General features: G+C 72.5%; 98 protein-coding genes and 1 riboswitch (1 of these 99 running past the window's edge). Of the genes, 37 read left to right on the forward strand and 61 right to left on the reverse strand.

Annotation, left to right across the window (positions count from 1 at the left end; genetic code table 11):
* Nucleotides 1–87: 87 nt before the first annotated feature.
* Nucleotides 88–837, reverse strand: coding sequence for a mechanosensitive ion channel family protein (locus BS75_RS45240; RefSeq protein WP_052070199.1), 750 nt, complete (start codon nt 835–837; stop codon nt 88–90).
* Nucleotides 838–955: 118 nt separating this feature from the next.
* Here BS75_RS45240 and BS75_RS37780 point away from each other — a divergent pair, with 118 nt between their 5' ends.
* Nucleotides 956–2,584, forward strand: coding sequence for a phytoene desaturase family protein (locus BS75_RS37780; RefSeq protein WP_042440829.1), 1,629 nt, complete (start codon nt 956–958; stop codon nt 2,582–2,584).
* Between the two features lie 65 nt (nt 2,585–2,649).
* On the opposite strand, the gene BS75_RS37785 is transcribed toward BS75_RS37780, so the two are convergent.
* Together BS75_RS37785 and BS75_RS37790 are read right to left on the reverse strand one after the other, a co-directional pair.
* A complete protein-coding gene (locus BS75_RS37785; RefSeq protein WP_081983019.1) occupies nt 2,650–4,017 on the reverse strand; it encodes a CoA transferase in 1,368 nt (455 codons plus the stop codon).
* Between the two features lie 63 nt (nt 4,018–4,080).
* Complete coding sequence (locus BS75_RS37790) at nt 4,081–4,641, reverse strand: dihydrofolate reductase family protein (RefSeq protein ID WP_331281460.1); 561 nt, start codon at nt 4,639–4,641, stop codon at nt 4,081–4,083.
* A gap of 233 nt (nt 4,642–4,874) precedes the next feature.
* Between BS75_RS37790 and BS75_RS48810 the strand changes: the two genes are divergently transcribed.
* Complete coding sequence (locus tag BS75_RS48810) at nt 4,875–5,018, forward strand: hypothetical protein (protein ID WP_156164328.1); 144 nt, start codon at nt 4,875–4,877, stop codon at nt 5,016–5,018.
* Between the two features lie 38 nt (nt 5,019–5,056).
* On the opposite strand, the gene BS75_RS37795 is transcribed toward BS75_RS48810, so the two are convergent.
* The gene (locus BS75_RS37795; protein WP_034091451.1) at nt 5,057–5,545 is read right to left on the reverse strand and encodes a DUF1269 domain-containing protein; all 489 of its coding nucleotides are present in this window, start codon (nt 5,543–5,545) and stop codon (nt 5,057–5,059) included.
* A 224-nt stretch (nt 5,546–5,769) separates the two neighbouring features.
* Here BS75_RS37795 and BS75_RS37800 point away from each other — a divergent pair, with 224 nt between their 5' ends.
* Entirely contained in the window at nt 5,770–7,062 is a 1,293-nt protein-coding gene (locus BS75_RS37800) for a hypothetical protein (RefSeq protein WP_042440831.1), read from the forward strand.
* Between the two features lie 21 nt (nt 7,063–7,083).
* Here the strand turns inward: BS75_RS37800 and BS75_RS37805 are convergent, their stop codons facing one another.
* Complete coding sequence (locus BS75_RS37805; protein ID WP_063776589.1) at nt 7,084–8,037, reverse strand: YhjD/YihY/BrkB family envelope integrity protein; 954 nt, start codon at nt 8,035–8,037, stop codon at nt 7,084–7,086.
* A 189-nt stretch (nt 8,038–8,226) separates the two neighbouring features.
* Between BS75_RS37805 and fusA the strand changes: the two genes are divergently transcribed.
* Nucleotides 8,227–10,365: an elongation factor G gene (gene fusA / locus BS75_RS37810; RefSeq protein WP_034091452.1), complete on the forward strand. Its 2,139-nt coding sequence runs from the start codon at nt 8,227–8,229 to the stop codon at nt 10,363–10,365.
* A gap of 120 nt (nt 10,366–10,485) precedes the next feature.
* Here the strand turns inward: fusA and BS75_RS37815 are convergent, their stop codons facing one another.
* From BS75_RS37815 to BS75_RS37825, 3 genes are all read right to left on the reverse strand, one after another.
* Complete coding sequence (locus BS75_RS37815) at nt 10,486–11,052, reverse strand: isochorismatase family cysteine hydrolase (RefSeq protein ID WP_034091453.1); 567 nt, start codon at nt 11,050–11,052, stop codon at nt 10,486–10,488.
* Nucleotides 11,053–11,102: 50 nt separating this feature from the next.
* On the reverse strand, nt 11,103–11,549 hold the full coding sequence (locus BS75_RS37820) for a MarR family winged helix-turn-helix transcriptional regulator (protein ID WP_034091454.1): 447 nt from the start codon (nt 11,547–11,549) through the stop codon (nt 11,103–11,105).
* Nucleotides 11,550–11,621: 72 nt separating this feature from the next.
* On the reverse strand, nt 11,622–12,461 hold the full coding sequence (locus BS75_RS37825; RefSeq protein WP_034091455.1) for a helix-turn-helix transcriptional regulator: 840 nt from the start codon (nt 12,459–12,461) through the stop codon (nt 11,622–11,624).
* A 102-nt stretch (nt 12,462–12,563) separates the two neighbouring features.
* Between BS75_RS37825 and BS75_RS37830 the strand changes: the two genes are divergently transcribed.
* On the forward strand, nt 12,564–13,271 hold the full coding sequence (locus tag BS75_RS37830) for an SDR family NAD(P)-dependent oxidoreductase (RefSeq protein ID WP_034091456.1): 708 nt from the start codon (nt 12,564–12,566) through the stop codon (nt 13,269–13,271).
* Here BS75_RS37830 and BS75_RS37835 read toward each other — a convergent pair.
* Nucleotides 13,238–13,423: a hypothetical protein gene (locus tag BS75_RS37835; protein WP_034091457.1), complete on the reverse strand. Its 186-nt coding sequence runs from the start codon at nt 13,421–13,423 to the stop codon at nt 13,238–13,240. The two genes, BS75_RS37830 and BS75_RS37835, sit on opposite strands and share 34 nt — an antisense overlap.
* A 164-nt stretch (nt 13,424–13,587) precedes the next feature.
* On the opposite strand from BS75_RS37835, the gene BS75_RS45245 reads away from it, so the two are divergent.
* Nucleotides 13,588–14,280 carry a C40 family peptidase gene (locus BS75_RS45245; protein WP_052070200.1) on the forward strand — a complete coding sequence of 231 codons (693 nt, stop codon included), beginning with the start codon at nt 13,588–13,590 and terminating at the stop codon, nt 14,278–14,280.
* Nucleotides 14,281–14,309: 29 nt separating this feature from the next.
* Nucleotides 14,310–15,533: an epoxide hydrolase family protein gene (locus BS75_RS37845; protein WP_034091458.1), complete on the forward strand. Its 1,224-nt coding sequence runs from the start codon at nt 14,310–14,312 to the stop codon at nt 15,531–15,533.
* Here the strand turns inward: BS75_RS37845 and BS75_RS37850 are convergent.
* The 4 genes from BS75_RS37850 to BS75_RS37865 all read right to left on the reverse strand — a co-directional run bounded on the left by BS75_RS37850 (nt 15,511) and on the right by BS75_RS37865 (nt 21,332).
* Nucleotides 15,511–16,149, reverse strand: a complete 639-nt coding sequence (locus BS75_RS37850; protein ID WP_231608011.1) for a TetR/AcrR family transcriptional regulator — start codon at nt 16,147–16,149, stop codon at nt 15,511–15,513. The two genes, BS75_RS37845 and BS75_RS37850, sit on opposite strands and share 23 nt — an antisense overlap.
* Nucleotides 16,150–16,287: 138 nt before the next feature.
* Nucleotides 16,288–18,747 (reverse strand): glycoside hydrolase family 3 protein, encoded by a 2,460-nt coding sequence (locus BS75_RS37855; RefSeq protein ID WP_034091460.1) that lies wholly within the window; start codon nt 18,745–18,747, stop codon nt 16,288–16,290.
* Nucleotides 18,748–18,796: 49 nt separating this feature from the next.
* A complete protein-coding gene (locus BS75_RS37860) occupies nt 18,797–20,032 on the reverse strand; it encodes a glycoside hydrolase family 1 protein (RefSeq protein ID WP_034091461.1) in 1,236 nt (411 codons plus the stop codon).
* A 28-nt stretch (nt 20,033–20,060) separates the two neighbouring features.
* Entirely contained in the window at nt 20,061–21,332 is a 1,272-nt protein-coding gene (locus BS75_RS37865; protein ID WP_160312337.1) for an MFS transporter, read from the reverse strand.
* A gap of 88 nt (nt 21,333–21,420) precedes the next feature.
* On the opposite strand from BS75_RS37865, the gene BS75_RS37870 reads away from it, so the two are divergent.
* Nucleotides 21,421–22,098 carry a TetR/AcrR family transcriptional regulator gene (locus BS75_RS37870; RefSeq protein ID WP_052070202.1) on the forward strand — a complete coding sequence of 226 codons (678 nt, stop codon included), beginning with the start codon at nt 21,421–21,423 and terminating at the stop codon, nt 22,096–22,098.
* 19 nt (nt 22,099–22,117) lie between these two features.
* Here the strand turns inward: BS75_RS37870 and rox are convergent, their stop codons facing one another.
* Nucleotides 22,118–23,551 carry a rifampin monooxygenase gene (rox, locus tag BS75_RS37875; protein ID WP_034091463.1) on the reverse strand — a complete coding sequence of 478 codons (1,434 nt, stop codon included), beginning with the start codon at nt 23,549–23,551 and terminating at the stop codon, nt 22,118–22,120.
* Nucleotides 23,552–23,905: 354 nt separating this feature from the next.
* Between rox and BS75_RS37880 the strand changes: the two genes are divergently transcribed.
* Nucleotides 23,906–24,613 (forward strand): transposase family protein, encoded by a 708-nt coding sequence (locus BS75_RS37880; protein WP_197091913.1) that lies wholly within the window; start codon nt 23,906–23,908, stop codon nt 24,611–24,613.
* A 166-nt stretch (nt 24,614–24,779) separates the two neighbouring features.
* On the forward strand, nt 24,780–25,736 hold the full coding sequence (locus BS75_RS37885) for an NAD-dependent epimerase/dehydratase family protein (RefSeq protein WP_034091464.1): 957 nt from the start codon (nt 24,780–24,782) through the stop codon (nt 25,734–25,736).
* Between the two features lie 79 nt (nt 25,737–25,815).
* Here the strand turns inward: BS75_RS37885 and BS75_RS48815 are convergent, their stop codons facing one another.
* The 4 genes from BS75_RS48815 to BS75_RS37905 form a co-directional block, all read right to left on the reverse strand.
* Nucleotides 25,816–27,264 carry an alpha/beta hydrolase family protein gene (locus BS75_RS48815; protein WP_052070203.1) on the reverse strand — a complete coding sequence of 483 codons (1,449 nt, stop codon included), beginning with the start codon at nt 27,262–27,264 and terminating at the stop codon, nt 25,816–25,818.
* A 127-nt stretch (nt 27,265–27,391) separates the two neighbouring features.
* Nucleotides 27,392–29,218: an MFS transporter gene (locus tag BS75_RS37895; RefSeq protein ID WP_081983021.1), complete on the reverse strand. Its 1,827-nt coding sequence runs from the start codon at nt 29,216–29,218 to the stop codon at nt 27,392–27,394.
* Complete coding sequence (locus BS75_RS37900; RefSeq protein ID WP_052070205.1) at nt 29,215–29,904, reverse strand: MBL fold metallo-hydrolase; 690 nt, start codon at nt 29,902–29,904, stop codon at nt 29,215–29,217. The genes BS75_RS37895 and BS75_RS37900 overlap by 4 nt, the downstream gene beginning before the upstream one ends.
* A gap of 48 nt (nt 29,905–29,952) precedes the next feature.
* On the reverse strand, nt 29,953–30,402 hold the full coding sequence (locus tag BS75_RS37905) for a MarR family winged helix-turn-helix transcriptional regulator (protein WP_034091465.1): 450 nt from the start codon (nt 30,400–30,402) through the stop codon (nt 29,953–29,955).
* 161 nt (nt 30,403–30,563) lie between these two features.
* On the opposite strand from BS75_RS37905, the gene BS75_RS37910 reads away from it, so the two are divergent.
* Together BS75_RS37910 and BS75_RS37915 are read left to right on the forward strand one after the other, a co-directional pair.
* A complete protein-coding gene (locus BS75_RS37910; protein ID WP_034091466.1) occupies nt 30,564–31,250 on the forward strand; it encodes a TetR/AcrR family transcriptional regulator in 687 nt (228 codons plus the stop codon).
* A 203-nt stretch (nt 31,251–31,453) separates the two neighbouring features.
* Complete coding sequence (locus tag BS75_RS37915; protein ID WP_034091467.1) at nt 31,454–32,026, forward strand: methyltransferase family protein; 573 nt, start codon at nt 31,454–31,456, stop codon at nt 32,024–32,026.
* Nucleotides 32,027–32,105: 79 nt separating this feature from the next.
* Here the strand turns inward: BS75_RS37915 and BS75_RS37920 are convergent, their stop codons facing one another.
* Nucleotides 32,106–32,609 carry a hypothetical protein gene (locus BS75_RS37920; RefSeq protein WP_152646066.1) on the reverse strand — a complete coding sequence of 168 codons (504 nt, stop codon included), beginning with the start codon at nt 32,607–32,609 and terminating at the stop codon, nt 32,106–32,108.
* A 112-nt stretch (nt 32,610–32,721) separates the two neighbouring features.
* Here BS75_RS37920 and BS75_RS37925 point away from each other — a divergent pair, with 112 nt between their 5' ends.
* Both BS75_RS37925 and BS75_RS37930 read left to right on the forward strand, forming a co-directional pair.
* Complete coding sequence (locus BS75_RS37925) at nt 32,722–33,375, forward strand: TetR/AcrR family transcriptional regulator (RefSeq protein ID WP_034091468.1); 654 nt, start codon at nt 32,722–32,724, stop codon at nt 33,373–33,375.
* A 48-nt stretch (nt 33,376–33,423) separates the two neighbouring features.
* Nucleotides 33,424–34,968: a carboxylesterase/lipase family protein gene (locus tag BS75_RS37930; protein ID WP_034091469.1), complete on the forward strand. Its 1,545-nt coding sequence runs from the start codon at nt 33,424–33,426 to the stop codon at nt 34,966–34,968.
* Between the two features lie 37 nt (nt 34,969–35,005).
* On the opposite strand, the gene BS75_RS45250 is transcribed toward BS75_RS37930, so the two are convergent.
* Nucleotides 35,006–35,413, reverse strand: a complete 408-nt coding sequence (locus BS75_RS45250; RefSeq protein WP_052070209.1) for a hypothetical protein — start codon at nt 35,411–35,413, stop codon at nt 35,006–35,008.
* Nucleotides 35,414–35,640: 227 nt separating this feature from the next.
* On the opposite strand from BS75_RS45250, the gene BS75_RS37940 reads away from it, so the two are divergent.
* Entirely contained in the window at nt 35,641–36,645 is a 1,005-nt protein-coding gene (locus BS75_RS37940; RefSeq protein ID WP_081983022.1) for an ABC transporter ATP-binding protein, read from the forward strand.
* Nucleotides 36,645–37,529, forward strand: coding sequence for an ABC transporter permease (locus BS75_RS37945; protein ID WP_042439349.1), 885 nt, complete (start codon nt 36,645–36,647; stop codon nt 37,527–37,529). Before BS75_RS37940 ends, BS75_RS37945 begins: the two co-directional genes overlap by 1 nt.
* 45 nt (nt 37,530–37,574) lie before the next feature.
* Here the strand turns inward: BS75_RS37945 and paaN are convergent, their stop codons facing one another.
* Nucleotides 37,575–39,281 carry a phenylacetic acid degradation protein PaaN gene (paaN, locus tag BS75_RS37950; RefSeq protein WP_034091470.1) on the reverse strand — a complete coding sequence of 569 codons (1,707 nt, stop codon included), beginning with the start codon at nt 39,279–39,281 and terminating at the stop codon, nt 37,575–37,577.
* A 145-nt stretch (nt 39,282–39,426) separates the two neighbouring features.
* Here paaN and paaI point away from each other — a divergent pair, with 145 nt between their 5' ends.
* Nucleotides 39,427–39,828 (forward strand): hydroxyphenylacetyl-CoA thioesterase PaaI, encoded by a 402-nt coding sequence (paaI, locus tag BS75_RS37955; protein ID WP_231608228.1) that lies wholly within the window; start codon nt 39,427–39,429, stop codon nt 39,826–39,828.
* Nucleotides 39,825–41,207, forward strand: coding sequence for a phenylacetate--CoA ligase PaaK (gene paaK, locus BS75_RS37960; RefSeq protein WP_034091472.1), 1,383 nt, complete (start codon nt 39,825–39,827; stop codon nt 41,205–41,207). The genes paaI and paaK overlap by 4 nt, the downstream gene beginning before the upstream one ends.
* Before the next feature lie 7 nt (nt 41,208–41,214).
* Here the strand turns inward: paaK and BS75_RS37965 are convergent, their stop codons facing one another.
* From BS75_RS37965 to BS75_RS37975, 3 genes are all read right to left on the reverse strand, one after another.
* Nucleotides 41,215–42,891, reverse strand: coding sequence for an acyl-CoA dehydrogenase family protein (locus BS75_RS37965; RefSeq protein WP_034091473.1), 1,677 nt, complete (start codon nt 42,889–42,891; stop codon nt 41,215–41,217).
* A complete protein-coding gene (locus BS75_RS37970) occupies nt 42,875–43,549 on the reverse strand; it encodes a TetR/AcrR family transcriptional regulator (protein WP_042439345.1) in 675 nt (224 codons plus the stop codon). Before BS75_RS37970 ends, BS75_RS37965 begins: the two co-directional genes overlap by 17 nt.
* 110 nt (nt 43,550–43,659) lie before the next feature.
* On the reverse strand, nt 43,660–44,679 hold the full coding sequence (locus tag BS75_RS37975; RefSeq protein ID WP_034091474.1) for an aromatic ring-hydroxylating dioxygenase subunit alpha: 1,020 nt from the start codon (nt 44,677–44,679) through the stop codon (nt 43,660–43,662).
* Nucleotides 44,680–45,048: 369 nt separating this feature from the next.
* On the opposite strand from BS75_RS37975, the gene BS75_RS37980 reads away from it, so the two are divergent.
* Nucleotides 45,049–45,852, forward strand: coding sequence for a 2-amino-3,7-dideoxy-D-threo-hept-6-ulosonate synthase (locus tag BS75_RS37980; RefSeq protein ID WP_034091475.1), 804 nt, complete (start codon nt 45,049–45,051; stop codon nt 45,850–45,852).
* Between the two features lie 25 nt (nt 45,853–45,877).
* Here BS75_RS37980 and BS75_RS37985 read toward each other — a convergent pair whose 3' ends face one another.
* Nucleotides 45,878–46,726, reverse strand: coding sequence for a helix-turn-helix transcriptional regulator (locus BS75_RS37985; RefSeq protein WP_034091476.1), 849 nt, complete (start codon nt 46,724–46,726; stop codon nt 45,878–45,880).
* A gap of 102 nt (nt 46,727–46,828) precedes the next feature.
* Here BS75_RS37985 and BS75_RS37990 point away from each other — a divergent pair, with 102 nt between their 5' ends.
* On the forward strand, nt 46,829–48,034 hold the full coding sequence (locus BS75_RS37990) for an MFS transporter (protein ID WP_197091999.1): 1,206 nt from the start codon (nt 46,829–46,831) through the stop codon (nt 48,032–48,034).
* 164 nt (nt 48,035–48,198) lie between these two features.
* Entirely contained in the window at nt 48,199–48,969 is a 771-nt protein-coding gene (locus BS75_RS37995) for an LmbU family transcriptional regulator (protein ID WP_169790796.1), read from the forward strand.
* A 63-nt stretch (nt 48,970–49,032) separates the two neighbouring features.
* Here the strand turns inward: BS75_RS37995 and BS75_RS38000 are convergent, their stop codons facing one another.
* The 5 genes from BS75_RS38000 to BS75_RS38020 all read right to left on the reverse strand — a co-directional run bounded on the left by BS75_RS38000 (nt 49,033) and on the right by BS75_RS38020 (nt 57,757).
* A complete protein-coding gene (locus BS75_RS38000; protein WP_042439340.1) occupies nt 49,033–50,481 on the reverse strand; it encodes a purine-cytosine permease family protein in 1,449 nt (482 codons plus the stop codon).
* Between the two features lie 317 nt (nt 50,482–50,798).
* On the reverse strand, nt 50,799–52,313 hold the full coding sequence (locus BS75_RS38005) for an arabinofuranosidase catalytic domain-containing protein (RefSeq protein WP_052070211.1): 1,515 nt from the start codon (nt 52,311–52,313) through the stop codon (nt 50,799–50,801).
* A gap of 408 nt (nt 52,314–52,721) precedes the next feature.
* Nucleotides 52,722–55,289: an ABC transporter permease gene (locus tag BS75_RS38010; RefSeq protein WP_231608012.1), complete on the reverse strand. Its 2,568-nt coding sequence runs from the start codon at nt 55,287–55,289 to the stop codon at nt 52,722–52,724.
* A gap of 60 nt (nt 55,290–55,349) precedes the next feature.
* Nucleotides 55,350–56,135 carry an ABC transporter ATP-binding protein gene (locus BS75_RS38015; RefSeq protein ID WP_034091478.1) on the reverse strand — a complete coding sequence of 262 codons (786 nt, stop codon included), beginning with the start codon at nt 56,133–56,135 and terminating at the stop codon, nt 55,350–55,352.
* A gap of 368 nt (nt 56,136–56,503) precedes the next feature.
* Nucleotides 56,504–57,757, reverse strand: coding sequence for a carbohydrate-binding protein (locus BS75_RS38020; protein ID WP_034091479.1), 1,254 nt, complete (start codon nt 57,755–57,757; stop codon nt 56,504–56,506).
* A gap of 435 nt (nt 57,758–58,192) precedes the next feature.
* Here BS75_RS38020 and BS75_RS38025 point away from each other — a divergent pair, with 435 nt between their 5' ends.
* The 3 genes from BS75_RS38025 to BS75_RS38035 all read left to right on the forward strand — a co-directional run bounded on the left by BS75_RS38025 (nt 58,193) and on the right by BS75_RS38035 (nt 59,082).
* Nucleotides 58,193–58,372, forward strand: coding sequence for a hypothetical protein (locus BS75_RS38025; RefSeq protein WP_034091480.1), 180 nt, complete (start codon nt 58,193–58,195; stop codon nt 58,370–58,372).
* A gap of 89 nt (nt 58,373–58,461) precedes the next feature.
* The gene (locus BS75_RS38030) at nt 58,462–58,611 is read left to right on the forward strand and encodes a hypothetical protein (protein ID WP_156164329.1); all 150 of its coding nucleotides are present in this window, start codon (nt 58,462–58,464) and stop codon (nt 58,609–58,611) included.
* A 6-nt stretch (nt 58,612–58,617) separates the two neighbouring features.
* Nucleotides 58,618–59,082 carry a hypothetical protein gene (locus tag BS75_RS38035; protein WP_034091482.1) on the forward strand — a complete coding sequence of 155 codons (465 nt, stop codon included), beginning with the start codon at nt 58,618–58,620 and terminating at the stop codon, nt 59,080–59,082.
* 677 nt (nt 59,083–59,759) lie between these two features.
* Here BS75_RS38035 and BS75_RS38045 read toward each other — a convergent pair.
* Complete coding sequence (locus BS75_RS38045) at nt 59,760–60,365, reverse strand: hypothetical protein (protein ID WP_152646065.1); 606 nt, start codon at nt 60,363–60,365, stop codon at nt 59,760–59,762.
* A 325-nt stretch (nt 60,366–60,690) separates the two neighbouring features.
* On the reverse strand, nt 60,691–61,395 hold the full coding sequence (locus BS75_RS38050; protein WP_034091485.1) for a hypothetical protein: 705 nt from the start codon (nt 61,393–61,395) through the stop codon (nt 60,691–60,693).
* A 148-nt stretch (nt 61,396–61,543) separates the two neighbouring features.
* Between BS75_RS38050 and BS75_RS38055 the strand changes: the two genes are divergently transcribed.
* Entirely contained in the window at nt 61,544–62,710 is a 1,167-nt protein-coding gene (locus BS75_RS38055) for a hypothetical protein (protein ID WP_034091486.1), read from the forward strand.
* Between the two features lie 248 nt (nt 62,711–62,958).
* Nucleotides 62,959–63,630 (forward strand): phosphotransferase family protein, encoded by a 672-nt coding sequence (locus BS75_RS38060; protein WP_408022608.1) that lies wholly within the window; start codon nt 62,959–62,961, stop codon nt 63,628–63,630.
* A gap of 158 nt (nt 63,631–63,788) precedes the next feature.
* Here the strand turns inward: BS75_RS38060 and BS75_RS38065 are convergent, their stop codons facing one another.
* The 3 genes from BS75_RS38065 to BS75_RS38075 all read right to left on the reverse strand — a co-directional run bounded on the left by BS75_RS38065 (nt 63,789) and on the right by BS75_RS38075 (nt 65,974).
* Nucleotides 63,789–64,520, reverse strand: coding sequence for a class I SAM-dependent methyltransferase (locus BS75_RS38065; protein WP_034091488.1), 732 nt, complete (start codon nt 64,518–64,520; stop codon nt 63,789–63,791).
* Nucleotides 64,521–64,615: 95 nt separating this feature from the next.
* Entirely contained in the window at nt 64,616–65,296 is a 681-nt protein-coding gene (locus BS75_RS38070) for a ribonuclease H family protein (RefSeq protein WP_034091489.1), read from the reverse strand.
* Between the two features lie 45 nt (nt 65,297–65,341).
* A complete protein-coding gene (locus tag BS75_RS38075) occupies nt 65,342–65,974 on the reverse strand; it encodes a GNAT family N-acetyltransferase (RefSeq protein WP_034091490.1) in 633 nt (210 codons plus the stop codon).
* 250 nt (nt 65,975–66,224) lie between these two features.
* Between BS75_RS38075 and BS75_RS38080 the strand changes: the two genes are divergently transcribed.
* Both BS75_RS38080 and BS75_RS38085 read left to right on the forward strand, forming a co-directional pair.
* Nucleotides 66,225–66,665 (forward strand): universal stress protein, encoded by a 441-nt coding sequence (locus BS75_RS38080; RefSeq protein WP_034091491.1) that lies wholly within the window; start codon nt 66,225–66,227, stop codon nt 66,663–66,665.
* Nucleotides 66,666–66,788: 123 nt separating this feature from the next.
* Nucleotides 66,789–67,604 (forward strand): PIG-L family deacetylase, encoded by an 816-nt coding sequence (locus BS75_RS38085; protein ID WP_174515075.1) that lies wholly within the window; start codon nt 66,789–66,791, stop codon nt 67,602–67,604.
* A gap of 13 nt (nt 67,605–67,617) precedes the next feature.
* On the opposite strand, the gene BS75_RS38090 is transcribed toward BS75_RS38085, so the two are convergent.
* From BS75_RS38090 to BS75_RS38115, 6 genes are all read right to left on the reverse strand, one after another.
* Entirely contained in the window at nt 67,618–69,465 is a 1,848-nt protein-coding gene (locus BS75_RS38090; protein ID WP_081983025.1) for a glycoside hydrolase family 35 protein, read from the reverse strand.
* A 147-nt stretch (nt 69,466–69,612) separates the two neighbouring features.
* On the reverse strand, nt 69,613–70,668 hold the full coding sequence (locus BS75_RS38095; protein WP_081983026.1) for a hydroxyacid dehydrogenase: 1,056 nt from the start codon (nt 70,666–70,668) through the stop codon (nt 69,613–69,615).
* 34 nt (nt 70,669–70,702) lie between these two features.
* Nucleotides 70,703–71,638, reverse strand: a complete 936-nt coding sequence (locus BS75_RS38100) for a carbohydrate ABC transporter permease (protein ID WP_267970522.1) — start codon at nt 71,636–71,638, stop codon at nt 70,703–70,705.
* Complete coding sequence (locus BS75_RS43680; RefSeq protein WP_081983027.1) at nt 71,635–72,603, reverse strand: carbohydrate ABC transporter permease; 969 nt, start codon at nt 72,601–72,603, stop codon at nt 71,635–71,637. Before BS75_RS43680 ends, BS75_RS38100 begins: the two co-directional genes overlap by 4 nt.
* A gap of 19 nt (nt 72,604–72,622) precedes the next feature.
* Nucleotides 72,623–73,957 carry an ABC transporter substrate-binding protein gene (locus BS75_RS38110; RefSeq protein WP_034091493.1) on the reverse strand — a complete coding sequence of 445 codons (1,335 nt, stop codon included), beginning with the start codon at nt 73,955–73,957 and terminating at the stop codon, nt 72,623–72,625.
* Nucleotides 73,958–74,094: 137 nt separating this feature from the next.
* Nucleotides 74,095–75,219, reverse strand: coding sequence for a substrate-binding domain-containing protein (locus BS75_RS38115; protein WP_034091494.1), 1,125 nt, complete (start codon nt 75,217–75,219; stop codon nt 74,095–74,097).
* Nucleotides 75,220–75,617: 398 nt separating this feature from the next.
* Here BS75_RS38115 and BS75_RS38120 point away from each other — a divergent pair, with 398 nt between their 5' ends.
* Nucleotides 75,618–78,617: a polysaccharide lyase family 8 super-sandwich domain-containing protein gene (locus BS75_RS38120; RefSeq protein ID WP_052070215.1), complete on the forward strand. Its 3,000-nt coding sequence runs from the start codon at nt 75,618–75,620 to the stop codon at nt 78,615–78,617.
* 55 nt (nt 78,618–78,672) lie between these two features.
* On the opposite strand, the gene BS75_RS38125 is transcribed toward BS75_RS38120, so the two are convergent.
* The 3 genes from BS75_RS38125 to BS75_RS38135 form a co-directional block, all read right to left on the reverse strand.
* Nucleotides 78,673–79,797 (reverse strand): transglycosylase family protein, encoded by a 1,125-nt coding sequence (locus BS75_RS38125; RefSeq protein ID WP_052070217.1) that lies wholly within the window; start codon nt 79,795–79,797, stop codon nt 78,673–78,675.
* 196 nt (nt 79,798–79,993) lie between these two features.
* Complete coding sequence (locus BS75_RS38130) at nt 79,994–81,142, reverse strand: tetratricopeptide repeat protein (RefSeq protein WP_231608013.1); 1,149 nt, start codon at nt 81,140–81,142, stop codon at nt 79,994–79,996.
* A 280-nt stretch (nt 81,143–81,422) separates the two neighbouring features.
* Complete coding sequence (locus BS75_RS38135; RefSeq protein ID WP_034091496.1) at nt 81,423–82,373, reverse strand: hypothetical protein; 951 nt, start codon at nt 82,371–82,373, stop codon at nt 81,423–81,425.
* 189 nt (nt 82,374–82,562) lie between these two features.
* A riboswitch (cyclic di-AMP (ydaO/yuaA leader) is annotated at nt 82,563–82,751 on the forward strand.
* Nucleotides 82,752–82,756: 5 nt separating this feature from the next.
* Between BS75_RS38135 and BS75_RS45255 the strand changes: the two genes are divergently transcribed.
* The 3 genes from BS75_RS45255 to BS75_RS38150 all read left to right on the forward strand — a co-directional run bounded on the left by BS75_RS45255 (nt 82,757) and on the right by BS75_RS38150 (nt 85,395).
* Entirely contained in the window at nt 82,757–83,665 is a 909-nt protein-coding gene (locus tag BS75_RS45255) for a LysM peptidoglycan-binding domain-containing protein (RefSeq protein ID WP_052070221.1), read from the forward strand.
* A 229-nt stretch (nt 83,666–83,894) separates the two neighbouring features.
* Nucleotides 83,895–84,410 (forward strand): type II toxin-antitoxin system HicB family antitoxin, encoded by a 516-nt coding sequence (locus BS75_RS38145; protein WP_034091497.1) that lies wholly within the window; start codon nt 83,895–83,897, stop codon nt 84,408–84,410.
* Nucleotides 84,411–84,504: 94 nt separating this feature from the next.
* Nucleotides 84,505–85,395, forward strand: coding sequence for a DUF4097 family beta strand repeat-containing protein (locus BS75_RS38150; protein ID WP_034091498.1), 891 nt, complete (start codon nt 84,505–84,507; stop codon nt 85,393–85,395).
* 12 nt (nt 85,396–85,407) lie between these two features.
* On the opposite strand, the gene BS75_RS38155 is transcribed toward BS75_RS38150, so the two are convergent.
* Together BS75_RS38155 and BS75_RS38160 are read right to left on the reverse strand one after the other, a co-directional pair.
* A complete protein-coding gene (locus BS75_RS38155) occupies nt 85,408–85,761 on the reverse strand; it encodes a hypothetical protein (RefSeq protein ID WP_331281479.1) in 354 nt (117 codons plus the stop codon).
* An 89-nt stretch (nt 85,762–85,850) separates the two neighbouring features.
* Complete coding sequence (locus BS75_RS38160) at nt 85,851–86,882, reverse strand: Lrp/AsnC family transcriptional regulator (protein ID WP_174515074.1); 1,032 nt, start codon at nt 86,880–86,882, stop codon at nt 85,851–85,853.
* A gap of 122 nt (nt 86,883–87,004) precedes the next feature.
* Between BS75_RS38160 and BS75_RS38165 the strand changes: the two genes are divergently transcribed.
* Complete coding sequence (locus tag BS75_RS38165) at nt 87,005–88,411, forward strand: carboxylesterase family protein (protein ID WP_231608014.1); 1,407 nt, start codon at nt 87,005–87,007, stop codon at nt 88,409–88,411.
* Nucleotides 88,412–88,494: 83 nt separating this feature from the next.
* Nucleotides 88,495–89,877, forward strand: a complete 1,383-nt coding sequence (locus tag BS75_RS38170; RefSeq protein ID WP_034091501.1) for a serine hydrolase domain-containing protein — start codon at nt 88,495–88,497, stop codon at nt 89,875–89,877.
* Between the two features lie 27 nt (nt 89,878–89,904).
* On the opposite strand, the gene BS75_RS38175 is transcribed toward BS75_RS38170, so the two are convergent.
* The 7 genes from BS75_RS38175 to BS75_RS38210 form a co-directional block, all read right to left on the reverse strand.
* On the reverse strand, nt 89,905–90,762 hold the full coding sequence (locus tag BS75_RS38175; protein WP_034091502.1) for a class I SAM-dependent methyltransferase: 858 nt from the start codon (nt 90,760–90,762) through the stop codon (nt 89,905–89,907).
* A gap of 250 nt (nt 90,763–91,012) precedes the next feature.
* Nucleotides 91,013–91,681, reverse strand: coding sequence for a hypothetical protein (locus BS75_RS38180; protein WP_034091503.1), 669 nt, complete (start codon nt 91,679–91,681; stop codon nt 91,013–91,015).
* A 10-nt stretch (nt 91,682–91,691) separates the two neighbouring features.
* Nucleotides 91,692–92,162, reverse strand: a complete 471-nt coding sequence (locus BS75_RS38185) for an RNase A-like domain-containing protein (protein ID WP_034091504.1) — start codon at nt 92,160–92,162, stop codon at nt 91,692–91,694.
* Nucleotides 92,163–92,432: 270 nt separating this feature from the next.
* Nucleotides 92,433–93,728, reverse strand: coding sequence for a C40 family peptidase (locus tag BS75_RS45260; protein ID WP_052070225.1), 1,296 nt, complete (start codon nt 93,726–93,728; stop codon nt 92,433–92,435).
* 258 nt (nt 93,729–93,986) lie between these two features.
* The gene (locus tag BS75_RS38200) at nt 93,987–94,478 is read right to left on the reverse strand and encodes a peptidase inhibitor family I36 protein (protein WP_052440078.1); all 492 of its coding nucleotides are present in this window, start codon (nt 94,476–94,478) and stop codon (nt 93,987–93,989) included.
* A 68-nt stretch (nt 94,479–94,546) separates the two neighbouring features.
* Nucleotides 94,547–95,458, reverse strand: coding sequence for a hypothetical protein (locus BS75_RS38205; RefSeq protein WP_034091506.1), 912 nt, complete (start codon nt 95,456–95,458; stop codon nt 94,547–94,549).
* A gap of 93 nt (nt 95,459–95,551) precedes the next feature.
* The gene (locus BS75_RS38210; protein ID WP_034091507.1) at nt 95,552–96,055 is read right to left on the reverse strand and encodes a peptidase inhibitor family I36 protein; all 504 of its coding nucleotides are present in this window, start codon (nt 96,053–96,055) and stop codon (nt 95,552–95,554) included.
* A gap of 701 nt (nt 96,056–96,756) precedes the next feature.
* Between BS75_RS38210 and BS75_RS38215 the strand changes: the two genes are divergently transcribed.
* Together BS75_RS38215 and BS75_RS38220 are read left to right on the forward strand one after the other, a co-directional pair.
* Nucleotides 96,757–100,239 (forward strand): AfsR/SARP family transcriptional regulator, encoded by a 3,483-nt coding sequence (locus tag BS75_RS38215; protein ID WP_152646064.1) that lies wholly within the window; start codon nt 96,757–96,759, stop codon nt 100,237–100,239.
* Nucleotides 100,240–100,799: 560 nt separating this feature from the next.
* Nucleotides 100,800–101,216, forward strand: coding sequence for an anti-sigma factor antagonist (locus BS75_RS38220; protein WP_052440077.1), 417 nt, complete (start codon nt 100,800–100,802; stop codon nt 101,214–101,216).
* 185 nt (nt 101,217–101,401) lie between these two features.
* On the opposite strand, the gene BS75_RS38225 is transcribed toward BS75_RS38220, so the two are convergent.
* From BS75_RS38225 to BS75_RS48825, 5 genes are all read right to left on the reverse strand, one after another.
* The gene (locus BS75_RS38225; RefSeq protein WP_152646063.1) at nt 101,402–101,989 is read right to left on the reverse strand and encodes a hypothetical protein; all 588 of its coding nucleotides are present in this window, start codon (nt 101,987–101,989) and stop codon (nt 101,402–101,404) included.
* 141 nt (nt 101,990–102,130) lie between these two features.
* Nucleotides 102,131–104,497 (reverse strand): FtsX-like permease family protein, encoded by a 2,367-nt coding sequence (locus tag BS75_RS38230; protein WP_034091509.1) that lies wholly within the window; start codon nt 104,495–104,497, stop codon nt 102,131–102,133.
* 198 nt (nt 104,498–104,695) lie between these two features.
* A complete protein-coding gene (locus BS75_RS38235; protein WP_052070230.1) occupies nt 104,696–107,455 on the reverse strand; it encodes a tetratricopeptide repeat protein in 2,760 nt (919 codons plus the stop codon).
* Entirely contained in the window at nt 107,452–107,955 is a 504-nt protein-coding gene (locus BS75_RS38240; RefSeq protein WP_152646062.1) for a hypothetical protein, read from the reverse strand. Before BS75_RS38240 ends, BS75_RS38235 begins: the two co-directional genes overlap by 4 nt.
* A gap of 1,345 nt (nt 107,956–109,300) precedes the next feature.
* Entirely contained in the window at nt 109,301–109,753 is a 453-nt protein-coding gene (locus BS75_RS48825; RefSeq protein ID WP_152646061.1) for a hypothetical protein, read from the reverse strand.
* On the opposite strand from BS75_RS48825, the gene BS75_RS48830 reads away from it, so the two are divergent.
* On the forward strand, nt 109,752–109,919 hold the full coding sequence (locus tag BS75_RS48830; RefSeq protein ID WP_156164330.1) for a hypothetical protein: 168 nt from the start codon (nt 109,752–109,754) through the stop codon (nt 109,917–109,919). The genes BS75_RS48825 and BS75_RS48830 overlap by 2 nt on opposite strands.
* A 635-nt stretch (nt 109,920–110,554) precedes the next feature.
* On the opposite strand, the gene BS75_RS38255 is transcribed toward BS75_RS48830, so the two are convergent.
* The 3 genes from BS75_RS38255 to BS75_RS38265 all read right to left on the reverse strand — a co-directional run.
* Nucleotides 110,555–112,645 carry an NACHT domain-containing protein gene (locus BS75_RS38255; RefSeq protein ID WP_052070232.1) on the reverse strand — a complete coding sequence of 697 codons (2,091 nt, stop codon included), beginning with the start codon at nt 112,643–112,645 and terminating at the stop codon, nt 110,555–110,557.
* Between the two features lie 83 nt (nt 112,646–112,728).
* Entirely contained in the window at nt 112,729–113,151 is a 423-nt protein-coding gene (locus BS75_RS38260) for a hypothetical protein (RefSeq protein WP_034091513.1), read from the reverse strand.
* A gap of 207 nt (nt 113,152–113,358) precedes the next feature.
* A protein-coding gene (locus BS75_RS38265) for an MFS transporter (RefSeq protein ID WP_081983029.1) crosses the window boundary here: on the reverse strand, nt 113,359–113,667 show its 3' portion. The gene runs 1,008 nt beyond the window's last position; the window shows 309 of its 1,317 coding nt (coding positions 1,009–1,317); its start codon lies beyond the right edge, outside the window; it ends in the stop codon at nt 113,359–113,361.

Here is a 113,667-nt window from a genome sequence, read left to right on the forward strand (position 1 = left end):
CCGCCCGGCGAAATATCACTCCATTGAGTGACGAAACCTCCGGCGCGATCGTCATGTCCTATCGGCGGGTGATCGGACGGAATTGAGTCAGTGCTGCGGGGCGATCGGGCCGGCGGCCGGCGGCGCCCCGGGCGCGGGCGCCGCCGGCGGCTGCGGGGTCGGCGGCTGCGGGGCCGGCGCGGAGCCGGGGTCGGGGAGGATCGCCGCATTGAGCACGGCCGTGTTGGGCAGCAGGACCGTGCCCTCGGCGGTGCGGAGCTCGACGAAGAGCAGGGTCATGTCGACCACGTTGCCGGAGATCCGGCCGCCCAGGGCGCCGGCCTGGACGGCGACGTCCTGGCCGACGTGGAACGGTCGCGCGGTGAGCAGCACCAGCCCCGCGAAGATGTTGCCCAGCACGGGCTGGGCGGCGATCCCCACGATCACTCCGGTGAGCGCGCCGCCCAGGATCAGCCGGCTCCAGGGCACGTGCAGCAGGCTGAGCGCGCCCAGCACCACCATCGCGTAGCCGGTGAGCAGGCACAGGACCCGCAGCGTGGTGACCCGGGTGTCGCCGAAGCGGCTGGGGACCAGCGAGACCAGGTCGTCCGTCGCCCCGCGCACCGCGATCAGCGCGAAGACCAGGAAGACCAGCGCGCTGCCGGCCGCGATCGCCCGGTCCGCGACCCGGTGGTGGCTGGCGGAGCCGCCGAGCAGCCCGCCGTAGTAGGTCGACACGAACAGCCCGGCCAGCGCCAGCGTCGTGGTCACCACCGCCTTGCGGGTACGGATGCGGCGGCGTGCGCCGACCGGCGCGGGCGCGGGTCGGTCCGGGGCGTGCTCCTCATTGCTGTCCACGCCCGCATCCTTCCAGCCCCGGCTGTGCGGTGTCGGCACCGGCGGCCGGTTCCGGTGCGGCGGCGGATCCCTGCGGACCCTCTCGCGGTCCGGGGCCCGGGCTGGTAGGACGGGGGCCATGAGTGACCACCGCGCCGCCACCGCCCGCTCGACCGCCCGCGGCACCGCCACCGCCCGTACCCGCTACGACGCGGTGGTCGTCGGCGGCGGGCACAACGGACTCGTCGCCGCCGCCTACCTGGCCCGGGCCGGACGCAGCGTGCTGCTGCTGGAACGGCTCGGGCACACCGGCGGCGCGGCCGTCTCCACCCGGGCGTTCACCGGCGTGGACGCCCGGCTGTCGCGCTACTCCTACCTGGTCAGCCTGCTGCCCCGGAAGATCATGGCCGAGCTGGGGCTCGGGGTGGAGCTGCGCCGCCGCCGGATCTCCTCCTACACCCCCACCCAGCGTGACGGTCGGCCGACCGGACTGCTGGTCGACAACGGCGACGGGGCGGCCACCGCCGCCGCCTTCCGTCGGCTCACCGGCTCGGACCGCGAGTTCGACGCCTGGCGGGAGTTCTACGGGCGCACCGCCCGCGTGGCCGGGGCGGTCTTCCCGACCCTGACCGAGCCGCTGCCCACCCGGGCCGAGCTGCGTCGACGGGTCGCCGACGACGCGGCCTGGGAGGCCCTGTTCGAGCGTCCGCTCGGCGAGGCGGTCGAGGCGGCCTTCGCCGACGACCTGGTCCGGGGCGTGGTCCTCACCGACGCCCTGATCGGGACCTTCACCCACGCCCACGACCCCTCGCTGCGCCAGAACCGCTGCTTCCTCTACCACGTCATCGGCAACGGCACCGGTGACTGGGACGTCCCGGTGGGCGGCATGGGCGCGCTCACCGACGCCCTGGCCGCCACCGCGCGGGCGGCGGGCGTCGAGATCCTGACGGAGTGCGAGGTGACGTCCATCCAGTCGGACGGGACCCGTGCCGAAGTGCTCTTCCAGGGGCCGGGTGGGAGGGAGCAGACCGTCGGCGCCGACCAGGTCCTGTGCAATGCCGCGCCGACCACCCTGGCCGCGCTACTCGGTGACGAACCGTCAGGACCGGCGCCGGAGGGCTCGCAGCTCAAGGTGAACATGCTGCTCACCCGGCTGCCCCGGCTCCGCGACCGCGCGGTCGACCCGCGTTCCGCCTTCGCCGGGACCTTCCACATCGCCGAGTCCTACCGGGAGTTGGAGACCGCGTACCGGGAGGCAGCGAGCGGCTCGGTGCCCCCGGTCGCGCCCTCGGAGATCTACTGCCACTCGCTCACCGACCCGTCCATCCTCGGCCCGGAGCTGCGTGAGCAGGGCTACCAGACCCTCACCCTCTTCGGACTGCACCTGCCTGCCCGGCTGTTCGCCGGCCCGGACCACGACGCGGTGCGGGCCGCGGCACTCGCCGCCGTCGTCGCCGGACTCGACGGCGTCCTGGCCGAGCCGTTGGTGGACTGCCTGGCGCTGGACGCCGACGGCCGGCCCTGCATCGAGGCCCGCAGCCCGCTCGACCTGGAACGCGATCTGGGCCTGCCCGGCGGCAACATCTTCCACCGCGACCTGGCCTTCCCCTTCGCGGCGGCGGAGGAGGAGGCAGCAGGCCCGGGCGCGCGCTGGGGCGTGGCCACCAGCCGCGCCAACGTCCTGCTCTGCGGCGCGGGAGCGGTGCGCGGCGGCGGCGTCAGCGGCATCCCCGGACACAACGCCGCGATGGCGGCGCTCGGCCGGTGAGGCGCCGGAGCGCCCGGCCGGTGGCGGCGCGGCCGTCGACGGGCCCGGCCCGCGCCCGGGCCGGGTCAGGACCAGCGCGGCAGGTCGCTGCCCCAACGGGTGGGCGTCCGGCGCCAGTCGGCGGGCGCCCCGGCGTAGTGGACCGGCGGCAGGGCGTACCGGAGCTTCCCGTACGGCGAGTCGGCCTCGGTCAGCCAGGGCTCCGGATCGTACGGGACGGCGGTGGACCCGGTCGGCGCCGGCCGGATCCCGTGCAGCAGCCAGGAGGCCGTGGCCGCCAGTGACAGGCCCAGCAGCCTGCCGCCGCCCTCGACCTGCCGCTCCGTCAGGGATCGCAGCACGGCGGCGGCGAGCAGGTAGCCGGTCCCGTGGTCCAGCGCCTGGGCCGGCAGGACGCCGGGACGGCCGTCCTCCCCGCCCTCGACGACGGCGATGCCGGTCGCGGCCTGGACCAGGCTGTCGAAGCCGCGCCGTCCGGCCCAGGGGCCGGCCGGGTCCCAGGCCTGCAGCTGGGCCACGACCAGCCCCGGCCGACGCGCCAACAGGGCGTCCGGGGCCAGTCCGTAGTGGTCGAGCGACCCCGGCCGGTAGCCGGTGACGACCACGTCGGCCGAGTCCAGCAGCTCCTCGAAGGTCCGGCGGTCCGCGGCCTCGGCGAGGTCGAGCAGGGTCGAGCGCTTGCCCATGCCGGTGTCGGCGTGGGCGTCCGGGTCCTCCGGCAGCCTCGGCGAGTCCACCCGCAGGACGTCCGCCCCCAGCTGGGCGAGGGTACGGGTGGCGACCGGCCCGGCGATCACCCGGGTCAGGTCCAGCACCCGGACGCCCTCGGCCGGGAGCGTCGCGGCGGGCAGCACCCGTGGCGCGGCGGCGCCGACCACGGTGCGCTCCAGCAGCGGGCGGACCGGGGCGGCGGTCTCCCGCGCGAGCGCGACGGCCAGGCCGCCCGCCGCGCAGACCGCCTCCTGTACCCACAGGGCCGGGCGGGCGGCCAACTCCTCGGCGAGGAGCGGCCGCAGGGCCCGGTCGTCGCCGGTGTCGGCGATTCCCAGGGCGCGGAGCAGCCGGGCGCGGTGGTGCGGGTAGTTGGCGTGGGTGCGGACCCAGCCGTCGGCGGTGGGCCAGAACCCGGACAGCGGTGCGAAGCCGGTCGGGGCCCGGTCGTCGATCCGCAGGTGCCGCTCGCTCACGAAGGCCGTGGCCACGGCCCCTTCGTCGACCGTCACCGCCGGGACCGGGACGCCGTTGCGCCGGGCCAGCAGTTCGGCGGCCGCGAGCGAGCAGACGCCCACGGTGGCCCGCGCCAGCTCCCGTACCGGCAGCCGGGCCGGGAGCACGCCCGCGACCGCCCGGTAGGAGAGGCTCCGGAGCAGGTCCTCCCGGCCCCCGAGGGCCGCCCAGGCGTCGCTGGTCGCCTTGTCGTCAGTCCACGTCATGACACCATTCTGGGCCCGGACCCGGGGAGTCCGGCCACCGGGGCGGTCCGCCGACCCGAGCGCTCACTCGTCGGCCGAGCGCTCGGCCCGCCGGTAGTGCAGCATGACGACGCCGCTGCGGAAGGTCCGGTTCTCGACCAGCCGGAGGTCGGCCTTGGCGTCCGTGGGCGCGAACAGCGGCTTGCCCCGGCCGATGAGGACCGGGTGCACGTAGATCCGGTACTCGTCGACCAGGCCCAGTGCCCGGAAGGACGCGGCGAGGTCGGCGCCGCTGAGCGCGAGGTCGCCTCCGGGCTGCTGCTTCAGCGCCGTGATCTCGTCCAGGTCCACCCGGCGCATGACCGTGGTGTTCCACTCGGCCCGGTCGTCCATGGTCCGCGAGAAGACGATCTTGGGGGTGCTCCGCCAGATCCCCGCGAACTCGACCGTGGGCCCGCTGTTCCCCGGCTCGGCGTCGGCGGTGGGCCAGTAGTCGGCCATCAGCTGGTGGGTGACCCGGCCGCACAGGAAGGCGCCCATGGCGCCGAGCCGGTCGTTGATGTACTGGTGCAGTTCGTCGTCGATCACGTGCCAGTCGATCTCGCGCCCCGGTCCCTCGACATAGCCGTCCAGGGACACCGACATGGAGAGGACGATCTTTCGCATCGCGGGCCTCGCTGTCGTCAGGGCCGGTCTCCGGCCGGGCGGTTGGCAGGTGGTTGGCAAGCAGTATCCCCGCAGCCGGCGCCGATCGAGCCGTGCCGGAGGCGACCGGTTCGCCGTCGGCGCCCGTGCGGCTCACGGCACGGCCGCCTCGGCCCGGTCCTTGCGCCGGGAGGCCCCACCCGCGCAGCCGCCGGTGCAGGGGATCGAGCAGGGTGCTGATCAGCAGCGCGAGCAGGACCGGGACGACGGCCGCGCGCAGCGCGAAGCAGAGCGCGACCACCAGCGCGATCACCGCGGTCAGCAGCAGCACCGCCGCACCCCAGACGGCGGCGGTGCGCGCGGTCGCGCCGTGCTGAGTGTCCGTCATCCCGTCCTCTCCGGTGGCCGGTCGGTGCTACTCCTCGTGGAAGGCCTCGCGGAGCTTGTGCTCCTGGGCGTCGGAGAGGTTGGTGTGGATCAGCTCGCCCTTCAGCCCCTCGACCGCCGGCACCACCTTGTCCACCACGACGTCCGAGGTGAGCAGGAAGAGCGCCGAGGTGCCCGGTGTCACCTTCTGCTTCACCTGGTCGATGAAGGAGTCGTCGATCCCGGCGTCGCTCAGCGCCCCGCCCAGCGCGCCGGCAGCGGCGCCGATGGCCAGGCCGAACAGCGGGATGAAGAAGATCAGCCCGAAGAGCATGCCCCAGAAGGCCCCGCCGAGGGCGCCGATCCCGGTCATATTGCTGAGCTGACGGGTCTTCGGCTTCTTCGCCCCCTCCGGCCAGCTGACGACGGCGCCGTCGTGGACCGTGATCAGTTGCTGCTTCTGCAGGTCCTCCAGGGTCTCCAGCGCCTCCTGGGCGCTGTCGGCCTCGGGGAACTTCCAAACGGTGAGCGTGGACATGGTTCCTCCGCGATCGGGTGGCAGGTGCCCCTCCAGCCCACGCCATGCACCGCCGCCGCGCGAACGCACAGACCGTCACCTGGGCCGAACGGACGACGCGGACGGCGCGGACCGCCGCGCCCGGCCGGGCGCGGCCCGGCGGCCCGGGGGCGGGCGAGGGAGCCGCGTGATCCACTCGAAGGCACCGGGTCGGCCCGGTCGCTGTCGCTGCGCCAGGAGGTCGCGTGCCGGGGAACCCGCTGTCCGAGGACGAACACGCCGAGCTCGACCGGCTCCGGGCGGCGGCCGCGGCGCAGGCCGGGGCCCGCGTCCCGCGCCACCGGCTGCGCTCCTTCCTCTCGGCCGTGCTGATCACCGCGGGCTGCGTGCTCGCCCCGCTGAGCGTCGCCTCGGTCTGGCTGGCGAGCATCGCCGGGGACACCGACCGCTATGTGGCGACGGTCGCGCCGCTGGCCTCCTCCCCGGCGGTGCAGCAGGCGGTCTCCGCCCGTGCCTCGGCCGCCGTCAGCCGGCACCTGGACGTCCAGTCGCTGATCGAGCAGGTCGCGCCGGGCGACCGGCCGGCCCTCTCGAAGGCCCTGGGCCTGCTCGGCGGCCCGATCGACAGCGCCCTCGGCAGCCTGGTCCAGCGGCAGACCCAGGCCGTGGTCTCCAGCTCCTGGTTCCGGACCTTCTGGACCGCAGCCAACCGGCAGATCCACACCGGTCTGGTCAAGGCGCTCACCGGCAAGGGCGGGGGAGTGGTCGACCTCACCGACGACTCCGTGGTGATCGACCTCGCCCCGCTGATCGACCAGGTCAAACAGCGGCTGGTCAGCAGCGGACTGTCCGTCGCCGGGAAGATCCCGGAGATCCACACCTCGATCACGGTCCTCGACGCCGACGGCATCGGCAGGGCGAAGACCGGATTCCGGCTGCTGCAGCTGGCCGGCGACTGGCTCCCGGTGGTCGCGGTGCTGCTCGCCGCCGCCGGGGTGCTGCTCGCCGCGCGGCGGCGCCGGGCGCTGGTCGCGGCGGCGCTCGGCGCGGCGTTCGCCGTGCTGGTCCTCGGCCTGGCGCTGACCGTGCTGCGCGCCCTCTACCTGGACCGGCTGCCCGCGGACGTCTCGCAGGCCGCGGCCGGGGACATCTACGACACCCTGCTCCGCTTCCTCCGGGTCGCGGTGCGGACGGTCGGGGTGCTGGGCGTGGCGGTCGCGCTGGGCGCCTGGCTGAGCGGACCGGGCGTCAGGGCTGGCCAGGTCCGCGCGGTCTGGCGCTCCGGTCCGTACGCCCTGCGGGACGTCGTCGAGCAGGCCGGACCGGGCCTCGGACCGGTCGGACCCTGGGTGGCGCGCTTCCGTGCCCCGCTGGTCTGGTTGGTGGTCGCGGCGGCGGCGCTGACCCTGGCGCTGTGGTCGTACCCGACCGGCTGGGTGGTGGTCGGCCTGGTGCTGGCGGCGCTGTTCGCGGTGACGGTGATCGACTTCCTGGCCGGTCCCGGCGGCGACCCGGCGCCGCCGGTCGGGCCGGCCTGAGCCCGGCCGCTGCCGCCGGGCTCAGGCGCGCAGCGCCCGCTCGCCCTCCCCGGGGCGGCCGTCCGCCGCGCCCCCCGCCACCGGTTCGGCGTCGGTGCCGAGAAGGCGGTCGAGCGGCGGGCCCTGGGCGAGCACCGCGCCGATGGTGATGGTGAAGGTGGCGGTCGCGCAGAGGGCGATCAGCCAGGACAGCATCGTGAGCACCGCCCCGAGCGAGCCGTAGTCGGCCAGCGCCTTGCTGAGCGTCCTCGGCATGTACAGCCGGGCCGTCACCGTGATCGCGGTGATCGCCGCCGAGGTCAGCACCGCTCCGGGCAGCAGCGGCAGCCAGCGGACCCGGGAGGCGAGCAGCAGGTGCTGGGTCCACCAGGCCGAGGCCGTGCCGGCCAGGAAGGTCAGCGGCAGCCCCAGCCAGCTGCCCGCACCGAAGCCGTCCCGCAGCGGGCCCTGGAGGACCAGCACCAGCAGCAGCGCGAACAGCCAGATGATCCAGCGCCAGGCGGCGACCCTGGCGGCGGACTTGGGCAGCTGCCAGGCGCGTTCGCAGACGCGGGACATGGCCCGGCTGAAGCTGGTGGCCGAGAGCAGCACCATGATCACGCCGACGGCCCCGGTGGTCTCCTGCAACTCGGTGCGTTCGCCGCCGAGGACCTGCTGCAGTTGCTGGTCCGGGCTGCCGGCGAGCCCGAACACGGCCCGCAGGGACGCCTGGAGCTGGGAGCGCAGCCAGTCCGGGGCGAAGGAGGCGAAGACGAACAGCAGCGGCACGGAGGTGAGGAAGGCCTGGGCGGCCAGCCGGGTGCCGGCGTCGAGCAGGTTGGCCGACAGCAGCCTGGTGGTCAGTTCGACCAGCACCGGGAAGCGGTGCTCGGCGGCCCGGCGGCTCCGGTCGAACCGGAGCCGGGCGCGGGCGGAGGCGGCCCGGGCCCGCTCGCCCAGCCCGGCGGCGACGGTGCGCGGTGCCATCCGTGCCATCGGTTCCTCCGGTCGGACAGCGGGCGGGGCCAGTGCCAGTCAAGTCCAGCCGACCGGGTACCGCGACCCGGGTACGGCCGGTCGCGGGACCTCGGAGCGGTGGAAAACCGGTCGTGCCGAGCCGTCGTCAGGGCGCATGATCTCTCTTGGCCGGCAATCGCCAGCAATCCACGAGAAAGATGAACTCCCATGGCTGCCACTGCACTTGCGCTCGATCGGATCCGCAATATCGGGATCATGGCGCACATCGACGCGGGCAAGACCACGACCACGGAGCGCATCCTCTTCTACACCGGCGTCTCGCACCGGATCGGCGAGGTCCACGAGGGAACCACGGCCATGGACTGGATGCCGCAGGAGAAGGAGCGCGGCATCACCATCACCTCGGCCGCGACCACCTGCCACTGGCCGCTGGCGGGGGCCGACACCGTCGTCAACATCATCGACACGCCCGGCCACGTCGACTTCACCGTCGAGGTCGAGCGCTGCCTGCGGGTGCTGGACGGGGCGGTGACGGTCTTCGACGGAGTGGCGGGGGTCGAGCCCCAGTCCGAGACGGTCTGGCGGCAGGCCGACCGCTACCGGGTGCCGAGGATCTGCTTCGTCAACAAGCTCGACCGGACCGGCGCCGACTTCCTGCGCTGCGTGGAGATGATCGTGGACCGCCTGGGCGCGGTGCCGCTCGTCCTCCAGCTGCCGATCGGCGTCGAGGGCGGCTTCACCGGCGTCGTCGACCTGGTCCGGATGCGGGCGCTGGTCTGGTCCGCCGAGGCCGAACTCGGCGGGATGTACGCGGACGTCGAGATACCGGCGACGCATGCGGAGTCGGCGGCGGAGTGGCGCACCCGGCTGGTCGAGACCGTCGCCGAGCAGGACGAGGAGGCCATGCTGCGCTTCCTCGCGGGCCACGAGCCCGACGAGGAGCAGCTGCACGCCGCGATCCGGCGCGTCACCATCGCGTCCGGCCGTCGTGGCGGGACCACGGTCACGCCCGTCCTCTGCGGCAGCGCCTACCGCAACAAGGGGGTGCAGCCGCTGCTCGACGCGGTGGTCCGCTACCTCCCCTCCCCGCTGGACGTCGAGGCCGTCGCCGGTCACGCCGTCGGCGACCCGGAGACGGAGGTGCTGCGGCGGCCGACCGGGAGCGAGCCGCTCTCCGTGCTGGCGTTCAAGATCGCGAGCGACCGGCACCTCGGCCGGCTGACCTTCGTCCGGGTCTACTCGGGCCGACTGGCGGCCGGCGCCTCGGTGCTGAACTCGGTCACCGGACGGAAGGAGCGGATCGGCAAGGTCTACCGGATGCACGCGAACCGGCGGGAGGAGATCGCGGAGGCCGGCGCCGGCGACATCGTCGCCGTCATGGGGCTGAAGGCGACCGGCACCGGGGAGACCCTGTGCGATCCGGCGGCCCCGGTGGTGCTGGAGTCCATGGACTTCCCGGCCCCGGTGATCCGGGTCGCGATCGAGCCGCTGACCAAGGGCGACCAGGAGAAGCTGGGCGAGGCCATCGCCCGGCTGGCCGAGGAGGACCCCTCCTTCCAGGTCGAGACGGACGCCGAGAGCGGCCAGACGGTCATCGGCGGGATGGGCGAGCTCCATCTCGACATCCTGGTCGACCGGATGGAGCGCGAGTTCGGCGTCGCCGCCAACGTCGGCCGACCGCAGGTCGCCTACCGGGAGACGGTCCGCCGGGCCGTCGAGCGGGTCGACGTCACCCACCGCAAGCAGAACGGAGGCACCGGGCAGTACGCCAAGGTGCAGATCGCGATCGAACCGCTCACCGGGGAGGAGGGCGCAGCCTCGTACGAGTTCGTGAACCGGGTCGCCGGCGGCCGCATCCCCAAGGAGTACATCCCCTCGGTGGACGCGGGCGTGCAGGACGCCATGAAGTCGGGCGTGCTGGCCGGCTTCGGGACCACCGGCGTGCGGGTCACCCTGCTCGACGGCGACTACCACACCGTCGACTCCTCCGACCTGGCGTTCCGGATCGCCGGTGCGCAGGCCTTCAAGGAGGCGGCGCGCCGGGCCGGTCCGGTGCTGCTGGAGCCGGTGATGGCGGTCGAGGTCACCACGCCGGAGGACTACGTCGGCGAGGTCATCGGCGACCTCAACGCCCGGCGCGGCCGGATCCAGGCGATGGCGGAGCAGCGCGGCGCACGGGTGGTGCAGGCTCTGGTGCCGCTGTCGGAGATGTTCGGCTATGTCGGCGACCTGCGTGGCCGGACGTCGGGCCGGGCGTCCTACTCCATGCGGTTCGACTCCTACGCCGAGGTGCCGCGCACCCTGGCGGAGGAGGTCGTCGCCAGGTCCGGCTGCGCCGGCCGATAACTTCAGTCGGCGGTGCGGCCCGGTAGCGGCAGGCACCGGACGGCCGGGCCCGCCGCCCCCGCTCGGCGGGGGCGGCGGGCCCTTTCCCTCGGCCCCGGCTGCCGTCGGGGAGGGCTCCGGTCAGCCCTGCGCGGCCAGGGCGTCGAGGACGTCCTGGGTGGTGCCGGTCTCGGCGATGCGGGGGAAGCTCTGCGCAATGCTGTGCTCGTGCGAGGCGAGGGTCGAGTCGGTCATCGCGTCCACCGGCAGGGTCACATGGAAGCCCTGTTCATGGGCGTCCCGGGCGGTCGACTCGACGCCGCTGGCCGTGGCGATGCCGGTGACCACCACCTGGGTCACGCCGAGCGCCCGCAGCCGCTCCGTCAGCCCGGTGCCGGTGAAGGCGCTGCGGGCGCGCTTGGTGACCAGGATGTCCTCGGGCTGCTGCGCCAGCTCCGGGATCAGGTCGGTCCAGCCCTCGGCGAAGCTGCGGGCCCCGCCCATGGCGCCGCGGTCGGTCCGCCCGGCGGGCGAGCCCGCCACATTGACCAGCACCACCGGCAGGCCCCGGTCGCGGAACGCCGTGAGCAGCGCGGCCGAGCGCTCGACCACCCCGGCGACCGGATGGGCGAGCGGCAGTCCGACGATCCCCTGCTGGAGGTCGACGACGATCAGTGCGGAGGTGGGGTCGAGCGTGGTGACGGTCATGCGGAGTCCTTGCTGCGGGATGGGGGCGCCGGGCACGGGCGGCGCGCCGGTCAGGGGGTTCGGGTCAGCCGTTCCAGCAGTTCCGTGCACTGGGCGAGCCGGTCGGTCTCCTCGGGGGAGAGCCCGGCCGCGATCGCGCGGGTCAGCCAGTCCTCCTTGGCCAACCGCCCGCTGCGGAACTGCTCGCGGGCCGTCTCGGTCAGGCTCAGGACGTTCTTCCGGCCGTCGCGCGGGTCCGGGGAGCCGCTGATGAGGCCGGCCTCCTCCAGCACCGCGACGATCTTCGCCATCGACTGCGGACGGACGCCCTCGGCACGGGCGAGGGCGGTCGCCGTCGCCGCGCCTTCGCGCTCCAGCCGGGCCAGCACCGAGGACTGCGAGCGGGTGAGGTCGCTGCCCTCGGTCTGCTCGCGCAGTCTGCGGACCAGCCGACCGAGCACCACCCGGAGATCGGACGCGAGCGCGGCGGCGTCGGTCGTCGGCGGTTGCTCGTTCACGGGGGCAGCCTACCGGTCAGGACAGCCAACTGTGCAGTTGGCTGTCTGATACCGCGGACGCCCGGTGGGGGCTCAGCCGACCAGGGACTGGGTGCCGAGGACGGTGAGCAGGGCCAGCCGCTCGGCGTCCTCGGTGCCGGGCTCGGCCGTGTAGACCAGGAGGTGCAGGTCGCTGCCCTCCACCGTGAGCATGTCGCAGTCCAGCACCAGCGGCCCCAGCTGCGGGTGGTCGATCGTCTTCCGCGCGGACTCCGGTCGGCCGACCGCGCCGCCGTCCCAGAGCCGGGCGAACCGCTCGCTGCCGGAGCGCAGTTCCGCGACCAGCCGGGCGAGCCGCAGGTCGTCCGGGTAGCGCCCGGCCACCGCGCGGAGGTCCGCGACCAGCGCGGCCTCGAACCTGCGCCGTTCCTCCGGCGTCTGCCGGACCCGGCCGGCCGGGCCGAGGAAGTTCCGCCAGACCCCGTTCCGCTGGTGGCCGCGCCGACCGGACGGGTCGCCCATCAGCGCCCCGTACAGCGGATTGGCCAGCAGCAGCGTCCAGGAGGCGTCGTAGACCGCGGCCGGAGTGCCGACCAGCCGGTCGAGCAGCCGCTGGACGCTCGGGGTGATGTGTCCAGGGACGGTCTCCGGACCCGGGGGCGCGAGTCCGGCCAGTCGGAACAGGTGGGTGCGCTCGGCCCCCGACAGCCGCAGTGCCCGGGCCAGTGCCTCGACGACCTGCGCCGACGGGTGGGCGGCCCGGCCCTGTTCGAGGCGGGTGACGTAGTCCACGGAGATCCCGGCCAGCAGGCCCAGCTCCTCGCGGCGCAGCCCGGGGGCGCGCCGGTGCCCGCCGGCCGGGAGCCCGGCCGCGTCCGGCGGGCACCGGTCCCGCCAGCGGCGCACCGCCCTGCCGAACTCCGCCGTCGCCATGGCCACCAGTCTGCCGCAGCGCTCGCGGAGCAGCCTGGTACCGGCAGTCCCAGGAAGGGGGATGCCCTGGCTGACCCCGCCGATCTGACGGAGGCTTGGGCCATGACACGAACACTCATCACCGGAGCCAACAAGGGCCTCGGCCGCGAGACCGCCCGTCGGCTCGTCGCCGCAGGCCACACCGTCTACCTGGGCAGCCGGGACGCCGAACGGGGCCGCCGCGCCGCCGAGGAAGTGGGCGCGCGGGCGATCGTGATCGACGTCACCGACCCGGCGTCCGTCGCTGCGGCGGCGAAGACCGTCGAGGCCGAGGGCGGACTGGACGTCCTGGTCAACAACGCCGGGATCGAGGGCCGCTCGGGGGGCAACGGCGTCATCGGCGCCGCCGAGGTGACCGCGGCGGCGATGCGCACCGTCTTCGAGACCAATGTCTTCGGGATGGTCGAGGTCGTCCACGCGTTCCTGCCGCTGCTGCAGCGGTCCGCCGCCCCGGTCGTGGTCAACGTCAGCAGCGGGCTGGCGTCGCTCACCCGGGTGAGCGAGCCGGGCACCCCGACCTACGCCTACCCGGGGGTCGCCTATCCGGCCTCGAAGACCGCGGTCAACATGGTCACCGTGCAGTTCGCGAAGGCGTTCCCGGGCATCCGGATCAACGCGGTCGAGCCCGGCTACACCGCGACCGACCTGAACGGGAACACCGGGACGCAGACCGTCGCGGAAGGCGCCGAGATCATCGTCCGGATGGCGCAGATCGGTCCGGACGGCCCCACCGGGGGCTACTTCGACGTCGAGGGCCCGCTGCCCTGGTAGGTGGTGCGGATGTGGTCGAGATACCCCTCGGCGCCGGGGTACGGCCGGTCCTGGGCCCCGTGGCGGTGCAGGTCGATGCGCCCGTCGGGGTGCAGCCGCAGGGTGGTGGTGGCGCTCCGAGGGGCGTCGCCCCCGGCGAGCGGGGCAGACACTCTTTCACTCGTTCGAGTGAAGGGGCACTACCTGTGAACTCGGCTTTCCGCTAAGGGAATTCGGCGCAGCGGACGATCGGGCGCCGCGAACGGCCGCACCCGTCGCCGCGCCCACGAACGGCTCCATCCGCCCCCGGGGCGCGCGCCCTCGCTCAGATACAGGTATGGCCTCCACTCTGCTGCCCCTCCGTCCCGGTCACCGTCCCCGACGGCGGCTCCTGCTGCGGGCGCTGTTCCTGGCGCTCCTCGTCCTGGTGGACCCCGCGTCCTGCACGAGGGCACTGGCCGGTCCGGCCGACCCCACCCCGGCGGAGCGCGCGGTGGGGCAGCGGGTGGTCCTGGCCGCGCTGAGCTGGGCGGGCACCCCCTATGCCTGGGGCGGCGGCAACGGACAGGGGCCCACCCTGGGGTTCTGCGACGGGGTCAACGGCTATCTGGACGGAGTCTGCCAGGGCGACCACACGGTCGGCTTCGACTGCAGCGGACTGGCGCTCTACTCCTGGTTCCAGGGCACCGGCGGCCGGGTGCTGCTGCCGCACCACAGCCCGGACCAGCTCCTGGCCGGCCGACGGGTGCCGCTGGACCGGATCATCCCCGGCGACCTGCTGTTCTTCGCGCACCCCGGCGGTCCGATCCACCATGTCGGCATCTACGTCGGAGGCGGCGCCATGATCCACGCCGAACACACCGGCACCGTGGTCACCATCCTCCCCGACGTCGCCGACAACCCGGTCTGGGGACCGCAGTTGGTCGCCGCCGCGCGCCCCGACCCCGCCGCTGCGGAGCGGACGCCGACCGGCTGGGCAGCGATTCCCGGTGCCGGGGACCTCGCCGCCGGGCCAAATACTGGATCTTGAACGGCGCCGGACGCCTAAGCTGCTCCGGTATGACGACCTTGGCCGATGAGGGCATCCGACCGTTCCGCATCGCGATCCCGACCGCCGACCTGGAGGACCTGCACCAACGCCTGGACCGCACCCGGTGGCCGGACGAACTGCCCGGTGTCGGCTGGGCCTACGGCGTGCCGCGCGACTATCTGCGGGAGCTGGCGCACTACTGGCGGCACGGCTACGACTGGCGCGCCGCCGAGGCCCGGCTGAACGAGTGGCCGCAGTTCATGACCACGATCGACGGCGCCGACGTCCACTTCGCCCATGTCCGCTCCCCGGAGCCGGACGCCACCCCGCTGCTCGTCACGCACGGCTGGCCCGGCTCGATCGTCGAGTTCGAGCACATCGTCGGCCCGCTCACCGACCCCCGGGCGCACGGCGGCGACCCCGCCGACGCGTTCCACCTGGTGCTGCCGAGCATCCCGGGCTTCGGCTTCTCCGGACCCACGCGGGAGACGGGATGGGAGTACCGCCGGGTCGCCGGGGCCTTCGCCGAGCTGATGCGGCGGCTGGGGTATCCGCGCTACGGGGCCCAGGGCGGCGACTGGGGCTCGGCCATCTCCCGGGAGCTCGGCCGGGTCCACCCCGAGCGGGTGATCGGCGTCCACCTGAACCTGATCCCCGGAGCCGCGGCGGCGAGCGAACCGACCGAGCAGGAGCTCGCCGGACTCGACCCGGCCGAGCGCGAACGCACTCGGGCGTCCTGGGAGCGCACCCGTGCCTGGACCCGTGACCGGCAGGGCTACGCCGACCTCCAGTCCACCCGTCCGCAGACCCTCGCCTACGCCCTCACCGATTCACCGGTCGGACAACTGGCCTGGATCGCCGAGAAGTTCAAGGAGTGGACCGACTCGGGCGAGCGGCCGGAGGACGCCGTCGACCGCGACCACCTGCTCACCAACGTGATGCTGTACTGGCTGACCGGGACGGCCGGCTCCTCCGCGCGGCTGTACTACGAACGCGCCCATGCGGACTACTGGGGCGCGCCGACCGAGCCCTCGCAGGCCCCCACCGCGCTGGCGTCGTTCCCGGAGGAGAACTTCATCGTCCTGCGCCACCTCGCCGAGCGCACCAACAACATCGTCCGGTGGACGGAGTACGACCGCGGCGGCCACTTCGCCGCGATGGAGGAGCCCGACCTGCTGGTCGACGACGTCCGGAGCTTCTTCCGGCAGCTGCGCGGCGCGGAGTCCGCGCTCAGGACAGGGCGTGGCCGGTGACCGCGCGGGCGTAGGCGTGGAGCGCGGTGATCACCTCGCCGCGGGTGCGGCGGCCGGCCAGGACCTCCATCTGGTAGCCGTCCTCCATGGCGACGAAGCTGGCGGCGAGCAGCCGGTGCGGGTCCTGCAGCACGAAGTGGCCCTGGGCCTGCCCCAGCACCAGGATCGCCGAGTAGACCGCGATCTGGCGCTCGGTCAGCGCGCTGTCGAGCGCGGCCGCCTTGGCGTCGCGCAGGCAGCGCGGCCAGTACTCGAAGAGCAGCCGGGTGAGCGCGTCGTCGGGGCCGCTGGCGACGCCGTGGTCGATGCAGGCCCGGAGCTTGTCGGGGGCCTCGGTGAAGCGGTCGGCGGCCTGCTCGCGCTCCTGGCTGTAGCGCTCGATGGCCTGCTGGTAGGTCTCGTGGACCAGGCTGTCGAGGTCGCCGTAGTAGAGCACGGCGGCCGGGGTGACCCCGGCCTCCTCGGCGATGTCGCGCAGCCGCAGCCCCTCCAGCCCGCGCACCAGCAGCGCGCGCTGCACCGCCGCGCCGAGTTCGGCCCGGCGGGCCTCCCGGCCGCCGCCCTTCTTCGCCGCCACGGCGCCCTCCCGGCCCAGGTTTCCTGTCTGCTCGTTCAACAGTATCCCCCATGCGTTCGACGGGAATCCGGCCGTAGTCCTGAGTCTCCGTTCAACACCGTTCGCGGTCCTGGGCCGGACGGTGAAAGCTCCGGGCCGGGAGTCAGGGCCCGGCCCGGAGCAGCTTGCGGGCGACCGTCAGAGACCGGTCGCGGGGGGCAGGTCCGTCGCCAGGGGCAGGTCGGTCGCGCTGCGCCCGGCCAGCACCCGGTAGCCGCCCGGGGCGGTGGCCCAGGTGCCGGCGGTCGCGTCCCAGGTCTGGAAGGCGCGCTCCGGCAGGACGACCTCCGCCGCCACCGTCTCGCCGGGCCCGGCGACGACGGAGGCGAAGCCGGCCAGCCAGTGGGTCGGGCGCTCGACGCCGGCCAGGGCGTCGGTCCCGGCCAGGTAGACCTGGACGACCTCGCGCCCGGTCCGCGTCCCGGTGTTCCGCAGCCGGACGGTGACCGTCCGGCCGACCGCCTCCAGCCCCTCGTAGGCCCAGTCGGTGTAGCCGAGGCCGTGGCCGAACGGGTAGGCGGGCGCGAGGTCGTGGCGCTGCCAGGCGCGGTAGCCGATGAAGACGCCCTCCTCGTACCGCAGCACGCCGTCCTCGGGGGTGACCTGGCTGACGGGCGCGTCGGCCAGACGGACCGGCCAACTGGTGGGCAGCCGGCCGCCGGGCTCGCTCAGGCCGAGCAGCACCCGGGCCAGCGCGGCGCCGCCCTCCTGGCCGGGGAACCAGGACAGCAGCACCGCGGCCACCTGCTCGCGCCACGGCATCTCCACCGGGGAACCGGAGTTGACGACCACCACGGTGTGCGGGTTGGCGGCGGCGACGCGGGCCACCAGCTCGTCCTGGCGGCCGGGCAGCCGCAGGTCGGCGCGGTCGAAGCCCTCGCTCTCCACCCGTTCCGTGGTCGCGACCACGACGACCGCGACATCGGCGGCCCGTGCCGCCGCGACCGCCTCCGCGAACAGGGCGTCGTCGTCGGGCTCCGGCTCGCTGTGCGCGAGGGAGAAGAGGACGCCTCGCATGGGGCCGTACGAGGCCTTGGGAGCCGTGTTGAGCAGGCTGACCCGTACCGGCTGTCCGGCCTTCAGCTCGATGGTGCCGCGCGGCACGGCCCGGCCGGTGACGGCGTCGATGGGGTCGGTGTCGACCGGGGCAGCCAAGCCGTCGTGGAGCACGGTGCCGTCGACGGTGAGCCGGAGGGCGCCGACGCCGTGGGTGCCGAAGCGGTGGGCGCCGGACTGTTCCGGGGTGAACGTCCCGGTCAGTTCGACCGTGGCGAGGGCGTCGTAGTCGGCCCCGCCGGGCAGTTCGGAGGCCACCCAGCGCAACTTCCCGGTCGGCACCGGTTCGTCGGCGAGGACCGTGCCGTCCCCGTCGCACAGGACCGCCCGCAGGGCGAAGGAGGCTCCGGCGGTGTCCAGCTCCACGTCCGGGTCGGTGCCGAGCGCGTAGGTGAGGGTGACGTCCTCGGGCAGCGCTGCGCGCAGCCCCTCCAGCGGGGAGACCACGTGCACGGGGTAGACGGCGGCCGATCCGCCGCCGCGGAACCGGGGGTCGTGGGCGGCGCGGCCGATCAGCGCGATGCTGCCGCCGGAAGCCGCGTCGATGGGCAGCGCCTGCCGCTCGTTGCGGACCAGCACGAAGGAGCGGGCGGCCAGTTCACGGGCGAAGGCCGTGCCGTCCTCGGGGGTCGGCCGCTGCTCCGGGGCGACGGCCGGTTCGGCGCCGGCGAGGATGCCGACCCGGGCGGCGAGCAGCAGGACGTGCCGCACTGCCGTGTCCACGGTCGCCTCGCCGACCCGGCCGTCCCGGACGGCAGCGGCCAGGGCGGGGCCGAAGACGGTGTCCGGGCCGGGCATCGCCACGTCAAGACCGCCCTCGACGGCCGCGACGGTGTCGCGGGCCGCCAGCCAGTCGGAGACCACGACGCCGTCGTAGCCCCACTCCTCGCGCAGCACGCCGATCTGGAGCGGGCGGTGCTCGGTCATGGTCGGGCCGTTGACGGCGTTGTAGGCGGACATCACCGCCCAGGGGTGGGCGGATTCGATGATCTGCTCGAAGGGGGCGAGGTAGAGCTCGCGCAGGGCGCGCTCGGGGACCTGGTTGTCGACGGTGAAGCGGTCGGTCTCGGCGTCGTTGGCGACGAAGTGCTTCACCGTCGCGGCCACGCCGCTCTCCTGCAGACCGGTCACGTACCCGGCGCCGATCAGCGCGGTGAGCAGCGGGTCCTCCGAGTAGGACTCGAAGTGCCGACCGCCCAGCGGGGAGCGGTGCAGGTTGACCGTGGGGGCGAGCAGCACGTGGACGCCCTTGCGGTGGGCCTCCTGGGCCAACACCCGACCGGCCCGGCGGGCCAGCGCGGGCTCCCAGGTGGCGGCGAGGGCGGTGGGGCTGGGCAGCGCGAGGGAGGGGTCCTCGGCACCGCCGAGCCCGCCGCCGCGTACGCCGATCGGCCCGTCCGACATCACCAGCGAGCCGAGGCCGATCTCCGGCAGCGCGGGCAGCGTCCACAGGTCCTGGCCGGCCAGGAGCCGGCACTTGGCGTCCAGGTCGAGGCGGGCGAGCGCGGCCTCGATCACGGGGGCGTAGTCGGGGGTGTCCATGGTGTCTTCTCTCAGTTGATCGTGGCGAGGGCGGGGGCGGGTGTTCGGCTCAGTACGGGAGCGTGCGGCTGCGGCCGATCGCCCCGAGCCAGGCGGCGGAGGGCTTGGGCGTACGGACGAAGGTGGTGCGGTCGACCGCGATCAGACCGAAGGTGGGCGAGTAGCTGCCCCACTCGTAGTTGTCGAGCGCGCTCCAGTGGAAGTAGCCGCGTACGTCGACGCCGTCGGCCATCGCCTCGGCCATGCCGCGCAGGGCGGCGCCGGTGTAGGCGATCCGGCGGGTGTCGTCGGCGGTGGCAATGCCGTTCTCGGTGACGATCAGCGGGGTACCGGGGGCGAGCGCCGCGGTGCGGCGAAGTGCGTGGCTCAGCGCCTCGGGGTAGAACTCCCATCCGGTGAGCGTGCGTTCGGCGTCGGCCGGCACGGGCAGGGCGCAGCCGTCCGGGCCGACCAGGGTGCGGGTGTAGGACTGCACGCCGAGCCAGTCGTCGCCGCGCGCGGCCTCCAGGAAGACGTCCGAGCGCGGGTGGCGGTACTCGGCCGCAGCCGACTCCGCCGCCGCCTGCTCAGCTGCTGTCCGCTCCGGGCCCGGTACCGGCTGGGCCACCTGGTTGGCCACCGACCAGCCGGTGCTGACGTGCGGGGCAAGGGACTTGACCGTGTCGAAGGCCCGGCGGTGGGCGCGGACCAGGGCGTCGGTGGTGGCGGCGTCCGGCAGCGGGAGTCCGGCCGGGGGCAGGTCGCCGCCCGAGGTCAGCGCGGTGCGGAAGGCGGCCATGACGGCCACCATGTTGGGTTCGTTGACGGTGCAGACATGGTCGACACCGGAGGCGAAGACCGGTGCGGCGGCCTCGATGTAGCGCGCGAAGAGCTCGTCGGAGCCGGCCGCCGTCCAGCCGCCGCGCTGCTCGAACCAGAGCGGGTTGGTGAAGTGATGAAGGGTCACCATCGGCCGCAGGCCGCGCTCCTGGGCGCCCTCCACCATCCGGCGGTAGTGGGCGATCGCGGCCTGCGAGAACTCGCCGGGCGCGGGCTCGATGCGGGCCCACTCGATGCTGAACCGGTAGTCGGTGAAGCCCAGTCGGGCCAGCAGGTCCATGTCCTCGCGCCAGCGGTGGTAGCTGTCGCAGGCGTCGCCGCTGGGCTCCTTGATGCGGTCGGTCAGGCCGCTGTGCTCCAGGTACCACCAGTCGCTGTTGGTGTTCCCGCCCTCGATCTGGTGCGCGGCGGTGGAGGCGCCCCAGAGAAATCCGTCGGGCAGGGTCGGGTTCGGGTTCGGGTTCATGGGTGGTTCTCCTCGGTAGGGCTGCGGGTCAGCGGACCCGGCGGATCGGGAGCAGGCACAGGCCGCCGCCGGCGGCCAGGACGATGGCCAGGACGAAGAGCGCGCGGTAGCCGAGGCCGGGTACGACGGTGACGGCGACCAGCGGCGCGAGGATCTGCGGCATGGTGTTGGCGATGTTGAGGATGCCCAGGTCCTTGGCCCGGTGCAGTTGGTCCGGCAGCACCTCGGCCATGATCACCTGGTCGACCGCGACATAGGCGCCGTAGGCGAAGCCGGCCAGCAGGACGAAGACGAAGAAGGCCGGGAGCGAACGGGTCAGCACGAGCGGAACCATCGCCGCGGCGCAGAGTGCCGCCGCCGTGATGACGAAGGGCTTGCGGCGGCCGAGCCGGTCCGACAGCGGTCCCGACACCGCGATGGCGGAGCCGGCGGTGAGCGCGGTGACCCCGCCCGAGAGGGCGATGACCGAACCCGCGTGCCCGGTGGAGAGGCCGAGGTAGTCCGTCAGCACGTACAGCTGGTACACCAGTACGCACTGCAGTCCGAGCATGGTGAGCAGCCGTCCGACCAGCGCCCAGAGGAAGTCGGGGTCGCGCGGTGGCAGCAGGCTGCGCACCGACTCGCGGAGGGGGAGGGTCACCCGCGTCTCGGCGGCGTTGGAGCGGTCAGGGGCGGCGCGGAACACCAGCAGCGCGCCCGCCGCGACCAGCCAGGGGATCCAGCGCAGACCCTGGACCGGAACCGTGAGCAACAGGCCTGCCAACACTGCGCCGAGGCTCTGCCCGAGCAGCAGCCCGAGTCCGATCCAGGAGGAGGCCCTGCCGAGGTCGGCCCGGGCGACCCGGTCCGGCAGGATCGCGGTGAGCGGGCCGACCATGGCGTTCAGGCTCACCTGCGCGCACATCCAGAGCAGCAGCATGACCGGAAAGCTGGTCGTCCAGGACAGGGCGGAGAGCGATGCCGCCGTACCGAACCCGCCGGCCAGGATCCACGGGTTGCGGCGGCCGAACCGGGACCGGGTGCGGTCGGAGAGCACGCCGAAGGCGATGTTCGCCACCATCCCCACCAGCGCGCCGACCGTGGCCATGGTGGCGTAGCGGTCGAGCTTGGTGTGCGCGTCCACCTGTCCGAGCAGGGCCTGGACCAGCGTGCTCGACACGCCGAAGGAGAGCAGCCAGCTGAGGTTGGCGGCGCCCAGGACCGGGCCGAGCCGCCCCAGTCCCGCAGGGTCCCCGCCGACGTCCGGAACGCTCGCGGCCTGGACGGCGGGGGAGGCAGGGGAGGCAGGAGAAGTGCTCAAGGACAGCTCCTTCGCTGTGAGGCGGTCAGCGTAACAGCGAAAATCTTGAGGCTCAATGGTTTGAATGGGCGGAGGTTAGACTGCGCGGATGAGCAATCCTCGGGGGCCGTACGCCAAGACCTCGGCCAAGCGTCAGCAGATCCTCGATGCCGCGCTGGCGGCCTACGCGGAGGCGGGCAGCCGCAAGGTGTCGGTGCGTGACATCGCCCAGCGCGTCGGGATGACCGACGCCGGCGTCCTGCACCACTTCGGCGGTCGCGAGGCGCTGCTGACCGCTGTCCTGGAGGCCCGCGACGCGGCGGCCACCGAGGCCTTCGGCGAATGGGACGTCATCGGCCCGAGCGCCGCGCTCGACATCCTGGCCAACAACGCGTCCACGCCCGGCCTGGTCAAGCTCTTCGTCGACGTGGCCGCTGCCGCGGCGGAGCCCGACCACCCCGCCCATGACTTCTTCGCCGCCCGCTACGCCCGTAACCAGGCGACCATCATCCGCCACCTCGGCGACCGCTCCGAGCCCGCCATCGGGCGGCACGCGACGCCGGTCGACGCCGACTGGGCCGCCCGGATCATCCTCGCCGCCACCGACGGACTGCAGATCCAGTGGCTGCTGGACCCGGACATCGACATGGCCGCCGACATCGCGGCTCTCGGCCGGGTGCTCCGGGCCGTCCTCGGCGCGGGGGAGGGCGGTGGCCCGGGGGAGGGCACGGGCGAGGGCGGTGGCGCGGTCCGGGCGGGGCGGTCCGGGGGCGCGCCGCCCCGCTGACCGCCCCGCCCACGATCCGTCAGCCGGCAGCGGCGCCGAACCACGTGGGCAGGTGGGCGAGCAGGTCCTGCTGGTCCTCGCCGACCCAGGCCACATGGCCGTCGGGCCGCAGCAGCACCGCGGGCACGTCCAACTCCTCGCCGGCGTCGACCACGTGGTCGACCCGGTCCGCCCAACCCGCCACCGAGAGCCCGCCGGTCCGGTCGAGCAGCAGGCCGCGGCCGCCGTGCATCAGCCCGTAGAGGTGGCCCTGCTTGAGCTGCACGTCCCGGAGCCGTCGGCCGAGCAGTTCGTGCCCCTCGCCGAAGTCGTAGCGGACCGCGATCGCAGTGATCTTCTCGATCAGATACCGGTTCACCTCCTCGAAGTCCACCAGTTCCGACATCAGTCGGCGCACCGCCTGGGCACCCGGGTCGGAGGACAGCAGCTGCATCTGCGCGCGGGTGTTGTCCAGCACCGCGGCGGCCACCGGGTGCCGCTCGGTCTGGTAGCTGTCCAGCAGCCCCTCGGCCGCCCAGCCGTTGACCTCGGCGGCCAGCTTCCAGCCGAGGTTGAACGCGTCCTGGACGCCGAGGTTGAGCCCCTGCCCGCCGGTCGGCGGGTGGATGTGCGCCGCGTCGCCGGCCAGCAGCACCCGGTCGACCCGGTAGCGCTCGGCCAGCCGGGTGGCGTCGCCGAAGCGGGAGAGCCAGCGCGGCGAGTGCGCGCCGAAGTCGGTGCCGGCGTAAGCCCGCAGCTGCTGCCTGAGCTCGTCGAGGGTCGGCGCCGCGGCACGGTCCTCGACCACCCCGGCGGCGGGGACGATCACGCGGTACACCCCGTCCTGGTCCTTCAGCGGGATGGCGCCGAACCGCTTCTCGGTCCTGCGGACCTCGGCCACCACCTCGGCCACCGCCTCCGGCGGATCGGCCAGCTCCACCTCGACCAGCAGGGTGTCGTTCCGGCTGGGCTCCCCGGGGAAGCCGACGCCGAGCAGCTTGCGCACGGTGCTGCGGCCGCCGTCGCAGCCGACCAGGTAGCGCGAGCGCAGCTGTGTCCCGTCGGCCAGCTCGACGGTCACCCCCTCCTCGTCCTGGCTCAGTCCGACCAGTTCGCGGTTGCGGCGGATCTCGGTGCCGAGCCTGGTGGCGTGCTCGGTCAGCAGACGCTCGGTGACCTCCTGCGGGATGCCGAGGACGTACGAGTGCGCGGTGTCCAGCTGTTCCGGCCAGTGGCTGGCGAGACCGGCGAAGAAGCCGCCGACCCGGAACTGCTCTCCGGCCGCGAGGAACTGCTCCAGCAGACCGCGCTGGTCCATCAGTTCGATGCTGCGCGCGTGGAGGCCGCGCGCCCGGGACTGCTTGGTCGGCTCCGCCTCCTTCTCCAGCACCAGCACCCGCACGCCGTGCAGCCGCAGCTCGCCGGCCAGCATCAGGCCGGTCGGTCCGCAGCCGACAATGATCACGTCAAACATGAAATCCCCTACGTGACGATCTGAATATCGGCCGATCGCTCCGCGAATCGCCCATTTCCACAGGTTCCGGCCGAGGCCGACCATTCTGCGCCACCACCGGGCCCTTGCCGCAAGGCCCCCCGTGCGCTATATCTTGAAGGTTATTCAGAACCCTTCGCGGTGGTCTGAACCGCTGTGGGGTGGCCTGGACCGGTTCGCGCTGGCTGGCGGTGGCGCGGACGTGACCGGTCCCCTCGGCGTAGCGTGCGAGGTGACACCCATCAGCACGAGCGCGCGGGGGGACCGATGCGCTTCCACCGTACAACCGGCCTGAGCCCGCATCAGCTGGACGTCCTGCTTTCCCGTGTGGAGCGGATGATCCCCGACTGGGACAAGCCGACGGGCCGTCCGCACGCGCTGCCGCTGTGGAAGGCGGTGGTCGTGCTCTGCTTCCTCCTGCGACACAACAACGCGCAGGTCCTGGCCGCCGAACTGTTCGAGATCTCCCAGCCCACGGTCTCGCGCTACAGCACCCGGTTACGCCCCGTGGTGCGCGACGCGATCAAGGAGTTGGGGTTCGGGCTCGCCCGGTTACCCCGGGACGAGCCGGTCCTGGTGGACGGGTTCCTCGCCGAGTGCTGGGACTGGAAGGCCGCTGAACAGCTGTTCTCCAAGAAGCACATGCAGTCCGGGCACAACGTCCAGGTCGTCTCGGACACCCGGGGCCGGCTGCGGGAGGCGGGGGCGCCGCTGCCAGGGGCCCGCCACGACGCCTTCGCCTATGTCGCCTCGGGCATCAAAGCGAAGATCCAAAAGTACCGCCACCGGCTTGGCGACAAGGGCTACCAAGGCAGCGACCTGCTCACCCCCTACAAGAAGCCGCCGCACCGCAAGCTGACCGAGGTGGAGAAGGCGAGCAACCGGGCGCACTCCCAGATCCGCTCTGCCGTCGAACGCTGCATCGGCCACCTGGAGAACTGGAAGATCCTCGGCGGCTGCTACCGCAGCCCCCTCGACCGCTTCCCCGAGACACTCGACACCGTCGTCCAACTCGAACTCCTACGGACCTACGAACCCGCCTGACCCAGGATCACGCCAGCGCGAACCTCATGATCGACAGAGTTCTGAATAACCTTCCTTGATAGTGGCAAGGAGAGCGTGACCTCCTTGCCTTTGCTTTTGCCGCGCGCCGGGCGGCAGCGGGTAATGCCGTGGAGACTGCCCGTCGATGTGACTAGTGTCGGGCGTCATGCGAATTCTTGTGCTTGGCGGTACCGCGTTCGTGGGCCGGGCCATTGTCGAGGACGCCCTGCGGGTGGGCGCCGAGGTCACTCTGTTCGGTCGGGGGCGGACCGGATCCGAGCTCTTCCCGGGCGTCGAGAGGCGGATCGGGGACCGCGACGCCGACGACTACGCCGCTCTGCGCGAGGGCAGTTGGGACGCGGTGGTCGACGTCAGCGGCTATCTGCCGCGCCATGTCGGCCGGGCGATGGACGCCCTCGGCGACCGGGTCGGCCGCTACCTCTTCATCTCCAGCCACGCGGTCTACGTCCGGACCGGCCTCGGGCCCGATTCGGACGAGGACACCCCGCGCCGACCGGTGCGGCGGGACACCGAGGAGTTGACCGAGGAGACCTACGGGCCGCTCAAGGCGGCCTGCGAGGACGATGTCGTGGCCCGCTACGGCTCGCGGGCGACGATCGTGCGACCAGGGAAGGTGGCCGGGCCGCACGACGTGCAGAACGGGCTGACCTACTGGGTGCGGCGGGCCGCCCGCGGCGGCCGGGTGGCGCTGCCGGGCAGGCCCGACCAGCCGGTGCAGCTGGTCGACTCGCGCGATCTGGCCCGGCTGGTGGTCCAGTTGCTGGCGGACGACCGGCCCGGTGCCTTCCACGCGGTCGGCCCGGCCGAGCGGATCACCATGGCGGAGCTGATCCACACCTGTGCCCGGGCGGCGGGCGCCGAGGTCGAGGTGGTGCCGGTGCCGGCCGACGCGGTGTCACCGTTCTTCCCGCTGATGCGTCCCGAGTCGATGTGGCCGACGCTGCTGCGCAGCCCGGCCCGGGCGCGGGCGGCGGGCATGACCGCGACGCCCATGGCGGTGACCGCCGCCGACGTGCTGGCCTGGGACCGGGGGCGGGGCGAGCCGCCGCTGCCGCTCGGACTGTCCCCGGAGGAGGAGGCGAAGCTGCTGGCCGGCGTCTGACGGAGCGTCGGCCGACGCTGCTGGTCGGCTCCTCCGCCCCCGGCGACCGCGGCGGGGTCCGCTCCGTGGCCGTGGCTGCTCAGCGGGCCCCGAGGTAGGAGTCGAGCCAGTCGAAGACGACCTGGTAGTGGGTCTGCGGCGACATGGGCGCGTCGTGGTACTCGGTCCCGCTCTCGGCGGTACTGAAGTCGTGGAGGGCCTTCCGGCAGCGCAGCAGATCGTAGAGCTGCCGGCCCTGGCCCGGATAGAAGGCTTCGCCCTCGAACTGGGTCACCAGGGTGGGCGAGGTGACCTGGTGGGCGACGGGGCCGCAGTCCAGCCGCATCACCGCCTGGCCGAGGCCCCACAGGTCGGTGAACATCTCTCCGGCCCGGGCGGCGAGCATGAACCGACTGTCGAACAACTCGGCACGCTTGCTGAGGGTGAACCGGTCGCCGGGGGCGAGCGTCGGGATGACGTCCTGCTGCCAGATCCGGTTGACCTCGGCCTCGGTCGCACCGTTGGCGAACAGGCCCCTGAGGGAGGCCGGCCAGGCCAGCCAGGCGTCGACCACCCCGGGGTCGGAGACGACCGCCGCCAGCCGGTGCTCGAAGGCCGCGGCGCGGATCACGGACTCTCCGCACATGGACAGCCCGATCAGGGCGACGCGGTCCCGGTCGACATCCGCCCGGGACCTCAGGTAGTCGACGACGGGGGTGATGACCTGCTCCCAGTCGGGGCGGTAGGCGATCTCCCGCTCGAAGAGCATCGAGCCCTGTCCCGGGCCCTCGAAGATCAGCGCGTTGTACCCCCGCTCCAGGGCGGCCGCCCCGCCCATGACGTACGCGTCGACGTTCTGCGCGTCGCTCCCGTTGTTGACGATGACGGTCGGCCGACGGATGTCGCGGGCGTCGGGCTTCAGCAGGTATCCGGGCAGCCAGCTCTTCCCGTAGGGGATGCGGATCCGCTCGAAGGGATGGTCGAACAGTTGGGTCGCCCGGTCCCAGCAGTTCTGCATGGTCGCGTACAGCGCGGCCTCCTGCGCCCGGGCAGTGGTGCCCAGCACGAAGAACAGGCAGCAGTCGTAGTAGCTGGCCGCCCGAAGGTACGCGCTGCGGGCGCTGGCCCGGTGTCCGGCCCGCAAGGCCCGGTCGGCGATCCGGTGCACCCGCTGGGCCAGGGCCTGGAACTGGTCGACGTACGTCTGGTAGGTCGCGCCCTGGGCGTTGATCGCATTGACGGCGGTGACGATCTCGCCGACCTCGGCGACCCCGTAGCCCGCGCCGCCGAGGGCGAAGAGGGTCTCGAACTCAAGATCCGCCTGGCTGAAGAGCTGGAAGGGGCCGACGGCGGGAGTCGGGTCGGCGGGTGCGGGGGCCGCTGCGGCGACGCCCTGGAACCCGGCGCCGAGGACGGCGGCCCCGGCGCCCAGAGCGCCGCCCCTCAGCAGCTTCCGCCGGCCGAGCGACCGGGGCCCGGGGGCTGCGCCGGGCTCCCCCTGTCGACTTGGGAACTGCCTGTCGTCTTCCCCGGCGTGCGGTGCGGCCACGATTCTTCCTTCTGCTCAACGGCGCGGGCGTCCCGGGAAACTGTCGCCCGGTCAACTGTCTGCGCGATTTCAGAGGCGATCGCGACAGTACAAGGGACGACGCAGCCGTTCAAGAACATCAGGAATATTAGTTTCCGTGCGATCTCTCTTCCGGGGGCGCGAGCGGGGTGGGCGCGAGCGGTGTGGGCGGCCGACGGTCGGTCGGGCTCGGTGTCGGGCCCGGAGGGGCGACGGGTGACGGCGCGTCGGGGCCGACGGCGCTGCGGGGGCCGCGTGCCAGGGAGGCGACGGCGGCCAGGAAGGAGAGGGCGGCAGCGGTGGCGAAGACCACCACCAGGCCGTCGTGGAACGGGCCGGATATCAGGTGGGGGAAGAACTCCCTTCCGGTGAGCACTCTCTGACTGGCCGTCGGCAGGTTCGGCAGCACGCCGCTCGGGGCGAGCAGGTGCTGCACCGGGTTCACCCCGAGCATCGCCGCGAACAGCGAGGACACCGGCGGCAGCGCGCCGACCTGGTGGGCGACGCCGCTCGGCACGCCCTGCTGCCGGAGTCCGCCGGTCAGGGTGTGCGGGAGGCTGCTCGACAGTCCGGCGATCATCAGCGAGAAGAAGGCCCCGACCGACAGCGCGGTCCCGGAGTTCTGGAAGGTCGAGCGCATTCCGGAGGCCGCTCCCCGCTGCCTGGCCGGCACGCTGCCCATGATCGACGAGGAGTTGGGCGAACTGAACATGCCGACGCCGATCCCGTTCAGGGTGATCAGCAGCGCGAAGGCCCAGTAGGGGAAGTCGACCGGCAGCAGCATCAGCCCGAGGAACGCGCCGCCGAACAGCACCAGTCCGGCGGTGGCGAAGCCCCGGGAGCCGAACCGGTCGGAGAGGTAGCCGGAGGCGGGACCGGACAGGAGGAAGCCCGCCGTCATCGGCAGCAGGAAGATGCCCGCCCAGAGCGGAGTCCGGCTGTAGTCGTAGCCGTGCAGCGGGAGCCAGATGCCCTGGAGCCAGATGATCAGGACGAACTGGAGCCCGCCCCGGGCGACGGAGACCACGAAGCCGGCGACATTGCCGGTGGTGAAGGCCCTGATCCGGAACAGTCCGAGCTGGAACATCGGTTCGGCGACCCTGGTCTCGATCACCACGAAGGCGATGAGCAGCGCGGTGCCGCCGCCCAGCAGCGCGACCACCGTGGGGTCGGTCCAGCCCATGGCGTGGCCGCCGTAGGGCTGGATGCCGTTGGTGATGCCGATCAGCACCGCGCCCAGCCCGAGGGCGAAGGTGACGTTCCCCCACCAGTCGATCCGCCCGCCCTGGCGGGTGCTGGTCTCCCGCAGCGTGCGGTACGCCCAGACGGTGCCGAAGACCCCGACCGGGACGTTGACCCAGAAGACCAGGCGCCAGTCGACGGCGGCCAGCACCCCGCCCGCGACCAGGCCGATGAACATCCCGGCCATCCCGGCCACCTGGTTGATGCCCAGGGCGAAGCCGCGCCGCTCGCGCGGGAAGGCGTCGGTCAGGATGGCCGCCGAGTTGGCGGTGAGCATCGAACCGCCGATCGCCTGCAGCAGGCGCCAGCCGATCAGCCACATCGCCCCCCGGCCCCCGTTGAACGGGTCGAAGGAGAGCAGGATCGAGGCGACGGTGAAGACCGCGAAGCCGGAGTTGTAGATCCTGACCCGGCCGAACATGTCGCCGAAGCGGCCGACGGTGACCACCAGCACGGCCTGGACCAGCCGGTACCCCATGATCATCCACAGCAGGTAGACGACGTTGCCGGGGGCGAGCGGGTCCAGGTGGATGCCGAGGAAGATCGCCGGCAGCGCGATGATGATGATCGAGCCGTCGAGCGAGGACATGAAGACGGCGGCGGAGGTGTTGGCCAGCGCCGCCCAGCGGTAGCGCTTGTCGGCGGCGGCGCTCCGGGGCTCGCCGGTGGCGGTGCGCGGCCGGCCGCCGGTCATCGCACCCCCACGGTCTCGATGTACTCCTGGTAGACCTCGGTCCGGCCGCCGAGCAGCGGGTCGTTGTGGGAGAAGCCGACCGCGGCGACGTCCACCGGCAGCCGGCCGAGCCCGTGGGGACGGGCCGCCGGGTCCTGCGAGCCGCCCGCCGGACCCATCGACATCCGGCCGAAGCGGAGGAACAGCGCGTCGCCGACCAGGACGGTGCGGCTGGGCTCGTGCAGCAGGGCGATGTGCCCGGCGGAGTGTCCGGGCGTGTGGATCACCCGCAGGCCGGCGGTGACCTCGTCGCCGTCGCCGAGGACGGCGTCCGGGTCGACCGGGGTCCAGCTGGTCACCGGCAGCCGGTCCATCGCGGCGGGCAGGCGCGAGCTGCGGCCGCCGGCCGGTACCCGGCCGAGGCGCAGCCAGTCCGCGTCCGCACCGTGGATCAGCACCGCCGCGCCGGTGAGCTCGCGGATCCTGGCCAGGCCGCGGACATGGTCGGGATGGGCGTGGGTGATGACGATCCGTCGGATGTCGCGGAGCGAGCGGCGCAGCTCGGTGAGGGCGGTGTCGATCGCGGTCGGGGCGGAGCTCCAGCCGACGTCGACCAGGGTCATTCCGTCCTCGCCGTCGACGAGGAAGGCGTTGGTTCCGCGACCGGTGGCTATCCGGTGGACCCCGGGTGCGAGCTGGTTCGGCATGTGGTCGTTCTCCTCGTACGGGCCGTGCGGTGCACGGGGGAGTAGGGGTCAGGGGGTGACGAGTCGTTCCAGCAGGGCCATCGCCTCGATCACGGTCCGGCGCTCGGCCTCGTCCAGCCGGTCCTCCATGGCCCGGGTCAGCCACTCGCTGCCGGCCCGGCGTCCGTCGTCGAGCAGCTCGTGGCCCGCCCGGCTCGGCGAGACGAGCTGTCGGCGCCCGTCGTCGGGGTCGGCGCGGCGCTCGATCAGGCCGAGCTTGTCGAGCCCGGTCAGGATCGAGGCCATGGACTGCGGGCGGACCCGTTCGGCGGCCGCCAGGTCGCTGGTCGAGGCCGGTCCCCCCTTGTCCAGTCGGCTGAGTACGGCGGTCTGCGAGGGGGTCAGCTCGCGGGTCTCGTAGACCTCCCGGAGTCGGCGGCGGAGTCGGCTGACCACCACCCGCAGCTCGCGCGCGGCCTGGACGGCCGACTCCGAGACGCCATCGATGCTCTCTTCCATGACCGCACCATAAAACCTTCAGTCCAGACTGTCCAGTTCAAACTGTTCACTTCGGACTGCTCAGTTCTGACTGCATGGTTTGCGGGAGTGCCGAACGCGTTTGTCGGGAACGGGTTCGTCACGTACATGTCCCTGGCGAACGCGATTGCTAAGCTGCCGGGGTGCAGCCCTCCTCCGAACCACGCAGTCGCCGGGAGCGTCCGGCCAAGCCGGCCCTCAGCCGGGCCGGGATCGTCGGCGCGGCCGTGGGCGTCATGCGGGCCGAGGGGCTGCAGAAGGTCACCATGCGCCGGCTGGCGCAGGAGCTGGACACCGGTCCGGCCTCGCTGTACGTCTACCTCCGCAACACCGCCGAACTGCACGCCGCGATCCTGGACGAGCTGCTCGGAACCCTCCGCCCGCCGGCCGGCGGCGGCTGGCGGGAGCGGATCGAGGACCTGCTCGGCGGTTACACCGCGCTCCTCTTCGAGCACCCAGGGCTGGCCCGGTCCGCCCTGGTCTCCCGCCCCGGCGGGGAGCACTACCTGAACCTGATCGAGACGCTGCTGGCGCTCCTGGACGAGGGCGGCGTCCCGCCCGGCCAGGCCGCCTGGGGCGTGGACATCCTGCTGCAGTACGCCACCGCGACCGCCGCCGAGCAGTCCGGCCGGGACGAGTCGGTCCTCGCCCAGGACGACTGGGACGCCCTGACCCGCGCCCTGCACGGGGTGGACCGGCGGACCCACCCTCAGATTGCCGCGCTCTCCGGCCACTTGATCTCCGGCACGCCGGAGGAACGGCTGTCCTGGGGGTTCAACACCCTGCTCAACGGGGTGCTCGGCACACCGACGCCGCCCGGCGCGCGGTAGTCGGCGGTCGAACGGCGGGGCCCGGCCGAGGGACCTTCTCCACCCTGGGCCCGATGCCCGGCTCCACCCCTGGCTGCACCCTCCGCTCCGCGCCAACTCCCCGGCTCCACCGGCGGATCCACTCCACGGTGGAGCCGCTGCTCCCCGGCTGCTCCTAGCGTCGGAGGCGCCAAGTGTGCGTCTCGGACCGGAGGGCGACTGCCGTGGACCTGTTCACTTTCCTCATCAATGCCACCATGCTGGCCTGGCTGCTGGCGGAGGTGGTCATGCAGTGGCGCCAGTACCGGATGGGCGGGAAGGCGGTGAGCACCGAGTGGCGTTCGCTCGGAGTGGTCGCCGGCAGCATCGTGCTCGGCCAGGTGCTCGCCGTCGTCGCCGGATCCGCGGCGTCCGGGGCCGACTACGGCCAGGGGCGGCCGGCGCTGATCGTGGCGGTCCTGGTGATGTGGTCCGGCATCGCCCTGCGGCTGTGGGCGATCCACGTACTCGGACGGTTCTTCCGGGGTGTGGTCCATGTCCAGGCCGACCACCGGGTGGTGACCGCCGGCCCGTACCGGGCGCTGCGCCACCCGGCCTACGCCGGGGCGCTGGTGGCGGTGTTCGGGCTGGGCCTCGCCTTCGGCAACCCGGTCTCGCTGGTGGCGCTGCTCGGTTGCACGACCGTCGGCGTGGTCTACCGGATCCGGGTGGAGGAACGCGTCCTCACCACGGCCCTCGGCGAGGACTACGCCTCCTACGCGGCAGGCACCTCCCGGCTGGTGCCGGGACTCTGGTGACGCGGCAGCCGGCCCGGGCCGTCCGGCCGCCTTCCGTCGGGGACGGCGGCCGTCCGGCCCACCGGGCGCCGATGACCGGTCAGCCGCCCAGCGCGTGCACCATGTTGACGATCGCGGTCATCTGCGGGGCGCTCCTGACGGCGAAGTTCGAGCCGTCGTAGCCCCACCAGTCCCAGCAGCCCTCGGGGTTGACCGGCAGGACGCTGGAGATCGCCTGCGGGTGGAGGACGACCAGGTTGTCGGTGTCCGCATAGGTGTCCAGATTGCCCAGTTCGGGGAAGGCGTCGCCGAGCAGGTACTGCCCGGAGAGGCAGCCGTGCCGGGCGACGACCAGCTTGCACGGCGCCCCGGCGGCGCAGGAGGACGGGGTGTAGAGCATGCCGGTGGTGTCCATGCTGAGCGAGGGGGCGTAGCCGCCGGGGGCGTACCGGTTCTGGTCGTACCTGGGGAGCGGATCGTCATGGGGGCACACTCCGGTGGTGGGGGACGGGCCGCGCGGGTGGGCGAGGACCGGTCGGGCTCCGTGCGGGGTGGCGCCGTTCCTCGGTGGCCCGTGGGCCGCCATCCACTCAAAGACTGCCAACCAATCGATTGGTTGTCTCCGGTTGTCGCCAGGTACCGTCGGCCCTCTGCGCTACGGTGTCAACCGATCGATTGGTTGCAATCCCTGGCCGCCGCGGGTGGAGGAGGAGCACGTGGACGTTCCCACCTGGGAGCCGCGCCGGGTGGCCGCCGTGGCCGTGGCCCTGCCGGACGGGGTGACGCCGCCGGGCACACGCGGTCGGATCCTGCACGAGGCGCTCGCCCTCTACGCCGAGAGCGGTTTCCACGGCACGTCGATCCGGAGCATCGCCGGGCAGGTCGGCATCAACTCCGCGACGCTCTACGCGCATTACCCGTCGAAGGAGCACATCCTGGCGGAACTGGTGCTGATCGGGCATCAGGAGCTGTACTCCCGGCTGGGTTCGGCGATCGTCTCCGCGCCGCCGGACGGCGGGGCGGCCGGGCAGTTGGCCGCACTGGTCCGCGCCCATGTCCTGGCGCACACCGAGTACCCGCTGCTGGCCGTCGTCGCCAACGGTGAACTGCACGCCCTCTCACCGGAACACGCCGCACCGGCCCTGGAACTGCGGACCGCCTGCGCCGGGTTGTTGCTGGACGTGCTGGAACATGGAAGCGCCGAAGGAGAGTTCCGAGTTCCCGACCTGCTGCTCGCCGCCACCGCGATCAGCAGCATGGGCGTCCAGGTCGCCCAGTGGTTCGGCCCCGACCAGCGCTGCGACGCCGAGCAGGTCGCGGACGCCTACGTGCGCTTCGCGCTGCGGATCGCCGGCGTCGCGGACGGCTGAACCCGTTGCGGTACCGCCACCCCACACCCCGAGCAGGAAGGCACCACGATGCAGCAGCCGGTCGTCACCACCCGCAACGGACGGATCCGGGGCACCACCAGCGCGGACGGCTCCGTCGCGGTGTTCCGGGGCATCCCCTACGCGGCGGCCCCGGTCGGGGCGGACCGCTTCGGCCTGCCCCGGCCGGTCGAGCCGTGGACCGGTGAGCTGGACGCCTCGCAGTACGGGCCGACCGCGCCCAAGGCCCCCTATGCCGCGCCCTTCGACGTGCTCCTCCCCGAGACGGACGTCCCCGGAGCGGACTTCCTCAACCTGAATGTCTGGACCCCCGCCCGGAGCGCCGGCACCGACGAGCGGCTCCCGGTCATGGTCTTTCTGCACGGCGGTGCGTTCGCCAACGGCGCCGGCTCGCTGCCCGGTTACGAGGGCACCGCGTTCGCGCGCGACGGCGTCGTCCTGGTCACCCTCAACTACCGGCTGGGCGCCGACGGCTTCGGCCGCTTCGGCGAGGCGGAGGACGCCGAGGGGGCGGGCGAGGCCGAGGGCCACCCCGCCAATCTCGGGCTCCGGGACCAGGTCGCCGCACTGGAGTGGGTCCGCGACCACATCGCCGCCTTCGGCGGGGACCCGGGCCGGGTCACGCTGTTCGGGGAGTCCGCCGGAGCGATGAGCATCGGCGTGCTGCTGGCCGTCCCGAGCGCCGAGGGACTGTTCCACCGCGCGATCCTGCAGAGCGGCGCGGCCCAGCACACGCTGAGCCCGGGCACGGCCCGGCGGATCGGGCGCCGGCTCGCCGAACTGCTGGGGGTGCCGCCCACTCGCGCGGGCATCGCCGGGGTGTCGCCGGAGCGCCTGCTCGATGCGCAGCAGCAGCTCCGCACCGCCCTCGCGGCCGCCCCGGACCCGGCGCAGTGGGGGGAGGCGGCGCTCAACCTGATGCCCTTCGAGCCGGTCGTGGACGGGGAGTTCCTGCCTGCGCCCCCGCTCGCGCGGATCGCCGACGGCGCCGGCTCCGGGGTCGATCTGCTGGTCGGCAGCAACAGTGACGAGTTCCGGCTGTTCCTCGCCCCCACCGGGCTGCTCGACCTGGTCCCGGAGACCCGGCTGCGGAGCGCCGCCGCCGGCTACGGCCTCGACCCCGAGGAGGCGCTGGCCTGCTACCGGCTGGGCCGCCCCGGGGCCGGCAGCGGCGAGCTGTTCGCGGCGCTGGTCACCGACTGGTTCTACCGGATTCCGGCGATCCGGCTGGCCGAGGCGCACGCCCGGCACCGCCGCGCGGGGACCTACCTCTACGAGTTCGGCTGGCAGCCGCCCACCTTCGGCGGACGGCTCGGCGCCTGCCACGCGTCCGAACTGCCGTTCGTCTTCGACAACCTGCGGGAGGGCGGCTTCGTACCGCTGCTCGGCCCCGACATGCCGCAGCGGCTGGCCGACGCCGTGCACGGCGCCTGGGTGGCCTTCGCCACCGGCGGCGATCCCGGCTGGCCCGGCTACGACACCGGGGCCCGCACCACCATGCACTTCGACTCCGAGTCCGGACCCCGGAAGGACCCGCGCCCGGAGGAGCGGATGCTCTGGGACGGGCACCGCTGAAACGGCGCCGAAAGGGCGCTGGAGGCGCGGCGGCGGGTCACCGGGTCCGGTGCTGCGCCGCCGCCTCGTGCCGGTGGATCACCGCGAGGTCGAGCAGCGCCACCGCCAGGGCGACCACGCAGATGACCGCGTAGACCACGAAGAGCGTGCGCCCGGGGTTCGCGCCCGGGGCGGCGTGCGCCGCCAGCAGTGAGAAGACCACCGTGCCGATCACGAAGATGGCGGAGAAGCTGCCCGCCAGCAGTCGGCGCGCGGGGTAGTCGCCGTGACCGAGGCTCGGCTCCGAGCCGTCGTAGGTGTACGCACGTGTCCCGTGCAGCCTCGGCCGGTGCAGGGGGTGGCCGTCGTACCCGTGGTGCTGTGCGCCGTCCGTCGCTCCCGGGCCGGGGGCGGGGCTGCCGGGGCCGCCGGGGCCGGGGCCGAACTCTCCGATGGTGTGTCGCATGAGGACCTCCGGGGACCGGCGTCGGCGCCGACCGGCCGGGAGCGCCCGGTCCGGCGCGGGCGTGCCGGGCCCGTGCTCTCCTCCTACCCGCTCCGGCGCGCCGGACACACCGGGGCATATCGGGAGTCGGCGGGTCCGGTGCAGGTGGGCGCCCTGTTGCCCCGGGTTCCTCGGGTGGCGCATCCTGGAAGCCGTGCGGGTGGTCCTGCCGAGAGGCGAGGTGAGCCATGGCAACGTCGGACGTGGTCGGTACCGCCCTGCCCGGCGAGGTGCCCGAGGACCTGCCGGAGACGGTCATCCGCACCGTGGGTCTCAGCAAGACCTACCCCAAGGCCCCCGCACCCGCCGTCGACCGGCTGGACCTGGAGGTTCGCCGGGGCGAGCTCTTCGGCCTGCTCGGGCCGAACGGGGCGGGCAAGACCACCACCGTCGGGATGCTCACCACCCGGGTCGTCCCGACCGGCGGCAGCGCCCACATCGGCGGCGTCGACGTGATCGCCCGCCCGGCGCTGGTGAAGCAGATCATCGCGGTGGTCTCCCAGCAGAACACCCTGGACCGCTCGCTGACCGTCCGCGAGAACCTGTACTACCACGGGCTGCTGTTCGGCATCCCGAGGCGCCAGGCGCTGCGCACGGCCGACGAGCTGCTGGAGCGGTTCCACCTCTCCGCCTCGGCTCACAACTCGGTGCAGACCCTGTCCGGCGGGATGGCGCAGCGGCTGATGGTGGCGCGGGCGATCTTCCACCGGCCGGCGGTGCTGTTCCTGGACGAGCCGACCGCCGGGCTCGACCCGCAGAGCCGGCTGGCGCTCTGGGAGATCCTCGGCGGGCTGATCGCCGACGGCCAGACCATCCTGCTGACCACCCACAACATGGACGAGGCCGACCAGCTCTGCGACCGGGTGGCGATCATCGACCACGGCCGGATCCTGGCGCTGGACACCCCGGCGGCGCTGAAGCGCAGCGTGGAGGCCGACACCGTGGTCAGCGTCCAGGCCGAGGGCGACAGCGCGGCGCTGGCCGCGCGACTGGCCCGGGAGATCCCGGGGGTGGTGAACACCCGGGTGCAGGACGGCCGGGTGGAGCTGCATGTCCAGGGCAACGACCGGCTGCTGCCGAAGGTGCTGGTGGCGGCCGAGTCCGGCGGGTTCGACGTGGTCGACCTGTCGGTCTCCGAGACCACGCTGGAGACCGTGTTCATCCGCCTCACCGGGAAGGAGTTGCGTGAGTGATGGGTTCCTACGCCGTCTCCACCGGGTCCGGCCGACGGGCGTCCGTGCGTCCGCAGCGCACCGTGGCCGTGGCGAGCCGGGCCGCGCTCGGCGCGCTGATCCGGCGCGACCTGCTGGTGCTGAAGAAGAACTTCGGCGAGTTCGTCGGCCGGACGCTGATGCAGCCGCTGCTGCTGGTGTTCGTGTTCCTGTACGTCTTCCCGATCATCGGCCAGGGGATCGGCGGAGGCGGCGGAAAGGCGGGCGAGTCCGCCTTCGCCACCGTGCTGGTGCCCGGAGTGGTCGCCATCGCGATCATGTTCCAGGGGATCCAGTCCGTGGCGATCCAGCTGTCCCAGGAGTTCGGCTTCACCCGGGAGATCGAGGACCGGGTCCAGGCACCGTGCCCGATCTGGCTGGTCGCGGTCGCCCGGGTGCTGTCCGGCGCGACCCAGGCGCTGATCTCCGCCGTGATCGTCTTCCCGATCGCCGCGGTGGTGCACGCCCCGGGCGTCCACGCCGACCTCTCGGTGCACTGGTGGATCGTGCTCACCCTGATCCCGCTGGCCTGCATCGCCATGACCTCGCTCGGGCTGGTGCTGGGCACCACCTTCGAGCCCCGGAACATCGGGCTGATGTTCGGCTTCGTGGTACTGCCGCTGGTCTTCCTGGGCGGCACGTACTACCAGTGGACCCGGCTGTCGCTGGTCCATGTCGGCGGATTCCACTGGCTGCAGGTGCTGGTCCTGGTGAACCCGCTGATCTACATCGCCGAGGGCATGCGGGCCGGCCTCACCGAGACCTCCCACATGCACCTCTACATCGTCTACCCGGTGCTGTCCGGCTTCTGCGTGCTGTTCCTCAGCCTCGGACTCCGCAACTTCCGCCGCCGGGTGCTCTCCTGAGGCGCCGGGGCGGTGGCCGCCCCGGCGCCGTCGCTCACGGTGCCGTCAGCCCTGCTGGGCGCGGACCGGGCGGCGGGACTGGAGGGTGGCGAAGCGGCCGGTGACGAAGGCCGGGTCGGACAGGGTGGCGCTGGCCGCCGGGTTGGCGGCGCTGCCGTGGAAGTCGCTGAACGCGGCCGACTGGTTGACGAAGACGCCGCCGGTGAGGTTCTCCGACAGGTGCACCCCGGCGTCCAGGGCGGCCTCCTCGGCGGCCGCCAGCACCGCCTCGTCGGTGGAGTGGACCGCGGCGGTCAGCGCGCCGTGCTCGCGCACGGTGGTCCGGAGCAGCTCCAGGCCCTGGGCGGTCGAGTCGGTGGTGACCACGAACGAGATCGGTCCGAACCACTCGCGGGTGTAGACCTCGCTGTCCTTCCCGGCGTCGAGCCGGAGCAGCAGCGGGGTGCGGACCACGGCGTCCGGGTACTCGGGGTGCTCGACGGCGGTCGAGGCGTGGGCGACCTCGCCGAGCTTCGCCGCGTCCTCCAGCCGCTGCAGCACCGCGTCGTTGACGATCGCGCCGAGCGTGCCGGCGGCGCGGGCCGGGTCGCCCAGCAGCCGGTCGAGCGCCGCGCCCAGGTCCTCGGCGAACTCGGCCGGGGTCTTCACGCCCTGGTCGGTGACCATCCCGGAGCCGGGCACCAGCAGGTTCTGCGGGGTGGTGCACATCTGGCCGCTGTAGAGCGAGAGCGAGAAGGCGAGGTTGCCGAGCAGGCCGCGGTAGTCGTCGGTGGAGTCGAGGACGACGGTGTTCAGGCCCGCCTTCTCGGTGTAGACGACCGCCTGCCCGGCGGTGGCCTCCAGCCAGTCGCCGAACGCGGTCGACCCGGTGAAGTCGATGATCCGCACGTCCGGGTTGACCGCGAGTTCGGCTGCGCCCCGGTCGGCGGCGGTCTCCGCCGCCAGCACGACCACGTTCGGGTCGAAGCCGGCCTCGGCCAGCACCTCGCGGGCGATCCGCACGGTGACGGCCAGCGGCAGGACCGCGGCCGGGTGCGGCTTGACCACGACCGGGTTGCCGGTGACCAGGCTGGCGAACAGGCCCGGGTAGCTGTTCCAGGTCGGGAAGGTGTTGCAGGCCACCAGCAGCGAGACCCCGCGCCCCACCGGCGTGAAGCGCTTGTCCAGCTCCAGGTCGCCGCCCTTGCGCTGGGGCTTGGACCAGCGGGCCGTGTGCGGGTGCCGCTTCTGCTCGGCCCAGGCGTAGACGACCGCCTCCAGGCCCCGGTCCTGCGCGTGCGGGCCGCCGGCCTGGAAGGCCATGACGAAGGCCTGCCCGGTGGTGTGCTGGACCGCGTGGGCGATCTCGAAGCTGGCGGCGTTCAGCCGGACCAGGATCTCCGCGGCGACCCCGGCCCGCACGTCGGCGTCGGCCGCGCGCCAGCCCGGGGCGGCCGCCTTGGCCGCGGCGACGGCCGCCGCCGGGGTCAGCCGGGGGTAGGCCACCCCCAGCGCGGGGCCGTAGGGGGAGGTCTCGCCCGGCAGCACGGTGCCCTCGCCCGGGTGACCGGGTAGCTCGAACGGCTTCCCCAGCTGCTCGCGGAAGGCGCGCTCGCCCTCCTCCGGGGCATGCTCGCCGTAGACCGAGGTGCTCGGGGACTCCCGGAAGGGCGTCCAGAATCCGCGCTCGGAGGTCGCGGCAAGTGCCTGCTCCAGCAGCGGGCGGTGGCGCTCGTAGAACGACTCGGGTGCTGTTTGCGCGTTCAGAACCATGGTTGATCCCTTGACAGACGGCTCGCATGCTTGATTAGTTGGCGGCACTCCAAGCTAACCGAATGTTCGGTCGGCAGACAAGGCGGTACGGCCGATGAGTGGAGAGAAACTCACTGTGGGTACCCGTGCGAACACGGCGGAGGCGATGTTCGCCGCCGACGAGGCGTCGCGGAACCTCGGCATCGAGCTGCTGGAGGTGGCGGCCGGGAGCGCCCGGCTGCGGATGGCGGTGACCGCGACCATGGTCAACGGCCACGGCATCGCCCACGGCGGCTACCTCTTCCTGCTCGCGGACACCGCCTTCGCCTGCGCCTGCAACAGCTTCGGCCCGGTCACCGTCGCGGCCGGCGCCGACATCAGCTTCGTCGCCCCGGCACACCTGGGCGACCTGCTCACCGCCACCGCCGAGGAGCGCACCAGCTACGGCCGCAGCGGCATCTACGACGTGACCGTCCTGCGCGGCGACGAGGTCATCGCGGAGTTCCGCGGCCGGAGCCGCACCGTCGGGAACCTGCGCGCGCCGCGCACCATCGAGGAGAAGCCATGAGCGTCGAGCCCCACCCCCCGGCCGCCGTCGTCCCCGCCGTCGTCCCCGCCGCCGAACCGGCGCCGCGCCTGGGGGAGCCGCTGCCGGCCGAACTGCTGGACGCGGGCGAGCGGATGGACGGGCCCGAGCTGAGGGCCCACCAGCTGACCTGTCTGCGGGCGACCCTGCGCCACGCCTACGAGCAGGTGGAGCTGTACCGCCGGAAGTTCGACGCGGCCGGCGTCGGCCCGCAGGACTGCCGCAGCCTGGCCGACCTGGCCCGGTTCCCGTTCACCACCAAGGCCGACCTGCGCGACAGCTACCCGTTCGGGATGTTCGCGGTGCCGATGGACCAGGTGCGCCGGCTGCACGCCTCCAGCGGCACGACCGGGCGGCCGACCGTGGTCGGCTACACCGAGCAGGACCTGGACATGTGGGCCGACGTGGTGGCCCGGTCGATCCGGGCGGCGGGCGGCCGCCCCGGGCACAAGGTGCACATCTCCTACGGCTACGGGCTGTTCACCGGCGGGCTGGGCGCGCACTACGGCGCGGAGCGCGCGGGCTGCACGGTGATCCCGGCCTCCGGCGGGATGACCGCCCGCCAGGTGCAGATCATCCAGGACTTCCGCCCCGAGATCATCATGGTGACGCCCTCCTACATGCTCACCCTGCTGGACGAGTTCGAACGCCAGGGCATCGACCCGCGCTCCACCTCGCTGCGGGTCGGCATCTTCGGCGCCGAGCCGTGGACCGAGGCGATGCGGCGCGAGATCGAGGAGCGCTGCGACCTCCACGCGGTCGACATCTACGGGCTCTCGGAGGTGATCGGCCCCGGTGTCGCCAGCGAGTGCGTGGAGACCAAGGACGGGCTGCACATCTGGGAGGACCAGTTCTACCCCGAGATCGTCGACCCGCTCACCGACGCGGTCATGGCCCAGGGCGAACCCGGCGAGCTGGTCTTCACCTCGCTGACCAAGCAGGCCCTGCCGGTGATCCGCTACCGCACCCGCGACCTGAGCCGACTGCTGCCGGGCACCGCGCGCCCGGCCTTCCGCCGGATGGAGAAGATCACCGGCCGCTGCGACGACATGATCATCCTGCGCGGGGTCAACGTCTTCCCCAGCCAGATCGAGGAGATCGTGCTGCGCACCGCGGGGGTGGCCCCGCACTTCCAGATCCGGCTCACCCGGCGCGGCCGGATGGACCACCTGGCCCTCGACGTCGAGGCCCGCCCCGGCACCGGCCCCGACCGGCGCGCCGCCGCGGCCGCGGAGATCGTCAAGGGGGTCAAGGACGGCGTGGGCGTCACCGTCGAGGTGGCCGTCGTCGACCCGGAGACCATCGAGCGCTCGGTCGGCAAGATCCAGCGGGTCAGGGACCTGCGCGCCCAGGCCGGGTGACGCGCTGTCAGGAGGCCTCGGCCCCGGGGATCCGGTCGATCACACCGGCCAGGTCGAGGCCGGACGGCAGGGTGCCGAAGGCCAGGCCCCGGTCGCCGGCCAGCCGGGAGGCGCAGAAGGCGTCGGCGACGGCGGCCGGCGCGTGCCGGACCAGCAGTGAGCCCTGGAGCACCAGCGCCATCCGCTCGACCAGCCGGCGGGCGCGCAGCTCGGCGTCCTCGGTGCGGGCGAGCTCGGCGCGCAGCTGCCGCCAGGCCTCGTCCAGCCGGGCGTCGGCGCCGGCGGCCGGCTCGACCTCCTCGCGGTAGGCGTCGAGCGCCTCCGGTTCGCGGGTGAGCGCGCGCAGCACGTCCAGGGCGTTGACATTGCCCGAGCCCTCCCAGATGCCGTTCAGCGGGGCCTCGCGGTAGAGCCGGGCGAGCGGGAACGCCTCGTCGTAGCCGTTGCCGCCCAGGCACTCCAGCGCCTCCGCGACCAGCGGGGGCTGCCGCTTGCACACCCAGTACTTGCCGAGCGCGGTGGCCAGCCGGAGGAACGACCGCTCGCGGGCGTCGCCGCGCAGCGAGCGGTCCACCGCGCCGGCGGTGCGCAGTACCAGCGTGGTCGCGGCCTCGGACTCCAGGGCGAGGTCGGCCAGGACGTTGCGCATCAGCGGCTGGTCCACGAGCTTCGCGCCGAAGGCGGAGCGGTACCGGGCGTGGTGGGCGGCGTGGGTCAGCGCGGCCCGCATCCCGGCGGCCGAGCCGAGGGTGGAGTCGAGCCGGGTCATGGTCACCATGTCGATGATCGTCTTGACGCCGCGCCCCTCCGTGCCGACCAGCCAGGCCACGGTGTCGTCGAACTCCGGCTCGCTGCTGGCGTTGGAGCGGTTGCCGAGCTTGTCCTTGAGCCGCTGGATCCGGAAGGTGTTGCGGCTGCCGTCCGGCAGCACCCGGGGGAGCAGGAAGCAGGAGAGCCCGGCGTCGGTCCGGGCCAGCACCAGGAACAGGTCGTTCATCGGGGCGCTGGTGAACCACTTGTGCCCGCGCAGCCGCCAGCTGCCGTCGGGCTGCTCGGTGGCGGTGGTGGTGTTGCTGCGGACGTCGGAGCCGCCCTGCTTCTCGGTCATGCCCATCCCGGCCAGCAGCCCGCGCTTGCCCAGGGGGGCGCGCAGGCCCGGGTCGTAGACCCGGCTGGTCAGCAACGGCTGGTAGGCGTCCGCGAGTTCGGGGGTGGACCGGAGCACCGGCACGGCGGCGTAGGTCATCGAGACCGGGCAGATGTGCCCCTGCTCGGCGAAGCTCCACACCGACAGGCCCGCCGCACGGGCGACATGGGCGCCGGGCCGGTCCTCGGCCCAGGCGGCGCCGGCCAGGCCCTCGCGGATCGCCACGTCCATCAGCGCGTGGTAGGCGGGGTGGAACTCGACCTCGTCGACGCGGTTGCCGTAGCGGTCGTGGGTGTGCAGCTCCGGCTCGTACCGGTTGGCCTGCTCGCCCCAGTGCTGCACCTGCTCCGAGCCGGCCAGCCGGCCCAGTCGGTGCAGGTCGTCCAGGGCCCAGCCCGCGCCCTCCCGGCGCACCCCCTCCAGCAGCGCGGGGTCGGCCGCGACGTCGTGCCCGACCAGCGGCGGGGTCTGGTTGGTCACCTCGTGGGTGCGGGCGGTCGGGTTGCTGCGCGGCGGGGCGTCAGCGGTCCGGGTCATCGGGTCCTCCGGCGGTCACGGGTTGCGGGGTGGTGGACGGGGCGGCCGGGGCGGCGGCGCCCGCACAGCGCAGGGACATGGCGACCAGCCCGGCCACGAGGCGTTCGGCCGAGGCGCCGTCGGGCGGGTCGCTCAGCGGGTCGACCAGTACCTCGCCGATGGCGCCGGTCAGCGCGGCGGCGGTGATCTCCGGGTCCTGCTCGGGCAGCAGCCCGGCCTCGATGCCGGCCCGGACCGTGTCGGCGAAGACCGCCCGGTAGCGGCGGCGGAAGGCCAGCCGCTCCTGGCCCACGGCCGGGTCGGCGGGGGCCGCGAGCAGGGCGTGGGCCAGGCCCCGGCGCTCCAGTGCGCGGCGGGCGAAGACGCTCACGCCGTGGGCCAGCCGCTGGACCGGGTCGCCGCCGCTCTCCCGCAGCACCTGGCCCAGTACCTCGACCTCGCGCCCGGCGGCGCGGCGGAAGACCTCGACCGCCAGCGCCGCCTTGGAGGGGAAGTGCTGGTAGACCGCGCCGGCCGAGATGCCGGCCGCGGCGGCCACGGCGGTGACCGAGGCGCCGGCCCAGCCGGAGTCGGCGACCACCTCCAGCGCCCGGTCGACCAGGTGGTCCCGGGCGGCGTTCAGCCGCTCGTCGACAGCGGGCGTCCTCCGGTAGGCCATGGAAGAAGTGAACCACCGTTCAGAGCTTCAGGCCAGGGTCCGCTCGATGCGATTCCCGCGGCCGGAGGAAGACCGGGCCGGTGCTGGTGACGACACCGGCCCGGTCGGCTCTAGTGGAGCCTGCGGTGCATCTCCCGCGCGGCGAGTCCGCCGGCGTCGATGGCGACCGAGAGCTCCTGGGTGCCGGGCGGCTCGTTGGCGATGACCTGCTCCAGCACGGTGAGGGCGTCCAGGTCCTGCTGCACCACGTCCTGGTTCATCGTCAGCAGGAAGTCGCTCACGCCCTGGTCGTCGAGGGCGAAGTCGCGGGTGACGGCCCAGAAGTCCCAGGTGGTGTGCTCGGTCTCCGGGGTCAGCCCGTGAATGATCTTCACATGGGCGGCCCCGCTGTCGTCGCCGTCCGGCCCGGGCTCCACCCCGACCGGCGCGATCCGCGCATTGTTGACCCAGAAGGCGGGCGGCTGGAACAGGACGTCCTGCCAGCGGTCGATCGGGGTGGTGAGCCCCGTCGACTTGGCGTAGAACGCCGGGCACTCGACCCCGGACATGTGCCGGGAGAAGCGCACCTGTCCGAGCCCCTCGTCGACCACCGTGGTGAACGGCGTCCGGGCGATCTCCGGGGTCCCGATCAGCCCCGCGTGGAGGTAGCTCTCGTGGGACAGGTCCATCAGATTGTCCATCAGCAGGCTGTACCTGAACGGTGAGTGGACCATGTCCTCCACCGAGGCCCAGGCCGGGTCGTCCAGCCAGTGGGCGTCGGGGACCAGCGAGGGGTCGGCCTGCTCCTGGTCGCCGATCCAGATCCAGATCCACTTGTCCCGCTCGACCAGCCGGTAGCGCGGTACCCGGGCGGTCCGCGGGATCCGGTCCTGGCCCGGCACGAAGGTGCAGGCGCCGGTGCAGTCGAAGACCAGTCCGTGGTAGCCGCACTCGATCTGATCATCCGTCAGGGTGCCCAGTGACAGCGGGTAGCGGCGGTGGACGCAGCGGTCGGCCAGGGCCACCGGCGTGCCGTCCTGCTTGCGGTAGAAGACCACGGGTTCGCCGCAGATCGTCCTCGGCAGCAGTCCCCTGGTCACCTCCCGACCCCAGGCGGCGACATACCAGTAGTTCTGCGGGAACGCGTTCATGCAAACCTCTCCGTTCGAGCTGCGTCATTCTTTCCCGGATGGGTCCGGCCCGAGGGGGAATTCCGGGGAGCGTTCACGCAAAAGCGGAACAGAAGGCTCCCGGTGGGGCCCGGAGTGCAGAGGGGCGAGGATTAAAGGGCGCTGCGGCCCGGTCCGACGTCGTGCGGATCCGGGATTCATCGTACGGACCGGCCGAACCCTGTCAAGCGTCGCCCGGCGGCGCGGAAACAGACCCCGAGAACGGCCTTGACAGCAAATGGGACGGCTGCCGTAGCGTGGCGCCATTCATTCCGTCATTTCCGGCGGATACACCTCGGATCGGTCGGCCCGCCGACAGCGCGCGGAATCCGCGCGCCGAGAGGAAACAGCATGAGGACAATTGACGACCGGCACGCCTCGGGCAAGTCGATCCGTGTCCGCCGACTGGTCGACCCCAGGGCCGGCACCTCGCTGCTCGTCCCGCTGGACCACTCGCTGGCCGACGGGCCCATCGCCTCGGCCCGTCGGCTGCGGGAGATCGTGGAGACGGTGGCGGCGGGCGGCGCCGACGCGGTCCTGGTGCACAAGGGACGCGTCCGGTTCCTGCCGCTGGCGGCCTTCCGGAGCGTCGCGCTGGTGGTGCACCTCAACGGCATCACCCGGCATGCGCCGGACACCAACGCCAAGGTGCTGCTGGCGGAGGTGGAGGAGGCGGTGGCGCTGGGCGCCGACGCGGTCAGCATCCACATCAACATGGGATCCGACAGCGAGGCCCGGCAGTTGGCCGACCTCGCCCGCGCCGCCGAGGGCTGCGACCGCTGGGGGGTGCCGCTGCTCGCCATGGTCTACCCGCGCGGCCCCCGGGTGACCGACGCCACCCGGCCCGAACTGGTCTCGCACGCCGCCAATGTGGCGGCCGACCTCGGCGCGGACCTGGTCAAGATCCCCTACACGGGGTCGGTGCGGTCCATGGCGGAGGTGGTCCGGGACTGCCCGATCCCGGTCCTCACCGCCGGCGGCGCACCGCTCGGGGACGACGACCTGCTGGTCAAGCTGGTCGACGACGTCATGGCGACCGGAGCGCTCGGGGTCGCCATGGGCCGCAACGTCTTCGAGTCCGGCGATGTGGGCCGCACCGTCAGGCGCCTGGCCGCGGCCGTGCACCGGGTCCCGGCGGTGGTCGCCGCGGCCTGAGCCGCGGCGCCGTCCCGCCGCCCGCTCACGGCGCCAGCAGCTCCGGCAGCCGCTGCTCGGTCGCCTCGTCCACGGGGAGCCGGACGACGATGTGCAACTCGACGTTGTCGGCGGCGAGCAGCTTGGTCTGACGCAGCGCCAGCGGCCCGACCCGGGGGTGCAGGTACTGCTTGCGGACCGCCTGGAACGTCGCGACGTCGTGCCGGTCCCACCACAGGTCGAAGTCGGGTACGTCGCGGTGCAGGTCGGCCACGATCTCCGCGAACCTGGGGTCCGAGGGGTGCTCGTCGGCCGCCTTGCGGAACTGGGCGAGCACCAGCGTGGCCTGCTGCTCCCAGTCGACCAGCAGCTTGTGGGCGGGCGGCCAACCGAAGATCAGCCAGAGGGTGTTGCGCTGCCACGGCTCCAGCGTCTCGAAGTCCGTGAACAGGGCGGCCTCGGCCCGGTTCCAGTCGACGATGTCCCAGTGCCGGTCCAGCAGCACGGCCGGGTTCGGGCTGAGGGCGTCGAGCACGTCGCGCAGGTGCCCGCCCGGCTCCACCGGCGGCGGCCCCTCCTCCGGAGCCGGCAGCAGCTCGTCCGCCAGCCGGTAGAGGTGCTCCTGCTCGGCCGCGGACAGCCGCAGCGCCCGCGCGAGCGAACCCAGGACCTGGCGCGACACCCTGATGTCCCGGCCCTGCTCCAGCCAGGTGTACCAGCTCAGGCTCACCCCGGAGAGGGCGGCGACCTCTTCCCGCCGCAGACCCGGCGTCCGCCGCCGCACGGCCTCGGACAGTCCGATGAGTTGTGGTGACAGTCGTTCACGTCGAGAGCGGAGGAAGGCGCCCAGCGCCTGCTGCCTCGCATCTCCGATTCCAGGGCTGCTAGTAGACATCGTATGACCGAGGCTAACAGGACCCCTTCTGGTCTGGTTGATCTCCTTCCGTCGTCCGACGCTGAGGGGGACACACCGAGGAATGTGACCCGGAGGGACGTCGTGGCCGAGGATCTGAAGACAGCTGTGGTACCGGAAGTGGAGGCTCCGCCGGCGGCGGTGTCGGGGAAGGTCCCACGACCGTTCGTCGTCGCCTGCTTCCTGAGCAACTTCGACCGGTTCGCCATCACCCCGATGCTCGTCGCGGTGGCGGCCGGCATGCACACCAAGCTCAGCACCGTGGTGCTCCTCGCGAGCGGCTACTTCTTCGCCTACGGCTGCGCCCAGCCGCTGTGGGGGATGCTCTCGGACCGCTACGGACGGATGCGGATCGTCCGGCTCACCCTGAGCGTCACCGCCGTCTGCGGAGTGCTGTCCGCGCTGTCCCCGACGCTGACCACCCTGGTGGTGCTGCGGATCGCGACCGGCGCCTTCTTCGGCGGGGTGGTGCCCACCTCGCTCACCTACGTGGGTGACACCGTGCCCCCGTCCATGCGCCAGCGGGCGCTCTCCGACCTGCAGTTGGCGCTCGCCATCGGCACCGCGTCGGCCACCGTGGTGGCCGGGGTCGTGGCCCAGCTGGTGAGCTGGCGGCTGATGTTCGCCCTGCCCAGCTTCCTGGCGGCGGTGGTCGTGGTCTCCATGCGGGGGATGAGCGAGTCCCGCTCCAAGGACACCCTCCGCTCGCCGGGCAAGCAGCTGGGCAGCGTCCTGCGGCTGCGCTGGTCCTGGCTGGTGATGGCCTTCGGGCTGGTCGAGGGGGCGGTGCTGCTGGGCTGCTTCACCTTCCTAGCGCCGGCCCTGCAGCACCGGGGCCTGAACGCGGTCGACGCCGGCCTGGTCACCGCCCTCTACGGGGCCGGCACCCTGGTGTTCTCCCGGATCATGAAGAAGGTCGCGATGCGCGCCCCCTGGTCCCTGATCACCGCGGGCGGGGCGATGGTCTTCGGCGGGTTCCTGATCGCCGCCGTCTCGCCCTCCGTCGGCGGGATCGCGGCGGCCGCGGTACTGCTCGGCGGGGGCTGGTCGTTCCTCCACTCGTCGCTGCAGAACTGGGCGACCACCCTGGTCCCGGCCGCGCGCGGCACGGCGGTGGCGCTGTTCGTCGCCGCGCTGTTCATCGGCAGCGCGATCGGCTCCGCCTTCGGCGCCCACCTGGCCGGGCACAGCGCCTACGGCGAGCTGTTCGCGGTGGCGGCGGTCACCGCCGTCCCGCTCACGGTGGTGGCCGCGGTCACCCGGCGGAGGTACACCCCGGCCGGAGCATGACCGCTCCGCTCTCCGAGGGATCGACGGGTGCTCCTCGTCGGGTGCGGTCGCTGTCCCGCCGGCGGGACGGCGACCACACCGCGGCGGGCGGGCCGGCGGAGCGGCATCTCGAAACACCGGACCAGCAGCGGTGCAGACCTTTTCGGCGACCTCGGGAGTCAGTAATGTCCAGCACGGATACCAGGGAATCGACGGCGGGCACCAGGGTTCACCATGCGCCGAGGGACCTGCCCTCGCGGATCCGGGATTCCCGGAGAAAATCCCGGCCACTGCTGCCGGTGGCGCCGCCCGGCAGTTCCGGGACCGGCCGGCAGCCGGCCGGGGACGGTTCGAAAATCCTCACCACACGGGTGGGCCTCAGCATCCCCGAGGGGATGACCTTCGAACTGTGGGAAATGGCGGGGCCGAAGATATTCGGTCTCCTGGACTCGTTCGCCTGGTGCATCGGCGACTGGCTGATATACGGGCAGGACCGCTATGCGGACCGCTACCGCCGGGCCGTCCAGGACGCCGGACTCGACTACCAGACGCTGCGGAACTACGCCTGGATCGCCCGCAAGTTCACCATGGCCAGAAGGCGGGCCGGGCTCAGCTTCCAGCACCACGCGGAGGTGGCGTCCCTGCCGGGCGCGGAGCAGGACGCCTGGCTGGACCGGGCGGAGCAGGCGGGCTGGTCGCGGAACATGCTCAGGCGGCAGCTCAAGGAGAGCCGTTCGGCCGGCACGGAATCAGGCAACGGAGAAGAGAGCGTGGAAGGCACCTCGACGGTCCCGGCGATCCGGGTCGCGAAGAGCACCCTGGACAGATGGCGTGAGGCGGCGCTCCGCTCGTCCATCGGCTTCGAGGAGTGGATGGTGGCGGTGCTCGACGCGGCGGCGGCCGGAGCGTCCGTCCCCGGTCCGGAGGACGAGCGGGCCGGGGGCCGGGGCGAGTGAGCCGCCGGAGTGCCTTCCGGGCCGGGCCTGCGGGCGGGCCCGGCCCGGAGGCACCCGTCACCGCTAGCGCGTCGCCCGCACCGGTTGGTGGGGGACCGGCAGCGGATCGTCGCCCGCTTCGAGGAGCGACGCGCGCCGGACGCCGCGGCTCTCGAACCGGGCCAGTGCGGCGTAGAGCACTGCGGAGAGGAGCAGCCCCACGATCCAGGAGATGTCGGCGCCGCCGAGCCGGGCGACCAGCGGACCGGTGTACAGCGCGCTGGACATGAAGGGGAGTTGCAGCAGGATGCCGAGCGCGTAGGTCACCAGCGCGGGCCAGCGCCAGGCCCCGTAGCGGCCCCTGGGATCGGTGAGCGCCGGCAGGTCGTAGCGCTCCTTGGCGAGCAGGTAGTAGTCGACCAGGTTGATCGCGCTCCACGGGGTGAAGAAAGTCAGCAGGAAAAGCAGGAAAGTCGAGAAGGACTCCAGGAAGTGGCCCCGGCCGAGCAGGGCGACAGCGGTGCCGACCGCCATGATGCCCAGGGTGAAGGCGATCCGGGTGACCGGCCGGACCGGGCGCGGTTCCCGGAACGCACTGATTCCGGTGGCCAGGGACATGAATCCGCCGTAGGTGTTGAGGACGTTCACCGTCAGCTTTCCCATGGCGACGGTGAAATAGAGCAGGGCGGCGGCCAGGCCGGTGCCGCCGAGACCGACCACATAGCCGACCTCGTCATTGGTGAAGGAGGCGGCGGAGGCGGCGGCGGCCAGGGCGCCGAAGGCCATCGACCACTGCGAGCCCAGCACCGTGCCCCCGAGGGTCGCCCAGAAGACCGAACGCGCCGAGGTGTCCCGGGGCAGGTAGCGCGAGGAGTCCGCGACATAGGGCCCGAACCCCAGCTGCCAGGACGCCGACAGCGACATGGCGAGCAGGAAGAGGGGGAGCTGGAAGTGATGGTGGCTCAGCACCGCGCCGATCGAGATCCGGTCCGCCAGCCGGACGCCGAGGTAGAGGAAGGCGAGGGCGCCGACCAGGCTGGCGACCCGGCCCAGGAGGTGGATCAACCGGTAGCCGACGGCCGCCATCACCCCGGTGAACAGGGCGAACACGATGATCCCGGCCGAGTCGCCGAGGTGGGTGAGATGGCCGACGGCCTGCCCGGCGAGGACGCTGCCGCTGGCGAAGAAGCCGATGCAGCTCACGATGACGGCCACGAGCGGCACGATGGCGCCGCGGACCCCGAACTGCGCCCGGGTGGAGATCATCTGGGGCAGGCCCAGCCGCGGCCCCTGGGCCGCGTGCAGGGCCATCACGGCCCCGCCGAGCAGGTTGCCGGCCAGCAGCGCGATGATCGACCAGAAGGCGTCCGCCCCGAAGACCACCGCCAGGGCGCCGGTGACGACCGCGGAGATCTGCAGGTTCGCGCCGAACCAGAGAGTGAACAGACTGAATGGCTTTCCATGGCGCTCTGCATCGGGAATGACGTCGATCGACCGGCGCTCGAACAGGTTGGTGCCAGGATTGGTGACCATGTTGTCCTCTCGGGAGTGGAGTGACAATCACCGGAATGGCGTCCGCGCGTCGGGCCCGGTATATCAGCGAACGCGTCACCGGAAGGCATCACGGTTTTCCGGGAATCGGCGGGCGATTCGTTCCCGGGGCTTTACGCAGTTCGCCCGGCCGACCCGTCGGGTCAGCATGCCCGGCGCCGAGCCGCGCGGTCAATGGCTCCTCGGCCGGGGCGGGGGAATTCCGTTTCGGTGCGGGGGAGTTGTGCGGCGGCGGGCCGGATGACGGCGGACGGCCCGCCGGCGGGGTGCGCCGGCGGGCCGTCGGGACCGGTGCGCGGTCAGGGGGCGATGTTCCACTGCTGGCAGGTGTTGCCGAGGCCGATCCACTGGTCGACCCTGGTGCCGTCGGCCGTCCCGCAGTCGATGTCGTCGAGCGACAGCGAGTTGCCCCGGTTGACGATCGCGTAGTGTCCGCTGCTGATCGGCACCACGCTCCACTCCTGGCAGTAGTTGCCAAGTGCGGCCCACAGGTCGACCTTGGTGCCGTTGGCCGTCCCGCAGTCGACGGAGTCCAGTACCGTGCCGCTGTTGACGTTGGTGATGGTGTAGTAGCCGCTGCCGGCGTTGGCGAACTTCCACTGCTGGCAGGTGTTGCCGAGGGAGGCCCACAGGTCGACCGCGGTGCCGTCGGCGGTCTCGCAGTCGACCGCGTCCAGCACCGTCCCGCTGTTCCGGTTGGTCAGCCGGTAGGCGGTGCCGGTCACCGGGAAGCTGCTCGCCGCTCCGTAGCCGACCGAGACGACATCGGCCTGGACGGCGTTGTCGGCGGCGTCGGTCGGGTAGCCGGAGGTCATCACGCCCTCGAAGAAGGAACCGATGGACGACTTGCTGTTGTCGCCGCCGGTGCCCAGGACGATGGCGCCCTCCTGGTGCATCGGGGCGTAGCCGCCGAGGTCGGGCAGGGCGCCGTTGTACCAGGTGGTGAGCGAGCCGGACTGGGCGTTGCCGCCCTTGATCGCGTAGCTGCTGGTCCCGTTGTTCTTGACCAGGGCGGTGACGAACGCGCTGGAGTTGCCGGTGTTGGCGGTGTCCGAGCCGTTGGCCCCGGCGAAGAGCCCGTTCTCCAGGTCCGCCTGGACCCAGGGGCCGGAGCCGGAGCAGGGCGAGAACCAGCACTCGGTGCCGAAGTTGATGGCGTCCATGTGGCCGTTGCCGGTGTCGTCGTTGGAGGTCTCGGCGTTGCCGTAGTCGAAGCAGCAGCCGCTGTTCACATGGCTTCCGGCGGCCACCATGTACTCGCCCTGGGCCTCACTGCCGGTGGCGATCCCGGTGGTGGAGTCGTCGCGGTAGCCGACCCCGGCGGTGACGTCCAGGCCGTAGACCTGGTGCCCGCCGGCCACGATCGGCAGCGCGGTCGCGTCGGCGCCGACGTCGGCGGAGCCGTTGCCGCCGGCCCCCTCGACGGTGAGGTTGTTGTGTTCGGCGGACTGGTCGAAGATCTCGGTGATGGTGCAGGAGGTACCGGCGCAGAAGCTGTTCTGCGCCGCCGCGTCGGCGTAGCCGCCGGCGGCGAGGGTGTCGATGTCCAGGGTGGTCGAGTCGGAGGCCCGCTTCACCTGGTAGAGCGGGCCGTCGTAGGCGGCGTAGAGCGCGCGGACGGTGCTGTGCGCGGCGACGCAGGGCGTGCCGGCGGCGGCGTAGATGTCGCAGGGCAGGGAGGTGGCGGCCTGCGAGGGGGCGGCGCTGCCGAGCAGCAGGCCGCCCACCAGCGCCAGCGTGGCGCCGGCGGAGAGCAGCAGCTTACGCAGCCTGCGTGCGCCGTTCAGGCGCCGGAGTCGCGGGTGGACGATCACTGGGAACCTTGCCTTTCCGGTGGGCCCCGGGGCATGGGTGGGAAGCCCGGCGGGGCGGGTTGGGGTGTGGTGCGGGTGCGGGCACGCAGAGATGGGGTCGAGGGTCTGCGCGGGCCGGCGGGACGGGCCGCTGCCTGGGCCAGGAGAATGTGAGCGCTAACAATTTTGCTGCCGATGGTGTGGTGCAGGCGTGCGGGTGGTGGGTGCGCCTGTCTGCGCGATGGCCATCACTATGGCTCTGGTGTCATGTCTCGTCAAGGTCGCGGACCGAGAGACTTGTGAGCGCGAACAAGCAGTGGCCAGACGCTGACGACCTGTCATGCCGGAAGGGCCGGCGCCCTGCTGCCCCCCGGCAGCAGCGCACCGGCCCTTCGGCCGTGCTGGTGTCCCGTCGGCGCGGGACGCGGCTCAGTCGCTGGCGATGGCCGCCAGGACGTTCATCCGCGCGGCCCGGAACGCCGGGGCGAGGGCGGCGAGCATCCCGACCACCGCCGAGCCGACGAAGACCCCCGCGATCGTCGGCCACGGAATGCTGAGCGAGGTCATCCCCTCCAGCGCCAGCAGCCGCTGGGCCACCACGCCCCAGCCCAGGCCGAGGCCGAGGCCGAGCACCGCGCCGAAGAGCGCGATCACCACCGACTCCAGCCGGATCATCCGGCGCAGCTGGCGCCGGGACAGGCCGATCGCCCGGATCAGGCCGATCTCCCGGGTGCGCTCCACCACCGACAGCGCCAGGGTGTTGACCACCCCGAGCACGGCGACCACGATCGCCAGCGCCAGCAGCCCGTAGACCAGGTTGAGGATCCCGCTGATCTGGCTCTGGACCTGCGCCTTGTAGTCGGCCTGGTTCTTCACCATGAGCTGGGGGTACGGGCGCAGCTCCCGCTTGAGCGCCGAGTACGCGGTGTCGGCGGAGGCGCCCTGCGCGGTGGAGGCGTAGAGCATCACGTCGCCCGGCATCTCGGCGGCCGGCGTGTACTGCCGCACGGTGTCCAGGCCGATGAAGAACGCCCCGTTGAACAGCGAGCCGGTGTTCTTGGTGATCGCCTCCACCGGGACCGGGGCGGTCCGTCCGCCGGGGAAGGTCACCGTGATGTCCTGACCTACCGTCAGGTGGTGGTCGGTGGCGTAGGACTGGGTGACGCTGATGCCGTGGCCGGTGTAGATGGCGGTGGCGCTGCCGGCGACCGCGTCCATCCGGTAGTCCTGGGTGAAGCTCGCGTCGCTGGCCTCGACGGTCTGGCCGGTGGTCTTCCCGTCCGGGGTGGTCAGCTTGAGCCCGACCTCCTTCTGCTCGGTGACATGGCTGAGGCCCGGGGTCCGCTGTACGGCCTGGAGGGCCGGTCCGGTGACCGGCAGCCCGCCGTCGGCTATCACCACGAAGTCGGCCCCGACCGAGGAGCTGACCTCCGAGTCGACCGAGGAGACGATCGAGGAGCCGACCACCGACAGCCCGGCCACCAGGGCCAGCCCGATCATCAGCGCGGCGGCGGTCGCCCCGGTGCGCCGGGGGTTGCGCAGCGCGTTGCGCTGGGCCAGTCGGCCGACCGGACCGAAGAACAGCGGCAGCGCCGAGCCGAGGACCCGCACCACCAGTGCCGCCAGCAGCGGGCCGAGCACCACTGCGGCGAGCAGCGTCAGCAGCACGCCGCCGGCCAGGTAGACGCCGGCGGTGCCGGCCGCGTGGGTGGTGGCGGCGGCGACCAGGGCGCCGATGCCGCCGGCCGCCAGCAGCAGGCCCACGGCCGAGCGCACGATCGAGGCCCGGCGCTCGCTCGGGGTGCCGGCGTCCCGCATCGCCGCCATCGGCGAGACCCGGGAGGCCCGGCGGGCCGGCAGGTAGCCGGAGACCAGGGTGACCAGGATGCCGACGGTGTAGCCGACGACCGGTGTGGACCAGGCGAAGTCCAGCTGCGACAGGTCCAGTTGCATCCCGGTCAGCGCCATCAGCTTCACCAGCCCGACGGCCAGCCCGACGCCGGCCGCGATCCCGAGGGTGGAGCCGACCACCCCGAGCAGCAGCGCCTCGGTCAGCACCGAGCGGTTGACCTGGCGCCGGCTCGCGCCGATCGCCCGCAGCAGCCCCAGCTGCCGGGTGCGCTGGGCCACCAGCATCGAGAAGGTGTTGAAGATCAGGAAGATGCCGACCAGCACCGCGATGGCGGCGAAGCCCAGCATGGCGTCCTTCATCACGCCGAGGAAGGAGCCCAGGTCGCTCTGGTCCGCGGCGGCGGCCTGCGCCTTGGTCTGCACCGTGTAGACGGCGCTGCTACTGCTGGTGCTGCTGGTGGCGCTGGTGCCGCTCGCGTCGAGCAGCTGCTCGACGGAGTGCTGCACCTGGGCGTCGGTGTAGCCGGGGGCGGTGTCGATCGCGACGTCGCTGAAGGCGGTGGTGCTGCCGAGCAGCAACCGCTGGGCGGTCGCGGTGTCGAAGTAGAACAGTCCGGCACCCGGGTTGGTGGTGGTGAAGGTCGCGATGCCGGAGATGGTGGCGTGGTAGTCGCCGGTCTCGGTCACCAGCGACAGCTGGTCCCCGATGACCAGGTGGGCCTTGCTCGCCGTGCTGGAGTCGACCACCACCTGCCCGGCGCCCTCGGGGGCCTGACCGGACGTCAGCTGGACCACGGAGTGCGAGGTCGGGTACCAGTTCGCGCCGATGGTGGGTGCGCCGCCGCTCGGCCCCACCTGGTTGCCGGCGGCGTCGGTCACCGCCAGCGACTCGCTGTCGACCTCGCCGTAGGCGTCCTTGACGCCGGGCAGTGAGGAGACCCGGGCGACCATGGAGCCGGGTACGCTCTCCGGCTTGGTGTAGACGCTCTGCCCCGAGCCGGAGGACGGCGTGTTCGGACTGATCGTCACATCGGCGGAGGTGGCGGCGAAGAGTCTGGAGAAGGTCCGGTCCACCGTGTCGGTGAACACCAGGGTCCCGGAGACGAAGGCGACGCTGAGCATCACCGCGACCAGGGAAAGGGCCATTCGGCCCTTGTGTGCGAAGAAACTGCGCAGGGAGGTCTTCAGCATGGTGTCCAGCCCCCGTCAGCTGCTGCGGCGGCCGTCGAAGCGGCGCATCCGGTCGAGTACGGCGTCGGCCGTGGGGTCGGTCATCTCGTCTACCAGCGCACCGTCCGCGAGGAACAGGGCCCGGTCCGCGTAGCCGGCCGCGACCGGGTCGTGGGTGACCATGACGATGGTCTGGCCGAGCTCGTCCACGCTGCGCCGGAGGAAGCCGAGCACCTCGGCGCCGGCCCGCGAGTCCAGGTTGCCGGTCGGCTCGTCCCCGAAGATGATCTCGGGCCGGGAGGCCAGCGCCCGTGCCACGGCGACCCGCTGCTGCTGGCCGCCGGAGAGCTGCCCGGGGCGGTGCTTGAGCCGGTCGGCCAGGCCCACGGTCTCGACCACGGAGTCGAGCCAGGCGCGGTCGGGCTTCCGGCCGGCGATGTCCATCGGCAGGGTGATGTTCTCCAGCGCGTTCAGGGTCGGCAGGAGGTTGAACGCCTGGAAGATGAAGCCGACGCTGTCCCGGCGCAACCGGGTCAGCTGCTTGTCCTTCAGCCCGGTCACCTCCGTCTCGCCGATCCAGATCCGGCCCGAGGTGACCGTGTCCAGCCCGGCCAGGCAGTGCATCAGGGTGGACTTGCCGGATCCGGAGGGGCCGAGGATCGCGGTGAAGCGCCCCCGGGCGATGTCGACGTCCACGGCGTCGAGCGCGGTCACCCGGGTCTCGCCGGACCCGTACGCCTTGGTCACCTGGCGGGCTCGGGCGGCGACGGCGGTCCGCTCCGGGCTGCCGTCGGTCTGGTACAGGGCTGCTGCCGAGGTCACGGCGGGCTCCTTGGTCGGATGCTGGGAGGGGGTCCAAGCGCCTTTCCCGAAGCGGGAATTACGCTGCATCTGACGCTAGGGCCGAGGGGGGTGGCCGGGGGTCGGCCACCGGGAGGAGCGCGCCCGGGAAGCTCCTTCGGGGGAAACCCTGAGACGGTCTGAGGGCTACTCGGGGGTCGGTCTCAGGGCTGCCGCTCGGCCCAGGGGTGGAGCAATCGGCCCCGGGGTTGAGCCGACCGCCGCCGGGGGCGGACGCAGCGGCGTCCGGCGGCCGGGTCGACCCGGCCGCCGGACGCCGGCGTGCGGTGCTGCGGTGCTGCGGTGCTGCGTCGCTGCGGTGCCGGGCGGTCAGCCGTCCGCCCGGTGGGTCAGCAGGGACCGTCGCTGGTCCAGGCCCCGGACGAGCCGCCGGGCACCTCGTCGTCGTTCCACTGGTTGGCGGTCCAGTTGTCCCCGTTGTAGGAGACCTCCTGGCCCGAGGTGTAGGCGGCGGAGGAGCTCCAGGCCGTCGCGCACGAGCCGCCGGAACCCGAGGTCGGGCTCGCACTGGTGGAGTTGCTGGGCGAGGCGGTGATCGTCGACGTCGGCATCGTCACCGGCGGTGTCGCGCCGGCGAACTCCGTCGTGTACTTGGTGAAGTCGTAGGCGTTCTGGGTCACGCTGCTGCACTCGCCGGACAGGACGCCGTTGTTGTCCGGAGGGTTGCACTCGCGGTCGCGGTTGACATCCCAGAAGGTGTACCGCGCCATCCCGACCGACTCGGCGAAGCTCAGCACGGTCTGGAAGTCCGACTGGTAGAAGTACTCGGCGGAGTCCGTACGGCCGTTCATCATCGAGACGCCCTCATGGGCGTAGGCCTTGGCCGAGCTCCAGCCGAAGGTGCTCACCAGTTGGGCGTTGAAGTCCTGCAACGCGGTGACCTGGCTGGACCCGCCGGAGAAGCCGCCGTCGAAGGGCATGATCGAGTAGTTGTCGGGGGTGAATCCGAGGGACTTGGCGTTGTCGAGCAGCAGTCCGCCGAAGTAGTTCGCGCCCGTGGTCGTCGAGGGGATGGTCACCGAGACGTAGAGCCCCGGGTTGTCCGCCTGGAGGATCTGGGCCGCGCCCAACTCGTTGTTGATGGCCGTGGAGTTCTCGATCTCCGGCTCTTCGAGGTCGAAGTCGATCGCGTGCAGGCCGTAGGCGGTGATGACCTGCTGGTAGGCGGCCGCGGTGGCGGCCGGGGTGCCGCACTCCTGGCCGAGCTTGGTGCCGCCGTAGCCGCCGGCCGACACCGAGACGTCGCCGCCGTCGGCGCGCACCTCGTTGATGACCGCGGCGACCTGGGTGTCGCTGGACACCGGGTCGGTGCCGTCCCAGGTCGGGGTGCAGCCGCCGCCGTTGGGCGCCAGGATGAAGGCCAACTCGAAGGCCTTCTGCCCGGTCGCGCTCATCACCTGGCCGAGGTCCGGGGCGTCGGAGTCCAGGGTGTAGTAGTACGGCGCGGAGCCGTACCAGTTGCTGCCGAGGGCCGGGGTGCCCGTGGTCGCCGCGTGGCCGGCTCCCGCGGTCACCAGCATGGCGCCGGCCGCGAGGATCGTGCCGGCCATCGCTGCGGGGAAGAACGCCGTAATTCTTCGCATCTGTCCACCTCGTCGAGCGTTGATGCGGTTCTGTGGGGGATGGCAGGCCGGCGCCGACTCTGCGTGTACCCGGTCAATTTGGCCTAGGCCAAGTTGGCTGTCAAGGTCTGGACCAATTCCCCTACCCGGCTGATGGGAGCGTGGCCGCGCCGGCCGAACGGCGATGTGCGCAGCGTCGTCCCCCGATGACGTGGCGTCAGCGGGTGCTGTGAGGAGGTGGACTGATGAGACGTCAATCAGTGCCCGATGAAGGGGGGAGACGGTCGGCGTGGAGGCGGCCGCAGTTGGCGCCGGCGTCGAGACCGTCAGAGCGGGTTGAGGCGGGCCCTGAGCAGACAGAACTCATTGCCTTCGGGGTCTCCGGACGTGTCTGAGACACGGTTCTGGAGGTCTTGGGCATGGTGGCATCGCCGCAAGCCTCGCCGGGACGAGTCGGTGATCTACGAGACCGTCGCGAAGTTGCTGCGCCGCTGGAGTATGGGGGACGGGTCGAGCGATGCGGATACGCCGCCGATGCTGCCGGAGTTTCCCGACGCGGGGCTGCTGCGGAAGGCTCCGCTGGGGGTGGTCCGGCAGATCGTGCGCGTGTTCCGGGAGCTCCAGGACCCTCAGTAGAGCTCGACTCCTCGTACTTCAACGACGTGCTGTGGCCGGCGGAATCCGTGTACGGCGGGACGTGGTCGTCCGGGACGGTGCCGGTTGAGGTGCAGTGGGTCGAGCTCATGCTCGCCTTCCACTGGTCATGGGGCGACCTTCTGGCTACCCCGCCCTATGTCCGCCGGGTGTCCTGGGATCTGCTGGCGGCGCGGCGCGAGGCGCAGCGGGCGGCGGACGAGCGCGCGAACAAGGAGTGAGGCCGCATGGGCGAGTTGGCCGAGGGCGTGGCGCGGGCGGCGCTCGCGCGGATCGCCGAGACCGGTGTCGAGCGCGCCCGGGTCGGCCTGGAGCTCCTGGCCGTGGCAGTGGAGGAGCAGGCCCGGATCACCGCGCACAACGGTGAGCACGCCTACGGCACGCCGACCCCGGCCCGGCCGGGCGAAGGCCCGGCGAAGATCTCCGGGACGCTGCTGGCCTCCATCGGCCACAACGAGATCACGCCGAGTCCCGGGGGCTGGTCCACGAGGGTCGGGCCGCGTACCGGCTACACCCCGCCCTACGGCGGCAGGCGCCGGACCTCGGCGCACCGGTACGGCTACTACTTGGAGACCGGTGACCACGGCATCACCTATCCCTGGCTCAAGCCCGCCGGCGACCGCTCCGCCAAGACCGCGGCGCTGCTGTTCGCGAAAGTCTTCAACGAGACTGGCTGGACGACCGGGGGCTGAGCACAGGGATGCTGGCTGCATTCTTCGCCGTCGGCGGCTCGTGTGAGACCGGACGGCTGGCGGCTCAGGATGTGACCGCAGCGAAACGGCGGGGTTCTTGGTGTGGGCTGTCAGGAGCCTTGCGTGCTGGTGGCATCGCACGTGCAGCGGAGCCCGGAGAGAGCGTCCGGGCTGGTCTCACCCCTGCGGAGTACCAGCCCCCGATGCCTTCTCCGGGCTCGTTCTAGGAGCCGCTGGGCTCCAGGGCTGCGGTCACTGCAGAGGGGCGACCGTTGTGCTCCACGTCAGCGTCACTGACTGGGTGCCGGTGGGGTGTGCGGAGAAGGAGCGGGGGCCTGGTCCCTCGTGCCAAGTCGTGTCCCCTGGGCATGAGACCGTCCTGTCCGGGTCCCCATGGGATTTCACCACGATGGTGGCGTCGTCGGAGCAGGACAGTGTCACGTTCCCGCCCGTGGCAGGGAACCCTGGGGCGCCGACGGCGAAAGCGGCGGGCTGTGCTGCCGTCGCGGTATCGGTTCCGCCCATGGTCACCGCGCCCGCTGATGCCGACGGGCTGGATTGGGTGGTGGTGTGTACGGCGCTGACGCTGGCGTGCGTGCCGCTGTCGCATGCGGTGAGGGCCAGCAGGGCCGTCGTGGTGGCCAGCGCCAGCAGGACCGTGCGGCGGATCGGCCCGGTCATGACTTGGTCTGCCAGTAGTTCCATTCGAACGCTGCCCCCTTCAGGGGAGCGGTCACGCTTTTGGAGGACACGAGGACAATTCTGCACGGGGCAGCGATTTCGTACGTGTTGAAGGTGACCTTGTAGCCGCTGATGCCCAGTTGCATGTGGCCGACCACCCCGGCGGGGATGGGCTTGGTGACGGTGTAGGCGATCCCGGTCGTCACGCTGGCTGACAGGGTGATACTCAGGGTCCCTTCGGCCTTGGCGAGGAGGGCGCCGACCTCCCACTTCGCGGCCCCGGTGACGCTCGCGCCGACAGTGGTACCGGCGCTGACCGCTCCCTGGATGGTCGCGGGGCCCTTGATCTGGGTGGCCAGGGCAACAGGGAGGAAGGTGGAGCTCTTCGTCTGCGTCGTCCAGACGGAGGAGCCGCCGCGGGTGCAGACCATCGGTGAGGCGCCCTTGGGGGTGCCGGTGGTGGAGCTGTCAGGTCCGGAGTCCGGGCTGGTGCCGGTGGTCGCCGGACCGCCCGATGCTGTTGTGTCGAAGACCGGGGCGTTGGCGCTCGCGGGGGTGCCAGGCGTGGCGTCTGCGTAGGCGGGAAGTGCAGTGGTTGCCAAGGCCAGGGCCGCTACAGCGGGCAGGAATATACGGGAGAGGCGCATTGAACGTCCATGGTCGTCAGGTATGAAGCCCGTGTGGAGGGCTTGTGAAGCCTGGGAATCGTCACACGGATCCGTCGGCACCGACAGCACTCCATTCGACGGGCCACGCCCCCCGCCTGGGGGGGTACTCATCCTCTGCATGGCCGCGAACAATCAACTGGGCGGCGAAAATGCACTGGTTTGCGGTGTTTGCTTCCCGCATGTGCCATGACTCACTCCAGGTGTCATTGACAACTTCGGCCAGCTGTCGATCCTGGACCTGAGGTTCTGCGGCGTCGAGTCAGTAGCGCCAGTGGTGTTGGCCAGCTCCCAGCATGCAGGTGATAGTGCGGCCCTGGTCGGTGACGGTGCTGCGGCCTGCGTCGACTGCCGGGCAGTTGTCGCCCGCGTTGTAGTAGCGCCCGGATGGCGCCATGATCTCGCCGATGCCCGTGGTGGCGGCGAACGAACCGTTCCCGGTGCCCTTGGCCGCCGGGGCAACCGAGCAGCCGTAGGACGTCGTCGCGTTGGCAACGTCGGGGACATACAGGACGCCGGAGATGTCGGTGACCGTGTTCAGGGGTGCGTCGGTGGAGAACGGCGTCTGGCCGACCGGTACCTGCACATCGAGGGTGTCGAGACCGAAGCTGGGGGCGACGTGGTCGCCCGGCCAGTTGTTGGTGTCGTCGGTCTTGATCTCCCCGGCGACGGTGGTTGTCGCGGTCCATGTCGTTCCGCCGTTGGCGTCGCTGTTGTAGGTGATGGCGCACTGCGGAGAGCCGGGAGAAGTCCAGGTCGGGTTGGCCGCCGGTTTGGGGGTCGGCTTCGCGGGCGCGTTGGCCGCACTGCTCGGCGAGGGCCTGCTCGACGCGGTCGCCACCGTGCTGCTGGCCGCGGTTGTGATGGCGGTCGGGGTCTGCAACGCCGCAGGGTGGACGAGCCAGACCGCGATAGCGATGCCGCACGCCGCGCCGGTTCCGAGGCCGAACTTCGCGGCCACGCTCATGGGTTGCCTCTGCGCGCCTCTGCGCCCGCTCATCTGATCCACCCCCGTGCCGTGCGCCCCAGCGACCACGGCCGCCTCGCACCGCAGCCCGGCTTGGTGATCATTCGCACGCAATCCACATAGCTGAACAGCAGGGCCGGGGGGCGAGATGTCGAGCGAGGTCGGCGACCTGTACCTGACCCTCCAGGCCGTCACCGACCCATTCACCACCTCCCTGACCGACGCCGCGGGTGTCGGCGAGGACGCCACCAGCACGATCAGCAAAGCGGCCCAGGCGATGGCCGAGCAGCTCGACGCGTCCTCGAAGATCGCCGCCGACAGCTTCAAGATCATCCTTGATGTAGCGGTCGAGCTCGCCGAGGGCATCGTCGAGCCGCTGGCCAGCGTGAAGGCCTCCGTGCGCAGCGTGGCCTCCGCGCTGCGGGCCCTGGCCAAGGCGGCGGGCACCGCGAGCGACGTGGTGACGCCGGCGTTCGGCGCGATCTCCGGTGCGGCCGAGGAGATGGCCGCCACCGTCAAGGAGAGCCTGGCGACGGCGGATGCCTCCCTCGCTGGGCTGGACTCCGGCTTCGGCACAGCGGCGGCAGCGGCCACGACAGCAGCAACGGAGATGAAGACCGCCGGCGCGGAGGGTGCGGCAGCCGCCACCGCCAGCGGAGACGCAGCGGCGGCGTCTGCCTCGCAGTCCTCTGACGCGATGGGCGAGACCGCAAGCGGCCTGTCGAAGTACGCCCTCGGCCTGGCGGCGGCGGGCATCGGGGTGTTCGAGGCGATCAAGGGCGCGACCCAGTTCAACGCGGAGATCACGACGCTCAACACGCAGGCGAACGTGGCCAAGGGGCAGCTTGCCTCTCTGGGCAGCGGAGTCCTGAACCTGGCCGGACAGGTTGGGCAGAACCCCGATTCCCTCGCCGAGGCGCTGTTCCACGTCGAGTCGACGTTCAGCAGTGTGGGCATCAAGGGCCCCGCTGCGCTGAACCTTCTGAGAGTACGGTTCGTGACGATGCGTCCGTTTCGTCGTGGGGCCTGGGTTGAACGTGGTGGTCACGGGGTCAGGCGGGAGCCGGCTACGGCCTGCACGGACGGAACTCTCCCTGTGTGGGCTGGTGCTCTACCCATGGCCGTGTGCCGTAGGCGGCTCCAAGACACCCGCTTCTTTCCGGGGCGGGCGCCAAGATTGAGGAACCGACGGAAGGAGAACGGCAATGCTCCCGAACGTCCGACCGCCTGTCACTGGCGTGCCGATCATCCCCATGCCCGTGGTGGGGGAGCCGTTCCGGCCCATCACGACGGGGAACTGCCCGGCGGGCGGTGACCATCAGTTCCAGCTGTGGAGCGCCAAGTACCGGTGCATCAAGTGCGGCTACACCCAGTGATGCCGTAGCAGATCGGGGAGGGAGCCCACCGGGGTTCCCTCCTACCTCTTCGGAACGGAGAAAAGTGCAACCACATGTGGACTGGGCCGACCTTCCGGCGGGTGTCCGGGAGGCTGTCCAACAGCGAACCGGCAAGGTCATCCGCGCTGAGACCGTGGCCGATGGAATCACCTGCCGGACGGCACTGATGCTGACCACGGATCGACATGTCTGGTTCGTCAAGGGAGTGCCGACGAGCGACTTCCCATCCCTCGAGGCGCAGCTCACCGAGATTGCGCTGAACACTGCGGTGCAGCGGGTCAGCCCGGCGCTTCGCTGGGAAGCCGTCGCCGACGAGTGGCACCTGATCGGGTTCGATTACGTGGACGGTCGGCACGCTGACCTCGGCCCCGGATCGGCCGACCTGCGGACGGTCGCCCACCTTCTCAAGCGGGCGCGATCCTGCCGCCCGCCAGTCGGCTACGAGGTGCCGTCACTGGTCGCTCGATACCGTCCCCACCTTCGGCCCGGCGACGCTGAGGCACTGGCCGGTACGGCGCTGCTGCACACGGATACCAACCCGCACAACCTGCTGATCACCGAGCAGCGCGGGTACCTGGTGGACTGGGCCATGCCCGCTCTCGGCCCGTCCTGGGTGGACCCGGCGCAGACGGCCGTACGGCTCATGGACGCCGGTCGCACGCCCGCTGAGGCACGCGCTTGGCTGTCCCAGTTCCCGGACTGGGAGGGGGCCCCCTGGGTAGCGCGGGAGCGGTTCATCGAGGTGGTCTGTCGGCAGGCCACGGCGGCCATCGGTGACCTTGCATCGCATATCCATGAGACGTTCCGGAGCCTGCTGCCCCCGCCTGACGTGTTCTGACGCCCGTGATCGGCCTCGGCCGCGGACCGCCGAAGCCCTCGCGCGGCCCGATCTCCGTCGAGCCGTCGTCCTCGCGGCCGAGCACGACGATGTCCAGGACCTCGCACCAGAACCGCGCCGGCACCTCGGCTCGCGGCAACCGAGGGACACCGCCGGGCTCAGTCCGGGCGTCGCGCCAGCACCAGTCGGCCGCGCGGGCTGCCGTCGTCCCGCAGGCCGAATCCGGGCAGCGGCAGGGTCTCCACCGTGAAGCCCGTCCGCTCCAGGTCCGAGCGGACTCCGGACAGCGGGAAGGTGCTGTAGTACATGACGAACGGCGGGCGCAGCAGGGCGTTGCGGACCCGCATCGCGGCGTCGAAGCCCAGCAGCGTCCAGTAGGGGAGGGAGCCGACCCGGGGCGGCGCGCCCACGGGGAAGGCGAACAGGCCGCCGGGCCGCAGGGCGCGGTGCACCTCGGTGAAGAGGGTCGGGCGCTCCTCGGGGAGGAAGTGGCCGAAGGCCCCGAAGCTCACCGCCAGGTCGAAGGTGGGGGTCAACGGCAGCCGCCGGACGTCGGCCCGGAGCCAGCCGACCACCGGTCCGTCGGACGACGGCGGCTCGGAGGCACGGGCGACGTCCAGCATGCCGGCGCTGAAGTCGACGCCCAGGACCCGGGTCCGGCAGAGCTTCCGCAGTACCTCGACGCCGGCGCCGGTGCCGCAGCAGAGGTCGAGTCCGGCGTCGAACGGCCCCAGCGGCTCCAGCGCCCCGGCCACGGCGTCCAGCACGGCGTCCGGGGTCCGGAACGGGGTGCGGTCGAACTTGGGGGCCAGCAGGTCGTATCCGCGCTCGGTGGAGGAGAGCGCCTGGACCGCCAGTTCACGGAGGGTCGGGCCCTGCGGGGAGAACATCCGGGCAGCGTATCGCCATCCGTGGCGGCGCGGGGGCCGATCCGGGGCCGGCCCGGGCCGGCTCTCGCTCCGGGCCTCGGCTCTCAGCCCTCGGCTCAGCCCTCGGCGGTGGCGCAGGCCGGATGGCCCCAGCCGTCCGGGTTCTTGGCGATCTGCTCGCCCTTGGCATAGGACTTGCCGCAGCGGCAGCGTCCGGCGAACCGGGCCGGGATGGTGCCCCTCGGGGACTTCGCCTTCGAGGCCCCGCCGGAGCCGGCCGGTCGGCTCTTCGGCGCCGAGGCGCGCGCGGCGGAGGGCACGGGGGCGTCGGCCCCGGTGCCGCTCGCGGCCTGCTGGCTGACCGCCGCCTGGCTCGCGGCCTGGTCGGCGATGGCGTTCAGCGGATCGCCGCCGACCTGGTGCGCGGCCACGTGCACGAAGGTCACGTCACGGCCGGTCAGCAGCTCGTCGATGCGCCGGACCAGCTCCTGGTTGGCCACCGGCTTGCCGCTGGAGCTCTTCCACCCGTTGCGCTTCCAGTTCGCGATCCAGGTCGAGACGGCCTTCATCGCATAGGTGGAGTCCATCCGGACCTCCAGCGGCACCGCCGGGTCGGTCTCGGCGAGCAGCTGCTCCAGCGCGGTCAGCTCGGCGACGTTGTTCGTCGCCCGGCCGAGCGGACCGGCCGCCCAGCGCTGCGGCTGCGCCCCGCCGTCGGCGAGCACCCACGCCCAGGCGGCGGGCCCGGGATTTCCCTTGGCTGCCCCGTCACAGGCAGCAATCATGCGAACGACCATGCCGCCATCATGCCAGGCCCGTGACCGGCCGCCGCCGCCCGATCGTCAGCAGCGGGCCGCCCGCCCGGCGGCCAGGCGGGCTTCGAGACCGGTCCGGCAGCCGGGCCACTCGGCCTCGGTGATGGAGAAGACGGCGCTGTCGCGGAGCCGGCCGTGCTCGCCCGGGGCCCAGGACTCGGACCAGTTGCGGAGGACGCCCTCGAACCGTGCGCCGGTCCCGGCGATGGCGGCGCGGGAGCGGCTGTTGCGGGCGTCCGTCTTGAGGTCGACCCGGGAGACCTGCCAGCCCTCGAAGGCCTGGCGGAAGAGCAGCAGCTTGGCCTCGGCGTTGAGCCCGGTGCCCTGGGCGGACGGGGCGAGCCAGGTGAAGCCCACCTCCACCGCCAGCAGCCGGCCGCCGCTGCGCCAGAGCCTCGGCTCCAGGTAGGCGGTGGCCCCGACCGCGCGTCCGGTGGCCAGGGAGACCTGGGCGTACGGGGCGAGGCGTCCGTCGGCGGCCCGTTCGAGCTGGGCGTCGATGTAGCCGCCGACCTCGGCCGCCCGGGGCACCCAGGTGTAGCCGAAGGAGTCCCGGCCCTCCTCGGCGGCCAGCGCCAGATCGGCCGCATGCCGGTGGCCCAAGGGCTCCAGCCGGACCGTCTCTCCCTCCAGCACCGGTCCTTCGAGCTTGAATTCCATCGTCCCTCGCTCCGTTCGGCGTTCGACCGTCACTCGACCGTCCTTCGACCGGAGCCGTCTGCCCCGGTCGGGAGCGAACGCTAGGACAGCTGCCCGCCCCGGCGCTCCGCATTTTTCCGTGCGGCGACTCGGAAAATATGATCGTCATGGTCATTGCCCCTGGTCACTGCCGCTCCTAAGCTGACGGTCCGCGAGCACCTCATCGGTAGCGGAGCCCACCCCTCCGCCCGCGTCGACAAGGAGGTCGGCGATGCGAGAGCCGATCCGCACCGGCGGTGACCTGCCCTCCTGCGTGCTGCTGGGCTATGACGGCAGCGAGTCCGCCGACTCGGCGCTGCACACGGTCGTGGACCGGCTGCGCGGAGCCCCGGTCCACCTGGTACTGGCCTACGCGGAACCCCCGCTCGGCGCCTGGTGCACCCCCGGCGGACTGGCGCTGACGCCGTGGCAGTCCGGTTGGGCGCAGGCGGACTTCGTCCGGACCCTGGCCGAGATCCGGATGCTGGGCGAACCGGTGGACTGGGAGTTCACCTCCCGGATCGGCGCGGCCACCGCGTTCCTGCGGTACACGGCCCGCGCGGCCGGCGCGGGGGCCATCGTCCTCGGCCGGACCCGTCGCCGCTGGGGCCGGACGTTCTCGGTCGCCGCCCGGCTGAGCCGCTCCGCCCCCGCCCCGGTGCACGTCCGCTGAGTCGATGCCGGGCGCGCGGCAGGCAGGCGGCGCGGGCCCGCAACGTCGCCTGCCTGCGCGGCGGAGCGCATAGGGTGGTGACGAGCCGGAGGAACCGGTGCCCCCTGCGGAGGACTCCCAGTGATGGAACGCCAACTGACGCTGATGGCCGTGCACGCCCACCCCGACGACGAGGTGCTGTCCACGGGCGGGGCGCTGGCCGCCGCGGCGGCCGAGGGAATCAGGACCGTCCTGGTCACCTGTACCAACGGTGAGCAGGGCGACGGACCCGGCGGGGCGAAGCCCGGCACGCCGGGACACGACGAGGCGCAGGTGCGGGCGGTACGGCTGGCCGAGCTGAACGAGTCGGTCGCCCTGCTGGGCATCTCCGACCTGGAACTCCTCGGCTACGCCGACTCGGGGATGGTCGGCTGGGCGGCGAACGAGAGCCCGACGGCCTTCGCCAACGTCCCGCTCGAGGAGTCCGTGGGCCGGCTCGTCGCGCTGATGGAGCGTTACCGGCCGGACGTCGTGGTCACCTACGACGAGAACGGCGGCTACGGCCACCCCGACCACATCCGGGCCCACCGGATCACCGTCGCCGCGATCGAGGCGAGCGGGATCCCGGCGAAGTTCTACCACACGGCCATTCCCCGGGCCCGGTTCGCCGAGCTCTTCGAGTACCTCCGCAGCAGCGGTGCGGACATCGGCGACTTCGAGCTGCCCGAGGACTTCGGCACCCCGGACGAGCAGATCACCACCTTCGTGGACGTCTCCCGGGAGGTGGAGCGCAAGGTGAAGGCACTGGAGGCGCACGCCAGCCAGGGCGAGAACATCTTCCTGCTGCGGCTGCCGGAGGAGGGCAAGCACCGGGCCCTGGGCCAGGAGTGCTTCATCCGGCAGTTCAGCAGCGTCCCCGTGCCGGAGCACGAGGACGACCTCTTCGCCGGCCTGCGCTGACCCGGGGGTCAGGTCACCACTGCGGGACCGGGGAGCCGTCGCCGGCGCCCAGATCCGGTTCGTCCCTGAGTTCCAGCGCCTCGCCCGCCCGGTGCAGTTCCAGCACGACGACGCTGTTCCGGCCGGGCCGCCACAGCGGCGCCGGGGCGTACAGGGTCACCTGCGGGCCCCGGTCCCAGTAGCGGCCCAGGGCGAAACCGTTCAGCCAGACCATGCCCTTGGTCCAGCCGGGGAGCGCCAGGAAGCCGTCGGCCGGCTCGTCGACGGTCAGCACCGCCCGGTGGAAGGCGGGGCCCGCCGGGGTCTCGGGTCCGAAGGACAGCGCCGTCAGGTCGGTGAGCGGCAGCGGCCGGATCTCCCAGTCGAACTGGTACTGGTTGTCCAGCCGCACCCCGCCGGTGATGCCCTTGCGGTCGGCCAGCAGCGGACCGTAGTTGATCCGGCCCTGGTTCTCGACCAGCAGGTCCAGCACCGCGCCGCCCGGCGGCACGGCCACGGTCAGGCTCTCGGCCGGGCGGTTGCGGTCCAGCACCCCCAGTTCCCGGCCGTCCAGGAAGACCTGGGCGCGGTCGGCCAGCCCGTCGACGGTCAGCTCCGCCGGGTCCAGCGGTCCGCGCAGCCGGGTGCGGTAGTGGATCAGCCCCAGCGACTGGCCCAGCGCCTCCATCGGCTCCGGTTCGAGGCGGTGGTGGACGGTGGAGAGCAGGTCGAGCGAGCCCAGCAGCGAGGCGGCGGCCCCGGTCCCGACCCGCTGCGGCGCCAGCCGGGGGAGAGTTGGTGGCAGCGGGTGGGGACTGGGCCCCAGATGACGCCCGATCACCTCGCGGAACCGGTGGAACTTCTCGGTCAGCTCGCCCGCCTCCCCGACCGGGGCGTCGTAGTCGTAGCTGGTGACGGTGGGCTGGTAGCGGTCGCCGTCGTGGTTGGCGCCGTTGTACCAGCCGAAGTTGGTGCCGCCGTGGCCCATGTAGATGTTGACCGACGCGCCCGCGCCCAGCAGCGTGTCCAGCACCTCGGCGGCCTCCCCGGCGTCGCGGACATGGTGCGGCTCGCCCCAGTGGTCGAACCAGCCGTGCCAGAACTCGGCGACGAACAGCGGTCCGGTCGGCTGGTGGCGGCGCAGCACGGTCAGCGCGGACTCCGGGCGCGAGCCGAAGGTGGCGGTGGCCGTGACCCCCGGGATCCGGCCGCCGAGCTGGAAGTTGTCGCCCGCGCCGTCGGCGGTGAACAGCAGGCAGTCAGCGCCGCGCCGGAGCAGGCCCCGGTGCAGGTGCTCCAGGTAGCCGGTGTCGTTGCCGTAGCTGCCGTACTCGTTCTCGACCTGGATGGCCACGATCGGTCCGCCGGCCCCGGCCTGGAGCGGCACCAGTACCGGCAGCAGGACGTCGAACCAGGCGTCCACGGCGGCCAGGTAGCGCGGCTCGCTGCGCCGCAGCCGGAGCCGCGGATCGGCCAGCAGCCAGCCGGGCAGCCCTCCGGCCTCCCACTCGGCGCAGATGAACGGGCCGGGTCGGACGATGACGTCCAGGCCGAGGTCACCGGCGGTGCGGACGAAGGCGGCCAGGTCCTGGGGCCCGTCGAAGTCGAACTCGCCGCGCCGGGGCTCGTGGAGGTTCCAGGCGACGTAGGTCTCGACCGTGTTCAGGCCCATCGCGCGCAGCCGCAGCAGCCGGTCGCGCCACAGCTCGGGGCGGACCCGGAAGTAGTTGACGGAGCCGGAGACCACCTGGTGCGGTCGGCCGTCCCGGGTGAACGCGTCCCCGAGGACCTCCAGCCGGGGACGCGGTCGGGGGCTCGGCCCGGGATGCGGGTCGGGGCGCAGGAGGCCGTCGCGGTCGGCGGCGGGCGCGGTGGTGCTCATGGTGCGGTGCTCCAAGGGTGCGGTGCGCCAAGGGTGCGGTGCGCCAAGGGGGAGGCGGACGCGGCGGGCGTCGCCGTCAGGTCGATCCGGTCGAGGCCGGTGCGGACGGGCTCTCCGGGCGCTGGTGCGGGGGCCGGGGAGTCCGGATCAGGCCGAGGAGTCCAGGGCCTGCGGCGTGGTGCCGTGCTGGAAGGGCCGACCGGTGGCGAAGCGCTCCAGCTCGTCCACGGCCGCGTGGCCGAGGCGGCGCAACTCGTTGCCGAAGGAGCCGGCGATGTGCGGGGTGAGGAACACGTTGGGCAGGTCGTAGAGCTCCGCCTCGGTGCCGGGGTCGGCGACGTCGATCACGGCCTGCAGCCGCCCGCGCTTCAACTCGGCGACCAGCGCCGGGCCGTCGACCAGGTCGCCGCGGGCGGTGTTGATCAGGGTGGCTCCGTCGCGCATCAGCGCCAGCCGCTGCTCGTTGATCATGCCCCGGGTCTCGGCCAGTGCCGGGGCGTGCAGGCTCACCACGTCCGAGAGCCGGCACAGCTCGTCCAGCGGGACCAGCCGGGTGCCCAGGGCCTCGGCGGCGGCCGGGTCCAGGGTCGGGTCGTGCAGCAGGATCTGGTAGTCGAAGCTGCGCAGCAGCTCGATCACCCGGCGCCCGATGTGGGAGGCGCCGACGATGCCGATGGTGCGCCGGTAGTTGCCGATGTGGCGCCAGTCCTGGCGCAGTCCGGCGGTGCTCCGGGTGCGCCGGTAGTGCTCGCGGATCTGCAGCACCTGCTTGTTGACCGACAGCACGGCCGCCAGGGTGTACTCGGCGACCGGCAGGGCGTTGGCCCAGGCCGCGCTGGAGACGGCGATCCCGCGCTGCCAGGTCGCCCGGGTGACGATGCCCTTGACCGACCCGGCGGCATGGATCACGGCCCGCAGCCGGGGGGCCCGGTCGAGGAAGGGGCCGTCCAGCACCGGCGCGCCCCAGCAGGTGAGCAGCACCTCGGCCTCGGCCAGGGCCCGGGGCGGCAGTTGGGCGGCGGTGTAGGCGAGGACGGGCGAGTCCCAGCGGGCCAGCCGGTGGATCCGGTCGCGGGCCTGCTCGTCGAAGACGTCGGTCGGATCGAGCAGGTCGTCCATCACCAGGAGGACACCGGGGCGGTGCGGCGACGGGGGCGGCCCCGGGTCCGCGAGCGGCGCGGGGGAGAGCGGTGAGGCGTTCATGGGTGCGGGCTCCTGCGGTGGCTGCGGGGTGGGCCTACTTGATGCTGCCGCCGGTCAGACCGGCCTTCCAGAACCGCTGGAGGCAGACCATGACCACGATCAACGGGATGACGGCGAGGGCCGATCCGGTGAGGGCGACGGGCAGCAGCTGGGGCGAGTCGCCCTGGCTCTGCGCGGAGACGTACATGTTCCAGAGGCCCAGCTGCACCGGGTAGAGGTGGTCGTTGGTGAGCATGATCAGGGCGAGTTGGAAGCCCTGCCAGATCCCGGTGAAGGCGAAGATGGCGATGGTGGCGAAGCCCGGCATCAGCAGCCGCATCGAGATCGAGCGGAAGATCCGCCCCTCGCCCGCGCCGTCGATCCGGGCGGCCTCGACCACCTCGTCGGGGATGTACGAGGAGCTGAAGACCCGGGCCAGGAACACCCCGGCCGGGTTGACCATCGAGGGGATCAGGATCGCGAACACGGTGTTGACCAGGCCCAGCTTGGAGAAGACCAGGTACTGGGGGAGCATCAGCACCGGCATCGGGATCAGGCTGCCCACCAGCACGGTCATGAACAGCGGCTTCTTGAAGCGGAACTCGAACTTGTCGAAGGCGTAGCCGGTGGCGCAGCAGATCAGCGCCTGGAGCGCGGCGCCGGCCAGCGCGTACAGCAGGGTGTTGCCGTACCAGCGCAGGTAGATGCCGCCGTCGTAGCTGAAGACGGCGCTGATGTTCTGCCAGAGGTGGAAGCCCTGGACCGAGAAGAGCGAGGTCCCGTCGATGCCGGCGGTGTCCTTGTTGATCAGGGACAGCATGGCGACCAGGGGCATGATGCTGTAGAGCACGTAGAGCCCGAGGACGACGTTGACCAGGGTGCGGGCGCCGCGCCGGGTCGGCGCCCGGTCGGGGCGGGCGCTCGCCGGCGCCGACCGGACGGTGCGGACGGGCCCGGGCTCGGTGACGGGGGTGGCGCGGGTCGCGGTCACTGGGTCCTCCTGCGGGAGACCCAGCGCATCGCGACGAACGACAGCGAGCCGACGAAGAGGGCGAGCAGGACCGACGCGGCGGCGGTGGCGCCGTAGTCGAGCTTGTAGAAGGCGCTGTCGTAGATGTACATCATCGGGGTCCAGGTCAGTGGGATCGCCGGGGTCGACAGGTTCAGCAGGAACGGCTCGGTGAACAGCTGGAGCGTCCCGATCAGGGCGAACATGCCGTTCACGCCCACCATGCCGGCGATCTGCGGGAGTTTGATGCTCAGCGCGGTGCGGACCTCGCCGGCCCCGTCGACCAGGGCGGCCTCCAGGTTGTCGCGGGGGATCGCCTGGAGCGCGGCGTAGAAGACCAGGGTGTTGTAGCCGACGCCCTCCCACAGGCCCAGGTTGACCACGGCGGCGACCGCCCCGGGCAGGTGCAGGATGTCGAATCCCACACCGACGTGGTGCAGGGCGCCGACGACCGGGCTGATGCCCGGGGTGTAGAGGTACAGCCAGACCATGGCCGCGATCAGACCGGGCACGGCGTGCGGGATGAACAGTCCGGTCTGGACCAGCTTGCGGGCCCGGGCCAGGGTCGAGTCCAGCAGCAGGGCCAGCGCCAGCGCCACGCCCAGGACCAGCGGGATGAAGAGCAGGCAGTAGAGGACGATGACCAGGAAGCCGCTGCGGTAGGCCGGGTCGGCCAGGACGTGGGTGTAGTTCGCCAGGCCGGCGAACACGCTCCGGGCCGGGCCGAAGCCGGTGCGCCGGGTCTGGAAGAAGCTCAGGTAGACCGCGTACCCGGCCGGGACCAGGATGGCGAAGCCGAACAGGGCGAAGAAGGGTCCGGTGAAGGCGAGGACGGTGCTGCCGCGCGGGGAGCTGCCGCTGCGCCGGGGCCCCGGCCCGACCGGGCCGCTCCGCAGCGCGGACCCGGCGCGGGCCCGCCGCGCTGCGGGGGAGGTGCTGACTGCCATGGTGATCGGGTCCTCGTGGTTACTGCGCGACCGTGTATCCGTCGGACTTGAGGTCGCTGAGGGTCTGGGACTGCGTGGAGGTCAGCGCGTCGGTGAGCGTCCCGCCGACGAGGACCTTCTGGTTGTCCGCGGCGAGCAGCTTGTTGGTGTCGACCATCAGCGGCCCCCAGGTCCAACCGGGCCTGATGCTCCGGGCGGCGGTGCCGAACAGCGCGTACAGGTCCTGGCCGCCGAAGTAGGCGGCGTAGTCGGCCTTGAAGGCGGTGGTCGCGGTGGGCGCGTTGGCCGCGTCGGCCGGGTAGAGGCTCGGCCCGTCGGTGCCCAGCTTGGTCTTGAGGGCGTCGGCCGAGGTGGCGTACCACTGGGCGAACTCCTCGGCGGCGGCGGTGTTCTTGTTGTCGGTGGTGATCGCCAGGCTGGAGCCGCCGTCCATGCCGGTGGCCGGCTGCCCGTCCCAGCTGGGCAGCGGTGCGGCGGCCCACTGTCCGGTGGACTTGGGGTCGTTGACGACGAGGGTGGAGACCGAGGAGGCGGGCAGGATCTCGGTCAGCACGCTGCCGTCGGCTACCGCCGGGGCGAGCGACGGGTCGGCGACCAGCTTGTCCGAGGCCAGGCCCTTGGTGATCAGGTTCTGCCAGTAGGAGGCGACCTGCTCGGTCGGCGCGTCGGTGAGCGTGGTCCTCCAGGAGCCGTTGCTGTCGGTGAACCACTGGGCGCCGTTCTGCCAGGCCAGCGCCTGCTCCGCGGCGGCGTCGTCCGGCGAGAAGTTGACCAGCACGGACTTCGGGTCCTGGGCCTTCAGCTGCTGGGCCTCGCTCTGGAACTGGGCCCAGGTGGTCGGCACCGCGAGGTGGAACTTGGCGAAGAGGTCCTTGCGGTAGACCAGGACGACCGGCTCCACGTCGAAGGGCAGCGCCCACTGCTTGCCGCCGAGGGTGACCAGGCTCATCGCGGCCGGGGAGAAGTCGCTCTTCAGGCTGGAGTCGAAGGAGGAGCTGAGGTCCTTGAGGTCGCCCTGGCTCGCGAACTCCGGCAGGGCCTGGTACTCGCAGTTGAAGACGTCGGGCGCGTTGCCGGCCTTCGCGGCGTCCAGCACCTTGGTGTAGCCGCCGTTGCTACCGCCGGTGATCTTGGTGAAGTTCACGTGGACGTCGGTGTGGGTGGCGTTGAACTCCGCCACCACCTGCTGGGCGTTGCCGGTCCAGGACCAGAAGCTGATCGTCACCGGGGACTTGGACGAGGGCGCCGCGGCGCTCGACGTGCCGCTGCCGCAGGCGCTCAGCGAGACGAGCGTCGCGCCGGCGAGGAGGGCGGCGGCGCCGGTGCGGGCGGACCGGGCGAGGGATCTGGCCATGGGGAGGCTCCCAATCGGATGACACTGGCCTGGGCCAGGGGTGAGGGGGGATCAGCGGCCCGGTGGGGGCGGGCCTGCTGATCGGTCATCATGGAGTGGGGTTTTCCTAGAGTCAACAGTAAAAACCAATCAGTCAATCAATCCACAGAGCTTGGTCGGGCAGCGACCAGCGCGGCCCCGCAGGAGTCCCGCACCTTGAGCTCCGGCAGCAGCTCGATGTGGGTGCGCTGGCGGGCCGGGTCGGCGATCCGGAGCAGCAACTGGTTGGCGGCGGCCTCGCCGACCGCGTGCTTGAGCGGGGCGACGGCGGTCAGCGGGACGTCCGCGACCGCCGCCAGCTCGTCGTCGTAGCTGACCAGGGCGAAGTCCTGGGGGACCCGGATGCCCTCGGCCGCCAGCCGCTGGAGCAGGTTGACGGCGTCGGTGTCGGTGTGGACGAGGGCCGCCCGCACCTCGCCGGACTGGATCAGCGCCAGCAGCCTGGGCAGTTCCTCCTCGAAGGACTCGGTCCGGCCGGCCCCGACCGGGGCCGCCTTCCCGCGCAGGTCGTCCTCGGGCAGGTCCAGCGCCCGCATCGCCGCGGCGTAGCCGAGCCGGAGGGCGGGCTCGGTGTGCGAGGCGCGGAGCAGCAGCGCGATCCGCCGGTGGCCGAGCCCGGCCAGGTGCCGGACCGCCATGGCCGCGCCCTCGGCGTGGTCGGAGCCCACCCGGTCCAGCTCGGTGCCGGGGCTGCCCACCGGTACCCGCCGCTCCAGCAGCACCGCCGGGACCTGAAGGCGGGTCAGCTCCTCGCACTCGGCGCCGGTCGGGCCGCCCGGCTCCCAGCTGGGGGTGAGCAGCAGCCCGTCCGCCCCCGCCCGGACCATGTTCGCGACCTGCTGGGCGAAGCGCTCGGAGCTGTACTCGGTGATGCCCACCAGCAGCCTGGTGCCCGCCGCCGCGGCGGCGGCCCGGGCGCCCTGGATGACCCCCTGGTAGAAGTAGCCCGCGACCGGCACCACCATGCCCAGCAGCGGACCGGACGCCGCCGCCGGGGCCCGGCGGGCCAGCCGGGCGTCCCTCGCGTTCAGCGTGGCCGTCGGCCAGCTCACCTTGCCGTGCAGCCGGCGCAGCCGACCGACCTCGGCCAGGGCGATCACGTCCCGGCGGATGGTCTCCAGCGAGCTGCCGACCTCCGCCGCCAGTTCGGTCACCCGCATGCTGCCGTGCCCCCGCACGATCTGCAGGATCCGCTCGTGCCGCTGCTCCACGCTCTCGCGCATGACACTTCCCCTCCACAGGCCGGCGCTGTCTGCGCCCGACCCCGGCAGCATAGCGATGCGTGTGGATTTTCTGACCGAGTTGGGTCCATCTGTGTGAACCCCCTGGACCCGGGTCGGGGGTGCGGCCCGGGACCGGCGGGGAGCGGGGCTGCTGACCGAATAGTGACTGATTGACTGATCGGTCTTGACGGTGTGTGAAAAAGCTTCCTAGGCTCCGGTCGCCGCCACCGGCTGTCGAGGCCCTGTCCCGGCAGCCGGTGGCACATCCGGGCAATCCCTCCCCTCAGACCCCGGGCGCGGGGGCAGTCCCCGTCGGCGCGGCTCCGTCCGCCGCCGTCCTGCCGTCCCGTGCCCGGTCCGGACAACGCCGTCCCGCCCCCGCCGTGAGGAGCACCCCCATGAGCCCCGCCCACGCATCCGGCCCCGCCACCCCCGACCCGACCCCGGCCGCTGCCGGGCCGACCCGCAGGAGCGTGCTGGCCCTCGGCGGACTGGCGTTCGGCGCGCTCGCACTGCCGCTGGGCCTCCCGCAGTGGGCCGCGGCGGCCACCGACCCCTACGCCGCCCTGCGGACGGCCTGGACCGGGTACCTCTCCGGCGGGGCGATCGACCCGACCAACCCGGTCTACGCCCCGGCGCTGGCCGGCCTGAGCAACCTGGCCCAGGCGTACCTCGGCTCCGTCCAGACCGGCGCGGGATCCGGCTCGCTCTGGGCCGACCTGCCGCTGGGCGCCGTCTCCGCCAACATCACCAGCACCTTCGGCCGACTGCGGACCCTGGCCCTGGCGTACGTCACGCCCGGCACCGGCTGCACCGGCAGCGCGACCCTGGCCCGGACCGTCACCGCGGGCCTGGACTTCATGGCCGCCGGCGCCTACGCGCCCGCCGTCGCCCCCTACAACAACTGGTGGGACTGGCAGATAGGCAGCTCCCAGGCGCTCGGTGACACCGCCGTGCTGATGTACGGTCAGCTGACGGCAGCCCAGATCGCGTCCTACTGCGCGTGCATCGACGCCTTCGTGCCCGACCCCACCAAGCAGCTGATCATCGGCTCCGGCAGCACCACGTCCACCGGGGCCAACCGGCTGGACGAGTGTCGGGCGGTGATCGTGCGCGGCGCGCTCGGCGGGAGCGGCACGAAGATCGCCGCCGGGGTGGCCGCCCTCTCCCCGGCGCTGCCGGACGTGATCTACGGCGACGGCCTCTACGCCGACGGCTCCTTCCAGCAGCACGGCGGCGTCGCGTACACCGGCACCTACGGCGCGATCTTCTTCACCGACATCGTCGCCCTGGTGCTGATGCTCCAGGGCTCGGCCTGGGCGGTCACCGACTCCGACCTGGCGCAGGTCCTCACCGGCGTCGCCAACGGCTTCGTGCCCGTGGTCCACAACGGGCTGATGCTGGACGCCGTCCGCGGGCGGGCGGTGTCGCGCTACAACGAGACCGACGCCAGCGATGGATTCGCCGCCGCCATCACCCTGCTGAACTGGGCCAGCGCGAGCACCGACAGTGCTCAGGCCGCCAGTTGGCAGTCGGTCGCCAAGGGCTGGCTGCAGCGCAACACGGTGGTCACCGTCGCCTCCACCACCAGTGCCATCGTCAACAACACCACCGGCGCGACGGTGACCGTCTCCGGAGCCTCCGTCGCCTCGGTCGCGCTGGCGGAGTCGGTCCTGGGCGACTCCTCCATCGCCGCGGCACCCGAGCCGACCGTGCACCAGCAGTTCCCCAACATGGCCCGGGCCGTCCACCGGCGGCCGGGCTGGGCCTACGCGCTGTCGATGTGCTCGCGCTCCGTCCAGCGCTACGAGGTGATCAACGGCGAGAACCTGCACGGCTGGTACACCGGCGACGGCATGGGCTACCTCTACCTGGACAGCGACATCTCCCAGTTCGACGACGCCTTCTGGGACACCGTGAACGCCTATCAGCTGCCCGGGACCACCGTCGACACCGGTACCCTCGCCAACTCGGCCGGGGCGACCACCAAGCCGAACACCACCTGGGTCGGCGGATCGGTGCTGGCCGGCAGCTACGGGGCCGTCGGCATGCAACTCCAGGCCTGCTCGACCGATCTGACGGCGGTGAAGTCCTGGTTCTGCCTGGACGACGCCGTGGTCGCCCTGGGCGCCGGGATCACCTCCACCAGCGGCAACCCGGTGGTGACCGTGGTGGAGAACCGCAACCTGCACGCGGGCGGCAGCGCCACCCTGTCGATCAACGGCACCGCCCAGTCCACCGCGCCGGGCTGGACCAGCACCGTCAGCGGGGTGCACCACGCCTCCGTCGGCGGCGTCGCGGGCTACTGCTTCCTCTGGCCGACCGGGGCCAACAACGTCCAGTTCGCGCTGACCGAGCAGACCGGGAACTGGAGCAGCGTCAACTCCCTCGCGCCCACCACGCTGGCCGACGACAGCCGGCCCTATCTCAGCATCGTCTGCGGCCACGGGGCCGACCCCAGCGGCGCCACCTACTCCTACGTGCTGCTGCCCGGGGCGACCGAGGCCCGGACCGCCGCCTACTCGGCCGCGCCCCCGGTGAGCGTCCTGGCCAACACCCCCCAGGTGCAGGCGATCATCGACTCCGCCCTGGGGGTGACCATGGCCAACTTCTTCGCCGCCGGAACCGCGGGCACGCTCACCGTCAACGCCCCGGCCTCGGTCTCCACCCAGACCTCGGGCACCACGCTGACCATCGCGGTGGCGGACCCCAGTTGGTCCTCGGCCACCGTGCAGGTCGGCGTCTCCGTCCCCGGCTACACCTCGGTCGTCTCCGCCGACCCCACCGTCACCGTGCTCTCCACCTCGGGCGGGAGCGTCCAACTGCTGGTGGAGACCGGCGGATCACGCGGGGCCAGCCACAGCGTGACCCTGTCCGGCACCGGCGCCGCACCCGCCCCGGCCACCGCGACGCTGCTCGCCCCGACCGACAACGCCTATGTGCGCGGCGGGAGTTACGCGTCCCAGAACTTCGCCGGCAGTACCACCATGGCCGTCAAGAACTCCACCGGGGCCTACGACCGGATCGCCCTGCTGAAGTTCTCCACCGCCGCGATCAGCGGAACCGTCGCCCGGGCGATCCTCTGGGTCAACGGCTACGTCGCCGACTCCGGCGGCAGCCAGACCGGCCTGACGGCCTACGGCACCAGCACGGACAGCTGGACCGAGGCCGCCGTCACCTTCACCGACGCACCCGCCCTCACCACGGCCTACGGCAGCGGCCAGCTCAGCGACACCGCCGACTGGGTCGGCCTGGACGTCACCGCCCTGGTCGCGGCCGGCGCCGACGGCCTCGCCTCCGTCGGCGTCTCGCAGCCGAGCGCGGGGCTGGCCGTCCTGCTGGCCACCAAGGAGGGGAGTGCGGCCACCGCCCCGGTGCTCCAGGTGATCACCCACTGACGGAAGGTCCGACCCGCGCGGCCCGGCGGCCCGGCTGCCGCTGACCGGACCCCGGTCAGAGGAAGTCGGGCCAGGCCCAGCCGAGGTAGGTGCCGCCCCACTGGGCGGTGAGGTGGGCGACGGTGGTCTCGCCGACGTAGTCGCCGTCGTCCGGGTAGTTGGTGGTGACGATCTGTCCGTCGTCGCCGACGACGATGGCCACATGCCCGTACGGCTGGTCCGGCATCCGCCAGAAGACCAGCGCGCCCACCGGCGGGGTCAGGTCGGAGGCCGGGCCCTTCATCGAGGACGGGGTGCCGTTCCAGTTGTCGATGGCGTAGGTCCAGCCGGAACTGGAGCGGCCGTAGGCGCGGGCGACGAAGTTGTCACAGCGGTCGTACCACCCGGCGGTGTGGGCGGCGACCTGCTGCAGCGCCCAGTCGGCGGCGGCCTGCGCGACCGGCGAGGGGTGGTTGCGGTTGGTGACCGGGGTGGGCGCGGTGTGGCGGGGGGCGGCAGTGCCGCCGGTGCGCCAGTAGAGGTGCTCACCGGGGCGGATCAGGTTCGGGTTGCCGCCGATGGTGCCCCGGTTCTGCTGGTACAGGGGCTCCCAGCCGCCCGGGACCGCCAGCTCCTGGGCGACGCCGGAGAGGGTGTCCCCGGGACGGACGGTGTGCTCGCGGGTGGTGCCGCCCGCCGCGCCGGCCTTCTTGGCGGGGGCGGGCTGCTTCTTCGCCGGCTGCTTCGGCTGCGTCGTCGCCCTGGCCGGCGCGGCTGCGCCGTTGGTCCGGGTGAGTCCGGTGCGGACCGAGCAGACCGGCCAGGCGCCGGGGCCCTGCTCCTGCAGCACCCGCTGGGCGATGCCGATCTGCTCCGCCTCGGTCGCCCGGTTCGGGGTGGCGGCGAAGTGGGCGCCGCCGTAGGCGTCCCAGGTGGCGGTCGAGATCTGGAGCCCGCCGTAGGCGCCGTTGCCGGTGTCGGCGGTCCAGTCGCCGCCGGACTCGCAGACCGCGACCTTGTCCCAGGTCGCGGTGGCCGTGGCCGTCGCGGCGGACGCCGTGGTCGAGGCGGCCGCCTGGCCGGTGCCGGCGGCCAGGACCGGGATGGAGACGCCCAGCGCGGTCACGCCGGCCGCTTTGGCCAGGGTGGTGCCCGTGCCGGCGGGCTGCGGTCTGCGGTGGCGCCCGGTGGTACCGGCCATGTTCACTCCCTGGCGGTCGAGATGCGGCTTGACGCGTCGTCACCGACGACGGCGCGGCAGCCTGACATTCTGCTCCTCGTAGGGTGACAGCGCGGTGTCCGTGCTGTCGAGAGTGCCTACCGGGCCCGCGACTGCCGGGAGTGACGCCTGGGCGTTCCGCGCCCGCGCTCGGCGGCCGTCGGTCGGCGGCCGTCGGTCAGCGGAAGCGGGAGCTGGGGACCGGCCCGGGGGAGCGGAGCCGGTCGCGGGAACCGAGGAACCAGGTCGGACCGACGGCGGCGGCGAAGGCGGCGAACGCCTCGTCGCTGTCGGCCGGGGTGCCGCCGTCGCCGGGGTCGGCCGAGGGATCGGCCTGGACGACGGCGGCGGCCAGGGCCTCGGCCGGGCGGTCGTCGGCGTCGAGCCCCTCGGCCCGGCCGCTGCGGTCGTACCGCTGCTGCGCACCCCAGGGGGCGACCGCGGTCTGGTGCAGCAGGGCGATGCTGTCGGCCGTGACCGGCGGAGCCTCGGTCCAGCAGCTCGCGTGCTCGTGCAGCACCTGGCCGGGCGCGCGCTCGACCAGCTGGGCGGCGATCGCGCCGGTGTCGTCGAGGGCGTCCAGGCGGTAGGCCACGACGACCGTGTTCCCACGCCCGGGGGCGAACGGCTCGGCGGGCAGGCCCAGCACCTCGGCGGCGGCGAGTCCCAGGATCAGGCTGTCCCGGTCCGGCAGCAGCGACACCGACTCGGGCCGTGCACCGGCCGCCGCCAACGCGGCGCGCAGCCGCAGCAGTCCGCGCAGGCAGAGGGAGTAGGAGTCCTGCAGCCAGGCGTAGCGACCGTGCATGCCGGCTTCGAAGCCGAAGGGGGAGAGCGTCCCGAGCAGCGATCCGCCGATGACGAACTGCCAGCCGCGCAGGTCGGTGCGGTCCAGCGGGGCGGCGGTCCCGGCACTCGCGGCCCGCTCCACGGTCCGCGAGATCCGGGCGTGCACCGGCAGCCACATCTCGTCCTCCGGCGTCGAGAGCCGTGCGAACTGGCTGCGGGTCAGCGGCAGGTCCCCGGCCATCACCGCGTTGAAGACCAGGAGGTAGCGGTCGGGCCAGTCGGTCAGCGAGGCCTCGCGCGCGGCGAGGACGTCGGCGGCCTCCCGGTTCCGGTCCTCGCGCTCGTAGGCGGCGACCAGTTCGCGCAGCACCCCGGCCGACTCGGGGAGCAGCCGCAGCGCCTCGCGCAGGGCGGGGACGGCCAGGTAGGCGATGCCGCGTTCGATGCAGGCGTAGCCGAAGTCGTACAGCGCCTTCGGGCTGCCGGGTTCGGCGGCCAGCTGCGCCGAGGCCTGCCGCAGGTCGTCGAAGCCGGCCATGGTGGCGGCGCGCTCCAGTACCCCGGCGAGGCCGGCCGGGGGGAGGGAGTCGGCGACCGGACGGAGCCGGCGGAGCGCGGCCGGGATGTCCCCGGAGTCCAGGGCCTCGTTCGCCAGGCCGAGCTCGGGCGCTGCGGCGGGCCCGGTGGCGGCGGGATCGGTGGGGCGGGATCGGTGGGGGCGGCGGGGGTCTTCCGGATGCGGTCACTGCGAAACTTCATGGACGCGATGATCGCGCACGGGTGATCGGGCCGACAATCCAATAATGCCCGGCCCCCGGTCAGTTGTCCGTGAGGCGTTCCAGCAGCTGCTGGAAGTCGAGGTCGACGTCGACGCGGATCGCCCGGCCCTCAGGCGCGGTGAGGCGGGTGAGGGTGCCGGCCCGCCACCAGTAGACCGACGGGCTGACCGCGCCCGGGGCCTGGGCGAAACCGGTGGCGGCGAAGCGGGCCATGGCGTTCAGGGTCGGCACCACGCTGCGGCCGGTGATCACGTGGAAGGCGAACTGGTGGCGGAAGGGCATCGCCACCAGAGCGCCCTCGGGGCCGAGTTCGGCCTCCTCGTAGACCGGGGCCACCTCGTCGAGCAGCAGGACCAGGCTGGGCAGGAAGTAGGACTCCCCTTCGAGCACATGGAAGCGGGCGCCGTCGTCCTCGGTGACGGTGCGGTGCCGCTTCACCGGGATCCGGCGCAGGTTGGCCAGCGCGCGGACCCGCAGCGGGGCCGGCTCGCCCAGCGTGGCGAGGCCCCGCTCGTTCAGCACCTGGACGGTCTCCGGCAGGTCCAGCGCGAGGACTTCGAGCAGATCCGGCGTCAGTTCGGGGCCGTAGGCGTAGCCGCCGTCCAGGTGGGCCATGTCGATGCCGACGATCCTGGGGAAGAGCCGGGCCAGCAGCCGCTCCCGGGGCATGGTGGTCAGCACGTCCGGGCCGTCGACCGAGCGCAGGATCTTGTCGACGTGGTCCCGCACCAGCAACGGCCAGGCCCGGGTGCCACGGCGGTCGTGGTGGCAGGTCGCGGCGAGGTTGGCCAGCCCGAACCGGCGGCCGGTGCTGTCGGTGACGTGCGCGGGACCCATGGTGACCTCAAGCCCCTGCTCGGCGAAGGCCTCCCGGACCCGGGAGCGGAGAAAGGCCGCCTCGGTCTCGGAGAGGAGGGCCAGCGCGGAGTCGCGCGGCAGGTCGGCCGCATCGCGCTTCGGGCGCTTGGATTTGCGCCGGAATATCCCCATGACGTCCCCCTGGACACGGCTGTACCGACCGTCGAGCTCCGAAGATCATAGCGAGGGCGGTGGGCCAGAACCTGCGGAACGGGTGGGAGGTCAGACGTGTCGGGCGGACTCGTGAGGAGCGTCACAAAGGGTTGATGTTTGAAACCGGATCTGTCTAGCGTGCAGCCATTCGCACTAAGCGGAACCAGTACCTCCGGAACGCCGAACCCTGCCGCCGGAGGCACTGGCACCAGAGCACGCGCCACGGCAGGGGCGGGGGAACCAAGTAAGTCGCCGCGACCTCGGGGTCGCGGCTCGGGGTGAAGCCGTGCTGTGCACGGCCGGGCAACTCCAGCCCGAATCCGACAGCTCACTTCGTAGGCGTGGGAGAGGAAAACTTCACCATGCTGCTGTCCGGTAACGGGCGCCACCGCGCCACCCGTCGTACTGCCACCCAGCGCCTCGTCTCCGGAGCCGGCATCGCCGGCATCGTGAGCCTCGGCATTCCGCTGGCCGCCGCCACCGGTGCCTCCGCCGCCCCGGCCACCGCCGCCACCGTCGCCGACGTGACCGCCGCCACCACCTCCGCCGCCGCGCCTGCCGCGGTCGACGCCGTGCCCACCTCGGCGAGCACCAGCACCGCCCCGGCGACCTACACGGTCGTCTCCGGCGACTGGCTGTCCAGCATCGCCGAGAAGGAGAACGTCTCCGGCGGCTGGCAGGCGCTGTACAACCTGAACAAGGCCACGCTCACCCAGGGCCCGAACCTGATCTTCCCCGGCGAGCAGCTGGTCCTCAGCGGCACCGCCGCCTCGGACTCGTCCAGCCAGTCCAGCGCCGCCACGACCACCACCTCGTCGAGCGACGACTCGTCCGGCTCGCAGAGCAGCGACGCCTCGTCCGACTCCGGTTCCTCTTCCTCTTCCGCCGGCTCCGCCGACACGGGTAGCAGCGACGACTCCGGCAGCAGCGACTCCACCGCCGCCACCACGTCGAGCTCCAGCTCCACCGACGCCTCCACCTCGAACGAGGACCCGCAGGCGATCGCCGCCCAGATCGTCCCCGCCGACCAGCTGGCCTCCTTCGACGAGATCATCTCGCACGAGAGCGGCTGGGACGTCACCGCGACCAACCCCTCCTCCGGCGCCTACGGCCTGCCCCAGGCCCTGCCCGGCGACAAGATGGCCTCGGCCGGCGCCGACTGGCAGACCGACGCGACCACCCAGCTGGAGTGGGCGCTCAACTACATGAACACCACCTACGGCAGCCCGAACCAGGCCTGGGCCTTCTGGCAGGCGAACAACTGGTACTAGTCCGAACCTCGGTGACTCCCCGTCAGGAAGGCGCGTAGTCGCCTTTCATGGGGGACGCCTCGGCGGAAGCCCCAGTCCCGGCCCGGCCCGGCGCGCTCCATGCGCGCCGGGCCGGGCGTCGTCGTGCCCGGGGGGCCGACGGCGCCCCATGGCATCACGTGGTGCCATCTCGGCGCGATATGAGCCATGAGGACTTGCCATGGAGCCAAAATGGTGCCAAGCTCAAGCCATGGAACTCACCCCTTATGTCGAAAGCCTCCGCCGCGAGCTGACGACCGCAGCCGAGGTCGGCGGCGAGGACGTCCGCGCGCTCGCCGACCGGCTCCTGCAGCCCCTGGACGCGGCGGTCCGGCTCACCCTGCTGGAAGCGCTCTCCACCGCCGCCGACGAGATCTCCGCCGAGCTCGCGCCCGGCAGCGTCGACGTCCGGCTGCGGTCCGGTTCCGCCGCCTTCGTCGTGACGCCGCCGCCCGCCGCTCCGCCGGCCGCCGCCCCCGGGCCGGTCGACGTGCGGATGCCGCTGGCCGACGGCGACGACTCCGCCATGGTCCGGATCAACCTGCGACTCCCCGGCAACCTCAAGGCCATGATCGAGGACGCCGCCGCAGCGGGCGGCCTCTCCGTCAACGCCTGGATCGTCCGGGCCGCCGCGGCGGGGCTCGCCGGCGAGGCCCGCACTGCTGTCCGGCCCGCCGCCCAGAACCCCGGGCAGGTCAGTCAGACCTACACCGGCTGGGCCCGCTGACCACCGCAGTCCCGCGCACCGAGCACCGCGCACCGAGCACCACGCACCGGGCCGCACCCACGGACGACCACACCCCATTGCGAAGGAACCCGAGATGTCGCTCTCGAACTTCAACACCCCGTCGCCGATCGCCGTCACCCTGGACCTCTACGTCGCCGACGTCCGCATCGTGGCCGGCGACCGCGCCGACACCGTCGTCGAGGTCCGCCCGAGCGACCCCGACCGGCCCGCCGACGTGAAGGCCGCCGAGAACACCCGCGTCGAGTACGACGAGGCGGCCCGCACGCTCAGCGTCGTCAGCCGGAAGCCCCGCAGCCGGTTCGTGAGCTTCAACAAGCGCCCGGAGTCGGTCGAGGTCCTGCTCCAGCTGCCCACCGACTCCGACGTGAGCGGCGAGGCCTCGCTGGGCGACTACCGCACCGAGGGCGCCCTCGGCGCGGTCACGCTGAAGACCGACCTCGGCGCGGTCCGGACCGCCGAGACCGGCCCGCTGAACATCCGCACCGGGCTCGGGGAGATCGCCGTCGATTCGGTGAGCGGCTCCGCCCAGGTGCACAGCGGGTCCGGCGAGATCCGCATCGGCGCCGTCGACGGTTCCGCCGACGTCTCCGCCAGCAACGGCAACATCCGGATCGGCGTGGTCACCGGTGCCGCGAACGTCAAGGTCGCCAACGGCGCCCTCTCCGTCGACCGCGCGCTGTCCGACCTCACCGCCGCGAACTCCAACGGTGAGGTGCGGATCGGCGAGGTCGTGCGCGGCAAGGTCAACGCCACGACCAAGAACGGCCGGGTCGACATAGGCGTCCGTGAGGGCAGCGCCGCCTGGCTGGAGCTGAACACCGCCGTCGGCCGCGTCTACAACGAGCTCGACTCCGCCGACGCCCCCGACGCCGGCGAGCCGGTCGACAAGGTCGAGATCCACGCCGGCACCAAGCTGGGCGACGTCGTGGTCCGCCGCACGCCCCGGCTGGAGGACAAGGCCTGAACGCCGCCGGCGTCAGCGCCGAAGCAGCTGTTGGACGGTGGCCAGCGTGACGTCGACGGTGTCGCTCCAGGAGCAGACCTCCAACCACGACAGGAAGCCGTCCTCGGCGAAGACCAGCACCTCACCGGGGCAGTCGCCGTCCTCCAGGTACAGCTGGAGCTCGGCCGCCACCACCGTGCCGGGGCCCGACGGCGCCGACTCGACGGAGGCCGTGTCGAGTTCGAAGTAGGCAGTGCCGCAGCCGCACCTGCAGCGACCGGATACCAGCAGGTGGGGGATCTGCCGACGCAGCACGGCATGGGCCGGATCGGCCTCGTCGAGGAGAGCGTCGAGCACGAAGGCCACGTCGGCGGGCAGGGAGTCCATCACGCGATCACCGTATCGGCCGCCCCCGACGCCCGCACCGAGCCGCCGCTCCCCGAGTTCCCCTCCCCGCGATACGCGCCGGAGGGGTCTCACTGGCTCGGGCGTGGCAGGCCGGTGCGCTTGGCGGTGGCCAGGATCGGGGTGGTCTCGACGGTGGTGATCCGCTCCAGGGCGCCGAGGGTCTCGGTCAGGAACGCGTACAGGGCGCTGAGGTCGGTCACCGCCACCGCCAGCAGGAGATTGGCGGGGCCCGTGGTGGCGGCGGCGAAGCGGACCCGGGGGTGGCGGCCCAGGGCTTCGCCGGTGGCGTCCAGCGCACCGGGGCTGACGGAGAGCCAGAGCAGCGCCTCGGCATGGCAGCCGAGGAGTGCCAGGTCCAGCTCGGTGGCCAGCCGGACCACACGGCCGTGGATCAGCGCGTCCACCCGGCGCCGGACGGTGAGCGGGCTGAGGCCGGTCCGGGCGGCCAGTTCGGTGTAGCCGGCCCGGCCGTTCGCGCTCAGGGCCTCGATCACGGGGTCGTCCGTCCGGGCCGCTTCGAACCGGTCCTGTCCGATCAGGGGTTCCGTCGGCCCGGGGGAGTCGGCCGAGGCCGAGAACCGGTCGGCCGAGAGCGGGTCGGCCGCGTGCAGCCGGGCGGTCTCCTCCTCGGTGAGCAGGTCGGTGCTCCAGGCGAACGAGGTCGGGAAGACCCGGAGCAGCGTGTGCGAGGTCCAGGAGGCGACGGCGGCGGTCGCGGGGAGGTCGCGCAGCAGCAGACCGTTGCGGGCCTCGGGACCGTCCAGGAAGAGGATGGTGCTGATCTCGTCGCCGCCGCCCAGTACGTCCACCCAGACCGTGTCCGGCCTGCGGGCCAGGGTGGTGGCCACCGCCCGGACCCGGTTCGGACGGCAGCGGACCCGCAGCGCCAGCGGGATCAGGGAGGGGAACCGGACGGGATTGCGCACCACGGTGGCCCGCAGCGTGCCGTCGGCGTACAGCGGACCGACCCGGCGGACGACCGTGCGCTCGGACAGGTCCAGGCAGTGGGCGAGGGTGCGCCAGGAGGCGCGCGGCGCGATCAGCAGCGCGGCGGCGATCCTGCGCTCGGTCTCGTCGAGGGATTGGCGCACATTCGCCATTCTAGGTGGACCGGGCGTCTGCTTTCCTGCGCCCAGGGCGTCAATGCTGGCCCACTCATGGCGTCGGGCCGTAGACCTGAGCTGTCCGAGGGACAAGGGAGAAGGACCGAGAGGGGACAGCCGTGACGAACACGACGGGCGGAGTGGGCGGAACGAACGGCAGTGGAACGGGTCCGGTGGTCGCCACCGGCAACGGTCTGCTGCGCGGCAGCTCGGAGGGCGCGGTGGCGGCCTTCCGGGGGATCCCGTACGCGGCCTCGCCGGTGGGCGCGCTGCGGTTCGCCGCGCCGAGCCCGCAGCCGGGCTGGAGCGGGGTCCGGGACGCGGTGCGCCCGGGGCCGGCGGTGCCGCAGGGGCCGTCCCGGCTGGAGGCCGTGATGGGGGAGCGGGTGCCGGACTGGGACGAGGACGGGTGCCTCACCCTCAATGTCTGGACGCCGAGCGAAGCCCTGCCCGCCCCGGCCGGCGCCCCCGCTGCCGGCGCACCGGCCCCCGCCGCCGACGGCGTCCGGCCGCGCCCGGTGCTGCTGTGGTTCCACGGCGGCGGCTTCAGCAGCGGCAGCGGCGGTTGGGACTGGTACGACGGCGCCCGCCTCGCCGACCTCGGCAACCTCGTCGTGGTCACCGCCAACTACCGCCTGGGGCCGCTGGGTTACCTGTACCTGCCGGAGTTCGGGGTGGACAACGCGGGTGCCCGCGACCAGGGCGCGGCACTGCGCTGGGTCCGGGAGAACATCGCCGCGTTCGGCGGCGACCCGGAGTCCGTCACGGTCGGCGGCCAGTCGGCCGGCGCCTACTCGGCCCTTGCCCTGGCGCTGGACCCGGCCACCGGCGGTTCGATCCGCCGGGTGATCGCCCAGAGCGGCCCCTGGGGCCTGCCGCCGCAGGACCCGGCGACCGCCGACGCGGCCGCCACCGCCTACCTGAGCCTGCTCGGCATCGCCCGGGACCGGAGCGGCTTCGAGCAACTGCGCACCCTGCCGGTCCAGCGGCTGCTGGACGCCTACCGCCGACTGGGGGCCGAGCGCAGCACGCCCGGCGACCCGACCCCGCCGATGTACCCGGTCCTCGGCGGAGCGGGAGTCCCGCAACCCCTCCTCCCGGCGGCTGTCGCCGGTGGCCTGGGCGGCAAGGACCTGCTGCTCGGCACGGTCGCCGACGAGATGACGGCCTTCGGCCACCGGGGACCGGGGAGCGAGGCCGCCACGCACCGGTTCTTCGGCGTCGGCACCACGGAGCTGGCCGAACACCGGGCCGCCCAGGGCACTCCGGCCCACGTCTACCGCTTCGCCCGTCGGCCGTCCGCCGACGTCCTCGGCCTCGGCGCCACGCACTGCGCCGAACTGCCCTTCCTCTTCGGCACGTTCGACGCCTACCCGGCCGCCCCGATGCTGGGCGCGGTCAGTGCGTCGGACCGTGCGCTGGCGGACGCCTTCGGCGGCGCGCTCGCCGCGTTCACGGCCACCGGCGCCCCGGGCGGCGACTGGGCGCCGTACCGGACCGCTGCCGACGTCGCCCGCCTCGGCTGACCGGCGCCACCGGTCGGTCCAACTGCTGCTGCCACCGGGCACGTTGGCGGTGGCCTGCGGCAGCGGGCTGATACCGTGCTCCCGTGCTGACACAGGCCGTCGGAGCGGCGATCGAGTGGGTAGTGGCGGCGCTGGCGGGCCGGGCTGCCCCTGAGTCCATCCCCGCCAGACTCGCGCCCCGGCTGACGGTGCGGGGCGACCTGGCGGCGTTCTTCGCCGCCAACCAGCGGTTCGCCGCATTCCGCGAGCACGGTGCGGAGATCGTGAACGTCGAGCCGCGCGGCCCGTGGGCGGCCCGCGCATCGGTCCGCACCGGCCCGCAGCTGTGGGAGTTGGACATCGCGGTCGAGCAGGATCCGCCCCACCGGATCCGCAGCTTCCAGCCGCGGCCGGTCACTGCGGACGGCTTCGACTGGGAGCTGCTCGCGCCCGGCCTCCGTGAGCACGACCGGGTGGAGTCCGAGCTGCCCGGACCGCTGTCCGGCCGGATCCACCAAAGACTCCTCTCCGCCGTCGACGCCGGCTGCGCCGTCGGGCTGGCGGCCGCGCTGTCCGTCGACGGACACGTCGTCCACCGCGAGTACCTGGGTGTCTCGGATCTCCGGGACAGACGGCCGCTGGACCGGGAATCCGTGTTCCAGGTCGGATCGGTGACCAAGACCGTGACCGCCCTGGCCGTGCTCCGGCTGGTCGAGCAGCGAGTCGTCGACCTCGATGCGCCGGTCCGCGCGTACCTGCCCGCCGGGCCGATCCTGATCCCGGCGGCTCCTGGCGATCCGGAGCCGACCGTCGCCCAACTGCTGCTGCACCGAGCGGGCCTGACCAAGACGATCGGCCGCCAGCGCCCCCGGGACGGCGACCGGCTGAGCGCTGCCGTGCCGCAGCTTCCCCTGGCCTGGGCGCCGGGAGAGCGGCCGGAGTACTCCAACATCGGCTTCCAGCTCCTCGGCGAGCTCGTCCGGACCGTCAGCGGGGAGAGCTTCGCGGACTTCGGCACCCGGGAGGTCCTGGAGCCCTTCGGCCTCAGCCGCGCAGGCCTGGCCGGCCCGGACGGCTCGACCCGCGCCCCCGCCACCGTCACCGGCCACCGGGTCGCGGCGGGCCGGGTGGAGCCCGCACCGGCTCCGGCGCCGCAGTTCCCCGGCTCCGGCGGCATGACCGCCACTGCCCAGGACCTCGTCACTCTGGCCGGACACTTCACCGACGCGACCGACCCGCTGATCCGTACCGCCCTGGCCCTGACCACCCCGGCCGGAGGCGCAGTCAGGTTCGCCCCGGGCATCGCCCTGCTCGACCGCGCCCACGGGACCGCGCTCTGGCGTGGCGGTGCGACCTCCGGGTTCACCGCCGAAGTCCTCGCCGCCCTGGACGGCTCGGCAACCGTGGTCCTCCTGGCGAGCAAGTCACCACCGGACGGCGTCAAGGCGCTCGCCGCCGAACTGGCGGACGAGCTGCTCCGGCGCTAGGGGTGCTCGGCCAGGTCCTCTCGTGGGTCACGTGGCGGCCATCAGGAAGTCCTCTCCGCTCGACGGGCGGAGGCCGTCGGTCCGATCGGCGAAGTAGCGTTCGGCGAGCCCCCGGCCGGAGACGTGCCGGACGTCCTCGAAACCGGCGCCGCGGGCCAGCGCGAGCATCTCCTGCGGAGTGTAGAAGCTGACGAAGGGTGTTCCGGCTGCCTGCGCCTGCGGCTTGGTCGCCTCCAGTGCCGGGCGGTCGGCCTCGTCGAGGAGTTCGGTCGGCAGCGTGAACGTCATGGCGAGCCTCGAACCGGGGGCGAGCCCCGCGAGTCGGCGCAGGGTCGCCGTAGTGGCGTCCTTGGAGAGGTACATGGTGACGCCGGTACAGGCGACCAGCGCCGGCCGGGCCGGGTCGAAACCGGCGGCGCACAGCTGCCCCCACCAGTCCCCGCCCGCCTCGAAGTCGACCGGTACCAGGCGAAGCCAGTCCGGGACTCCGTAGCCGAGCTCGACCAGCCGGCGGCGCTTCCAGGACTGGGTGCCCGGCTGGTCGATCTCGAACACCCGCAGCCGGGAGCCGAACTCCGGCCTGCGCTGGGCGAAGGTGTCCAACCCTGCCCCCAGGACGACGTACTGGGCGACGCCCCGGTCGGCCGCCTCGACCACCAGGTCCTCGACAAAACGGGCACGGGCCACGATCGCTGCCCGGAACCCGCTGGTGCCCTGCGGGTCCATGTCCGGACGCCGCCGCCAGCCGTCGTCAGGGGCCACCAGCCGAAGGCCGACCTCGTCCTCGAACACATGGGCCGGCGGGTCGGCCTGCACATGCAGCGCCCGCCAGAGCGCCACCCGCACGGCGCTGCTGTCCAGTACCTCGTTCTGTCCGTCCGCCACGATGTGCCCACTTTCTCCGTCGGTCCCCGGCCAGAACACGGACCTGCCCGCAGCCTTCCGCCGGGGGTCACGGACGGCTGCCGCCATCGTCCCGCAACTGGCGCTCCCGCACCCGGTGGCCGTCGGCGACCCGGACTCCGCCGTGGTCCACGACCACGGCGGAGTCCGGGTGCACGACTTCTTCGGGACCCGCCCCCGACCGGATCCCTGCCCTTGCCGATCGCCCCGTCCCCGCAGGTGAGGTGCCGGCTCAGTCCACCAGGTCCGGCCAGGTGTTCAGGTTCCCGTCGTCGACGGCCAGCTCGTGGTAGCCGAACCGCTCGCCGAGCGTCAGCAGGCGCTGGTACCTGACCTCGCTGATGGGCATGAAGTACGCCTTCAGCGCCCGCAGCAGGAGCCGGAACCCGAGGTCGGGGTCGACCTCGACGACCACCCGGCGCAGTGCCGGGACCAGGTCGGGCAGCGGAGCGGCGTAGCCGCTGGTGACCACGGCCTCCGCCAGCGCCGGGCCGACCCCGTCGAGCTCGGCCAGTACGGCCTCCCGCAGCCCCGCGTCGGCCGGCTCGCCGGAGATCCGGAAGGTCCTGTCCCGGCAGGCGCCGGCGACGTCCGCGAGTTGTTCGAGCCAGTCACGGATGCCGGTCCCCTCACCCGCCGGGTCGAAGCGTGCCTCGGCGGCCCCCAGCCACAGGGTGCGGAGGGTTTCGTCGGGAAGGGGAGAGTCCAGCAGCAGCCGCACGTCCGCGAGCAGCCAGTTGCTGAGCCAGGGCCCGTAGCGCTCCCCCAGCCGCGCGGCCAGGGCAAGGGTCGAAGCCTGGTCATGCCGCTCGGGCAGCCCGAAGTACTTCGCGAAGCCGGTCAGGCCGAAGTCGTACAGGTCGGTCCCCTGACCGGTCGTGCTGGTGTTCCTGCTGGTCATGCTGCTGCTCCTACTTGGGGTACGCCGTGTAGACGACGTACTTCTCCGGGTGGCCCTTGCCGACGTACTTCAGGAATACCAGCACGGTGTTCCCGGTCGCGGTGCCGACCTCGTTGCCGCCACGGACGAACGAAGTCCCGAGGGATGCGCCCTGGTCCCGGACCTGCCAGCTGATCGGGAGCAGGTCGTCCTGCGGGTTGAAGGCACCGCCGCGCTTGGACTGGGCGATCAGCCAGTCCTGCAGCCGCTTCACATTGGCGGGCTTGGACATCCACCCCTGGAAGGCCTTGTTCACCGCGGTGACGGCGGTGTCCTGACTGTTCCACCGGGTCGCCGTACCGTCCTTCTCCGCCTTCGCCTGCAGCTTCTGGTCGTCGATGTTCACGTGGTCGCCGATGGTGTGGGCACCGCCCACGCCCTCGTCGTTGACGAGGTCCAGGCAGTTGTGGACCAGCACGTCCTGGCCTGCGGTGGTCCGCACGTAGAAGGCGTGGAGGCTGGAAGGCGTCCTCGACCAGGTGCACCTCGCCCCCGACCGGCGGGACCACCCCCGCCATCCGGCCATCCGACCATCCGGCCAGTGGTACCAACGCCCCGACGGTCCAACGGCGCCGGCTCCGGAGACGCACATCACACGCCGTCCCCGGCTCGGCTCTGCTCACCCGCGGCGCTGTCCGCCCGACGCAGCGAGGGGTTCCTCCTCACGGAGGAACCCCTCGCACCGGGCCTGTTGTTCGGTACTGCCCGTCGTTCAGTACTGGTAGTAGCCGATCAGGTTGCCGCCGGCCGACACCGCGTTGGTCTGCACGACCGTGCCCGTGTCGTAGGCGTTGATCATCTCTCCGTTGCCGATGTAGACGCCCACGTGCTCGGTGTCCGAGGCGCTGGCGCCGAAGAACACCAGGTCGCCCGGGACGGGGGAGCTGACCTGCGTCATCTCGCTGATCTGGTCGTCGGTGTTGCCTGCCCCCAGTACGTCCTGACCGTAGGCCAGGTCGTACACCCAGCGGGCGAACCCGGAGCAGTCCAGGCCGATGGCGCCCGGGTCGGTGCAGCTCAGCGACTGCGGGTCGCCCACACAGGTACCGGTCGACGGGCCGGGCAGCGACTCGTGGCCGCCGCCCCAGACGTACTGGATGTCGCCGCCGGGCCAGCCGCCGTCCCAGCCGGGCTCGGGGTCACCGTTCTCGATGTCCTGGGCGTAGCTGATGATCTGCGACAGCACGCCGCCGGTGGGCGGCGGCGGAGGGGGCGTCGGGCTGCCGTCCAGTGAGGCCTTGGTGTTGGGTCCGACGATGCCGTCGGCGGACAGGCCGTGGCTGGTCTGGTAGTTCTCGACTGCGGTCAGGGTGGCGGGGCCGAAGTCGCCGTCGACGCCGAGGCCTGCTCCGTGAGTGTTGAGCAGGTCCTGGAGTTCGGTGACGCAGCCGTCGATCTCGCCCTCGGTGATGTCCGTCGGGCACTGCGCCGACGTCAGCGCGATCGGCGCGGGGACGGAGGAGGTGGTGCCGTCGAGCGCGGCCTTGGTGTTGGGTCCGACGATGCCGTCGGCGGAGAGGCCGTGGCTGGTCTGGTAGTTCTTGACTGCGGTCAGGGTGGCCGGGCCGAAGTCGCCGTCGACGCCGAGGGCCGCGCCGTGGGTGTTGAGCAGGTCCTGGAGTTCGGTGACGCAGCCGTCGATCTCGCCCTGGGTGATGTCCGTGGGGCACTGTGCGGACGTCAGCGCCATCGCGGTGGGAAAGGAACCGGTGGCGGCGAGCGAGGCCTTGGTCAGCGGTCCGACGATGCCGTCGGCGGAGAGGCCGTGGCTGGTCTGGTAGTTCTTGACTGCGGTCAGGGTGGCCGGGCCGAAGTCGCCGTCGACGCCGAGGGCCGCGCCGTGGGTGTTGAGCAGGTCCTGGAGTTCGGTGACGCAGCCGTCGATCTCGCCCTGGGTGATGTCCGTCGGGCACTGCGCGGACGTCAGCGTGATCGGTGCGGGGGTGGCCGCCATCGCGGGTGCAGCGGCGACCAGGCCGAAGCCGACTGCTGCGGTGGTCGTGGCCACGGCGAGCCAGGCTCTCAGCCGGGGGACGCGGGACCGGCGCCTCCGCGCGGGCGGGGCACCGGGGAGGGCGGAGCCGACAAGGGGGACAGGAGCGGCATGGGCGCCTTCACTTTCGCTGGATGTCAGTGGAGTTGGTGCGGGTGCTGCGGAGGGAGGACTGCCTGAGCCGGCTGCTGGGTCGGCGTCCGCCGAAGGCCGGTGCGCGTCGGCGATGTTGTCGCTGTTCCTCACCTCGCATCCGAAGTCGGCAGACGCCCGTCAGCAGGCCCATGTCCAGATGTTGCTCACGATAGACGTGTCCATGCCGAAAGAGATGTCGCTGATGTTCGGGTAGGACGTGTCGTCCGGGACGCAGAAGTTGCCGCCCGAGTAGTCGAGGCCGCTGAAGAGGACGACGCCCATACCGCTGGTGGCGGCGTTGTCGACCGAGGACACGCAGTCGGCCCAGGTGCCGTTGGGGCAGGAGGCGTGCGGGAGGACGTACCAGCTGGGGATGTTGTCGGAGATCTTCCCGGGGCCGTCGTTGAAGTTCGGGTTCTTCCAGATGCAGAGGTAGCCGGCCGAGCAGCCGGTGATGATCGTGGGACGGAGGGCGTTCAGCCCTCGGCCGGTGGTCCTGCCGACTGCCGTGGGGGCGTCGGCGTGCGTCGATCCGGCCGGGGTCGCGGCCGAGGCTCCGGCCGCGGTCCCGATGCCGGTGGCCAGGGTGAGACCGGCCGCGGCAAGACTGACGATGAGTCGATTGCGCATGGTGGTTCCCTTCCGGAAGGGCCGCGCACCGCTCCGGTGCGCGGCCGGTGCTGCCGGGACCGGCCTGGTCAGGCCGGTGCACCGGCCCGTGCCGCCGCCTGCTCGCGGGCCTGCCACGCCCGGTCGAGCAGGACCAGGGTCGCCGCGGGCTGCTTCGTCAGGAAGGCGGCCTGCTGCTGGGCCAGCGTCCGCCGGAGTCCGCTGCGGGCGTCGCAGACGAGGTCATCCCTGGCGTCAGCGCTCTGACGGGCCGCCAGCGTCTTCCCGCTCACTCCGGTCGAGGCCAGCGACTGGATCGAGCCGATGAGAGCAGCGGGGGTCCGCGCACTCTGGCCGCTCGCGACCATGCACCGCTGCCAGGCCCCGATGGCGGTCTGGTAGGAACGGTCGGAGCCCAGGAAGCCTTCGAGCAGCTGCTGCACATCCTGGGGTACGGCCGCGCTCTCCATGGCGGCCTGGATACTGCCGTAGAGCTCGTCCCGTGCCTGCCCGAGGCAGCCACCGGTCCCGAAGGCGACGGTCGCGCCGCTGGGCAGGGCCAGGGCGATCCTCTGGTCGGCCGACCCGTTGAGCGCGGTCAGGTAGCGGGCCTGCTGCGCCGGAGCCAGGCCGCGGACGTAGAGGTCCTGCGCCGGGGTCGCGCCGGCCACCGAGCCCGGGGTCACCCCGTAGCTGGGCGGCGAGGCGGTCCCGTCCACGTCGGCCGTGGTCACGTCGGCCGCGGGTTCCGGGCCGGCGCTGGTGATCAGGTAGTGGTACCCGAGTCTCGCCATGCACTGCTGCACCAGCACCTGTTGGGCGCCGAACAGTGCCCAGCTCTGGCGCATGCTGGTGGAGTCGCTGGTGATCACCGCGTCGGCGTCCTGCAACTGCTGCGCCGGGGCCGGGGCGGCGGCCGGCCGCGGCGCCGGGTGCGTCGCACACCCGGACGCCGCAGCCAGGGCGGCAGCCGACACCGTCGCGGCCAGAAGCCGTGCCATTCCGCGGAGGGCTCCGCGTCGCGAACGGATTTCCATGGTCAGTCGCCGATCCTCCGGTTGTTCCTCAGGTGACGAGCGGACTCAGCAGGCCACTCAGCAGGCCCAGGTCCACTCGTTGCTCTCGATGCTGTCGTTGGCGGCGTCCCCGTTGCTGTACGAGTTGTTGGCGAGGTCCGAGTAGGTCTCGTTGTCCGAGACGCAGGCGTGGTCGCCGTTGTAGCCGGTGCTGCTCCAGACCTCGACGCCCATGCCGCTGGTGCCGGCGTTGTCGAGCGAGGAGGCGCAGTTGGCCCAGGTGCCGTTGGGGCAGGACGAGTGGGAGAAGACGAACCAACTGGGGTTGTTGCCGGAGAGCTTCCCGGGGCCGTCGTTGAAGTTCTCGTTGTTCCAGAAACAGAAGTACGTGGCCGCGCAGCCGGGCTCGATGGCCGGGCGGACGGTGGCGGCGGTCCTGCCCGTCGCCGTGGAACTGGCCGAGCCGAATCCGGCCCCAGCCCCCGCCGACGGCGTCGCGGCCGAGGCCGCCTCCGCCGTCCCGATGCCGGTGGCCAGCATGAGGCCGGCCGCCGCGAGGCTGACGATGAGTCGATTGCGCATGGGTGGTTCCCTTCTGGAAGGGCCGCACATCACTCTGGTGCGCGGCCGACGCCGCAGGGTGCTCTGGTTCCCCTGGCGATCGGTGTGCCGTTCCGGCTCGGGTTCCCCCGCCCCGGGTGGCACCTCCTGGGACCGACCCTGCGCGTTCCGGCCAACCACCGGCTAACCGCGGCTAATTGGCAGCTAACCCGGCCGCGAGGGGCGGCCCGGGTCGGAGCCGGCAGGGTCCACGGCGTTCGGAGGACCCGTCGGAGCGTCCCGCGAATCCGTCCCCCGAACCCATGTCCCTGCAGGTCGGTGGCTTGACGTCCCACAATCTGGGCAGTTGGGCAGCGCCTTGTGGCGAGGTGGCGCCGACCGGCGCAGGCTCGGAGCCGCAAGCCCTGCGCCACCACCGAACCGGAAGGGACCGACTGATGCACCTGCTTCACCAACGGCTGACGGGACGCAGCCGGAGCGCCCGGACGACGCTCCGCTCCGGGCCCGTCGGCGTTCCGCCGGCATCCAGGGCCGACGACCCGGACAGCGGCTGGCCCGCCGGCCTGCACCGGGCCCGGCGCCGCCGCTGATCCCGACCGCGGGGCCGGTACGCCGACCGCGAAAGCGGTCGGCGTACCGGCCCCGCGGTCGGGCCGAACGATTAGCATGCAGAGCGACGGGCCTCGGCGGGAGGCCGCTGCCGGGCAGCCTCAGGGGGACGCATGCCGGGTCGAATGCGCTATGCCCTGCTCGGAGACGTGACGCTGGAGCAGGAGGGGACCGCACAGCGGGTGCCCGGAGCGCTGCCGCGCACCGTGCTGGCGATGCTGCTGCTGAACGCCAACCGGCCGGTGGGGGTCTCGGCCATCGCGGACGTCCTGTGGGGAGACCAGCTGCCGGCCTCGGCGATGGCCTCGCTGTACAACAGCGTGCTCAGGCTTCGTCGGCTGCTCGGCCCCGAGGGCGCGACGCGGCTGCGGTCGGTGTCGGCCGGATACCTGCTGGAGGTCGGGGACGGAGAACTCGACCTCCAGGTGTTCAAGGACCTGTGCGGCCGTGGCCGTGAGGCGCAGGCCGCCGGGCAGTGGGCCGCTGCCCGGGAGAGGCTGGCGGCGGCACTGGAGCTGTGGCGCTGCGAGCCGCTGGCCGATGTCGAGCGCCCCGCGCTGGAGCAGGCGGAGCGGCAGCACCTGCACGAGCTGCGGCTGCAGGCGCTCCAGGGCCGGATCGAGGCGGATCTGCGACTGGGCCTGCACACCGCGGTCGTGCCGGAGCTGCGGGCGCTGACCCGCCGGTATCCGCTGACCGAGGCCTTCCACGCGCAGCTGGTACTCGCCCTGTACCGCAGCGGTCGGCCGGGCGACGCCCTGAACGTCTATCAGGAGGCCCGCGCCGTACTGCAGGAGGAGCTGGGCGCCGACCCCGGTCCGGAACTGCGGCGACTGTACGAGCACGTGCTGCACCACGATCCGGCACTGGACCTTCCGGGCGGACGGGCGGAGCAGGGGGCGGCCGCGATCACGGAGAGCGCGATCACGGCCACCGCGATCACGGAGGCCGCGAGGAGAGACGGGGCCCGGCACCAGTTACCCGTCGACACCCGCGTGTTCACCGGCCGGAGCCAGGAGCTGGACCGCCTCGTCGGCCTCGCCGCCGGAGCCGGGGCCGCTGCCGCCGCCGGGGCCGTTGGTGTCGTCGAGGGCGGCAGCGCCGGGGCGGTGGTGATCCTGGCCATCGACGGGATGGCCGGTGTCGGCAAGACCGGCCTGGCCGTCCACGCCGCGCACCGCCTGCGCGCGAGCTACCCCGATGGGCAGCTGTTCATCGACCTGCACGGGCACACCCCGGGGCTGGACCCGCTGACTGCCGAGGACGCCCTCGAACAGCTCCTGCACGCGCTGGGCGTGGCGCCGCAGCTGGTACCCAAGAACCTGGACGAGCGCGCGGCCCACTACCGCCACCGGCTGGCCGACTCCCGGGTGCTGATCGTTCTGGACGACGCCTGCAGCACCGCGCAGGTGCGGCCGTTGCTGCCCGGCACTCCCGGCTGCCTGGTCCTGGTGACCAGCCGCAAGCGGCTGACCGGGCTGGACGACGCGCACTCGGTGGCCCTGGACGTGCTGCCCGAGGCCGACGCGGCCGCGCTGCTGCACGAGGTGGCCGGCCCCGGCCGGATCACCGCGGACCTCGCGTCGATCAGCGAACTCCTGTCGCTCTGCGGCAGCCTGCCGCTGGCCGTCCGGATCACCGCGGCCCGGCTGCGGCACCAGCGGAACCTGTCGGTGCCGGAGCTGGTGGAGCGGCTCCGCGACGAGAGTGCCAGGCTCTCGCAGCTCCAGGACGAGGACCGGAGCCTCGTCAGCGTCTTCGAGTGCTCCTATCGGGCCCTGCCCGCCGCTGAGCAGCGGCTCTTCCGCCTGCTCGGACTGGTTCCCGGCCCTGACTTCGACGTCCGCGCCGCCGCCCGGCTCGCCGATGTCGACCAGCGGGCCGCCGAAGTTCTGCTGGAGTCCCTGCTCGGCCACAACCTGCTCACCCAGCGCACCCCCGGGCGGTACCGCTTCCATGACCTGGTCCGTCTCTACGCCCGGATGCGGGACGGCGGCCAGGTCGCGGCGGTCGAGCGCGAGGCCGCCGTCGAGCGGCTGCTGGACCACTACCAGCAGGCCGCGGACGCCGCCGACCGGCGTCTCGCCCGCCAGTCCCACCCCGGAGCGGTTCCGACCGCGGCACCGACCGCCGCCTCTACCGTGGTGTCAACCAGCACCTCGCCCGCCGCCGAGCCCTGGCTCTCCGACCGCCCCCAGGCTCTGGCCTGGATGCGCACCGAGCGGGACAACCTGCTCGCGGCGCTGTCCTACGCCGCACGCCGCCAGCACCCTCGGGTGCCGGCCCTGACCGCTGCCCTGGCGGCTTTCCTGCAGGAGGAAGGCCCCTGGGAGCAGGCCGCCGTGCTCTTCCGCACCGCGCTGACCACGGCCCGGGCCCGTGGCGACCGGCTCGGTGAGGCGGACGCGCTCTGGGACCTCGGCAAGGTTCGGCACACCACCGGGGACCTGTCCGTCGCGGCCGGGTTCCACGAGCAGGCACTGGCGATCTACCGGAGCCTCGGCAACCGACTCGGCGAGGCCAACGCCCTGCACGACCTGGCCCGCACCCGGCACGCGGCCGGTGACTTCGCGGTCGGCGCCGACCTGCAACGGCAGGCGCTGGAGCTCTACCAGTGCCTCGGGCACCGCCACGGGACGGCGGTCTCGCTGTACTCGCTCTGCCGGGAGCGGATCGTCGCCGGCGACTTCTCGACCGGCGCCGACCTGCTGGAGCGGGCGCTCGCCATCTACCGGAGCCTCGGCGACCGCCTGGGCGAGGCCAACTCCCTCTGGGGGCTGGGCCGGGTGCGGCTAGCGACCGGCGACTACCCGGCCGCCGCCGCTCTGCACGAGCGGGCGCTGACGATCTACCAGGAGCTCGGACACCAGCGCAACCTGGCCTACGCCCTGATGGGGTTGGGCCGGGTGCGGCTGGCGACCGGCAGCCACGCGGCCGCGGCCGACCTGCTCCACCGGGCCCTGGCCATCCACCAGGACATCGGCGACCGGCTCGGCGAGGTGAACACCCTGCACGAGATGGGCCGGCTGGGGCTGGCGACCCGCGACCACCCGGCCGCAGCCGAGCACCTGGGCCGGGCCCTGGCGATCTACCGGGACGTCGGCGACCGCCAGGGCGAGGTCGACGTGCTCAACAGCCTGGGCGCGCTCAGCTGCGCGACCTCCGGAGCACGGGCGGCGCTGTCGCTGTACGAACAGGCCCTGGAGCTCGCCCGCCGGATCGACAGCCCGCTGGACGAGGCCCGGGCGCTGGAGGGCGCCGCCCGCTGCACCGCCCGGCAGGGCGACCCGGAGGCCGCCCTGCCGCTGCTCCGCCGGGCGGTGACGCTCTACCAGGGCATCGGAGCCGCCGAGGCCCAGTCGGCGGCGGCGCAGCTGGCCGTTCTGGAGAGCGATGCCCGCTACGTCGGCGGCTCACCGCTCTGCATCCCGCAGAAGGACCTTGACCTGCTCAAGCGCCAGGGGACGGCACGGCGCGGCGGGACGGTTCCGCGCGTCGACATGACATACCTGCACACGGACAGTCCGCTGGCATGGCCGCGGTGGGACTCCGGTGACGGTCCCGTCGAACCGGCCAGTGGGGCGGCAGGGGGCTGAACCGAGCATTCCGCCGTTCAGGTGCGTTGCCGCAGCTCGGACTTGGGGAGGACCGTCCGGGTTCGGGCGTGGGGTCAGGGAGGTCACTGACCGTGTGCGGTGGCGAGGGAGAGGACGGCGGTCAGGTCGTGGGTGGGGCGGCGGGTGGCGATGTAGCCGTCGGGGCGGATGAGGACGAGTTCGTCGCTAGCCGAGTGGCCCGCCCGCGAACGACCGCACCGAGCTCGCGCGCCTGCTCGCGCGCCTGCTCGCGCGCCTGACCGACGACTTGACTGCCCAGCTCGACGCCGTCGCTGCGGCCGTGACCCCGGACGAAGACGAAGACTGAACCACCGCCGCGCCGCCCCGCGACAGTGCCGCGCCCGTGTAGCCACTCGGTGCACCCTTTCTGGGGTGCCTTGGCAGATATATCACCTGGATGAGTGAAGAGGTCGGACGCTGGAACCGTTCTGCACGAGCTGGAGCCGTACTGTCGGCCGTGTCACCCCGGACCCCGGTGGATCTCCGATCACCCCACCCGCCCGCGGTCGAACGCGGGCCGCTGAGCCGGGAGCCACTCTATGGGCGCAAGCCCCGTGCCGGTCGAGGATTCCTGCGAGCCGCCAGGGCACGCCCTCACCCGGCAGGTGAAGGGCGTCACCGTGGTGGAGTTCCACGGCGCCATCGACATCGCCGCCGCCTCTCAGGTCGCCGCGAACCTGCACGCCGTCACGGCAGTCCCCGGGGCCCGGGTCGTGGTGGACCTGCGCCCGGCGGCGTTCCTGGACTGCACCGCCCTGGGCGTCCTGTGCACCGCCCGGCACCAGGCCCTACAGGGCGGGGGACACCTGGGGGTGGTGTGCCTACGCCTGTGGCACCTGCGGATCCTGCGGGCCACCGGACTGCACCACGTCCTGCAACCGGTCACCACCCTGCAGCAGGCCCTGGACCACGCGCTGCGCCACCGGTCTCCTGACGGCACGACGGAGCTGCTGTGAACAAGGGGCCTCCACAGCCGGTCGGGCAGTGCCTCGTGATGTTCGGACGGGATCGGCGACGGGGGTTGTCCGTCGACGGTAGGAGTCTGCGCGGCGACGTCGGCGAGAAGACAGGAGAGACCACCTGCTTCCGCCGCAACGCGCGTGACGCCCGCCGACCCCTCGCCCCGCTCGGCCTCACGTGATCACAGAACGGAGCGGATCGACGCTGTCCTGCCCGACCGGTGTCCGGACATGGCGGGGGACGGACCCCGGCGAAGCTGCAGCTGGCGGCGGACGAGTCGGTCTGAACGGTCGACCTCTGCCCGGGAGGCGCGTGGTGCCAGTGGCGAGAGCCCACTGCCCGACATCAGCGTGACCGTCATGTCCTTGAGGCTGTGCGTCTCGACTCTGGTGTATGTCCGCTCAAGGGCTCGGACGTCCTGCCCGGGGAGGCTCGGGAAGGGGTTGCCGGGCAGTACGCCGAGGGTGACCACCCAGACCCGACGGGCGTGCTGACCGGCGGCGCAGGTGCTGGGGTTGGCGCACTCATCGGCCCACAGGTTGTCGAGCTGGGTGGCGGTCCGCGTGACCAGGACATCCCGCAGCTCGATGCTTCCGGGGAGGTAGTAGCCGACGCCCAGGTCGACCGAGCGGTAGGCCAACCGACCGCGCAGATGGACCACGGCGTCGCCGGGCCGGTAGCCGTCCTCGATGATCTCTGCCGCTCCGGGGAAGTCGACGGTGCGGTTGGAGAGGTGGTAGTCCATGATGGCTTGCGCGCTCTGTCGCACGCGCTCATCGAGCGGGGAATCACCCTAACGAGTCTTCGAAGTCGAGCGGGGCCGGCCGGCCCAGCTCGGCGATGAAGAGTCGTTCCCCGAGCTCCCCCGAGCGCGGTGACGGCCGCTGCGCCCGCCGCCGCGCCGGGGCGGTCACTCGAAGTGGAGGCCGGACGGGCGCATGGTCCGGAGCAGGACCGGGAGGCTGAGCAGGGTGACCAGCAGTACCGCCGCGCCGGCCAGGGCGACCATCGCGGCGACGCCGGGCCAGTCGTAGCCGACCGGGAGCTGGGCCAGGTGCAGCAGGGCCCCACCGAGGGCCAGGCCGCCGCCGACGGCCAGCAGCAGGCCGATGGCGACCGGCACCGCGCTCTGCCACAGCACCGACAGTGCGAGCGTCCGACGGCGGGCGCCGACGGCGAACAGCGCGGCCAACGAGCGCTTGCGTTCTCTGAGTTGCTCCAGCTGGCCGACCAGCAGGCTGCCGGCCACCAGCAGCAGGGTGAGCGCCGCGCCGGCGAGCAGGGCATGGGTGACCGAGGTGAAGTCGTGGTTGGTGTCGGACGAGTCCGGGAACGAAACGGTCGCCCACGGCGAGAGCAGCGCCACGGTGGTGCGGAGCTGGTCCTGGACGTCGGGGCCGGTCGGGTCGAGTCCGACGAAGATCGCGCCTGTCCCGCTGGTCAGCAGTGCGCCCGGCACCGCTCCCGGGGTGGCGAAGAGCATGCCGATGCCCATGCTGTCCGGATCGGCTGCGGGGTCGGTCTGGTGGACGGTTGCGGTCACTGCGGGGATCCGCCAGTCCGGGCCGTCGGCCATGGACCCGCCGAGGCTCTGCGTGCTGACGACGGTCCCCCGACGGTCCAGCAGCGCGGTGTTGTTGTAGCCGGAGCCGAGCGCGACGAAGGAGTCACCGTCCTTGCAGCTGGGCAGCACCGCGAAGGTGGCGAGGGTCTGGCAGTCGGCGACGCGCAGCAGCGAGCCGTTCGCGTTGCCCGGCCCGGTGAGGTAGAAGTCGTGGACACCGGCCGCCGTGGCCACCTCCGGGCTGCTGCGGATCTCCGCCGCGTACTGTGTCAGCTGCTGGGAGGGCGTGCCCGGGAAGGTCACCTCGGCAGGGACGGCAGCAACGGCCGGGGCGGCCGGGCTGCCGCTGCGGGGGCCGGCGACCGACGCCGACAGTTGTGCGGACGGGGTGAAGCTCGACTGAATGCCGAGGAACAGGGTCTGCAGTGCGATGGCTCCGGCGACGGCGACCACGATGCCGCTGACCGCCCCGGCCGCCGGGCCCGAGCCGAGCTGCAGTCTGCGGACCGCGAGCTGCCAGGAGAGGGAGCCGCCCGGGACGCGCCGGGTGGCGGCCTCGACCAGCCAGGGCAGCAGCGCGGAGACGCCCGCCAGCAGCAGGAGCATCCCGACGGCGGTCAGCAGCATCCCCTGGGTCTGCTGGATGCCCTGCGGGGACCGCAGTGCCAGGGCCAGCACCCCCAGCCCGACCACTGGCAGCAGCGCCCGCCACCAGAGTCGGCGCTTCCGCGCAACGCTGCGGCGGACCGCCCCGAGCGGGTCCAGCGACACCCGGTGCATCGCCAGCTGGGTCACCGCGATCGACAGTGCCGGGACCACGACCACCACCAGCGCCGCGATCACCGGCTGCGGACTGACGTCCTGGGCGTAGAAGCTGAGCCCCTCGACGCTGAAGTTCTGCAGCAGCCGACGGCCGATCAGGAAGAAGAGCAGGCCGAGCACCAGGCCCACCACGGCTCCGCCGAGCGACTCCCCGGCGGCTGTCCGCGCGGTCATCCGCCGGTCCGCGCCGGAGAGCCGCAGCGCGGAGAGCCGCCGGTCGCGCTGGTCGCCGCCGAAGCGGGCGGCCGCGCCCACGAAGACCACGACCGGGGTCAGCATCACCACGAACCCGACCAGGATCAGCAGCACCAGCAGCGGATTCAGCGCTTTGCTGGTGAAGGGGTGCCCGAACTCGTCGATCCGGACCGCGCCGTCGGCGAAGGAGAGGCTGTCGCTGCCGACGATGTACGACAGTTGGGCGGGGCCGAGCAGTCCCGCCTCGCCGATGGTGCCGACCGGCGTGTAGTGCAGCCGCGCCCGCAGCAGTCCGCTGCCGTTTGCCCGCAGCAGGCTCGCGAGCGCGGGGGAGACCACCATCTGCCCCGGCCCCGGGTAGTGGGCCACACCCGGCGGGAGCGGGGCGTCGACGCCCTCCGGCTGTACCGCCCGCCCGCGGATGTCCTGCCCCCGGAAGACCGTTGAGGTATCCGCGATCAGCACGGTCCGGTCGCTCGCCCGCATCGACGTCGAGCCGTAGAGCATGTCGTACTGACTGTGGATACGGGCGTCGCGGTGCTGCTCCATGCCCGGGACGGAGGCGGTGAGCAGCAGCAGGGCGACGCCGAGTCCGATCGCTACGGCGGAGAGCAGCACCCGGACCAGGGGGTCCCGGCCACCGGTGAACGCCAGTCGCAGCCCCAGGGCGTACTGGTCGAGCCGACGTCCGCTCATATCGCACCCGCCAGGCAGCGGTTGCGGCGACCGGGACGGTCGTTCAGCAGGACGAGAGACAGGCGCGGAGGGAGGCCGGGAGGGGTGGGACCAAGTGACATGCGGGGAACTATACACATGATGTATACCGACACGTGTATACGGCTGGCGCCGGGACCTGCCCGGCGTCGGGGCAAACAGCCCCTGGCGGTGCCCCGGTCACGCCTGACGGTCGCCGGTGCCGCCGCCGGTCTGCTGTTGTCGCAGGTCCGAGGCGACGGACTCGATCCTGGCCAGCTGCGCCGCGTACCGGTCGGGGTCCGCGTCCCGCAGGCGCCGCAGGACGCCGGCGGCTTCGTCCAACAGGGCCAGGGTCGGCGCCTGCTCGGGACGTTGACCGTGCAGGTTCGCGAGATCGACCAGCACTTGGGCCAGGTGGGGGAGATGGGTGTCCGGGTCCTCGGCGGCCAGCCGCCGTCGCAGGTCCGCGCAACGCGCGAGCGCAGCCACGGCGTCGTCGAACCGCTCCGGCTGCTGACCGTAGGCCAGCCCGAGGCCGTCGAGCACGTCGGCGAGCTCACTTTCGTACCCGTTCCCTGAGCCCGCCAACGTCTCAACGACCTGCAACGCCTCCTCGTACACGGGCACGGACTGCTGCGAGAGCCCCTGAACGTAGAGCAGGACCGCGAGGTGGAGCAGCGCGTCCAGGAGACTGGGCCGGTGTTCCACGGGGTTGGCCAAGGCCAGCTCCCGGTAGAGGACCACCGCTTCCCGGGTGGCCCGCTCCGCCTCGGCGGCTTCGCCGATCCGGCTGAGCCTGTGGCCCAGATTGGCGAGCGCGCGTGCGTAGTCCGGGCCGTAGCCCTTCGGCGCCTGCTCGAACTGGGTCTTGCGTATGGCCACCGCCTGCCGGGTGCGCTCGACCGCCTCCTGATGCCGGTCGTGCCGCGCGAGGGCGCCAGCCAGGTTCTCCAGCGCACCTGCAAGCTCCGCCCACCAGCCGGGGTGATTATTCTCCCACTGCTCGGACACCGCGACGGCTTCTTCGGCGATGCGGAGCCGCTCGGCGGGTGCGAGACCCCGCCGACCCGCGAGGTTCGCCAGGACCCGGCTCAGCAACCACGGAGGATCACCGGTGGCCCCGTCCCCGGGCAGGTCGCGCAGGATGTCCGCCGCTTCCTGGGTCGCCGTCAGGGCGACTGCGGGCCGACCCGTGAGCTCCAAGTGGATGCCCAGACTGTCCAGGGCGTCGGCCAGCCGAATCAGCAGCGCCGTGCGTTCCCCGTCGACCGCTCCGTCCACAAGTCCCCGGTACAGGTCCGCGGCGCGCTGCGCCGCCCGGATGCCCTCCTCGTGCAGGGAGGCGTTGAACAGCCTCATGCTGACCTCGCGCTCGATGTCGGCCTGCCTGCGGGCGGTGGCGGCCGAATCCAGCAGCGCCGGTTCGAGCGCCAGCATCACGGCGGCGATGCCGACGTCGAGTTCGCTGTCACGTGGGGGGAAGCGCGCGGCGATGGTCAGAAGTGACACCAGGTCGATCCCGGGCAGGGCGGGGAGCGCGGCCAGGACGGCGCCGCCCGCGGCAAGGGCGAGCCAGGGCCGTCTGCGCAGCAGCGGCGAGAGGTGGTCCTGGGCGACGTGCGGCCAGCGCCGCCCGGTCTCGACGAGCACCGTGCACAGGTGTCGGAGCCAGTCAGGGGCGGTCGCGGTCTCCGCTACGTCCAGCAGCCGGTCGAGCGCACCCCGGGTCCAGTGATCCGGCGCCTGGCGTCCGGGGCGCCCGGGCGTGCACAGCGCGAGGAAGTCCTCGCCGAGCCGGTCGGGGTAGAGCGGTTCAAGGAAGCCGTCCTCGTCGCCGGACGGGTACACCAGGGCGTGCGCCTTGAGCAGCACCCCGGGGGTACGGAGGGTCTCGACCCTGGCCTTGGCCAGGACCGTGCAGGCCTCGTCGTAGGGCAGCCGGCCGACCAGGGTGGCGACGTACACGACCTGAGCCATCTCGTCGGCGTTGAGGGCCGCGTGCCCTTTGCCACCCGCGTGGGCCTCCTCCCAGTGGTTCCGCTCCCGGTCGAGCAGGTACGCGGACAGCGCCGAGGGGTCGGTCGGGGGCTGCTCGTTGCGGTCCAGGGCGTGCACCGCGGCCAGGGCGGCCATGTGGACGGTGAGCATGAGGCCGTAGCGCTCGTCGCCCAGGTCCGTGGGCACCTCGGCAGCCTCGTGGCCCCGGACTCCCAGAGCGTCGGCGAAGCGCCGGCGCGCAGCCAGGTACGCTGCGTGGCGGTCGTCGGCCGCACCGCCGGCGAGGGGCGACAGCAGCTGTTCGTCGGGGATCAGACCCCTGGCGCGCAGGCTGTCACGCAGGCTGCTCCACCACCCTGCGTTCGCCCGCGCGACCATCAGCAGGCGCAGCCGCCCCCGGAAGCGGGCGGCGACGTCCTCAACGACCGTCTTCATCACGCCGACGGGCCACCGCTCGGTGTAGTCGACAACGACAAGCGCCGGCCGGCCAGGGGCCTCGACACCCGGCGAGGCGAGGCTCGTCCCGCCGGGCGTCGCTTCCCATCTGGACCAGTCCGAGGGCAGCTCGGCCGCCAGCTCCAGCACCAGTCGCGTCTTGCCCTGGCCCCCGGGGCCGTGCAGCAGGCGGGCGGCCCGGTCCGGCCCGGCGGGGTCGGTGCACCAGCGCACCAGCTCCGCCACCTCCTGCGCCCGGCCGGTGAACGGCACCTGCCGATTCCTGGCGAGCAGCAGCCCGCTCGGGCTGCCGGTCCAGCGCCCGCCGGGCGGAGCCGTCCGGCCGTCCGGCAGGGGAGTGATCCGGTACGCGGCGGTGCCTTCGTAGCGGTTGATGACGTTGGTGGCTCCGTCGCCCGTACTGGCGATGCCGTTGTTCACGTCGGCGAAGATCGAGCCGGTCGCGGCCGGGTCGGGCGGCGCCTCTGCAGGCGCCGGCCCGGAGCGCTTCCGGTATCTGCTCATCGCGGCTGGTTCTGAATGTTGACCGTGCGGCGGCCGGTGCTGGCGATCCCCGGGTTGTCCTGGGTGAGGCGGACCGCCCCGGACCCCTGGGGAGTGCCCGCGGCGGTGCTGGACTCGGGGGCGGCCTGGAGCAGGCCCGGTGGCGGCTCACCGGCGCCCTGCCAGTTGCGGGTGTCATCGCCCGTGCTGACGATACCCTTGTTCGCGCCCTCCACGATCACCTCACCGGTGCTCGGCGACTGCGGCGCACCGGAGTGGGCCTCGCCCTCGCCGTCCGTCGCGGATCGCTCCCCGGGGGGCGGCGCGGTCGCATACACCTTGGCCCACAGGCCGACGACCCCGCCGGCAACGCTGCCCGCAGTGACGCCCCAGAGCGTGCGCCAGTCAGGCGTTTTGACCAGGCGCACCGGAATGCAGCGCGTCACCAGCAAGCCGACGACCAGACAGACCACCACGGCCAGCAGTAGGCCCACCAGCCAACGCAGAACTTTGCGGCGCATGCTGCCTCCTTGCCCGCTGCTCGTGCTCAAGGCCCATTGTGACACCCGTTCGGCCCAATGAGGTGACGGGGGGTCAGAGCGACCGCCGCTACTGGGGCGTGGTCCCGCGTACGGCGTCAGTGCCAGGATGATCGACCACAGCCAGGCGCCGCTGTCCGCCCTGATCACCGAAATCTCCGGGCGCCCAGCGACAGCCGCCCCGACCGCGAGGCACACGTCCGCGCCGCACACGAGGGACCATGGCGACGACCACCTGGGACGAGATCGCGCGCAGCCGCGCCGCCCAGGGCGGCCGAGGCCCGACAGCTACGACGATCAGGGCCAGGGACCGACGACACCCTGTAGGCGGATCATCCCTCCTCTGCCGTGTTCGGGGCGGCGATGTGCATGCCATCGGCGCCGATCTGGTCGAGCCGGTCCCGGATCCACATCGCCGCAGTACAGTCCAAGACGTACCGGGCGATCAATCTCGCGGCGACCGGTCGCTACGTGAAGATCGAGGCGGATGGAAGCACCGCTTGGACCACGACCAATGAAGCCGAGGTGCGTGGACCGTAATGCTTCCGCAACACACCACCACCGGCGGTCGGGGGCGGACACGGTCGACCGGGGTGGCCCTGGCCGCGTGTGGCCTGGCGGTCCTCGGGCTCACGGCCTGCGAGCCCAGTTCCCAACTCACCATCCACAACGAACTGAAGGAGCAGGTCCGGATCAGTCACCTTGCTGTCGGAAGGCCCGGAGCAACGGCCGTCAGCGAGAACCCCGGCGTTGTACTCCCGGGGGCGAGGAACCCGTGGGCGATCAACCTCGGTATTTCCAGTGGATGCCACGATGACATCGAGTACATCGCGACGACGCCGTCCGGGAAGACCTACACCTACGGTCCGCCGGTGTGCGTGGGCGGGACCTGGACCGTCAAGGACGGCTCGGGTTCGTCCGGAGGGTAGCTGACCGCTGCTGCGACTTCGGCGGAGTCGGTGGCCGGGCCACCGCGACGTGGCTCCCGGCGGTCGAACCGGCATCAATTCGTACTGGAGGCACCGTCCTTGTTGCCGTCGCCCGGGCCGCCGCGAGCAGTGGCAGGGCTTTCCGGCGCGGGGCGTTGCTGGGCACGACACCGATGTGAGCCACTGACGACCCCGCGGCCCCCGCAGTAGCACCGGATGCCCGGCTCAGCGCGAAGCGCCCGCCCCGCAGTTACCCGCGTGAGCTGAAGGTCACCCAGCCCCGGCACGCCAAGCGCGGCTCCGCCTGGGACACCGGCCATGGTCGAACGGAACGCGGTCGCGACTGCGAAGGCCACGCCGACCTGCACGGACGGAACTCCGGCAGGGGGTCACGGCAGTCACGGGCCGGGTTCGGTGGCTCCTCCACCTTCGTGTTGGGGCCGTGCGACCTGCCCGCTGGTCGATCTCCGGCCATCGGGGTCCTGGCCGACCGAGCGGGGGCCGGGCGTGTGGCTGGCCCCTTCGCGGGACCCCGGAGGAGTGTCGGCCGCTGCGCCCAGGAGGAGGTACAGGTCGGGTCCGGCGGGCCGTACAGGCAAGCGCGCGCGGCTCTGCAGGACGACGCCGAGGACACCGGTCGCCACGAACATCACTGCGGCGAGCAGTAGACAGTAGAACCCGAAATCCGAATGGACGGGCATGTCCCTCCGCTCTTCGGAGAAGGCCCCGACCCTGACGTCGGTCCTGTAGTAGTACGGCTGGAACAGCGCCGCGTTCACCATCAGGAGGACCAGGGCGGCGACGCCGTACCACGCAGACCAACGGGCGCCTGCCCGCATGGGGTCCTCCATGGCGGAAGCCGGCAGTCGGCGCTCGGGCGATGCCGTGCGCACGGGCACGTACGCGGCGGAGCCGAAGCTGATCCACCTCGAAGCCCCCCGCCAGTCCCTGCGGGACGGAGGCGCCCACCTCCCGCGCAACGCCCCGAACCACTGCCCACCGGCGACCAGCAAGTAGAGGGGGCCGATCAGGCCGAACCACGGATCGGTCCACGCACTGTAGGTGAAGCCGCTCCCGTCCAGCGGCGACACTGCCCCCAACCACGGCGTCACCAGGCTCAGTAACGCCGCCGGCATCGCCGCTACGAACCCCCAGGCCCACCAGGGCGCCCAAGCGAGCCCCTGCTCCGCCGCCGAGCCAGGCCCGGGCTCAGACGGCCCAGGAGGGGCGGGAGCAACGTGCCCATCAGCCATGGCGCTCTCCAAAGGCTCAACCCGCCGTCACCAGTCAGGTGAGGCAAGCAAATCCATCGGCCGCCCGGGAGAGCCGCCCCCGATCGACAGCCCCGGCCGCACGCCGGTGATGCTAACGCATCCCAGTCTGCGATGGCTGATCTGCTGATGGTTGGTCATTTCAGCTGCCACGCTGCCCTGTAGGTGTCATGAACCCCCTTCCAGGCCGGCCCTGGCCGCGGGTTGGCACGCGTGCGGGGTGCCGCGGAGTGCGGGGCGCGGGATGGCCGATGCTCGTTGCGCGGGGGTGCGGATCGATGCCGGCAGCGGTCAGGATCTCCCGGACCGTGGAGGAGGCGATCGGATGCCCCAGGCGGGCGAGTTCGCTCTGGATCCGCCGGTGGCCCCACTGGGGGACGGTCACGGCATGGGAGTGGGGTCGGCCGGGCGGCGACCGGTATGAGGGCGGCTAAGGTTGTGGCGTACCCGGACGCCGTGGACGAGACGGTCCTGGAGCCGGGCGTGGCGGAACTGGTAGACCGCGCCGACCTGGCGCAGGACGCCCCGCTCGTGGGCGTCCTTCAGGAATGCGGCCGCTGCCCAGGGCAACTGTCCCGTCAGCGGGAGCCAGATGCGACCGAAGACCACCCACTGGCCCCAGCCGGTCAGGGCCAGCGCGCCCCCGACCGCGATGACGGTGCCGGCCACGATCCCGAATTCAACTCCCTGAGCAGCACCCTGGAGGAGCCCGTTGACGGTCCCCAGCGCGATTCCGCTGACGAGGCCCGTCACCAGGAACTGGGCCAGGACTGTTGTGCGATTCGCGTTCAGCAGCGCAAGGGGGCCTTCGGCGGCCTCCGTCCTTATCGGAGCTTCCAACCAGGCGAGCAGGGCCATCGTGAGGCTCAGCAGCAGCACGCACGCGAGCGTGCCGACCAGTCCGGCTACGAACCCTGCCAGCAGCGCGTTCACCAGTCCGCCGGGGAGCCTGTCCCAGAGGTCGAAGATGATCCCGTCCGAGGCCACGAGTCCGCCCAGGCCCACGAATCCGCCCGCCGCTCCGAGGACCAGCCCGTCCCTGAACCTGAGGGCGAAGGCCTTCCGTACCTGCTGCGGTTTGTGCCAGGAGGCTCCCCTGATCCGCAGCCGTACCCGTGACGGCTCGACCGCTCCGAGCCTGAGCCGCAGTGTGTGGATGAGCGCGAACGCCGCCCCCACCACTGTCGCGCGGGCGCCGATGAGCTCCAGGGCGAACGGGAACGGGACCCCCATGCCGGTCCACAGGAGCACCGTGGCCGCCATGAGACTGTCTGTCACTGCGAAGGTCAGCCCGACCACGAGCCCGACTACGAGAACGCGCTGGATTCGGCCCAGGGCGGCGCCGATCTCCCACCAGGCGAGCTCGCGGCTGTTGCCTCTCCGCCTCAGATGGTCCGCCAGGTAGCCGAGCACGTGTTGGGCGCGTTCCGGGTCCCAGCGGGACGGGTCATCGGGCCTGGCGTACACGGTCGGGACGAAGCGGTCGAGGAGGTGGTTCTCCAGGGCTCCGGCGCTGAGGAGCGGTTCCTTGAGCAGCTCCGAGGAGCGGCGGCCGGAGCCGCCGCTGTACACGGTCCGGGCGATGCCGACCATCAGCGGGGTGCTGAGTACTTCGGTGAGGCTGGTGCTCGCAGGGCTTCCGGGGCGCTGGCGCAGTTCGTCCAGGACGGGATCCCACGCGCGCTCGTTGGCGCGGGAGAGGTAGGCGGTCGCCTTGTCCAGGGGGAGGCCGAGCAGTTCGACGGCTGCTGCGCAGGACAGCGGACCCGTGCGTGCTACGGCGTCCTCATACTCTTTGCGGCGGCTGGTCAGCAGCAGGGGCAGGTCGGATGTCCTGCTGAGTTCTGCCAGTGCCTTCAGACGCAGTTCTCCAGCGATCTCGTCGAACCCATCCAGGATGGGCAGGATGCGGCGGTCCTCGACCAGCTCGGCTGCCATCGGCGCCGCCAGACCCGCGTGGTCGCGCAGCAACTGGCGGGTCATCCACTTCTTCAGCGGGACGGTCGGGTTCCAGGACCCGATACTGAAGACGACCGGGACGGCCCGGGTGTGTTCGCGAGTCCCGTCCTCCTTCTGTTTCGCCAGCAGATCCAGGGCGAACCGCTGCGTCAGCACGCTCTTGCCAGAGCCTCCGGGGCCCAGCAGCACCAGGCGGTGAGACGGGATCCTCTCGTACACCGCGCAGAGGTCCCCGCGCCCGTTGGTCAGATCGAGAGGTTCAGCTGGGTCCGTGAGCGGGACCTTGCGGATGGCTGCCCACTGGGCGGTCAGCTCCAGCGGTGCTGCCTGCCACAGCACGGGCAATCGGACAGGTGCGCTCATCTGCAGCTTGTCCTCCTCCGCTGCGAGGCGCCGACGGACCAGCTTCGCCAGTTCAGCTGCTGCCGCGTCCTGCTCGTCCGTCTGCAGTTGCGGAAGCACCGTGACGTTCACGATGTCCCCGGTGTGGACCACGCTGTTGGTGATCTCCATTGCGCTGACCGCTCGATCGCCCGAGGCCGTGACGGCGGTGTGGGCCGGCCCGTGTCCCTCGGGTTCGGGTGGGGTGGGCACGGTCACGTGCCAGCAGGGCGGGAGTCACCGGTGGTGATCGATCCGTTGGCCGTCTGGACCGCCACCGAGCGGGAGCCGGAGGCGGTGATGGTCACCGTGGCCTGCGCAGCGGCCGGGCGGGGCCAGGCCGCGATCTCGGCGGCGAGGTCCGGATCGCCCCGCAGGGCGTCGCCGACCGCGACGCGCAGCAGCGCCTGCAGATCGTCATCGGCCAGGCACCCGGCAAGCCTGTCGACGGCGCCAGCCACGGTACCGGGGCCGCTGTCGGTGCCGCGGGTCAGGCGGCGGATCAGGCGCTGGCCCAGGGAGACCGTGGCATCGGCGGCCTGCTCCTCAGCGCGGGTCAGCACGGCGGCACCGTAGGCGCCCACGGCTGCTGCCATGTACGGCGTGATCTCCTGCGCAAGCGTGACGGCATCGACCACGGTGCTCCCCCCACAACCCGGGTTCTGGGCGTGCGCCGCCTGCTGCGGTGCACCGCCCGGGCGTTCAGGGTAGCCACAGCCATTCCACGCAGTGGTGCCGTTGCTCAGATCTATGGCACTGTTCCTGCCTGATGCCGGGGAAAGCGTGTCAGCGGCCTGATCCGCCGGCTCCGCGAACCGGCCAGGTGATCATTTGTCAGACAGGCTCTAGCCCGGCTGGGAGAGCTCGCCGGCGGTGCCGTGCCGCAGAGGGCGCGTCGTCCGGTCGGGGGAGGACGGTTGCCCGCTTCCGCCCCCGGTGGCGGTGGGCCGCCCCCGCCCGACGTACAGGTAGGCGCCCAGCGCGGCGACCAGGCAGGCCGCCGCGCCCACCGCCAGTCCGATCCGGGGATCGGTCAGCGAGATGACCACCCCGATCAGTGGTCCGCCGATCGGGGTGGTCCCCTGGAAGGCCACCTGCCACAGCGCGACCACCCGGCCGCGCATCTCCGGCCGCGCGGCCAGCTGCACGGTCGA

The organism is Streptacidiphilus albus JL83 (assembly GCF_000744705.1).
GTDB classification, from domain to species: Bacteria; Actinomycetota; Actinomycetes; order Streptomycetales; family Streptomycetaceae; genus Streptacidiphilus; species Streptacidiphilus albus.

Excerpts from the sequence above, each read along its gene's own strand:
- BS75_RS38070 (WP_034091489.1), bottom strand. The coding sequence starts at position 65,296 with ATGGTCGTTCGCATGATTGCTGCCTGTGACGGGGCAGCCAAGGGAAAT.
- BS75_RS37970 (WP_042439345.1), bottom strand. The coding sequence starts at position 43,549 with ATGGCCTACCGGAGGACGCCCGCTGTCGACGAGCGGCTGAACGCCGCC.
- BS75_RS37785 (WP_081983019.1), bottom strand. The coding sequence starts at position 4,017 with ATGACGTGGACTGACGACAAGGCGACCAGCGACGCCTGGGCGGCCCTC.
- BS75_RS37790 (WP_331281460.1), bottom strand. The coding sequence starts at position 4,641 with ATGTCGGTGTCCCTGGACGGCTATGTCGAGGGACCGGGGCGCGAGATC.
- BS75_RS38095 (WP_081983026.1), bottom strand. The coding sequence starts at position 70,668 with ATGAACGCCTCACCGCTCTCCCCCGCGCCGCTCGCGGACCCGGGGCCG.
- paaN (WP_034091470.1), bottom strand. The coding sequence starts at position 39,281 with ATGGTTCTGAACGCGCAAACAGCACCCGAGTCGTTCTACGAGCGCCAC.
- BS75_RS37940 (WP_081983022.1), top strand. The coding sequence starts at position 35,641 with ATGGCAACGTCGGACGTGGTCGGTACCGCCCTGCCCGGCGAGGTGCCC.
- BS75_RS37805 (WP_063776589.1), bottom strand. The coding sequence starts at position 8,037 with ATGGCACGGATGGCACCGCGCACCGTCGCCGCCGGGCTGGGCGAGCGG.
- BS75_RS45250 (WP_052070209.1), bottom strand. The coding sequence starts at position 35,413 with ATGCGACACACCATCGGAGAGTTCGGCCCCGGCCCCGGCGGCCCCGGC.
- BS75_RS37895 (WP_081983021.1), bottom strand. The coding sequence starts at position 29,218 with ATGACCGGCGGCCGGCCGCGCACCGCCACCGGCGAGCCCCGGAGCGCC.
- BS75_RS38020 (WP_034091479.1), bottom strand. The coding sequence starts at position 57,757 with ATGCGAAGAATTACGGCGTTCTTCCCCGCAGCGATGGCCGGCACGATC.
- BS75_RS45255 (WP_052070221.1), top strand. The coding sequence starts at position 82,757 with ATGCTGCTGTCCGGTAACGGGCGCCACCGCGCCACCCGTCGTACTGCC.
- BS75_RS38120 (WP_052070215.1), top strand. The coding sequence starts at position 75,618 with ATGAGCCCCGCCCACGCATCCGGCCCCGCCACCCCCGACCCGACCCCG.
- BS75_RS37860 (WP_034091461.1), bottom strand. The coding sequence starts at position 20,032 with ATGAACCCGAACCCGAACCCGACCCTGCCCGACGGATTTCTCTGGGGC.
- BS75_RS38200 (WP_052440078.1), bottom strand. The coding sequence starts at position 94,478 with ATGCGCAATCGACTCATCGTCAGTCTTGCCGCGGCCGGTCTCACCCTG.
- BS75_RS37905 (WP_034091465.1), bottom strand. The coding sequence starts at position 30,402 with ATGGAAGAGAGCATCGATGGCGTCTCGGAGTCGGCCGTCCAGGCCGCG.
- BS75_RS37825 (WP_034091455.1), bottom strand. The coding sequence starts at position 12,461 with ATGGCGACGGCGGAGTTCGGCAGGGCGGTGCGCCGCTGGCGGGACCGG.
- BS75_RS37985 (WP_034091476.1), bottom strand. The coding sequence starts at position 46,726 with ATGTCTACTAGCAGCCCTGGAATCGGAGATGCGAGGCAGCAGGCGCTG.
- BS75_RS45245 (WP_052070200.1), top strand. The coding sequence starts at position 13,588 with ATGGCCTCCACTCTGCTGCCCCTCCGTCCCGGTCACCGTCCCCGACGG.
- BS75_RS38085 (WP_174515075.1), top strand. The coding sequence starts at position 66,789 with ATGGAACGCCAACTGACGCTGATGGCCGTGCACGCCCACCCCGACGAC.
- BS75_RS38125 (WP_052070217.1), bottom strand. The coding sequence starts at position 79,797 with ATGGCCGGTACCACCGGGCGCCACCGCAGACCGCAGCCCGCCGGCACG.
- BS75_RS38115 (WP_034091494.1), bottom strand. The coding sequence starts at position 75,219 with ATGCGCGAGAGCGTGGAGCAGCGGCACGAGCGGATCCTGCAGATCGTG.
- BS75_RS38255 (WP_052070232.1), bottom strand. The coding sequence starts at position 112,645 with ATGGAGATCACCAACAGCGTGGTCCACACCGGGGACATCGTGAACGTC.
- BS75_RS38080 (WP_034091491.1), top strand. The coding sequence starts at position 66,225 with ATGCGAGAGCCGATCCGCACCGGCGGTGACCTGCCCTCCTGCGTGCTG.
- BS75_RS48825 (WP_152646061.1), bottom strand. The coding sequence starts at position 109,753 with ATGGAGGACCCCATGCGGGCAGGCGCCCGTTGGTCTGCGTGGTACGGC.
- BS75_RS38180 (WP_034091503.1), bottom strand. The coding sequence starts at position 91,681 with ATGACCAGCAGGAACACCAGCACGACCGGTCAGGGGACCGACCTGTAC.
- BS75_RS38150 (WP_034091498.1), top strand. The coding sequence starts at position 84,505 with ATGTCGCTCTCGAACTTCAACACCCCGTCGCCGATCGCCGTCACCCTG.
- BS75_RS37930 (WP_034091469.1), top strand. The coding sequence starts at position 33,424 with ATGCAGCAGCCGGTCGTCACCACCCGCAACGGACGGATCCGGGGCACC.
- BS75_RS37885 (WP_034091464.1), top strand. The coding sequence starts at position 24,780 with ATGCGAATTCTTGTGCTTGGCGGTACCGCGTTCGTGGGCCGGGCCATT.
- BS75_RS38010 (WP_231608012.1), bottom strand. The coding sequence starts at position 55,289 with ATGGCCCTTTCCCTGGTCGCGGTGATGCTCAGCGTCGCCTTCGTCTCC.
- BS75_RS38155 (WP_331281479.1), bottom strand. The coding sequence starts at position 85,761 with ATGGACTCCCTGCCCGCCGACGTGGCCTTCGTGCTCGACGCTCTCCTC.
- BS75_RS38110 (WP_034091493.1), bottom strand. The coding sequence starts at position 73,957 with ATGGCCAGATCCCTCGCCCGGTCCGCCCGCACCGGCGCCGCCGCCCTC.
- BS75_RS38000 (WP_042439340.1), bottom strand. The coding sequence starts at position 50,481 with ATGGTCACCAATCCTGGCACCAACCTGTTCGAGCGCCGGTCGATCGAC.
- BS75_RS38135 (WP_034091496.1), bottom strand. The coding sequence starts at position 82,373 with ATGGGGATATTCCGGCGCAAATCCAAGCGCCCGAAGCGCGATGCGGCC.
- BS75_RS37870 (WP_052070202.1), top strand. The coding sequence starts at position 21,421 with ATGAGCAATCCTCGGGGGCCGTACGCCAAGACCTCGGCCAAGCGTCAG.
- BS75_RS38215 (WP_152646064.1), top strand. The coding sequence starts at position 96,757 with ATGCCGGGTCGAATGCGCTATGCCCTGCTCGGAGACGTGACGCTGGAG.
- paaK (WP_034091472.1), top strand. The coding sequence starts at position 39,825 with ATGAGCGTCGAGCCCCACCCCCCGGCCGCCGTCGTCCCCGCCGTCGTC.
- BS75_RS43680 (WP_081983027.1), bottom strand. The coding sequence starts at position 72,603 with ATGGCAGTCAGCACCTCCCCCGCAGCGCGGCGGGCCCGCGCCGGGTCC.
- BS75_RS37845 (WP_034091458.1), top strand. The coding sequence starts at position 14,310 with ATGACGACCTTGGCCGATGAGGGCATCCGACCGTTCCGCATCGCGATC.
- paaI (WP_231608228.1), top strand. The coding sequence starts at position 39,427 with ATGTTCGCCGCCGACGAGGCGTCGCGGAACCTCGGCATCGAGCTGCTG.
- BS75_RS37980 (WP_034091475.1), top strand. The coding sequence starts at position 45,049 with ATGAGGACAATTGACGACCGGCACGCCTCGGGCAAGTCGATCCGTGTC.
- BS75_RS38060 (WP_408022608.1), top strand. The coding sequence starts at position 62,959 with ATGCTGACCACGGATCGACATGTCTGGTTCGTCAAGGGAGTGCCGACG.
- BS75_RS38220 (WP_052440077.1), top strand. The coding sequence starts at position 100,800 with ATGGGCGCAAGCCCCGTGCCGGTCGAGGATTCCTGCGAGCCGCCAGGG.
- BS75_RS37855 (WP_034091460.1), bottom strand. The coding sequence starts at position 18,747 with ATGGACACCCCCGACTACGCCCCCGTGATCGAGGCCGCGCTCGCCCGC.
- BS75_RS38145 (WP_034091497.1), top strand. The coding sequence starts at position 83,895 with ATGGAACTCACCCCTTATGTCGAAAGCCTCCGCCGCGAGCTGACGACC.
- BS75_RS38090 (WP_081983025.1), bottom strand. The coding sequence starts at position 69,465 with ATGAGCACCACCGCGCCCGCCGCCGACCGCGACGGCCTCCTGCGCCCC.
- BS75_RS38205 (WP_034091506.1), bottom strand. The coding sequence starts at position 95,458 with ATGGCACGGCTTCTGGCCGCGACGGTGTCGGCTGCCGCCCTGGCTGCG.
- BS75_RS38075 (WP_034091490.1), bottom strand. The coding sequence starts at position 65,974 with ATGGAATTCAAGCTCGAAGGACCGGTGCTGGAGGGAGAGACGGTCCGG.
- BS75_RS37900 (WP_052070205.1), bottom strand. The coding sequence starts at position 29,904 with ATGCCGAACCAGCTCGCACCCGGGGTCCACCGGATAGCCACCGGTCGC.
- BS75_RS37880 (WP_197091913.1), top strand. The coding sequence starts at position 23,906 with ATGATCCCCGACTGGGACAAGCCGACGGGCCGTCCGCACGCGCTGCCG.
- fusA (WP_034091452.1), top strand. The coding sequence starts at position 8,227 with ATGGCTGCCACTGCACTTGCGCTCGATCGGATCCGCAATATCGGGATC.
- BS75_RS38035 (WP_034091482.1), top strand. The coding sequence starts at position 58,618 with ATGGGCGAGTTGGCCGAGGGCGTGGCGCGGGCGGCGCTCGCGCGGATC.
- BS75_RS37780 (WP_042440829.1), top strand. The coding sequence starts at position 956 with ATGAGTGACCACCGCGCCGCCACCGCCCGCTCGACCGCCCGCGGCACC.
- BS75_RS37965 (WP_034091473.1), bottom strand. The coding sequence starts at position 42,891 with ATGACCCGGACCGCTGACGCCCCGCCGCGCAGCAACCCGACCGCCCGC.
- BS75_RS38065 (WP_034091488.1), bottom strand. The coding sequence starts at position 64,520 with ATGTTCTCCCCGCAGGGCCCGACCCTCCGTGAACTGGCGGTCCAGGCG.
- BS75_RS38055 (WP_034091486.1), top strand. The coding sequence starts at position 61,544 with ATGTCGAGCGAGGTCGGCGACCTGTACCTGACCCTCCAGGCCGTCACC.
- BS75_RS37945 (WP_042439349.1), top strand. The coding sequence starts at position 36,645 with ATGGGTTCCTACGCCGTCTCCACCGGGTCCGGCCGACGGGCGTCCGTG.
- BS75_RS37995 (WP_169790796.1), top strand. The coding sequence starts at position 48,199 with ATGTCCAGCACGGATACCAGGGAATCGACGGCGGGCACCAGGGTTCAC.
- BS75_RS38235 (WP_052070230.1), bottom strand. The coding sequence starts at position 107,455 with ATGAGCAGATACCGGAAGCGCTCCGGGCCGGCGCCTGCAGAGGCGCCG.
- BS75_RS38230 (WP_034091509.1), bottom strand. The coding sequence starts at position 104,497 with ATGAGCGGACGTCGGCTCGACCAGTACGCCCTGGGGCTGCGACTGGCG.
- BS75_RS37975 (WP_034091474.1), bottom strand. The coding sequence starts at position 44,679 with ATGAACGCGTTCCCGCAGAACTACTGGTATGTCGCCGCCTGGGGTCGG.
- rox (WP_034091463.1), bottom strand. The coding sequence starts at position 23,551 with ATGTTTGACGTGATCATTGTCGGCTGCGGACCGACCGGCCTGATGCTG.
- BS75_RS37815 (WP_034091453.1), bottom strand. The coding sequence starts at position 11,052 with ATGACCGTCACCACGCTCGACCCCACCTCCGCACTGATCGTCGTCGAC.
- BS75_RS38210 (WP_034091507.1), bottom strand. The coding sequence starts at position 96,055 with ATGCGCAATCGACTCATCGTCAGCCTCGCGGCGGCCGGCCTCATGCTG.
- BS75_RS37795 (WP_034091451.1), bottom strand. The coding sequence starts at position 5,545 with ATGTCCACGCTCACCGTTTGGAAGTTCCCCGAGGCCGACAGCGCCCAG.
- BS75_RS38160 (WP_174515074.1), bottom strand. The coding sequence starts at position 86,882 with ATGGCGAATGTGCGCCAATCCCTCGACGAGACCGAGCGCAGGATCGCC.
- BS75_RS48830 (WP_156164330.1), top strand. The coding sequence starts at position 109,752 with ATGGCGGAAGCCGGCAGTCGGCGCTCGGGCGATGCCGTGCGCACGGGC.
- BS75_RS37830 (WP_034091456.1), top strand. The coding sequence starts at position 12,564 with ATGACACGAACACTCATCACCGGAGCCAACAAGGGCCTCGGCCGCGAG.
- BS75_RS38130 (WP_231608013.1), bottom strand. The coding sequence starts at position 81,142 with ATGGCCGGCTTCGACGACCTGCGGCAGGCCTCGGCGCAGCTGGCCGCC.
- BS75_RS38240 (WP_152646062.1), bottom strand. The coding sequence starts at position 107,955 with ATGCGCCGCAAAGTTCTGCGTTGGCTGGTGGGCCTACTGCTGGCCGTG.
- BS75_RS38050 (WP_034091485.1), bottom strand. The coding sequence starts at position 61,395 with ATGAGCGTGGCCGCGAAGTTCGGCCTCGGAACCGGCGCGGCGTGCGGC.